Here is an 84,010-nt window from a genome sequence, read left to right on the forward strand (position 1 = left end):
CACTTGTATAGATGACTTTGAAATCCTTATTAGTTTTTGTTAGGAAATAAGGTGCGTTTCCCCTGGGGTGAACTGCGTTTTAGTCGTGCCATAAAATGCGCTCCTGAAGGAAGTTATAGGATTACTGCATGTACTCTAGCCAATGCAACAATAAACTTCTCTGAGAGATAATTCGGAAAAATTAAAGCAAATTAAGATCGACCTAATTATTTTTAGTGGATTGTACTGAAGTTTTTATTCAGTTTGTCAAAAAAGTTACTCTAAATAAGCGACAGGTACTTCGAAGTCGTGTTGAGGTACTTCAAAGTCGTGTTGGGGTACTTCGAAGTCGTGTTGAGGTACTTCAAAGTCGTGTTGAGGTACTTCAAAATCGTGTTGAGGTACTTCGAAGTCGTGTTGAGGTACTTCGAAGTCGTGTTGAGGTACTTCGAAGTCGTGTCGGAGTATTAGATGATCGGTTTCCTTAGCCCAACCCAACTTACGGCAAAGGCGATCGCGGGAATATCAGCGTTGCTAAATAAAGGCAAGTCCCAAAAATCACATTGAGTCAAGCTGCTAAATTGAAAAACCCCGTTACTGACATTCTAGTAACGGGTTCTATGTTAACTAGCTTGATTAATACGCCGTTTTAACTCAGCCTCTAATCACTACCCTCGGTTTCGCTCTCATGATGCTGAGGTAATGCTGAAATGCCTCCTCATCTTGGGGGTTTGATATCACATATTGTCTTAATTCTTGCTCATTAAGAGTTAAATAGTTTGTCATCGGATAATGTTCTCCCCATTACTAAGAATTTCTATTTGGATGGTTTCGCCTATCAAAATCACGATTCGGCTTGTCCTCTCATCAAATCTAACCAATGCTATATCTCTAAACAAATTACTAGCCTGAACGCAAAAGTCAAAGAATGCTTTAAGTTGCTCGATGGTCGGTTCCATACCTCTTACTATTGAATAAAATTAAATCGGTTCATTCGTGACAAGTTAGGATAACATTGCTTTTGTCAATTAGAAATTCCGCTGAAAAGTGAAGAGATAATAAAGTATCAAATTAGGCTTAGTACTTAGCTTAAGCAGAAAAGTGAATGATGATGACTAAAAGAGCGATGCCTCCCCACAGTAGGAAAACGATCGCTCTCTTAAAGCAATTGATTTCATTTTGACCCGCGATCGCCCATTACAATCAAAAAAAGGGGGGAAGCAAGCTACGCGTAGCGTCTCGCAGAGAAGGGATGCCCAATACCCAATTAATTCAACGGCTCCATAATGACTCTTAAACCTTTACTAGAGAGTGTTTTGAGCATTTCTTTAGCATTATATTCACTACTAAATACTCCTGCTTGCATAACTCTTTGACCTTGCCAAACTGTGGGAAACGCACCAGGAGCAAGGAATCGTACTAAATCTTGATCTTTATCAGTTATAAGTGGCACTACTACGCGATAACGTACACCAAATTGTGTTGCAGAGTTACCACTATAAGGAATACTTGCAGAACTTGTTTGCAGATTGCGAGTATTAACAATGGGGATATTGCGATGTCTACGACGGGCTACGCCTACGGGAAGTGGTAAAAGTTCTGAAGCACCTGGAGCAGCAGTTTCTAGTATTGGTAATGGCTGCTGCGTTTGATCCCTCATACTTGGAACTGGTGGCTGTACAACTGAATTGGATGGGGACTCTGGTGCCGTAAACTCAATGGTATTAGGATCAATCCGCACATAATTTAACTGTGGTGTATCAGTCGGCTGTGCGTTAGTTGGTATTTGTCTACCTGACAAGCTGCTAGGAGTAGGAAATCCGACGACTCTAGAAGTGGGTGGTTGTTTGGATATAGGCGGGGAAAGCGGTATATTATTGGCTGGCATTAATGGCAGCCGTTGACTATTTAATTGTGTAGAAACAGGATTATTTACTGAAATGCTGTTGCTGGTTTGCCCATTGGTAGTTTCAGAGATTTCGGGAGCCGAGAAGGTGATTTCTCCAGTTGATGGTATTTCTCGTAACGCATTGTTAGGAACAGGGGCGGGTTGAGAATTTTCGGTTGCTAGTGCTGTTGTACCATTAATATCTACCTTGCCAGTGATGCGATCGCTTACAAGGTTGTTACCAGCAGCAGAAATCACCTGTTTAGCAGCGCTGGCATTAATATCGTAGCGGGCATTATTTTGAAATTGATTACCCCCAGGTTCGGATGCACTACCCAAATCTGGCATTGCTTGAGCGATCGCAACTAAACCATCTTCTTTATTATCTTGAATAATATTATTCCGCAAAATCGGGCGGGCATTTGCTTGTACGACAATTCCCGATCTATTGTTCTGAATTTGATTACCTATAATTACAGGAGCGGCACTTTGGGCAATATTAATCCCAAAACCTGTTTGGTGAAAGACATTTTCCTTCACTTGCGGACTAGAGTTACCAGCAATTGTGATCCCATTGGCTCCATTGCCATCAAAATAATTCTTGCTAATGGTGGGTGCTGCATTACCACTGACAGAAATACCATCTTGAGTACTACCAGTAAATGTATTTTCTGCGACTACCGGATTGCTAGATTCAATCCATAAACCGTAACCACGGGGATTAGAGTTCGTCACCGTTACCCCAGTGAGCAAGGCTTGGTTTGCCCCGACAATTGTGACGTTTTGACCGCCAAAGCTCCGACTCAGATAATCACCGCCTCCCTGAATAATAATGTCTTTACCTTGATTGCTGGCGTTGCCTTGAATTGAAATACCCGGTTTCAATATTAAGGGAAATTCCTCTCCTGTCTCGGCGCTATAAGTGCCGGTTGAAAGCATAATTACAGTATTGGCGTTAGCTAATCGCAGGGCTTGGGTAATCGTCTTTACAGGAGAGGATTCGCTGCCATTGCCTGCCTTGTCATCTCCAACACTAGGGTTGACAAATAGCACATTAGCCTGAGAAGGTGTTTTCTGATTCAGAGGCGCTGAATCTGGTGTCGATGGAATTTGAGCGATTGCACTATCCAGGCTGATACCCAGAAACGCTATACTTGCCGCCCCCATACCTACAGTAAAAGATAATACTGAAAAACTAAAAAATAAAACCCTTGCTGATTTCAGAAACTTCAGCTTTGCCAACAGAACATCTACTCTACGGTACTCAGGAAACACACGAGAGAGAATCATATTTAACACGACTCCTTATAAGTAATCATAAATTCTTATACTCTCTAGAGAGTATTATGTCGATAATATTACTCATATATTGACCGATTGGCGATATTTAATACATAGTAATAAATGATATTAGACATCTCCAGAAATTAATTGTGCGTTGCCCAAAATAATTTGTAGGCACAATTCATGAATTGTGCCTATATCATTTTCACTTCTATATCTAATAGATATTAAGAGTGAAATTAAATATGCGTTATCCAGAACCCTTGTAGAGACGTAGCACTGCTATGTCTCTACATTCTTTTTCAATTGTGAATTTTCTGGTGTATTCCCTTTTGCCAGTCTTTTGTAAGCTCGTTGTCTACCGTAAAACACTTGACTAAGCTCAGTGCGAAACTGTAGCCTCAAACTACCCTTATCACTGTCTATAGGAACATGGGATAATTTACCGTAACCCTCACTACTACGTTGTTTTGCGTAGATTCAGCAAAAATCTAGTAAAAAAAAGCAAATTAATTAACTTATGGTTACTAGGACTTATGATAATTCACACTTCGATGAAAGCACTAACGGGGTTGTTGTAATGGTCGAGCCATACAGCCAAAAAGAGCAAATACAGCAAGTTGTTTACCGCATTTTAGATGCCAATTTAGATCGCGCTCGTGAGGGCTTGCGAATTATCGAGGAATGGTGTCGGTTTGGGTTGAATAATGCCCAGTTGGCTCTTGAATGCAAACGGCTACGACAAGAGGTAGCCAAGTGGCATACCCCAGAATTGCGGGCGGCGCGAGATACACCAGGCGATCCTGGGACTGAATTAACCCATCCTCAAGAAGAACAACGAGCCAGTATAAAATCGGTCTTGCAAGCTAACTTTTGCCGGATAGAAGAAGCATTACGGGTGTTGGAAGAATACAGCAAGCTTTACCAGCCAAATATGGCTAAAGCTTGTAAGCAGATGCGCTATCAGGTTTATACCCTAGAAAGTAGTTTAATGGGTCATCAGCGCCATCAATTGTTGTGGCGATCGCATTTGTATCTTGTGACTTCCCCTAGTGAAAATTTGTTGAACAATGTCGAGGCTGCACTCAAAGGTGGATTAACGCTTCTACAGTACCGCGACAAAACCGCCGATGATTCTTTGCGTCTGGAACAAGCTAGAAAATTACGGCAGTTATGCCACATCTACGGCGCTTTGTTCATTGTTAACGATCGCGTGGATGTAGCTTTAGCTGTCGATGCCGATGGCGTGCATCTGGGACAACAAGATATGCCTATTGCTGTTGCTCGGCAATTACTGGGTTCGCAACGTCTGATAGGGCTTTCAACCACAAATAAAGAAGAAATGCAAGCAGCAATTGCGGAAGGTGTAGATTATATTGGCGTGGGGCCAGTTTATGAAACTCCTACAAAAGTAGGTAAAGCAGCAGCAGGGCTAGAATACGTCAGCTATGCTGCCAAAAATTGTTCAATTCCTTGGTTTGCGATTGGGGGAATAGATGCCAATAATATCAATGATGTAATCGATGCCGGAGCCGAACGTGTCGCAGTGGTGCGATCGCTTATGCAAGCCGAACAGCCTACCCTCGTGACGCAATATTTGCTCTCGCAACTCAATCGCATTAAACCAGAACTTTAAAATAGTCATTTGTCATTTGTCCAAAGTGAGTAACCAATACCCAATTTCCAATGCCCAATTCCCAATGCCCAATGCCCAATGCCCCACACACATATTATGTCTAACGAGATTACGATTCAGGTAAATGGGGAAACCCATAGCTGTTCGTTGCAAACTTCCTTACCCGATTTGCTCCAACAATTGGGTTTTAACCCCCGCTTGGTGGCTGTAGAGTATAACGGTGAAATTTTACACCGCCAGTTTTGGCAGCAAACAAAAGTGCAGCCAGGCGATCGCTTAGAAGTTGTAACTATTGTCGGTGGTGGTTAGTTAATTTGAGCCAGCAAGCCCAAATCCTTGAGGCTACGTCGTGTAATCTCAATGCGGGCGGGTGCATCTTCCGATTTTTGTATATCAAGGGTTGTCGCGAAAAAGTAGACGTTTTTGTTTTGCTCTAAATAACCCACGAACCAACCAAAATTTGGTTTGATACTCGTTAACCATCCCGTCTTTCCTCGCAGTGTGTAGTCTGGAGTTTGTTCGCGTACCATAATGTCTTTAACAAGATTTATTGTCCTTTGCGAGAAAGGCAAATCGCCTTGATACAACCGTTGCAAAAACTTAATTTGCTCTTTGGGGGTAATTTGCAATAGCTGCGGTTGTAGCCAAAAACCATCGATGTCTGCGACAGTGCCAATCTGACGGTTCCCGTAGCCTACTTTGTTAATAAATTGCTGCATCCGTTCATATCCAGCCCTACGCGCCAATACTTGATAGAACCAAACAGTTGAATCTTTAAAGGCTTGACGCAAATTTGTATCATGATTCCAGGCATCAATCTCTCGGTGAATTCCATCCCAAGTAAGAACTGCCACATCATCAGGAACTACACCTGTTTCTAGTGCCACCAACGCGTTAAAAATTTTGAATGTTGAAGCTGGAGCAATTGCAGTTGCATTACGTTGAGGATTGTGTTCATAGATGCGGTTATTTTTTAAGTCGTAAATCAAGATAGAGCCTTCACGCCCAAATTCTTGAAAGTGGCGCCCGAAATTTGGCGCTTTCACAGCGGGACGTTCAGATGAAGTTGAAGCAGGTTGAGCCACAACATACATTGCTCCAAAGGTAATCATACTAACTACAGCAAGACATCCAATGACTGTAAACACGAAAGATTGCATTCGGTGCTTTGTGTAACGCCGAAGGAATTGCTCTATGTTAAACCAGATATTTTTCATTGCACACTTAATCACATCACAAGCGAGATTTTACACTGTAATCTTGCTCTTTTGTGAAGCAATTTGTTAAAGGTTATGCAGAATATGGCTTATAGTAAATTGCCCTTTTTGGTATTTTTTGAATTTTATGATTTCATCCGGTTTAGTTAATAAAATCACTTCACAAAATTGCGTTTTTTCCCTCTGATTTATAAAGCGAGCGATGAAGAGTTCTACGCTTGGCTAATTCTTTACCTTTACGACCGAGTTGCTCGCGTAATTGTTGGTCTTTGCACAACCGATTGAAAGCTTGAAAAACTTCATAACCAGAATTGGGATTAACCAGTATTCCATTTTCTTCATGCTGAACTGTATCTAGAACACCACCTAAACGAGGGGCAATTATCGGCTTCCCGAAGTAACTTGCTTCTAAATAAGCCATACCAAAACCTTCCATATTATTAGGCTTAGTATCCGATAAAGTCAGCATGGCAAATATATCGCAAGCTGCATAATAACCTGCTAATTCTCGCTCTGGCACATATCCAGCAAAGTGGACGCGCTTATCAACCCGCAAACGATGCGCCAGAGATTTCAGTTCCGACTCACTTGGCCCTTGCCCGCAGAGTATATAGTGAACATCGACCCCAAAAGTTAGCAGTATTGGGATATTATCAATTACTCTGTCGAAACCTTTATGTTTTAGTAGCCTGCCGATGGAGAGAATCACTATTGCGGAATCGGGAATGTTGTACGTCTGACGCACCCGAACCCGTAAATCATCAAGGCTACTGGGATTGGCTACATTATTCCCAAATTTTTCTGGTCTGATGACTGGGTTAATGACGTGGGTAGGAGTATCCAATCGGAAAGCAGTTCTGAGGTAGTCTCTTGTATAAGAACTGTTACAAACAATGCCTTCAGCGCGTTTTAGTGTTAATTTAAATAGCGATCGCAGCACGGGATTGTGTAAAGTACAAAGAAGATCGTTGCCGTGCAGATAGATAAAAAAGCGAATCGGTAACAAATAGCTCAATAGCAACAGTGAAGGAAAATCATAGCCGTGGCCCCACTCTATATAACGATAGTGATAGCGAAAATAGAGTTTAATTGCTAGGACAAATGAGCAGACGATATTGACCAAAGGCTTCAGGATATTTCTCACATAGCGACTACGCCAATATTTAGGATAATACCAGCGATACACAGGAAACTGTTGACTCTTATCAAATACTTCATCTCCTGAGCAACTAGCTGCCAGCACAATTACTCGTTCTGGATCTTGGAGGCAGCGATTGTAGATATATTCCCCAATTACAGCTTCTTTCGGCAGGAAGATCCGGGATATGACTAGGATATCTGGGTATGCAGCTTTGTCTCTGATTTCGGCTGTTAGTTGAGAAATATGTTCCATAATAAAGTTGATGACTATATTTCAAATAGTTTTTAATTTATTTACAATTAGGATTACTTTCTAAGCCATCCTTATTATTTTATTTCTTTTAAAACGAATTTGGTAGACAAATTTGAAGCCTATTTTAGAAGATTAGCCAGGAAGATTGTTTTTTTATTGTGTTGATTTGATTTTTGCTGCAAATTTCTCAAGTAATGAGAAATTATGTGCATGATGAACAATAAATAAGCTGATGCGCGTTCGTTAATACTGTCCTTTGTCATTGGTCATCTGTCCTTTGAAATACAAATAACTAATGACAACCCTCACGACTAAATATACAACTTAAATACGTAACAACTTCAAAGCTAGCACTTGTAGCGAAATTACTCAGTGAACAACTGTTGCGAACATTCTCAAATTTAACTACGTTCAATAGAATATCCTAAATACCTGAACTATTGTACCAAAATGATAAAAACTTTTGTAAATTTCAGTAGCAAAATTGCGTCTGTATACGTTGGCTGACAGGCATTGCAGGCACTTTTTATTATTCTGCGTATACGCATTTTTAAGTTTTTTAATGTACTAAATAATGTTATTAATGGTGGTGGCTCGTTGAGCCAGTGCTAAATCATTAAGTAATTAGTTAAAAAGAAGTACTTGTAAATAAATATTCCTAACTTTTGACGTGATATGGAACAGCCAAGGAAAATCTAGTACAACATACCATTTCAAATGGCGCAAGAAGCTCGGAATACAATTATGCGTGACTTTTGACTTGCGGTACTAGGCTCCTTACAGTGTCGTGAAGAGAGAAAATTTAAAGTCTCTCTGCTAGAAGAAGAGATATGGAAGAGATTTTCCAAATTCCGTGAAAAGTCAGATTAACTTGCTACTCGAATGTTTGCGTAAGTTCTATTTTACTCAACACCATTTCAGTGAATGATTAAAAAAATTAGTCAAAATAATCACTAAAAATTAAAATCATCTGTATAATTCAAAACTGTAGTCTGATAACTGCTAGCCCAAGGCATAGCAAACAATTGCCCGTAAGCGTAGCCCGTCGTAGACATCGTAAATTTCTGTGATGATAAACATGTCTTCAGGTACGGTTCCCCAGTCGAGAAATCCCCCCTGCGATCGCTACTTACCCAAGATAAGACGCGGTAAATTAAATATGTAGCCTCTAAAAGTCAATGCTACGTGAATGCTACAAACTTGCTTGTTACGGGCTAGCGTTAGCGACATCCTGCAACACTACTCCCAGCATAGGGAGAGATCATAAATAATAATTCCGTTTTTCAAGCGATTGTCTTATGCGTAAAAAACTACAACAAACCATCAAACCGCTGTTAAAAACCTTCTTAGCCCTAAGCTTGGTGTTAGCTTTGGCTCTTGGTCACGCTGATGGCGCATTAGCAGCCCGCAGTGGGGGTCGTATCGGTGGTGGCTCCTTTAGAATGCCTTCCAGTCGCACTTATACACCGCGCACCTATGCACCTCCTGGCGGGGGCGGATACTATCCTGGTGGTGGTTTTGGTGGTGGCTTTGGCTTTCCCTTCATAGTTCCCTTCTGGGGTATTGGGGGAGGATTTGGTGGTATATTTACCATCTTAATTTTCTTGGCGATCGCTAATTTCTTATTGCAAACTTTCCGCCGTGTCTCTAGCGGTGAAACTGGAGAAGCAGATTACAGCAGTAACTCTCCTGTTTCTGTAACTCGTTTGCAAGTAGGTTTGTTAGCTCAAGCCCGGGAATTGCAAAATGAACTCAACCACATTGCTGAAACTGCTGATACTAACACCCCAGAAGGCAGAGCAGAAATTCTCCAAGAAGCCAGTCTAGCTTTACTCCGCCATCCCGAATACTTTGTATATGCGGGTGGTGGCACTCAACAAGCCAGTTTAAATTCAGCTGAAGGTCAGTTTAATCGGCTGTCACTGGCAGAACGCAGCAAGTTTAGCGAAGAAACTCTTTCTAACGTCAACAACCAGCTAAAAGCAGCCCTTGCTAAAGATGCTTTACCTCCGGCTGGTGAACTCGACAATCCCACTCGCCTATTTACCGAAGGTCCTGGTGAATACATTATTGTCACATTGTTGGCGGCGACACTAGGTAAGTTTGAAATCCCCACAGCGATTAATAGTGCTGATGATTTGCGTCAAGCTTTGCGGCAAATTGGTAGTATCCCTAGCGACAAGCTTCTAGCAATTGAAGTTCTTTGGACTCCGCAAGCTGAAAATGATACTCTCACATCTGATGATGTGTTGGCAAATTATCCTGATTTGAGACTTGTTTAATCTCTGAACAATTTTGCGCTTGAGCGCTAAAAAAACTTTGCATCTTAGTGCAACGAATAACTTACCCTTAAGAGCAATAACTAGAAAACCGTTTGTCAATGACAAGCGGTTTTTTATAGAGTTTATATCATTTCCAGATAATTAGTTATGATTCCCACAGTCATTTCACCCTAACCGGCCCTAAGAGTTTGCAAAGAGGGTATTCAGGGATGGGGTTCTTGGAGGTTAATAAGTAATTAAACGGACATAAGAGATATATTGAACTATGATTTTAGAAACATTTTGGTAGTATTATCAAAATGAATTATACGCAAAGTGTTATCTTATGCCTAGTGTTGAAGCCGACGAAAACCGAGAGCATCGCATTAAAACTGAGATCATTGTAGATGCTGAAGACAAAGAAGACCGGGCTATGGGTTGGTACTACTACCTCGAAGAGGCTCTGAATTTTCCCTTTCTGGCTAAATGGACTAAGAAGGCACGCAAATCAGGTTCTGTCGAGGAGAAACAAGTTGAAGTCCTGGGAATGGCCCCAGATGATGAGTGCTTAAAAGATATGTTTGTCGAAGTTGCTTATATTAATGGTAAGGATGAAGATGTATATTCGGCAAAATTATCTGAAATAGCAGCTATTGATGCTGACAGTGAAACTCAAGAAGCGATCACAGACTGGCTCTATTGGATTGCTAGAGGTTATAAGTTTTGAAGCAGAATGCAGAATTCAGAATGGGCTACGCCCCGCTGCGCTAACAGAATTCAGAATCAAAGTGGCAAACTTAAACCTATTTTCAGCGTTCGCCTGAGCGTTTGTCTAAGTCCGCCAGTCATAAAGAATTCAATTATGTTAGCGGATAGCTAAGGTTTAGCCCATTCTAGCTACTGACTCCTGAATTCTGTTTTTCAGTTTTTTCCATGACAGAATGATCGGGCTTCTCAGTTGTATACCATAACCTTAGTAGCTCCTAGAGTATCATATTCCATTCTTAACTAAATATGGTATAAGTAGCTTTTCCCTGGCGTTTAGCTTGGTACATAGCAATATCAGCATCCCGCAGCAGAGTTGCAGGCTCCTCATAATTACTAAAATTCCAAGTAATACCAATGCTAGCTGTAGTAGATAATTGATATCCGTTCAGGTTAACTGGCAATTGTAAAGAGTCTTGAATACGTTTGGCAACATTGGTAGCGTCGGTAATGTCTTTAATATCCTCCAAAAGAACAGTAAACTCATCACCACCAAATCGTGCTACAGTATCGCCACTACGTAAGCATGACTCTAAACGTCTAGCGATCGCTACTAAAAAATCATCCCCTATTCCATGCCCAAAGCGATCGTTAATCTCTTTGAAGCCATCTAAATCCAAAAACAAAACTGCAAAATAATAATCGCTTCTGCGTTTGCTACGTTCAATAGTTTGTCTGAGCCGATCTAAAAATAAAATACGATTCGGTAATTCTGTCAGCCCATCATAAAATGCATTGCGGATCAGTTGCGCCTCTGTCTGCTTACGTTTAGTAATGTCTTGAAAAACTAAAACCGCGCCAGTAATCTTGCCATCTCGATCGCGGATAGGTGCAACATTATCCCCAATCGCTATTTCTTTGCCATCTTTGGTAATCAATGTACAGTTTTCTGGTAAATTGAAAACTTCACCTGCTTCGATTACATAAGTGCCCAAGTTTTCAATTTTTTCTCCTATATCTTTATTAACTAAGTTAACGACTTCTATTAAATCTTTCCCGAACGCTTCACTTTGCTTCCAACCAGTGATTAGTTCTGCTATGGGATTCATCATTTCAATACAACCATTTGCGTATGTCACAATCACTGCACAACCCATACTATTAATAATTGCCATCAACCTCTGTTTTTCTTCGTATAATATTTTTTTGCTCTGATGTTTGTACAGGGTCATTTCAATCACAAAATGTAAATCACTTTCAATAAATGGTTTGACTATGTAACTAAAAGGCTCACTTAGCTGATTTTTATATAATGTTTTATATTCCGAACACTCCGTTAGATATACTACAGGCACATGGAAGTGATTCTGGATAATATCCGCTACGTGAAGACCATCTATTTCTCCAGCTAGACAGATATCAATTAATACTAAATGTGGATGAGTCTCTGCTACCTTTTTTATTGCTTCTTCACCAGATTTAGTTATTTCTGATACTAAATAACCTAATTTTTGTAAACTTTTTCTAATATTTGAGGCTATATTTTTTTCATCCTCAACAACTAGGATTTTGCGGGCGAACATGTTACGATAACCTGTTTGCTAAGGTTCAGATTTTTGTTGTCAGTGTCAACTCAAGTTAAAAGTGCTTATCTTATCATAAACAATCTCTAGCGACCCTGTTTTCTTGCTTGATATTAATACTGACTAATGAGTAAATAGCATCATGTTATTAATCTCCGGAAACTTCTATGCTTGTCAAAGCTAATTTTAATTAATTTATGTAGCTAATATGATGCTACTAAACATCAAATTTAAATTAGAATGTAATTATCAAGCACTCAAAAACTGATTTTAAAATGTATACAATAATTTTTTATTGGGAAAGTATAAACACTAAGTATAATATCTCTATACAAATTAATCAAGAAAAAAAAATCATAAAATCACGTTATATTACTTTAATCTAATTTAAAAAATCTAGACTTTGTTGTATCTATTATGCTAATATACATCAAATAAAATATTATTAATAATTCATCGTAACCTGTAATTAAAGAGTTTAATGCTGGTTTACCTAAAAACAGGTTTTATATCAGATGAGGTCTAGATTACGGTCTAAATCTGTCTGAAATTTTTAATGATAAGTAAACTCGTCTTACTTAGAAATATTCATATAACAACCGTAAATTTTTTAAACTTCTCAGTCTTATTGTAATAGCATGGCAAGCCTAAATATGTGCAATAGAAAATTAGTTATGTTTCTCAGATCTCAATAGTTGAGATATTTTTAATGCATTATTTTAGCCTTGCCACGGCACTACGCGTATTTTAAAAATAAAATACTAGTACAGCACGGCGTAAATAAAGCAACTATTTCAAATCGTTCAAAAGCCTGTCTTCTAAGCTTTTTGACTTTTGACTTCCGCCTTGGGGTACTAGCCCTATAGCTTCTGGTTAATACTTAATCACAATTGATGTCCTCTGAAAATATGCAAGTTAAATGTTCATCAGCAGATCGCGGTATTTTTTAGTTTTTTGGTAATCAGCAGGTGCTGGGGGTCATAGCAAGAAAGATTATCATTATGAGACATTTCCAAGCTCCACGTAAACCCCCTGTTTTTGCTAGCTGATAGATATTGAAAAAAAACGCATTTTGTGAATTAAAGGTTGGACTTACTTTTAGTCAGTTCAATGCTAATTTTGCCACCAAAATCTGGAATAGGTGCAGCAGGTTTGCTAAGAGTGACTTGAACTTTTGTTACACGATCGCACTCTTGGAGGATAGAATCTGCGATCGTTGTTACCAATTTCTCCACCAAAACAAATTTAGACGTTTTGATCAGATGTTGTGTCAAGCTAATGACGCTGCGATAATCTAAAGTGTCTTCGATCGCGTCAGTCTTGGCCGCTGTGGAGATATCCAACCATAACCTCACATCCACCTCAAACCATTGTCCTAGCACCTGTTCTTCTGGTAGATACCCAGTGTAGCCATAGCCGCGAATTCCCGTTAAATGAATGCAATCCATAAAAGTTTGAGAGCAAATTGTGCATTTTGTAGAAAGTAGAGCAAGTTTGCTTGGAGATTTTCTTTCCCAGAAACTCGCGTGGCGGTGATGGAACCCAACACCGCATTGATGGATTTTAAATTGAATTTCCCTAGACAAAATCTAAAATTTAAGATTGTTTTATAGCTATGTTTGATTTAATGCCGATCGCTTATAGGAATGTTAATCAACTTTGGGCTTACATTTTAACAGAGACGCTAAAGCGGTTGGGATTGACTTGTGCCATCATTTGCCCTGGATCGCGTTCTACACCCTTAGCGATCGCTTTTGCTCAACAAGCACCTGAGATTGAAGCGATTTCCATTCTCGATGAACGTTCCGCCGCCTTTTTCGCTTTGGGACAAGCTAAAGCAACCGGACGCCCCGTGGTACTACTTTGTACTTCTGGTACAGCAGGAGCAAATTTTTATTCAGCAGTAATAGAAGCCTCATATAGTCACGTACCACTATTGGTACTAACTACTGATAGACCCCCAGAATTGCGAGATTGTCACTCTGGGCAAACTATAGATCAGTTGAGATTATATGGAAACTACCCAAATTGGCAAACAGAGTTAGCCTTACCCTCCGCCGATCTGGGAATGCTAGCTTATCTGAGACAAACGGTAATTCATAGCTGGGAAAGGGCGCAAACTCCTACAAAGGGGCCAATCCATTTGAATATTCCCTTTCGCGATCCCTTAGCGCCTCTTCCTGATGGAACCGATTTGAGTTATTTACAGTCCCAGTTCCACCCAGAAGAATTCTTCGCAGGAATAGCAAACCCATGCCCCATGCCCCATGCCCAATGCCTAATACCCAAAGAATGGAAAGAGTGCGATCGCGGCATCATTATTGCAGGTGTTGCCCAACCGTCACAACCAGAAGATTATTGTAAGGCGATCGCGCAACTTTCCCAAACCCTCAAATGGCCTGTGCTAGCTGAGGGACTTTCCCCAGTCAGAAATTATACCGAACTCAACCCTTATTTGATTTCCACTTATGACCTGATTTTGCGAAATCAGCAACTAGCAAAGCAGCTAGCGCCCGAAATGGTGATTCAGGTAGGTGAAATGCCTACGAGTAAAGAACTGCGTACCTGGATAGATGCAACCCAACCGCGACGCTGGGTAATCGATCCTAGTGACCAAAACCTCGACCCTTTGCACGGGAGAACGACACATTTACGGATATCTGTAGAAGAAATAAAAGTAGAGGAGAGAAATTTATCTTTATCCTCAGATTATGTGCAGGAATGGTGTAATGCAGAAGCGAAGGTTAGGTTAGTAGTTGACCAGACGATGGGGAAAATAGATGAAATAATTGAGAGTAAAGCAGCTTGGTTAATTTCTCAGATTTTACCGCCTGGAACGCCTCTGTTTATTGCCAATAGTATGCCTGTACGGGATGTAGAATATTTCTGGAAACCAAATAATTTAGGAGTGCGATCGCACTTTAACCGGGGTGCAAATGGTATTGATGGCACATTATCCACAGCATTAGGAATTGCCCATCGCCAGCAAAGTAGTGTGATGTTAACAGGAGATTTGGCTTTATTACATGACACCAATGGTTTTTTAATCCGCAATAAGTTTGTGGGACATCTCACAATTTTGTTAATCAACAACAATGGTGGTGGCATTTTTGAAATGTTACCTATTGCCAAGTTTGATCCACCATTTGAAGAATTTTTTGGCACTCCCCAGGATATTGATTTTGCTCAGTTATGCGCTACTTATAATGTGCAGCATGAATTGATTACTTCTTGGCAGCAGTTGAAGCAAAGATTAAACCCGCTTCCAACTACAGGGATTCGGGTTTTAGAATTGCAGACAAATCGGAAATTAGATGCAAAGTGGCGACAGGAGAATTTGCGACAGTTTGCAGCAGATATTGTAATTTAACTCTGCCGTTAGATATTACTAAATACTGAGATGCAAAGTATTAATCTTGCAAAATGTTTATGGAGTCAAAATTAAAAGTGATTTGTGTAAAGCGTTTCAAGTACTGGTGGTGGTGCTGAAACTTGCAAAATATTAGAATTAGTAGTACAATAAGGACTCTAGCGAATTTAGCGACAAATGCGACAAGATGTAGAACATAACAATAATGATAGTGAAGAAGATATTTCGTTTTTAACAACTGTTGAAGTAGCTCAACTTCTTCGTGTTCACCAAAGAACTGTACAAAGATGGATATCATCAAATAATCTTAAAGCTACAAAAGTGGGGCCAAGAATTTGGCGTATCAGACAAAAAGACTTAAATGAGTTCTTACAAATAAATAACAGTAGAAAACAAACAGAAGAAGATATTAACTCAAATGGCAACAGGAATACCTAGTCAAAATAGTCGTAAAAGTCAAAAACAAAATGTAATTCCTTTTCGTCTGGAATATGAAGGGAAAATTCCTATAGAAGATATATTAAAAATTCCTGTCGCCAAGTTACATCGCATAATCAGTATAGATGAACATCCAAGAAACAGACTCATCTATGGAGAGAATTTAAGAGTTCTTAGTTCATTCTTGAACGATAATACTATCGCGGGTAAAGTTAGTTTAATTTATATTGCCCCCCCCTATGCAATAGGGAGTAGTTTTGAGTCTCGTCAAAGAGACCATGCTTATCATGACCTAATAGAAGGTGCAGAATATTTAGAGTTTTTACGTCAACGACTGGTTTTACTAAAAGAACTTTTATCAGATGAAGGTTCTATTTATATACATTTAGATGACAAGATGGCTTGTGCTGTCAAAATTCTAATGGATGAAATTTTTGGTTCTAAAAACTTTCGCAATTTGATTACAAGAAAAAAATGTAACCCAAAAAACTATACACGTAAACAGTATGGAAACACCGCTGATTACATTATATTTTACACAAAAACAGATAATTATATATGGAATCAGCCTTTTAACCCTTGGACTGAAACTACTGCAAAGAAAGAATATCAATATGTTGAAAAGGAGACTGGAAGAGTTTATAAGAAAGTTCCTGTTCATGCACCAGGTGTAAGAAAAGGTGCAACAGGTCAACCCTGGAGAGGAATGCTACCTCCTCCTGGTAAACACTGGCAATATACTCCAGAAACTTTAGACGAAATGGATGCACGTGGAGAAATTTACTGGTCACCAACAGGAAACCCAAGAAGAAAAGTTTATTTAGATAATAGTCAGGGTATTTCAGTCCAAGATATTTGGCTTGATTTCAAGGATGCCCACAATCAAAATATAAAAATTACTGGCTATCCAACAGAAAAAAATCCAGATATGATAAAACGAATAATTCTAGCCTCATCTAATGAAGGAGATATTGTGTTAGATGCATTCGCTGGAAGTGGTACTACTGCTGCTATAGCTGAAGAGTTAGGTAGAAAATGGATAGCTATTGATAATTCCCAACTTGCTATAGCTACAATAGTTCAGCGTTTAGTTAAAGGGACAGAAGCAATGGGTGACTTCATTAACGGAAATAGTTCCGCTAAACATGAACAAAAGTGCTTAATAGGTATAAATAGAATTTTACGAAGTGGTCTAGATTTATATATTGAAGAAACACCAGAATTAGAGTTGATCTCTGATACTGTAATACATGATTGGGATAGCAAACTCAACTTTCAAGCCAATCTTGTGTAAATCTCTCATCAAGCATTTTCAGAGTGCATACCATTATTTTGCCACTACCATAACTTTCTAGACGAGCGTAATCATTCCACATAGATCCTAGTAGCAATCCTGGGCCATCATTTAAAAAAAATACTTTTAAAGCCACTTTATATGTATCAGCATATCTGAGAATATCAGTTGCTTTATCTCGATTTCCACTAGTCCGATCATCTTCTTGAGAACCTCCTCTATCAGAGTCATAACGAGCAAATCCAACTACTAAGGGGTTCCATCTAATCTAGATATAAAAATATCTGCTGGAGTTTGAGCTTCCCAATTATCCAAAACCTTATCAAGCATTACATCTTTTCCAGCACGAACTGGCCCCCGAATTATATAGTTTTTACCAAATACTCTGTCAAACCATAAGAAAAACGCTTCTGTCAAGTCATAGCCTTTTTGCCCCCGTTTACTCTGTTCTAAAAGAAAAGCCATCAGAGTTTCATCGGGTACAGGACGACTTTGCAAATTTTTTCTAACTTCTTCTAAGCTACGAAATCTATCACCAAAATCGTTAATTATAGTGGGAATATCACGTTTTTTCTTGGTCATTTCTACAGTCGTATCTGGTGATACATACCTCCGAAATACTCTAAGAAGTTGAATACGTAAAGGATCAGGCTCATTTGTAATAATTTCAAGTAAATTTGCAGAGTTGGTTGCTTCGTCTACCAATTCTATGAAACGCTCCAAAACTTTCTCGTAGAGCATTTTAGCTTCATCTAAAGAATCTGGGTAGAATGGTGAGTCAAATATGGTAATCCACTTAGATGCAGTTACTTTGTAGCTACTGAATGAATTCAAATTACAATCTCCCTCACCATAATCGATACAATCTTTTAAGTATAAAACACATAACTCTATAAAAAAACTCAAAAGATAACCCTTTCAACGTCCCTCAGCAATTTCACCAAATAGTCGTTTTAACAATCAGAGGATAAGCGATCGCACTTTTTCCACCGCTTCTGATATACCCGCGTATGTGCAAATGCTTCTTCATTCACTACGGGAAACTTTATTTGTAGCCATCATTATTTTACGGAGTGCGTAGGCGTAGCCCACCGCAGGTATCGCCCTTCTTATTTGCGTGAAATTTACCCGCTTTGTTGACCTTGTAACCACCCTTCCAAATCAGCAAGAGAAGAAAAATCCAACAAAGCGTCACCTAAAGCTTCTAACTGTTCCACCGATAACTCTTGAATCTGAAACAGAAGCGCATCAGGAATTGCACCCACAAGTCGGTTTAACTGTCGTAAAACGACCTTTCTTTCTCCTTCTTCCTTCGCTTCCCGAATCGCCCGTGGTTCTTCCAGATTTAGTCCTAACATCGTTGCAATCTCCTCTCGACGTGTCTGTGGGTGAAACTTACCCGCTTACTTCACCTTGTAACCACCCTTCTAAGTCAGCCAGAGTAGAGAAATCCAATAAAGCATCACCTAAAGCTTCCAACTGTTCCACCGATAACCCTTGAATCTGAGACAGAAGCGCATCAGGAATTGCACCCACAAGTCGGTTTAACTGTCGTAAAATAAGCGATCGCGCTTCTTCCTCTCGTCCTTCTTCCTTCGCTTCCCGAATCGCCCGTGGTTCTTCCAAATTCAGTCCCAACATCGCTTGAATCTCCTCTCGACTCAGGTTAGAAAACTTGTAGACAATAATCGTCGTCACTAAATCAATTATCGCTTGTTCCGATTGTTGCCGTGCAAGTTGTAGCAAAAACCGCGCCCCTTCTACTGCTTCCGTTTCAGAAGTAACATTTGTCAGCAACATCAAACCCAATCCCAAAGGTTGTTGTCGCAAATCCCCCAACTCATCCAGATAAACCCGTCTGACTTGACCACTTTCCAACAAAGCACGGTGAATCGAAGAGGAAGAAGGTTCAAGACTGCGAGAACCAAAAATTATTACCCCAAACCAGTCATCGTAACGGATAGAGTGGCGGTAGAGAAACAAAAACAATTCGCTAAAAAAGCGGTGATATAGGTCTTCATCCTTCTGAAATTGGACTTCTGCAAAAAAAACGGTTTTGGAAACTGCATTAGCGGGAGGTAAAAACACTCCATCAATCCGAAACGCCGTTTCTTTCACCTCAACTGATTCAAACTGGTAGTTCTCCGCTTCTGGAGGTGGTTCATCTACTAATTCAAACAGTAAACCGGGAAATTGCTTAAATAATTTGTAGAAGATGGTGTCACGTCGCATTTTTATTCCTCAACACCCAGACAATTACCAGATTGTAAAGGCTTGAGACACCAATTTTAGTGTAGGCGTAGCCCACCGCAGGTATCGCATGTCCCTACGTCCGCGATAAAATTCTCAAGCACAACAGCGCACTCCATACCAATGCAAATTAACTGGCAAACTGCCAAAACCTACGAAGATATCCTGTATCAAAAAACTGATGGCATTGCGAAAATCACCATCAACCGTCCCCATAAACGCAATGCTTTCCGTCCTGAAACAGTCTTTGAACTGTACGACGCTTTCTGTAATGCTCGTGAAGATATTACTATCGGTGTCGTCCTATTTACTGGATATGGACCACACACTGATGGTAAATATGCCTTCTGTTCTGGTGGCGATCAAAGCGTGCGCGGACATGCGGGTTATGTGGATGATACTGGTATCCCTCGCTTGAATGTGCTGGATTTACAACGGCTGATTCGTTCGATGCCGAAAGTGGTAATTGCCCTAGTAGCGGGATATGCGATCGGTGGTGGACACGTTCTACACTTAATTTGTGACCTTACCATTGCTGCCGATAACGCCATTTTCGGACAGACTGGCCCGAAAGTCGGCAGTTTCGACGGTGGTTTTGGAGCTAGCTATCTCGCCCGCGTTGTGGGGCAAAAAAAGGCTAGAGAAATTTGGTTTCTCTGCCGCCAATATGATGCACAACAAGCGCTAGAAATGGGTTTAATTAATTGCGTCGTCCCAGTGGAACAACTAGAAGCGGAAGGTATTCAATGGGCGCAAGAGATTTTAGAAAAAAGTCCGATCGCAATTCGCTGTCTCAAAGCCGCCTTCAACGCTGATTGTGACGGACAAGCTGGTTTACAAGAACTTGCTGGCAACGCCACCCTACTTTATTACATGACAGAAGAAGGGTCTGAAGGCAAACAAGCCTTTCTCGAAAAGCGTCCACCAGATTTTCGCTCTTTTCCTTGGTTGCCTTAGAATTGCAAAAATCGCACTCTTTAATGAGATGCGATTTTTGTAGATATCAACTTTTACAGCACTAAAAATCTTAAAAACAAATCTTATTTTAAGCAGACTATAAACTCAGTCCAGTAATAATGGATGACTAAATGACCACTGCTTTAGTTTTTACCTGTTCTGATATAGAAGCAGCTATTTCCTCTAGAGGGGCAAGAGCAGCATTGTCTAAATCTGAGGCTAAAGATTGACAAGATGTTAAAACTGGAGCTGCATCTGGTAAACCCCAAGCATCTTCCAAGGTTTCCCAAGAAGGTGCAAAAGGTGGGAGCGCCAAAGAGCAAGCCTTCCAAGCCGCTTGAACTGGTGCGCCCAACTGCTGGCACGTTCCGCCACGGCGACCTTCTGGCTGGTAATGACGGCAATATTTACAGGCAGATGCTAAAACTTTAATGGGTTTCATTCGGATTCATCTTTAGTGTCATTTCTGGCTGAATTTCATCTTTATATTTTGCTTCTATATATAAAGACAGAGAAAAGCCAAAAAGTCATTATTTTCTATAGGTTTCAGCGATCCCTAGTAAAAAATAAACTTCAGGATATTTTTATAATCTTGTCATATATTTAAATAATCAGTAGAGCAATTACATATAGATATCGTCTAAAACTTATTAGGGATCAAGAATAAAAGTAAAGCTTTTGATTTATCTAGCCTTTTAAATTCCTCCTTGAGCCATCCTTAAGGCATAGATTTTCAGATAAATAGTCTGCTTGAGATCCCACATTTGGCATATTTTAGCTACAAACTATACTTTTTCTCAAGAATTAGAAATCTTTGATGTAATGGCAGCAAGGTATTTCAGGATCAACTCTGCTCAACGAAATAATCGTTCAACTCTTTTGCTTTGAAAACTGTTTAGCAGCACAGACAGAACAGACTTCCCAGCGCTGGAGTTCACCAGGTGGGGTGGGAGATTGACACTGGGGACAAAGGGGTAAGCCATGCGATCGCGATCGCACAATCTTCGTCCAATGTCCAAAAGCCGCATTTACATCTTTAGTGGGTGTAGCATTAGGGCGGTTAATCTCATCACCAATGTAACTGGGATGCTCATGAGGCGAAACCGTTTGTTGCTGTTTTCTCTCCGCCGAAGGATTCTGCCAGCCAGCAGTCGAAAAGCGAATATCAACCAAAGGCGTTGGCAGCTTTTTATTCAACTTTAAAAGTAGAGATGTGCGACCAAAAGTCAGGTTTTGCGCCCAAGCAGCACTAGAAGTTGCTACCGACAAAACATCACGCTGAATCGATAATGGTCGAGTATTTGCGGCAACCACTGGGCCAACAACTTCTGCCCAACATTTGAGCAGGTGTTGAAATGGTTGCTCCTGCCATTTGGCCTGCTTTTCCAGAATCCTTAAAACATCATTAATTGATTTCAACGACATTATTCAAAGTGGGGAGTGGAAAGTGGGGAAGGGCAGGGGATCAGCGAGCAAGGGAGAAGAGTTTCCCCTCTGCTTCTTTTCAATGCCTCTATCTATTTAAATAATTTTAATTTCCGCTACTATTGTCACAAAATATATCTAAAAGTTGATTCCAGTAATCTACGTTTGAGGCGCAAAAGTAATGACTCAAAATCCCCTGAACGACTCCGGTACTCATCAATCATCTAAAACACCTGGGTTGAAACCAGTACTAGCAGCAGCACTAGCGAGTTTAGAGGTACCGCTAGATCAAGAGTTAGCTCGATACCGACGCACGCGAACTGGTTTGGTGTCATCAAACCAGTCCCGTGTTGCAAGTTACATGAGCGGACAACCCCAACCGGTAACTGCCATTCCGACAACATTGGGTGCAACTCAGTCATCAGCAACGGAAATTAAAACCAACGTACCGCCTGCATCTGTACCCGTGAATTATCAGGGAACCCCTGCGCCAGCTACGGCAAAAATTGATGTCCCACCCGAATCTGTAGCTGTGAATCTTGAGATGAACCTAGCACCAACTATGACTAAAACTGAGGAACTGAATAATCTTAATGTGTCCTCCACCTCCAATGCAGCTAAAACACAAACTCAACTTCCACCACCCCCACCCAACTTTAGTAGCAGCATCGTGCCAGCAATCGTTAAAAATACTAAAAGCGAAAATCACTTGCAGTCAGATGATAGCCCCAAGCATCCAGATGACTATTTAGAATCTAGTGAAGCACTGCTGCGAAGTCTGACAGAAGAACAACCAGAAACCAAAAAACCAAGCAATTCTAGCGACAGTCTGCTATCACCCTTGGGTATTGGCTCCATGTTACTGCTATTAGTAGCGAGTCTTACCTTGGGTTATGTAGTCTTCAACCCTAAAAGCTTGCCACAATGGAATTTAGGCAATTTGTTTAATGGCAACTCGTCTCCTACACCAGAAAATACTGAGGAAGGTGGGAGTAATGTCCAACCTCAAATCCAGCCACCAAGTACATCTATACCCAAATATCCCAATCTAGCTACTGAAGAGTTTCCTGAAGTAAGAGATCCTAACGATGTAGTTGGCTTAAAACCCAAAGTCCAACCAAACCCCGCAGTAGTAACTAATCCAGTTGTTCCCCAAAACCCCGCAAATCCTCAAGCGCCATTGTCTGAACCCAATACAGCCCTAAAACCGACCAATCCGATCGCCTTAGCACCAGTACCGACGCTACAATCCTTGCCTCCCCTAAATTTGCCTCCCACTTCATCGACAAAAACCTCGCCCAAGCCAGTCGCAACCCCACTAAAACCAAATGCAGAAATCAAACCAGGAACAGATGGGTTTTATCATGTAGTGATCGATAATAAAGGGGAAGCTTTTGCCTCAGCACGGCAAGTAATTCCTGATGCTTATTTATCGCCCAACAAAGAATTGATTTATCTAGGTGCTTTTAAAACTAAACAGCAAGTAAAACAACAGATGAAACTGTTAGAAGCGAAGGGAATCAAGGCACGGGTTCAGCAGCCATGAATTGCAAAAATCTACGATACTATGAGATAACAGTCCTGAGTTTTAAGTGCTGAGTTTTGTTAGCAGTAGCGGAGCGTTGAGCCAATTCTGAGTCCTGAGTAGTAGAGATAAAATCTTGCTTATTTACGCCCCTACGATAAAAATTCTTAATATTCAGGACTCTAACTTGGCATTCAGCACTCCATAACTACCCTACGACAATTTTTATACTCAGGATTTTAACTAGGCACTCAGAACTGGGTTTCGTGAATGGAGAGCCGACATGGAATTAATCAAGCGTATCCTGCGGGTGATTCGCGCTAATCTCAATAGTTTGATTGGTGGTGCAGAAGATCCAGAAAAGATTTTGGAGCAAGCTGTTCTGGAAATGCAGGAGAATCTGGTGCAGTTGCGGCAGGGTGTAGCACAAGCGATCGCTACTCAGAAACGCACTGAACGACAAGCCGCCGCCGCTGGGTCGCAAACAGAAGAATGGTATCGCCGCGCCCAATTGGCCCTGCAACAAGGCAATGAACCTCTAGCACGCGAAGCTTTGACTAAGCGCCAAGCCTATAAAGAAACTACTACAGCCCTCTTGTCGCAGATAGAGCAGCAAAACGAGATAGTTGCTAGGCTAAAAAAGGATATGCGATCGCTAGAGTTAAAAATTTCCGAGGCGAAAACTAAAAAAGATATGTATATTGCCCGCGCCCGTTCTGCTGAAGCGTCTTATCGCCTCCAAGAAATGCTCGGCGGAGTTTCTACTAATAACAGTCTGAGTGCCTTCGAGCGCATGGAAGAAAAAGTTTTACAGATAGAAGCTCAATCAGAAGCCATAGCTCAACTTAGTAGCGACGACTTGGAAACACAATTTACTTCTTTGGAATCTAATGATGTAGATACCGAATTGGCAGCGATGAAGGTGCAGGTTTTCAACCAGTCAGAAAACACACAGCAAAAAATCCTAACCGAGGAGAGCCAAAAGACAGAGCAGCCTCCCCAACAGCAGTTACCCAAAACTCAGGATTCTTGAAGTTCTACTAATTACCCCAGTTTGGCGATATCTTAACAATTAAGAGTTGTTAGGAGGTACTGATTCAGAATGGAAAGATTACATTGAAATAGGTAGCTATAAAAAAGTAAAAAAGCTAACTGTCCAACAAAAAGCGTAAATCACACAAGGAAAAACAAAGTTATGGGATTATTTGATCGTATTAAGCGAGTAGTTAGTTCTAACCTCAACGACCTGGTTAACAAAGCCGAAGACCCCGAAAAAATGCTAGAGCAAGCCATCCTGGAAATGCAGGAAGACTTGGTACAGCTGCGTCAGGGAGTAGCCCAGACGATCGCCGCCCAAAAACGCAGTGAGAAACAGTATAATGATGCCCAAAATGAAATTAATAAGTGGCAACGCAATGCTCAACTGGCGCTACAAAAAGGTGATGAAAACCTAGCACGACAAGCTTTAGAGCGTAAAAAAACCTATACTGACACCAGCACAGCCCTCAAAGCTAGTTTAGATACCCAAAGCACTCAAGTTGAAACCCTCAAACGCAATTTAATTCAGCTGGAAAGCAAAATTTCTGAGGCTAAAACCAAGAAAGAAATGCTTAAAGCTCGGATCACAACTGCCAAAGCCCAAGAGCAACTCCAAGGCATGGTGCGTGGGATGAATACCAGCAGTGCAATGTCTGCCTTCGAGCGGATGGAAGAAAAAGTCTTGATGCAAGAATCACGGGCCCAGGCACTAGGAGAGTTAGCAGGTGCAGATTTAGAAACCCAATTTGCCCAGTTGGAAGGTGGCAGCGATGTCGATGATGAATTGGCAGCCTTGAAAGCGCAAATGCTACCACCCGCTACTCCAGTAACTCAAGCCCAACTGCCACCGCAACAAGAAACCACTGCCCCTAATCCTAAATCTAATGAGGTGGTTGATTCCGAGTTAGATTCCCTACGCAAGCAATTGGATCAACTGTAAAATTGACAGAAAACTTATTTGAGCTAGTCCCACACCTGTTGGCTGTGGGATTTTACGTCACTAGTCAATAGTTAACAATCAAGATAACTATGAATTATTAACTATGGACTATTGACGACTTTGGGATAAAGTATTGTGTGTGCCAACTTTGATCGCCACCTGATGGAGACTGCAATGAGTAAGGCTGTAATCACCATAACCGATGCTGAGTTTGAAACCGAAGTGTTAAAAGCCGAGCAGCCTGTATTAGTTTATTTTTGGGCTTCCTGGTGTGGGCCTTGTCAATTGATGTCGCCCCTGATTAACTCAGCTGCTAGCAAATATAGCGATCGCCTCAAAGTCGTTAAGATGGAAATCGACCCCAACCCACTCACTGTTAAGCAGTACCAAGTGGAAGGTGTACCCGCCCTCAGACTATTTCAAGACCAGGAAGTTTTGATATCTACTGAGGGAGTCATCGGCAAAGATAAATTACTTGCTCTCCTAGATACCTACTTAAATAGTAATTAGTCAATACTTCATAGTTCATAGCAAATGATTGATGACCAATGACTAATGACTAATGACTAACATACAGTTTGCAAAACGTTTACAACCCCTAAAATCTAATGTATTTGCTGATATGGACAGAGCCAAGGCAGTCGCTTTGGCCGCTGGACGAGAGGTAATTGATTTGTCGTTGGGGTCTTCTGATTTACCAGCCGAGGCACACGTTATTGAGGCGATCGCCCAATCTCTGCACGATCGCAGTACCCACGGCTATCTGTTATTTAACGGTACCCAAGGATTCCGCGAAGCCGCGGCCAACTGGTACGAACAAAAATTTGGCATCAAAGTCGATCCTCAAACTGAGGTACTACCTCTAATTGGTTCTCAAGAAGGTACAGCCCATTTACCCCTAGCGATACTCAACCCAGGAGATTTTGCCCTGTTGCTCGATCCAGGCTATCCCTCCCATGCGGGTGGAGTCTACCTAGCCAGTGGTCAAATCTACCCAATGCCACTACTGGTAGAAAACGGTTTTTTACCAGTGTTTGCTGATATTCCTGCCCCAGTCTTGGCTCAGTCACGGATGATGGTATTAAGTTATCCTCATAATCCCACTGCTGCGATCGCACCTTTATCTTTCTTCCAAGAAGCTGTCGCCTTCTGTCAGCAACACAATCTCGTACTGATTCACGATTTCCCCTATGTAGATTTAGTATTTGGGGAGAGTGAGGATTGGGGAAAAGGGAGCAGAGGAGCAGAGGAGCAGAGGAGCAGGGGAGAATCACTAATGCCCCATGTCCCATGCCTAGTCCCTTCAATTCTGCAAGCCGATCCAGAGAAAAGCGTCTCGATTGAATTTTTCACCCTTTCCAAGTCCTACAATATGGGCGGCTTCCGCATTGGCTATGCTATCGGTAATGCCCAGTTAATTAACGCTTTACGCCAGGTAAAAGCCGCCGTTGATTTTAACCAGTATCGGGGAATTTTGAATGGTGCGATCGCTGCCTTAACTGGCCCTCAAGCTGGCGTAAAATCTGCTGTCGCTACCTTCCAGGGGCGGCGTGATGCTTTCATCAGTGCTTTACATCGCATTGGCTGGAATGTTCCCACTCCCCAAGCCACAATGTACATTTGGGCAAAATTACCCTCACCTTGGAGTGAAAACTCTGTAGAATTTTGTACCCAGCTAGTCAAACAAACTGGTGTAGCAGCTTCTCCAGGTGCTGGCTTTGGCAAATCTGGAGAAGGGTATGTCCGTTTTGCCTTGGTGCATGAGCCACCTTTGTTAGAAATTGCTGTAGAAAGAATGGCTGAGTTTCTTCATTAAATTTCTTCTCAAGCTGAACGCTAAGGATTTTTAGTAGCAAAGTTTACCAATGGAACACACGTAGGGGTACACATTTGTGCGTCCCTACTAATTACCGTATTGTACTGAACTTAAAAATTTTACGTAGTAATTTCTATTACTAAATATATTGCTTTAAATATGTAATTAAACGTATAAAAATATCAAAACATTCTTCATCTTTTTATTGATAATCAGAAGTAACTTTACCCAATCAAGTCTCCCCATTTCTTAAACTGGGTTTGTACGCTCAGATACCAAAGACGGCTAACAATACAGGTCGTGCTTTTAAGCAACCGTATTGCCAAAAAGCCTGTGATCAAGACAGCCCAAGCCTAAAAACGGCAATAATTTAAAACTTAACTTCCAAACTGACAGAGACTTGAAAACAATGAAAATGACTTTTCAGAAACTTGTAATTGGTGCCTCAATGGCTATTGGTGTGAGCGGTCTTGCCACTGCCCCAGCACAGGCTACATCCTTTGACTTTAATAATACAGGAGAAATTAACACTTACACTGGTGGCTCAACTGGTACCTTCATTAACGGGAATGCACAAGGTGGTACTAACGCTGCCATCAAAGCTTTGACAGATAATAACCCCAGCTCTAATGTCGAGCTTTGGTATAGTAGCGAAACTCCAGGTTCTAATGTTGGCTTCACCGCCACAAAAGGAACTTATACAGCCACCGTTAGTAGTGTCACTGCTAATGACTGGAATAGTTTTGGTTCGCAATGGCTAGGCGATTTATTGAGTAGCTACACACCATTTCAATCAGTTTGGAACGGGTTTTCAGCCGACAGCAAATCACTAATAACTAGTTATTTTCCTTCCTTGGGAATGGGAGATCCGAACATTGGTGGTTTCCAATTCGGTCAAGATGGCGGTGTGGAACTGAAGTTAGTTGGTCACTTGGATGTAAAGACTAAACTTGCAACAACTATTTCTACTAAGATTGATGAAAAGTGGAATGCAATTAAATCACAGTTTCCTCAACAAACAACTCAACCAACCCTTTCACAACTTGAAAGTTCAATTCCACAACTACAAACACAACTAAACGCAATTCCCGGACAGATTACCACACTGCAAACACAACTAAACGCAATTCCCGGACAGATTACCACACTGCAAACACAACTAAACGCAATTCCCGGACAGATTACCACACTGCAAACACAACTAAACGCAATTCCCGGACAGATTACCACACTGCAAACACAACTAAACGCAATTCCTAACACTACAGCCAATCAAGCACAAAGGCAATCACTGACAAATCAAATTTCTCAACTGAATACTCTCAAAAATCAGACACTGCCAGGTCAAATTTCTCAACTGAATACTCTTAAAAATCAGACACTGCCAGGTCAAATTTCTCAACTGAATACTCTTAAAAATCAGCTGCCAGTCCAAATCTCTCAACTGAATACTCTTAAAAATCAGCTGCCAGTCCAAATCTCTCAACTTACATCATTTAAAGATGTACTGACTCTGCAAGCTGCATTAACTGCATATAAAGGTGAAATTGGAGCTAGTGAAATTGCCAAGGTAGTTACTGGTGGTCAAACTTACTATGCTTATAGCTTTAACCCTACTGCATCCGGTATTACTGCTTCTGATGATGGTGTATCCTACAGTGGAATTTATACTTGGACGACACCTAAGTATGTCTCAGCACCAGAACCATCAGTAATACTTGGTCTTATGGGTGTTGCTGGTGTCTTTACTACCCGACGCAAATTGAAAAAAGCATCTGTTTGAAACTCCGGTTTCCATTCCAAAAAATAAGCAAGGGAGCTAACAGCTCCCTTTTTTGATGAATAATTCCTTGCAGCTATAAGAGAATTTAATCTTCTAGGTTATACTATTTTTAAAAATACTTGCAAAAAATAAATCGGTTGCAACATTTGACATCTATATGTCTCTACCAACTTGATTTGTTTTTAATATGGATTTCGTACAATGGTATTACTTACCTTCACATCTTTAGGAAGGGCAATTACCATAATCTTAGTTCCAGTATTACTTCAGTAGTTTTACTTAGAAACTTTAGAAAATTACTATTGTAAAAAAGATGTTAACTTAAATACTCTAAATTATAAAAAGTTCGTAAAAAAAAGATTAATTTTTGATTTAATTATATTTGATTATACTATCATTTTAGTATTGTAGTGCAGCTAAATTTTATTTTTTCAGATATTTAATTAGACTACATAAGTACAATTTATATTTGTTTCACTGTTTAAATGCACTACTATTTTATTTTATGGTAATCATTGTTGGCTTTTAATTAAGATAATCAGATAATAGGTAGCAATGACAGTACAATTACTCAATATAAATAAGCCATTGCAGTCACACAAAGCTAGACGAATTTTACTAGTTGAAGACCATTACCTCAATCGGATGTTACTTAGTGACTATCTAATTTACTGTGGGTATGAAGTCCAAAGTTTATCAGAAGGCTCTGCTTTTTTCTCAACCATAGAGAAATTCGAGCCAGATTTAATGTTATTGGACTTGAAATTGCCAGATATTGATGGTTATTCACTCTTAAAACAAGTCCAGCAAAATCCTCATTTGTCAAAAATACCTATCATTGTGGTTTCAGCCTTTGCTTTTAAAGCAGATCAAGAACTAGCTCTGAGTTTGGGTGCATGTTGCTATTTTGTCAAACCTTTAAAACTCAAGGATCTCATCCTTGCAATTGAAGAACAGTTTACTTGTCACCACAGATAACCTTTTTTGCTAGGCGTGTATTTATTCTGCTTTTTGGTCAGCAATAAACTCTTCAACACACTCGCTAAGAGTTTGTACAGAACTGCCGATTGTTGAAATTTTCTGTTGTACTTGGGCTAATAATAAAACTGCTGTTTGCAATTCATTTAGAGTTTCAGCCATAGCCTCACGATACTGGATTTCAAAATCTTGTAAATTCATAGTTTAGCTCTCGCCTGAAATCATCATTATAAATATCTTCTCAATCATAGTCGCAAATTTAACTGACTAAATCCGTTAATTCGCTTAATATTAGAGATTCAACAAACAAACACAAATAATATCAATAAATTAAGATTTTATCTAATGTTTATACAAACAACATATAAGTAGATTACTTATTAATAAACAATATAATTCAATACAAAATTATTATCATATAATCTCAAATATAAAGTTTTAGATAATAAAGTATTACCAATTTAAAAATGTTAATTATATATCAATACAGTTCAGTTAAGAAAAATTGTATGTTGGGTTAAGCAATGCGCAACCCAACAATTCCTGGGCTTTGTTGGGTTACTCTTCTCCTGTCGGAGACGCTACGCGTAGCTTGCTTCCACGAAGTGGTACGAGAAGCCCCTTCTCTACGAGACGCTCCGCGAACGGGTCTACGTTCTTCAAACGCTACTTGCTTCTCTCTTGGCGCTAGCCTCTCCCTTTGGGAGAAAGGGAGAGGAGACCTGCGCGTAACTTGCTTCCCCGAAGGGTTACAAGTAGGGAAACCCGTCCAATACAGTGGCTTCCCAACCTACACAGTTTAAGATTTTGGCACTAACCCAAGCGTATTGAATTATATATTCAAAAAGCAAAGTTTTTATTATAGTAGCAGCCAATGACTAAGTGACAGAGAAACAAACTCTCGTCTGCCATCTGTTGTGGTATGTACCACTGATGACGGCTACTTTATATTTACTTGATAAATAATTTGTTAAATCGGCACGAAAAAACAATTTTTCTTAAAATAGAGAAAGATTACCTAATTTTGGTTGTGACAATATCTACTCAAATATTACCACTGGTTAAAGAGCCAGAACGACTAGAAAACCGTCTAGCCGAAATTCCACCGGAACCGGGGGTTTATTTCATGCGGGACAGGAGCGATCGCATTATATATATAGGTAAATCATGTAAGTTGCGATCGCGTGTCCGTTCCTATTTCCGGGATGGCTACAACAAGAGTGAACGTATCGCCACGATGGTCAAGTTGGTGACAGAAATTGAATTCATTGTCACTGATACTGAAGCCGAAGCTTTAGCGCTAGAAGCCAATTTGATCAAGCAGCACCAGCCATACTTTAACGTGCTGCTCAAAGATGATAAAAAATATCCCTATCTCTGCATTACTTGGTCAGAAGATTATCCGCGAATTTTTATTACCCGTAAGCGGCAATTCGGCAAAGAAAAGGATAAATTTTACGGACCTTATACTGATGCTGGTTTATTACGAGAAATTGTCCGCATCTGCAAGCGCATTTTTCCACAGCGACAACGACCTCAACCACTGTTTAAAGACCGCCCTTGCTTGAATTTTGATTTAGGGCGTTGTCCTGGTGTGTGTCAACAGATGATTTCACCAGAAGAATATCGCAAAATTGTCCAAAAAATCGCGATGGTTTTTCAAGGTCGAACCCAGGAACTGATTGATATTTTGACCCAACAGATGAATGCAGCCGCTGAGAACTTAAATTTTGAGTCAGCGGCGCGGATTCGAGATCAAATTTCTGGCTTAAAGTCACTGACAGCCGACCAAAAAGTTTCCTTACCAGATGATACTGTTTCACGGGATGCGATCGCACTGGCAGCCGATGAACAACACGCCTGCATTCAACTATTCCAGATTCGCGCTGGACAATTGGTTGGACGTTTAGCCTTTGTGGCGGATGCTCACGCGGAACCAGGAGCTATTTTACAACGAGCTTTAGAGGAACATTACCAAACTGCTGACTCGGTGGAAATACCCTTAGAAATCTTGGTACAGCATGATTTACCAGATGCGGAGATATTGGCGGATGTCTTGACTCAACGCAAAGGCAAAAAAGTCACAATTTTGACTCCTTTGCGGCAAACTAAGGCAGAATTAATTGAGATGGTAGAGCGAAATGCTCAGTATGAATTGCAAAGAATGCAGAAATTTGGCGATCGCAATCACCAAGCAATGCAAGATTTAGCTACCATTCTCGATTTACCAGATGTACCCCACCGCATCGAAGGTTATGACATTTCCCATATTCAAGGGTCAAATGCTGTAGCTTCGCAAGTCGTGTTTATCGACGGATTACCCGCAAAGCAGCACTATCGACACTACAAAATTAAAAATCCCACGGTGACAGCAGGACACTCAGATGATTTTGCTAGTCTTGCTGAAGTCATCCAGAGGCGGTTTCGCAAGTATAGAGAAGATCAGCAATTAACACGTTTGGGTAATCCTGACTGGCCTGATTTAATTATGATCGATGGTGGTAAAGGTCAGTTATCATCGGTTATTGCCGTTTTGCAAGAGATGAATTTATTAGAAGACTTGCGAGTTGTAAGTTTAGCAAAGCAGCGAGAAGAGATTTTTTTACCGGGAGAATCTAAACCCTTAACAACTGATGCAGAACAACCGGGGGTACAGTTATTGCGGCGGCTGCGGGATGAAGCACATCGATTTGCAGTGAGTTTCCATCGTCAACAGCGCAGTGATAAATTGAAGCGATCGCGTTTAGATGAAATTCCTGGCTTAGGACATCATCGACAAAAGCAGCTACTAGGGCATTTTCGCTCAGTTGATTATATTCGGCAAGCGACAACCACACAACTCGCTGAAGTCGCAGGAATTGGGCCGCGTTTGGCTCAAGAAATTTACGATTATTTTCATCCTGTTTGAAGTCACAACTCCCATTTTCACCTTGAACTTGGGATTGGGAACTACTACCGCAAGGCGGAATTAAAAATTAAAAATGAATACAGCGTAAGCGTTTCATTGATTTGGAATGGGAGTTTATTTACGCCATGTTGTACTAGGGACTGAGTAATGGGAAGGTAGTGAGCCTTTATAGCGGTTCTCGTTTACGCGTGTACCTCACGTAAACGAGAATTGCTATGAGCTAAAACTTTAGTAGGTACAACCGGATATATTCCCATAACTTCTCTCCAAGATGTCAAAAACAGACAGGTTATCAAAAGGATGCTGTACTAAGATTCAGGTTTAATTACTAGCATTGCAGAGAACTTTTAGCGGCTCCCGAAGCTTCGACCAGAGGAAGCCCCTTCTCATGAAGTTTGCTAATTTTAATTAAATTATCTTACCAGAAGTTAATCTCATAAATCTTGCCAGCAAATATTAACTAAATCTTAAGATAGAGATTTGGTTACTAAATATACAGTAATTTATCTGATTTAATTTTTGAATACAAGAACGGCTTTTTTATATTCCTCTGAAATGACTGTAAACAAGCCTCTCTCAAGCCATTAATCATAGGGATCAGTAAATCTCTAAATAGCATTTAATTAAAAAATAATTTATGTATCTAAAGTAGGAGGGTAAAATCACTTAAATTCTAGAATAATAGATAAAGATATCGGAAAGTTATCAAACCTGAAATTTTGTTTAAAATAATCAACCAATATTACAGCAGTTTGTTAATTTGGGTCGAACCAGATTTTTTTCCTGGTTTAACTAGTAGCTTTACCAAATAAAAAATAATTACAACCAGGGGTTTTAAAATGCAGACAGTACAAATGATTTACTGCCCAAATTGTGGTAGTCATGCGGAGCGTTATTATATTTCTGATAGTCAATTAACTCGAACACAATGCCCAAGTTGTGACTATTTGATGATTAGTTGCACTCGCACTGGTAAAGTAATTGAAGCGTATGCCCCTGGCATTCATGCACACCGCTAGCTAATAAGAAAAAATTAAAAATTGGAGAAGATTTTCTCTAATTTTTAATAAAAAAGTTTTTTATCAAAAGAGAATTCAGGAGTTAGAATTCTGTGTGAATTGGAGTCTGACTGGCGCGCAGGGGTAGTGAGTCAGCGTACCACTACCATTACAGGTAAGCAAGCTACGCGCATCGTCTTGTCAAGAACTTCTGAAGAAGCGTGTTTAATAGATACGCTAAGTCATCCTTTACACGTCTCTGAAAAAGAAGATTTAGCTGTTTGTTTAGATTAGTGGCGAGTCATTAGCTTGCTTTTTGCAGGGTATTCCCCACTTTCTTATTCAGAATTCTGGATTCTGAATTCTTCTTCAACAGAAATTCTGAACACTTCACAGGTTTTCTTTCTGCTGTCTAAGTTCTTGCTGTCGTATCTGTTGTTGTAATCTAAATTGTTGCTGTTGTCTAATTTGTTGATCTTGTCTGAGTTGTTGATCTTGTATTCTCAATTGTTGTTGTAATCTAAATTGTTGCTGTTGTAGTCTTGTTTCTTGCTGTTGTAGTCTAAATTGTTGCTGGCGTATTAGTTCTTGCCGTTGTCGTGTAAAATCTTGCTGTTGTTGTTGTTGTTGTTGAAGGTTTTGGCGTAGCCATGTTTCCTTCAATTGCTCTTGTGTTTGCTGAGTTCGTTCCTCTTGTTGTTGTCTCATTCTTTCTTGAAAGGACTCAGGTTGCGGAGAAATCGGTCGAATTATTTGTCCATAAGCAGGAGAATTCATCGGCAAAGCTTCTGCAAGAACAATCACTAGGGGCAATAGTTTAAGCGTCAATGATCGATTCAACATAAGTTATTTGTTATCGGTTGGGTTGAGCGATCGCTTAACCTTAATATAACAATTTCTACAGATGCCTTGCCGCACTAATTGCGACTAATGTCAAGATATCTGTGAGATTAAAGTAATTAAATTTACTGGCTACAACAGATTTAATTCTTACTTGCTCTTAGTTGTCCGCAAGCAGCATCAGCTTCTAAACCACGAGAATAACGGACACTAACAGCAGTATTTTGTTGCTTGAGAACGTTCACAAAAGCTTGAATGCGATCGCGGTTGGGGCGTTTGTAGTCTACTTCTTGGATGGGGTTGTAGGGAATCAAATTCACATGACTTTGAAATCCTCGCATACATTTTGAAAGTTCTAATGCGTGTTCTGGTAAATCGTTAACACCAGCAAGGAGAACATATTCAAAAGTAACGCGGCGTCCAGTGATTTCCACATATTCCCGACATTCAGCCAGTAAATCTTCGAGAGGATAGGCGCGGGCGCTGGGAATGAGTTTTTCTCGTAGTGCTTGGTTGGGTGCATGAAGACTCACAGCCAGAGTGATTTGCAAATTATTTTGTGCGAACTGACGGATGCGATCGCGAATACCCACTGTAGAAACTGTAAGCGATCGCTGTCCAATACCGACATCTTGATTTAGAGATTTCAATGCTGCTAGGACATTCTCAGTATTCAACAACGGTTCACCTAGTCCCATAAATACGACATTGCTAACCCGTTGCCGAAAATCTTCTTGCACAGTCAACACCTGATCGACAATTTCGTGCCGTGCTAGGTTGCGTTTGTAGCCTCCCTTACCAGTAGCGCAGAAATCACACGCCATTGGGCAACCCACCTGAGTAGAGACGCAAACTGTCAAACGGGCTTTTGGGCCTTCTCCCCTTTCTGCAAAGGTGGGGATGCCTACAGTTTCAATAATTTGCCCGTCTGTTAATCGTAAAAGATATTTGACCGTACCATCGGGAGCCTCAGAGCGGTAATGTAAAATTGAGCGCCCAATAGGGATTTCTGCTAATTCTGCACGCCATTGTTTGGGGAAGACAGAAATATCAGCTAGCGATCGTACTCCCTTGTCATAGATCCATTCATGCAGTTGCTTTCCTCTGTAAGTAGGTTGTCCCTGCTGCTGCACCCAAGCAGTTAACTCCGCCAAAGAAGCACCGAGAAGGGGAGGGATTAATTCTGATTTTTCTGGGTTGTGTGAGTCAACCTGAGATACAAGAGGCGTAGCAGACATAAAAAAATCACGAGTTGGTGTTGAATCTCTATCCTACACCTGCCAGATCCAGTTAGTCTTGACCAAAGAAGATGGGGAATTAGCCAAAAGTTGTGCCGTTCCAGCCCCACATTGCCCCCTTAGCGTCTGCAAACTCAATGTAAATACGATTTTTCGGCACGCCTAGAGTTTGGTTAATCTGCTGGCAAAAGTCTTGACTCATTGCTACGGTTTGATCTGGCTTCATCGTGCCAATGCTCTTAATTTCAATGTAGCAAACTGGGTCTGTATTCCCTGCAAAAGTCATAGGAATTCCCGGTTCAAAAGCAGTCATTACATAGGATTCTGGTTTGCCCAAATGTTTCGCTAACTTGGCTGAGAGATTTAAAAGCATTGACTCAATTTCAGCTTTTTGAGGAGCAGATGCAGAAGTTTGCACTTTAATTAAAGGCATAGTACCGAAATCAGAATTTTGGATTTTATTACATTGTTAAGTTTATCGAAATGTAGAGGTACAGAGTACAAAGATTAGCGAGGTGGGGAGATAAGGATAATAAGCAATGCCCAATGCCCAATATTTAGTTATGAGATGAGCGAAATAGATGACTATGTTCGGGATGATATAAACGCGATCGCCCTGTTGTTGTCGAGAGTGCTGGACTGATTATATACAGTGTGGTGCGAATTAGTTTTTCTTGATGAGTGCAGTCTGCCATTTGATTCAGGGGAACAACCCTGATTTTTTCATCAGGCCATCCAATGCGAAAGCAAATCGCAATCAGGGTTTCGGGTGGGTAATGTTCGAGTAATTTAGCTTGGGCATTTTCGACGTGACGCGCACTTAAATATAGGCAGAGGCTAGCCTGATGTGCCGCAAGAGTGGCTAATTCTTCAGTTGTGGGGACTTCTGTACGTCCACTGATGCGTGTCAAAATAATTGTTTGCACTAAACCAGGAACAGTTAGTTCTATTTTGAGTTTGGCAGCAGCGGCTTGAAAGGCGCTGATACCTGGTATGACTTCAAAAGGAATATCTGCCTCTGCGAGGAGGTGCATTTGCTCGTGGATGGCGCTGTAGAGACTAGGATCGCCAGAATGGAGACGGACTACAGATTTGTGTTGCGATCGCACTCTATCGATCATAATCGCCAAAATTTCTTCTAAAGTCTGATTCGCAGTCCTAATTATCTCGGCATCTTTTCGGCAAAGTTCTAAAATTTGTTCGGGTACTAAAGAATCAGCAAATAAAATTACATCAGCAACAGCCAGTAGTTTTTGCGCCTTCACCGTCAATAAATCAGGATCTCCAGGGCCTGCTCCGACAATATACACAGATGGTTCTACATATAGTGTTTTTTTATAGCTTAGGCTTTCTGTATATTCACTCTTAGAAGAACACACGGCAATCCCTCAAAAAAATTTTTTGGCAAATTCTTCAGTATCTTTCCGGATTCACCCTCTTTCCCTAGTAGAGAGTAATGGTAGATGCACCCTGGTTAAGCCCTAGAGAATACTCTGGGGCATTTTTTATTTTTTAGTCATTGGGAATTGAGCATAGAGCATAGTTATTCTCCTTGTTCTCCTCGTCCCCCCCTCTCCCCATTTCCCTTAAGAGTAGGAACTACATCGGGTAAAGGGCGTTTGAGTAAGTAAAGCCAAGCTAATCCAACTAATCCCAATAAAATTCCTAGACTACTAACTACTTGTGCCATCCGTAATGGCCCCAGCATCAAGCTATCAGTGCGAAAGCCTTCAATCCACAAGCGTCCTAAGCTGTAGGCTGGCCAGTAAATTAGGAACAGTGTGCCTACCTTCAGGCGTGGCTTACCGGATAAAGACCGGAAAAACAACGTTATTAGTAGCGTAAACACCATTAAATCCCATAGAGATTCGTAGAGGAAGGTGGGATGAAAGTAATCGAAATTAACATAGTCTAAAGGACGATGGTCTGCTGGAATATAGAGCTTCCAGGGTAAATTAGTAGGATCGCCAAAAGCTTCAGAATTAAAAAAATTGCCCCAACGTCCGATCGCTTGCCCTAAAATCAGCGAAGGTGCTACTAAATCTGCCAATTGCCAAAAAGAAACCTGCTTGATTTTGGCAAAGATTAACGCAGCGACAACGCCACCAAGAATCGCTCCATGAATAGCAATACCTCCTTCCCAGATCGCAAAAATTTTTCCTGGAGTTGGGGCATATTTTGACCACTCAAAAAAAACGTAATATAGTCGTGCGCCAGGAATTGCCCCAATTAACAACCAAAAGAACAAATCGCCTAGCAACTCAGGATTAACATTACGGCGCTTTGCCAAATTCTGGGAAAGGATGACGCCAATTAACACTGCTGTGGCAATTAACAAGCCATACCAACGAATACTTAGTGGCCCTATTTTCACCAGAATCGGTCCTGGAGAAGTAAATTGAAACGCCAAGGGCAAAGTGGGAAAATCCAGTGCCATGAAAAATTACCTAGAAAAGTTCGTTAACTACCCGCGCACTTTGCTAAGTACGGAGTTTCTTGTGTCTTGAATACTGTAACTACACTTGAATCTTCCACAACATTGTGGGGACATAGGTAAAAATCCAGTATTCATATTTAGGAGTCTAGTTCCTAACGGCTAGTTGAGCATAACTTGTGCCACTAAAACAATTGAGTTTACCATCCTTACCGAGAGCGCAAGATGGTAGATTTGAGTAAGTTACACAAAATGGTTTCGATATAATCACCTAAACAACTTTGATATATTTAAAATTGTGATTGCTATTTATCCTGGTAGCTTCGACCCCATTACCTTGGGACACCTCGATCTTATCCAGCGCGGTAGTCGGCTGTTTGAGCGGGTGATTGTCGCTGTACTACGGAATCCTAACAAAATGCCACTTTTTAGTGTCGAGCAACGGCTAGATCAGATCCGTATTTCTACAGAACATTTACCTAATGTAGAAGTAGACAGCTTTGATGGTCTTACCGTCAACTATGCCCAAATGCGACAAGCACAAGTTTTGATCCGGGGTTTACGAGCTGTGTCAGATTTTGAAGTGGAACTGCAAATGGCTCACACCAATAAAACTCTTTCTACCCAAATAGAAACAGTTTTTCTCGCAACCTCAAATGAGTATAGTTTTTTAAGTAGTAGTGTGGTAAAAGAGATTGCAAGGTTTGGTGGCTCTATCGATCATCTCGTTCCCCCACACATTGCCCTAGATATATACCAATGCTACAATCAGAAATCTCCAATGTTGAACCCAATCTCAACGGAAGCAATCCCCCCCCTCAAGAGTATCTCGGTGGAGAGGGAAGCATAGATATTCAGCAGGAACTCAACCGCCTAGAGGAAATGGTTCTCTCTAGTCTCAGAATTCCGCTAACGGGACGCACACTCATTGATGAAGAAAAGCTGCTAGATCAGCTTGATTACATCCGGCTGGCTTTACCATCACTTTTTCAAGAAGCAGCAGCAGTTCTCGACCAAAAGAACGAAATTCTGCTGGAAGCGGAAGAGTATGGACAGCAGGTTGTTGAGGCTGCACAAGCCAAAAGAGCGCAAATTTTAGCTGAAAGCGATATTATTCACCAGGCGGAACAAGAAGCTGAACAACTGCGGCGACAAGTGCAACAAGAGTGTGAGGGAATAATGCAAGAAACCCTCGCCGAGATTGACCGCAAGCGGTATGCTTGTCAGCAAGAGTTAGAGCTGATGCGACAAACTGCGATCGCTCAAGCTCAAGAAATTGAAGATGGTGCTGATGCTTATGCCGATGGCATTTTGGGAAATATCGAGCAGGATCTCAAAGATATGTTGCGAATTATCACCAACGGACGGCAACAATTGCAGATTGATAACCTCACCCAGCGCAATTCACCTCCAGGTAAGAAAAAATAGAGGTTCTAACGAGAGATGAGGAAAAATTGTCGGTTGGGTTTCGCTATTGCTTAACCCAACAATTTTCATGAAGGAGTAATTTTAGGGAATCTACCTAGTACAGCAAGGCGGAATTAAAAATTAAAAATTAAAAATGAATATAGCATAAGGGTTTCGTTGATTTGGAATGATTGGTTTATTTCCGCCGTTTTGTACTAGTAATAAATTTAAAATTTTAGCTTGTAATTAAGCAGGATTTTTAATAAATGCTTACTTTCGCTCAAGTGAATTTTGGATTAAATATAGCTGGTTTAATTGGAATTATTTATTTGCTTTGGGCAATTATTTACTTGATTTTAACAGTAGCTTGGCTATCCCAACGTGGAACCAGGCTTAGAGGTTGGGCTTTAGCCCTTTACATTATTCAACTTATATTTACGCCAATTATAATGTTGTTAAGTGGAACAATCTTGTATTATCAAGGTTGGCGCTTAGATCCAGTTCTTCAATTTGAGCAATTTTTATTATTGCTATTAATTCTTTACCTGAGCGTCAAAGATATTGTAATTAATGCAGTTTACAGAGATAGATGATTTTATAATTTTTTGTAGAGACGTGAACTTAGAGTGGGCTTCGCTAACGCGTCTCTAGCAAAAATAGAGTATTTTTACACAATATGACTACAAAGTATATGTAAAATCTTCCACTAGCATACCGGGAACTAAACTACCTCCAAGTTGGCGACTATCATAAGTACCTACTTCGGGAATGAATTCTTGAAAATTAGTCAAATCTACTAAGTTTTCTCCCCAAAAGCGGTACAGACTTTCATCAAAACGTAAGTTTTCAATGGGTGCGATAATTTCTCCATTTTCTACCCAAAAACAAGCATAGCGGGTCATACCTGTGATTCTACCAGTGTGGCGATCGCTCCAATTCAAGTAATGCAAATTTGATACATATAATCCTGTATCTAAACTTGGAAGAATCTGCTCAAATACTAAATTTCCCGGACTCACTTCTGGCGCTCGTAAAGTCTCTGAACCATTAGCACCGTTGGCAATCTTTTGATATTCCTTAGCAGTCCGAGAATTCACCAGAGTATTTACCAAATATCCTTTATCTATTACAAGTAACTCCGGTGCTGCCATTTCTCCCAATTCATTAAATCGCGGCACTAATCCCCGTTGAAAATTTTCTTTTAAACTAAATCTTAAAGAAAGTTGTTTTTCTTGACGCGATAAAGCAGCTAAAGCACTGTTTCCTTGTTGGATATCAGCTTCGCTTATTGCTCCCCAAGAAAGCATCAATAATAAATCTGCAACAGCAGCAGGTGCAAAATAAGTTTTGTACTGTCCACGTGGCAGTTCTTTAGTTGGGTGAGCAAGCAATTGTAGTTGTTTTTTAGCTTCACTAATTTTGGCTATATATTTAGATTCATTCCAATCACTCCCGGCAAACGTCCCTTTAACTGCTTGTCCAGATGGGGAAAATAGAGAATAATCTAAGGTAAAAGAATCAGTAGCGAACCAGTGCTTTTGACCGCTAGAATCACCATAAGCTTTAATTACTACTCCTCCTGCATATATTCCTGTAAAATCCAATTCAGCAACTAGTTCTAGCACAGTTGGTACTACTGCCTCAGCCGCCAATAAATTTCCAGAATGTATTTCTCGACTGATATTATTTCCTGATGGCAAAACTAAATATGGATCGATGGGTAGTAGAATAAGTTCGTCACGTAGTTCTTGCAAAGCAGTATATGCTAATTGCCAGTCTATCTCCCAATTTCCAGTAAAGGGAAACTGCCGAACACTGTTGCGCTGATTTTGCATCAAAGTCAGTTCTATCCAACCATCAGCAACACAACCAGTTTGCCGCACTTTTGCATGATTAAAACGAGTAAATTGACTTATTTCACTGCTGAGTCTCACAGTGAATTGTTCATCTTCTGCTTTTTTAATCAGCAGACTTTCAATCAGTCGATTAAAGCTGACTTCTAACGCAGATAATTCCTCAATTTTCATGGATATTAAATATTAATAGGGAATAGAGAGAGGGAGAAAGTTAGGAGTTAGGAGTTAAGAGTTAAAAGAATTTTTATAAGTAGCTAGGCGTAAATAAATTAAAGTTTGTAGTAAGGACTAAAGTCCTGATAATCCTTTTTTTGAGCAATGAATCGCTCACTACGAGCTAGGGTTTTATTTTATGTTAATTATGCCTACCTACTTAATTCAAAACTCCTAACTACCAACTCCTAACTCCTAACTCTTGTATTTTTCAAGTTCCTCCACCAAAAACTTCGACATTAGCAAATACACAGACAGGTGAACCGTGTCCTACCCAAATGGCCTGATTTGGTTCTCCTTTACCACAATAAGCAGTACCATACATCTGCCAGTTTGTAGCATCTCCGACTTTAATTAAACTATGCCAAAACTCTGGTGTTGTGGCGCGGTAGTTGGGATTACGGAGAGTTTTAGTAAGTTTACCGTTTTCAATTAATTTAGCGTACTCGCAACCAAATTGGAATTTGTAGCGGCGATCGTCAATTGACCAAGAACGGTTAGATTCCATGTAAACGCCGTGTTCTATCCCGCCAATAATGTCTTCAAAAGTGCCGTTTAAAGGCTCTAAATTCAAGTTACCCATGCGATCGATCGCTGGCCGATTCCATGAGGAAGCACGGGCACAGGCAACTCCTGCTACACCTGCTCTGGCTTGACTCTCTAGACTGCCTAAACCCCTTTGCAGTACACCTTCTTTAACCAAATATTCCTTTGTTGCTACAGCACCGGTATCATCAAAGCCATAACTGGCAAATTCACCAGGCACAGTAGGATCAAAGGTAATATTCATCAACGGCGAACCATATACTAGGTTGCCAAAATCGCTTTTATTAACGAAACTGCCGCCAGCATAGTTACGCTCATCTCCCAAAATTCGGTCAATTTCTAGGGGATGCCCGACACTTTCATGGATTTGCAGCATCATTTGATCTGGAGCTAAAACTAAATTGGTACGGGTGGTTGGGCATTCTTCTGCTGTCAATAGTTCTATTGCTTGTTCGCCTATTTGCCGCACCCGATGCCATAAATCTTCTTGTTTTAATAGTTCGAGTCCGCCTTGGTAACAGTTTGCTTGCGAGCCGTTGTTGCTGCGCTGCTGTACAACTGCTCCATCTTGGGCAGTGGCTCCGTAATTAGTGCCTATAGATAGTATTTTTTGATATACTTCTGAGCCGTTGCTGCTAACAAACCAAGATTCTCTCTCGATTGTGCTGGCACTAGCTATGGTTTGCACAATTTTGTCGTCAACTTTGAGCGTTTGGCAAATACGAACCAGCAAATCGTTGATTTCCCCTGGACTCAGAGAATCGAATGGCTCAAGAAATGGAGATTTATATTCACCAACAACTTTAGGGCGCTCACTTTCACGGAAGGGATGTATCCACCATTCACTGGCTGCTAGTGCCTGGTTATAGGCTGTTTGAGCAGCAGTTTGAAGGGAAGATAGTTCTAGAGAGTTAGTAGCTGCATAACCCAGACAGCCATTTACTAAAACTTCCAGCATGGCTCCCACTGTGAAGGATTTGCCGTTTAGTTGGGGTAAGGCGTCACGGACTGAACGGGTAGTAGAAGTCTCCTTTACGGCTCTAATACCAATCCAATCAGCGGGTATATCGAAACTAGCGATCGCTTTTTTGAGTTCAGACCACATAATTTTGGGGAATAAAGAATGGGGAATGGGGAATGGGGAATGGAGAATGGGGAATTTTCGCCCTACTACCCACTCCCTACTCCTTAATTCCGATGCCAGCGCGTGCCATCACGACTATCAATTAGCGTAATACCTTCTGCTTGAAGTTCGTCACGAATGCGATCGCTTTCGGCAAAATTCTTGCCTTTACGTGCTTCTTGCCTTTGCTGAATTTTCGCCTCAATTTCCGCATCGCTTAAACCATTACTTGTTTGAGTTTCGGCTTCTATCTCGGCTTCTAAACCCAAGACTCCAGCTAATGTGACGAGAGTTTGCCATTGCCGATGTAACTCCTCTGCTGACGTTTCGGTTTTCCCTTCATGCACAATAATATTTCCCTCACGGCGCAGTTCTTTGGCTAATTCAAACAGCACTGTTAACCCACCAGGAAAATTAAAGTCGTTATTTACGGTTTCTTGAAAGCGTTCAACAGTTTCAGCGAGTAGTGAAGCAGTTCCCACTCCCCAGCCTAGTTTTTTGCCGTATTGATAGCCAAACAATAACCCTTCTTTAATGGTGTGCCAGCCATTGGTTGCTGCGGCGATCGCTTCATCAGTAAAATCAATTGGTGTGCGATATTGAGCAGTCAGTACGAACAACCGCACTGCCATCGGGTCAACTCCTCGATCCAGTAAGTCTCGAATAGTGGTAAAATTACCCAAAGATTTGGACATTTTTTCACCATCTACCTTCACCATGCCGTTATGTAACCAGTAACGCGCTAGGGGTTTTCCTGTCACAGCCTCAGATTGGGCAATTTCGTTTTCGTGATGGGGAAAAATTAAGTCAGCACCACCAGCATGAATATCGATGGTATCACCCAAGCGATCGCGCACCATTGCCGAGCATTCTATATGCCACCCCGGACGACCTGCGCCCCAAGGTGATTCCCAAGCGGGTTCTCCCGGTTTTGCTGCCTTCCACAAAGCAAAATCAAAGGGGTCTTTCTTTTTCTGATACTCTGGATCTTCGATGTTGACGCGATCGCTTTTACCCGCTTGCATATCTTCTAATTTGCGTCCCGATAGCTTGCCATACTCAGAAAAGTTTCGTACTGCATAATACACATCACCGTCAGAGGGGTAAGCAAAACCTTTATTTTCCAACTCATGAATTAACCGCTGAATGCCATTCATCGTGTGGGTAGCGCGGGGATATTCATCAGCTTCTTTGATTCCCAGCCGCGCCATATCCTCAAAATATGCTTTGATAAAGCGATCGGCTACGGCTTCCATCGATGAATGTTCAAGACAAGCTCGATTGAGAATCTTGTCATCAATATCAGTAAAATTTTGGATATATCGGACTTCATAGCCGATAAACTGGAGATATCGGCGGATTACATCCCAAACAATGCAAGCTCTCGCATGACCCAAATGGCAGTAGTCGTATACCGTCACCCCGCAGTAATACATCTTAACCTTGCCTGGTTCGACTGTTTCAAACGGTTCTTGACGACGGGTGAGGGTATTGTAAAGTGTTAGGGTCATAACAGAGTAATGCTGAAATAAGAAGATACGTAATAATAGGGTAAAGCAGCTGGGATGACAGTCCAGCATCCCTATGCTAGTACGTCACGGCGGAAATCAACATACTATTGGACAAAATCTCGAAAGCTTAGAAATCAAGGGTTTTTGACTTTTGACACTTCGACTTCGCTCAGTGTTAACTTTTGACTTCCGCCTTGCGATGCTAGTGTTTTCTGGACTATCTGCGCTACATTACTATTTTTTGATTATTTGATAACAGCGCTATGCAATCAGCAGTTACATCCGAATCTTCGGCAATGGATACGCCCAAACAAGGAATGCCAGTAACAATTATTACGGGTTTCCTCGGTAGTGGCAAGACGACTTTACTCAATCATATCCTCAACAACCAACAGGGTTTGAAAACCGCTGTTCTCGTGAATGAATTTGGCGAAATTGGCATCGACAACGAGCTAATTGTTTCCACTGGTGAGAACATGGTGGAGCTAAATAATGGTTGTATCTGCTGCACTATTAATAATGATTTAGTAGATGCAGTTTACAAAGTTTTAGAACGCCAAGAAAATCTAGATTATCTAGTAGTGGAAACAACCGGATTGGCAGATCCGCTACCAGTAGCTTTAACATTTCTGGGCACAGAATTGCGGGATTTAACCCGCTTGGATTCGATTATTACTGTGGTAGATGCGGCCAATTACAGCCTAGATTTATTTAACTCGGAAGCAGCATACAGCCAGATTGCTTATGGTGATGTAATTGTGCTGAACAAGGCTGATTTGGTTGATGAAGCCACTTTGAACGAGTTAGAAAGAAAAATTAACGAAGTCAAGGAAGGAGCAAGAATTATTCGCGCTACGCGATCGCAAGTCCCACTTCCTTTAATTTTGAGTGTTGGTCTGTTTGAGTCGGATAAATATTTTGACACAGTGGTTGATGAACACGACCATCACGATCATGAACATCACGATCATGATGATGATCATGACCACTCAACATGCGGTCACGACCATCACGATCATGACCACGATCACCACGATCATCACCACCATTCTGACCATTTAGAAAATGATGGTTTTACTTCCATCTCTTTCCAAAGTGACAAGCCTTTTTCTATTAGGAAGTTTCAGTATTTCTTAGATAACCAGCTACCCTCAAACATCTTTCGAGCCAAGGGGATTATGTGGTTTGATGAAAGTCCGAAGCGTCATATTTTCCACCTTTGTGGCAAACGCTTCACCTTGGATGATGATGAATGGCAAGGTCAATTGAAAAACCAACTAGTGCTGATTGGTCAAAATTTGGATCGTGAGGCTTTAATTAGTCAACTCGAAAAATGCATTTGTCTACCTTCAACCTCTCGCGGTAAAGGGTTTGGCAAATAAAAGTTAGGAGTTAGGAGTTAAGAGTTTAATACTCGTTCCCAGGTTCCACCTGGGAATGCATTCTCAATGGCGGAGCCATCAATTTTGAGCAATGGAAAATGGTTGTTTTTAGTTTTTATATATTGCTCTAAAATCAAAACGTTGATAAATGTTCTGATTAAAATGCGCGTTGTTATCCAGCGAGTCAAATCATCTCAAGTTACAGTTAATGATGAAATTATCAGCAAAATTGGGCGGGGGCTAAATCTGCTCGTAGGTATAGCCAATACAGATACTGATGCTGAAATCGACTGGATGGTGCGTAAATGCTTAGAATTGCGGCTGTTTCCTGACCAAGAAGGAAACGATCGCTGGCAAAAATCTATACAAGAAATTGGCGGCGATTTGTTAGTAGTCAGTCAGTTTACACTTTATGGTGACTGTCGCAAAGGTCGCCGTCCTTCTTTTGACCGTTCAGCGGCTCCCCAATCTGCAGAAGATTTGTATAATCGTTTTGTTATAAAGTTAAGAGCTAGCGGGTTGCAAGTGGAAACAGGTAAATTTGGTGCAATGATGCAAGTTATCATCGAAAACGATGGCCCCGTAACTTTGTTACTGGAAAAAGAAGCGATTTAAGTATATACACTAAAAACTGAATCACAGTAGCCTCTAGACCGTGGTGTTCTAATTGATGAGAGAATATTAAATTAACCATCACCAAAGTTTAAATTCATTCATCATGGCGAAAATCCAGTTTTCTAGAGGTCTTGACGAAGAGGTAACTCCAGATGTGCGCTTAACGCGATCGCGCACTGGGGATAGTGGTACAGCGACCTTTATTTTTACGAATCCGAAAATTTTAGATCAAGGTACTACCGAAGATATTACCGGAATGTACTTGATTGACGAAGAAGGCGAGATAATTACCCGTGAAGTTAAAGCTAAATTTATTAACGGGAAACCGGAAGAATTAGAAGCACTTTATGTAATGAAATCTGCCCAAGAATGGGAGCGCTTTATGCGCTTCATGGAGCGGTATGCTGAAGAAAACGATCTGGGACTGAGCAAAAATGAGGCATAGGGCATAGGGCATAGGGCATCGGGCATAGGGCATCGGGCATCGGTAACTGTCAATGCGCCATTTACCATGCCCAATTATCCATTATTAAAAGTTCATGAGTGACATATAATGCCACAACCCCATCCAGACTCGCCTGGAGTTTTAGTAACTTGTGCTGTAGTTACTGTCAGCGATACGCGCACTTTGGAAACAGACAAAAGTGGCCAGCTAATTCAGCAGTTACTCCTTGGCGCTAACCATGCTGTAGGAGCTTACACGATTATCAAAGATGAACCAATAGAAATTCAAGGGCAGATAGAAAATCTAGGTAAAAACGCAAATTTGGATGCTGTAATTTTCAATGGTGGTACAGGTATTGCACCACGAGATACCACCTACGATGCCATTGAGAAGTTACTGGAGAAAACCTTGCCGGGATTTGGTGAGTTATTTCGTTTTTTAAGTTATCAAGAAATTGGTTCGCGGGCGATCGCTTCTCGCGCTGTTGCTGGTGTTTATCAAAATAAATTAATCTTCTCGCTTCCTGGTTCTAGTAATGCTGTGCGACTGGCAATGGAAAAACTCATTTTGCCCGAACTCACTCACTTGGTAAGTCAGGTTTCTAAGAGGTGAAATGAGCAGCAGTTCACATAGTTACCAGATAATTTTTGTAAAACTAAGGCATGAGGCACTGAAATCATCCTTTCTATCGTTACATATTAAGGCTACCTAGAATTATAGTCAAACGGATGAAATATTAATATCGGGTCAGTAATGGAACCTATTTACTGGAACTGCATAATTGCTCACAGCATCACTGCATTTTCATACTTTGGTATACCCATAGTAATAGGGATTTTCTTTGCCAAAACTAAGGCAACTATCCCTTCTAAGTTTTGGCTAGCCTTTTTCTTATCAGGTGGATTTGTACTATTTTGCGGATTTCATCACTTTTTGGCGATTTTTGAGCCATATATGGCAGTGTCCCTGCTGCATTTAGCTGTACTTGATGTAATGGCGTTTATTTCCTTATCTGCCTTACTCTACCTAACGCCAACCTCTTATCAAATTGTAAAAGCGATCGCCAAATCTCAAGAAGATACCCGCGAACTGCAACGTAGCCAGCAGATACAACAGCTATTTCTAGATCAGGGCCCCTTTGCAGCATATATCAAAGATGAGCAATCTAGAGTGCTTTACTACAATCAGGAGCTACAGTCTAGATTTTCGGTAGATCCACAAGAATGGCTGGGAAAAACGGATAGTGAATTCTTGCCAGATCCAGAAGAGGCGCAGCGGGTAATGGAAAACGATCGAGTTGTTTTGAAGACTCTACGCCCCTTGAAGCTGATTGAAGAGGTAAAAATACCTGGTGATAATCAGCCGTGCTACTGGCTATCATTTAAGTTTCCGTTTAGCGATTACGCAACGGGTGCTTACCGCATCGGTGGGATCAGTATCGATATTACAGAATCCATAGAAGCACAGCGATCGCTCAGTGACCTAAATCGGCAGCTAGAAGAAAAAACACTAGAATTAGAGGCAAAAAAACGAGAACTTATATATCTCTCAGATATGACGGATATGCTTTATTCCTGCGAGTCTAAAGATGAAGTATATCAAGTAGTCGCTTTAACTTGTTCTAAGCTATTTCCTAATATGAGTGGTTGTGTCTGTATAATTTCTAATTCCAAGAATTATGTTCAGATTAATAGTATTTGGGGAGGTGAAAGAAGCAGTAAAGAAATATTTTCACTATCTGATTGTTGGGCATTGCGAAGAGGAAAATTAAACATTTTCTCGCCTGAGAATTCAGGACTAATGTGCGGTCACTTAATACAGCCAGTTAGCGGTACACATTTGTGTGTTCCACTGTTTGGACAAGGCGAAGTAGTTGGAATTTTACACATATATGCACTTGAAGAAATCAGTCCAGAAGATCAACAAACTACTGAAATTATTGCTAGAACATTAGGCATTGCACTGAATAATTTATCGATAAAACAACGTCTAACCCATGATAGCCTGCGGGATGGGATGACCCAATTATTCAATCAAAGCTATATGCAAAGCATAACGGAACAAAGGCTAGCAGAAGCTGAACGATCGGGACAACCTCTTAGTATTATTTTTCTTGATATCGATAACTTCAAGTCTTACAACTCGCGTTATGGACATGTGACTGCCAACATTGTTCTCCAGGGATTAGCAAAGTTACTTTTAAAATCTATTCGCTCCTTTGACATTGCTTGCAGATGGGGTGGTGAAGAATTTGTGATTGTGATGCCTAATATGACGTTGGAAACGCTCAGGAAGCGAGTAGAACAATTAAGGCTAGATGTTGAACAAATGCAATTGAGAGACGGCGATCAGATCCTCCAAAGCATCACCGCTTCTTTTGGAATAGCTGTATCAGAACCAGGAATTACAGTTAAGGATTTTCTAAATCGAGCTAATCAAGCGATGCTTGAAGCAAAGAGAACAGGGAAGAATCGAGTTAGGGAATATGTAAATACCTATAATTGAAGAAGAATAAAGAATTCAGAACACCGCAAGCGGTCAAACAATTTTAGATTTTAGATTGACCAAAAACGAAAAGGATACAGAGCAACTAAATTTATTTATAGAGAAGCAAAAAAATGTATAAAGAGTGGCACAGTGAACCAGCGCTGTAGGCGGGTTTCCCGCCGTAGGCGACTGGTGAACCCGAAGGGCGCAAGAAATACGAAGTCCGTTTATAGAGCAACTAAATTTATTTATGGGGATCATTAATTTGAATTTTGAATTTTGAATTCGGAGCGTTCGCCCTTGGCGTCTCGAAGAGAAGCGACGTGACTCCATACCTTTCCTTTGTGCTTCAGTTGGCATAGAAATCAGAAACTTATAAATTTATCCTATAAAAAAACAACTCCCTGAAGATGTGGGAGTTGTTTTTTATATTCAAGCAGTTTTTAAAACATTCAGAATGGAGCGATGCCTGCGGCGGGCTGCGCCTACGCTAAACAGATGGTAGCCAAAATAGCAGCGATTATATAAAACACTCCAACCACTTGCAATTCTGACCAGCCAGTAAGTTCCAAATGATGGTGTAAGGGTGCCATTTTGAAGAGACGTTTACCTTTGCCATCGGGGCCCTTCGTGGCTTTGTAATAACTTACCTGTGCCATCACCGAAAGGGTTTCTACGAAGAAGATACCACTGAGAATAAACAGGACTACTAAGGTGTTTGTCAATAGTGCTACAGCAGCTAAAGCTCCTCCCAGCGCAAGGGAACCAGTATCTCCCATAAAAACGCGGGCTGGGTTGCGATTATGGGCTAAGAAACCTAAGCACCCGCCACTTAAAGCAGCACAGAAAACCATCAATCCTGGTGCTGTTGGGGCGACTAAAGCACCTAATGCCAAAAGTGCGATCGCAACTGTTCCTGCTGCCAAGCCATCAATACCATCTGTTAAATTAGTCGCATTACTTTCTGCAACTAGTACAAAACCCGCTAAAGGCCAAAATAGGAATCCTAATGGTAGTGTGAAGCTCACCCAAGGCAAAGCAATATTTGTAATATTAGAAGGTTGATTAAACATCAGCCATAGACAAAACACAGCCGCAAAACTCACCTGCAAAGCTAGTTTTGTGCGGGGAGATATACCTTTATTTGATTTCCGGCGCAGAATTTGCCAATCGTCGAGCCAGCCAATCAATCCATAGCTGATTGTCAAAGCCGAAACTGCAAGCACCTCTTTAGAAAAGTTAGACAATATACAGGCAAGCAGCACAGATACAGGTATAAAAAATATACCGCCCATTGTGGGAGTGCCTGCCTTTCTGAGATGAGCTTGAGGCCCATCTTCGCGAATTATTTGTCCAGTTTTAAGTGCTTGAAGTAAAGGTATTACCCAATAGCCCACCACACCTGAACCCAACGCACACAACAGTAGTGGCAGAGTTAGCGACATACTTTGCCACGGTAGCCGATTGGCCATCGAATCCAAGAAAAATGCTGTTGTACCTAGCCCTACGGCTAATAAAGAGGCTAGAGCGATTCCAGAAATGTTTAATCCTTGCTCAGGAGATAATTTAGCGTCCACAGAAGTTTCCCTTCACTCCACACTTATAAAATTGAATACTAGTAACTAGGGATACTACCAAGTCCCTAGCCTGAAAAGGCTAATCTTCAGCGATTCCTATATCGTCATCATCATCATCGAGGTCGTAGCCAATTCCATCATCTACACCCATTAGCGAGTCTATTCCTTCTTCGTCAGCTTGAAAATCCGGTTCGTGAACGTCACGCGCGATGATGCGGCCGTTGTTTTGTAACCAGTCCAACAAAGAGGACTCTGGCTTTAGGGGGATGACATCGGCTCGTTGATTACGAGCTGCTTCACGTAATGGAGAGTTCAACATATCGAGTCAGGGCAAGAAAAGGTTTACGTAAGTTGACATTTAGAGTCTATCACTTGACACGGATTAATTTAGTTATCTTTTCAACCCTTTAGTTGATAAATCCGCATTCAGATAGAATTTTTTTTATTTAATAAGCATAAGGCTTAGTTCAAGCGATTCTTAGTAATTTTTATGGCTCTACATATATGTCATTAATATCTTGTTTATGCTGATGGAAAGTGAGTGATTTTTGAGGTGACAGGCGATGATGGGAAAAGCGGCTCTTATCGATGCGATCGCTGGTACAAATCGCGGTCTACTGGCGACCGAAGAACAGAAACAGGCTATCTTAGCAGCGATCGCGAATTTAGAAGACTTTAATCCTACACCCCGTCCCGTGGAAGCTAGTAATTTGCTAGATGGCAATTGGCGATTACTATACACCACTAGCAAGGCTCTTTTAAACTTAGATCGTTTACCTTTATGTAAACTGGGTCAAATCTATCAGTATATCCGGGTAGAGACTACCAGTGTTTACAACATAGCTGAGATTTTTGGCTTACCTTATTTAGAAGGATTAGTCAGCGTTGCTGCTAAATTTGAGCCAGTTTCAGGTCGGCGTGTCCAAGTGAAATTTGAGCGTTCTATTATCGGCTTACAACGTTTAATAGAATACAATTCTCCGGTAACTTTTATCCAACAAATTGAAGAAGGTAGAAAATTTCCCGGAATTGATCTTGCCATCAAGAGTGACAAACAGCAAGGCTGGTTAGATATCACTTATATAGATAACGACCTACGGATCGGCAGAGGTAATGAGGGAAGTGTGTTTGTCTTAACTAAAACATAAGCTTCTACAAAATAACTGTTTGCGAACGAAGGTACGCTATAACGTGTGCCTTGTCAAGTAGGGTCTAATACAGTTTTAAATTTGGGTTGGGGAGATAAGGGAGAAAGAATAACTAATATTCAATGCTCACCCCATTTCTCATTCCCCAGTTCCTAGTCCCCGATCCTCACTCCCCAATTCAGACAAATAACTTAACAAAGACTCTTGCTGCGACCTTGAGGTTGTAGAGTGAAATCAATTAGCCCTCTAGATTGGCGATTGATAACTAAAAGGGAAAATAATCATGGTTCAACGTGGTTCTAAAGTACGTATTCTCCGCCCTGAATCCTACTGGTTTCAGGATCTAGGAACTGTGGCTTCCATCGACCAAAGCGGCATCAAATACCCTGTAATTGTCCGCTTTGAAAAGGTCAATTACGCTGGTATCAATACCAACAACTTTGCCCAGGATGAATTAGTCGAGGTTGAAGCACCAAAGGCTAAAGCACCGAAAAAATAGCAGCAAAGCTACAAGGGGGTTGTTTGATGCGATGATGAAGGGTAGTCTTAAGTCTGAAGTATGAAGTCTGAAAATTTCAGTTCATTCATTCTTTGTCCTAGCCTACCCTAATCTATGAGAGCCGCCCTGCGGGTATTTACGGTTTCTTTTGGGTAGTAATACGAGCCATCTACGGCTATGTAAGTTACTACCCCATCTCTTCTTCCTCGATCCCTCAAATAAATCACAATTGCCTGCTTAACTCAGCTTGAATGCCCGAACTGCCTGAAGTTGAAACAGTCCGAAGGGGTCTAAATCAATTGACCCTCAACCAAGAAATCACGGGTGGAGATGTGTTGCTCGATCGCACCATCGCCTACCCGTTTTCTGTTGGTGAGTTTGTTAATGGAATTGAAAAAAATGCGATCGCTACTTGGCATCGTCGCGGCAAATATCTCCTTGCTGAACTCTCCTCGTCTTCCGGCTGGCTAGGAGTTCATCTGCGAATGACCGGTCAACTCCTATGGCTGCATCGAGATGAACCATTACATAAGCACACGCGGGTTAGATTATTCTTTGGGGAACACCAAGAATTACGCTTTGTTGACCAGCGAACCTTCGGTAAAATATGGTGGATTCCGCCTGGTGTTGCTGTAGAAAGTATTATGACTGGTTTGGCAAAACTGGCAGCAGATCCATTTTCACCAGAATTCACTGTTGAATATCTAGCAAACAAACTCCAAAACCGCCGCCGTCCAATTAAGACTGCGCTACTGGATCAATCGGTGGTGGCGGGATTAGGTAACATCTATGCTGATGAAGCATTATTTAAGAGTGGGATTTTACCTGAAACCTTGTGTATAGATTTGCAGCTAAAGCAAATTGAACTTTTGCGAACAGCCATAATTCAAGTGTTAGAAACCAGTATTGAGGCTGGTGGGACGACATTTAGTAATTTCTTAAATGTTAAAGGTACTAACGGCAATTATGGTGGTGTAGCCTGGGTTTATAACCGCGCTGGAGAACCCTGTCGAGTTTGTGGTACAGCAATTCAACGGATTAGGTTAGCTGGGCGATCTAGTCATTTTTGCTCCCAGTGTCAAACGTTACGGGGAGTTAAAAGTTAGGAGTTTTTACTTCTAACTCGAAACTCTTTTAAAATGCAGGTGAAAGGCGTTAGAAATTTGAGAGAGGAATTCATGGCAGTCAAAAAAGGTGATATGGTTCGCGCTGTACGCGAGAAACTAGAAAACAGTCTGGAGGCTAAAGCCAGTGATCCTCGCTTTCCTTCTTATTTGTTTGAAACCAAGGGCGAAATTGTAGATGTCAAAGGTGATTACGCCCTGATTAAGTTTGGGAAAGTACCAACACCAAATGTTTGGTTACGTGTGGATCAACTTGAAGAGTTTAAATAAGTAAAAAGAATTCAGAAGTCATAATTCAGGAGTCAGAATTCAGAATTCAGCATTTATTCTGACTCCTGAATTCTTGTTGATAAAAATCGCATCTTAATTTATGTCTTCTTCCCCTAGCTTCCTAATTGTCTGTAATTTACCTCGTGTCACCATCGTGGGTGCGTGTAGGGTTGGCAGTACTTTAGCTCAACGGGTTGCAGAGAAAAACCTGGCAGATGTAGTTTTACTAGATATTATTACGGGATATGCCTCAAGGTTTGGCGCTGGATTTGATGGAAGCCAGGGGAATTGAAATACATAATCGCCAGATTATTGGCACAAATAATTATGCTGATACATCTGGTTCTCAAATTGTGGTGATTACTGCCGGACTTCCCCGAAAACCAGGGATGAGTCGGGATGATTTGCTGAAAACCAATGCCAAAATTGTGGTGGAAGCTGCAAAAAATGCGTAGGCGTAGCCCGTCGTAGACATCGCTCATTCTCCTAATGCTATTTTTATTGTCGTCACCAACCCGTTAGATGTGATGACTTATTTAGGCTTGGCAAGCAACTGGTTTACCACGCGTAGACCAAAGGGGCTTGTCGCTAGACATCGCATTATGGGTATGGCTGGTGTCTTAGATTCCGCCCGTTTTGAAACCTTCATTGCCCTAGAATTGGGCGTTTTAGCTGCTGATGTCAAAGCAATGGTATTGGGTAGCCACGGCGATTTAATGGTTCCCTTGATCTCGTTATGCTACCGTTAACGGCATTCCCATTACTGAATTGCTGGATGCAGCCACAATTGAACGCTTGGTAAAAAGAACTCGCAACGGTGGCGCCGAAATTGTGGAATTGATGCAGACAGGTGGTGCTTTTTTTGCTCCAGCATCGGCTACTAGTGTGATGGTAGAATCAATTATTATTAAATCAGTCGCGGTTGTTGCCTGTGGCGGCGTATCTGCAAGGTGAATACGGTTTAGATGATGTTGTAATTGGTGTTCCCTGCCGATTGGGATGCGGTGGAATTGAGAATATTTTGGAATTGACGCTGACTGATGAAGAAAGAGAGGGTTTGCATACTTCGGCTCGATCTGTGCGTCAAAATATTGAGCGATCGCAGGAAATAATTCGTAATTTTTAATTTGTATAAATAGTAGTCAAAATAAAAAGCAGTAGGTTCAAATCCCACTGCCTTATTTGTTATTCCAAAATTCATCACCCGATGAAAACCAATATCAGCAGATTGGTTTTGCGTTAACGGCGAGAATCCTGATCTGCGGGGTCGCCGTAGGGGTCTTCGCTGGCTGGCCGTACATCACCAAACTCCCCTGTGTCGGCGGGGTCGCCGTAAGGGTCTTCGCTAGCTGGACGTACATTACCGTAAGATGAGATATCTGCGGGATCGCCGTAGGGGTCTTCACTGGCTGGGCGGACATCGCCGTAAGATGCCGGGTCTGCGGGATCGCCGTAGGGATCTTCGCTGGCTGGACGTACATCGCGATCGCGGAATTCGGCATCTTGATCGGCTTGATCGCTGTTCGATCCCAAAAGTAAGTCTTTCGCCTTTCGGAAAAATTCATTTACCATAATCTGTCTCCTGATTTAAGTTCGTGTTTCCGACGGGCGCGATCGGCGTTATCCTCCAGGAAACCCGCTTTATACACACGCTTCGCCGATCTAGAGTGCTGGAGCTGCGGATGAAGTTATACCAGTGAGATCGCGACCTGTAGCACTTCGGTTATAGCCTTGGAATTCCCGATATTTTTGTGCTTCAGATTCTGGTACTCTAATTCCTTCTGATGGTGGCGTTACCCAGTGAGCGCGATGTTCAGCATCACGATAATATACACGCCCATTCTTGGATAGATAGTATTTACCTTGCGCTCCTTCTTGTGGAGCATTTTTATGTTGGTTGTACATATAGTAAAGTGCCGCAGCTCCTGCCAAAAGTGCCACTTTTTGCCCTGTACCCAATCCTTTCTTAACTTCAGTTTGGCTTGCAGTCTTGCGATCGCTTACTGTTCTACCAATGGTGTCATCTACTGGTGGTGGCACATTAGCTTTTTGGGAACCGCCTCCGCAGCTACTCAGCAAGGGCACCATTAACAATGCCGAAAGCAGCACTGCAAATAGACGCGAAACTATTTTACGTTCTTTATATATTGTGTTCATTGGATTTCGTTCTCACCTGTATTTGCTAAAAGCCTTGCTGTTGCAAAAACAAAGTTGGAATTCCTGTTATTTCGCTTGGATTTGAAAAAACATATACCACTCAATTTACAACTGCACAGCTACAGCGTTTCTCTTTCATATTCGTGGATTTTCTCAAGTATTCCATCCCGCCTTTGAGAGAAATCGTATTCATCCCAAGGAAATATATTGTTGATTTTTTATGAGTCTATTTAGCTGAAACGCCGAAATATTCAGCAATTCCTCGGTTATTTTTTCTGCATAAATAACTTAGAAAGATACAGTTCCTATGATGCTTTCTGCCAAAAAATATACTCAATATGACATTAAAAAACACTAGCACTCGTCTTCTTTTGGCTTTGTGGGATTTGGGAGGAATGCAGCAGGAAGTTAAGAAGGGTCAACTCACTAAGCGAATTGTATCCAAAAGCCAAAAGGTAGCAGATTATCAGGGCATATTCGAGGAATTACAGAAGCAGGGTGCGATCGCAATCTCCAAAAAGGGATATTCTCTGACATCTGGCAAGGGTTTAGAGGTATTGGGTGAGGGTTTGAGAAATGGCGATTTTAAGTTTGAAGGGACAATTGTCGGAACTTGGGCGGCGAATGCGTTGTTGCGGTGGATTAGTCAGATTGATGTTGCGGTAGTTGGTGCAGATGTACCAGTGAATGGGGTTAAAGGTGCGATCGCGATCGCATCTTACGACGAGTTTAAGTCAGTGGCGTTGGAAGTCTACGACAAGTTGAACCAAAACTACAACCTAGATGATCTTGTGCCAATTTATCGCATCAGGAGAGAAATAGGCGATCGGGTTAGTCGTACAGAGTTCAGTGAGTGGTTGCTGGAAATGCAGGAGAAAGATATTTTACAACTTCAAGGTGGAAGTTTACCAGATAACGACCCAGCCAAACTTGAAGACTCAGTAACTACTGAAGTCAGCGGACTCCGTTGCTATGCCAAACTCTTAAACTAATCCAGCAATTTTCGTAATTTTTGCTAATTCTCTCCTAGCCCTCATACACAACTAGTTCAAATCTATGTCTAACGATTTAATTAATGTTATCAGCAAAAACAACCCATTTCAGGGACGCTTAGTAGTTAGAGATCAGAATGTTTGGGGACAAGGTTTTCCTGATGTACCATCTTTAAATTCTCATGCTTCTGATGCTATTTATGAAGCGGTTGAAAAAGTTCGTAGCGGACAAAGGAAAGTAGTTGGTATTACAATTACAGCAGAAAGAGGTTTAGGAAAAAGCCATGTTATCGGACGAATTCGCCATCAGTTACAAGTTGATGGGAGCGCTTTATTTGTTTACATGAGTCAGTGCAATAACCTAAACCGGATCAAAGCAGAATTCTTAACTACTCTAGCCAATAGTCTTAAACAAATAGGCAGTCAAGATGTTAGTCAATGGCAGTACTTAGCAACAGCTTTAATTAATGAAGCTTTCAACAAAAACTATACAGCCCAACAGCTAATAAATCAATTTCCTGGGGCATTAGTCAAAAATCCCAAGGTGGTTGAAGTTTTACGAGATAAGGTGCTTAGTATCAAGCCTGATCTAGAGAATCCTGATATTATCACAGCGATTTTATGGACACTATCTCCTGATCCAGCTTATGAAATTTTTGCTATTAGATGGCTTGCTGGTAACAGCCTACCACAGGTCAAAGCAGATGCAATGGGTTTAGCTAATGTTAGTGCAGATGATAAAGAGGCTGAATCCTTCACTACGGCACGGCAAATCCTCAACTTAATTGGTGATTACAAACCAATAGTAGTTAGGCAAAATATTTTTTTGGCATATTTGCGAGTATACCAGTTGCCTAAATCAATTGAAGTCCCGATAAAATCAAATAGCCAGTTTCTTGCATTACCGCAACCTCTGAATGTTTCTGAAACCAAGCCTGTATTAAACGATCGCACCTTCGCCCAACGCAAACACCAGTTAGAAAAGCTAGAACCCCCGCTACATCTTGAATTGGAGGAATTGCAGAGTGCGATCGCATCCCTAAGCATTAGCCAACCAGCAGCTAAACAATTAGATGACGATATGAAAGTATTCTTAGGTTGGAGTAGTGAAAAGCTAATTAAGCAACCCGATCCAGATTTAGCTTGGATAAATAATATTGCAGCATTGGGTAATCGTAGCAAACAAGAAGATGAGTGGAAAAATAATTATCAAGCTGGGACAGATTTTGAAAATATAGTGCGTGATAGCTTAGAGTTTCTAGGATTTACGATTGACTATGCTCACAAAGGCGGTGCTGGTGGTTTAGATTTATTTTGTTCTAAACCATATCCGCTTTTTGGTGAGTGTAAAGCAGGTAAAAAAATTCCCAATCCTACCGCAGTGCAACTGTTGAATTTGGGAACACTACGCCGATCAGACCTTTTTAATCAAGCCACTAAATTAATTATCGGCCCTGGTCAAGCAACAACCCAACTACAGGACGCTGCAAAAGTACACAATATGGCTATCATTAATCCAGAAACGCTTGAGAAGTTAGTTAAATTGCAAAACAACCATCGTAACTCAATAGACTTATTTAAGCTAAAAGAATATTTAAAAGCAGGTCAATCTGATGAGGAAGTAGAAAAATATATTGACCAAGTTTATAAAGAGATGAGTCTGCGATCGCAGATTATCACAGCAGTCAAAGAACTTTCTGAACAAGACAACGAAACTTCAAAAGCTACACATCATAGTTTCATAACAGAAATTCGCGCTCATTACAATGCTACTCATAATCCCCGGCTAAATGATGAAGTAGTTCGTGATTTACTGATTGAACTTTCTTCACCTTTAACAGGCTACTTGGGGCGAATTAAAGGTAGTGATTGGAAGAGCGATCGCTTTTACTTTCTCCGCAATTTACTTATTAACTAAAGATAGTACAATCTATCTCTTTTCTTCTCTCCGAGACGCTGCGCGTTGGCGGAAGCCTCTCGTAGAGAAGGCGGTTCGTTTAAAAATAACTGAAGTGCGATCGCATTTATCTCAAAGTTAATATACCAGCCCGATAATTCACTAACCCCATTTTTTAATGCTGCTTTAACTTTAGTTTACAGGAAGATACAGGCGATCGCTTTTACTTTCTCCGCCATTTACCTATTAACTAAATGTAGCAAAATATATCTCTTTTCTTCTCTCTGCGTTCTCTGCGTCTTCTCTCCGAGACGCTGCGCAAAGGCGGTTCGTTTAAAAATAACTGAAGTGCAGATTGCTTTACAGTTAATTCCTTCATTAATAATTAATACTATCTATTGACTTAATTTTATTTTATGAGAAGCAATAAAAATCTTAGGCACAGCCCACTCAAAAGCATCGCAATCTTTTATCTTTTTCTCAGTAACTATTCTTTATAGTAATAAACTTTACAGAAAATTTACACTTAGTCACTGTGTGATTTCATTTACATGAGATAAGGGTTTAGTACTGTCGAAGAAACACATTATACTTACTACACTTGTGTTCATTAATCACAAACCTCTAACAAGTTGAAAACTTAGGCAAGATGACCCATGTATTATCAAATTTGGAATTTCTTTCTTAAAGAAGATAAATACATTTATTGGAAAGAAAAAATAAAAGTTAAGAAAAACTTTGACAAAGTTACATGGCAAAAAAATATTGATTTCTTGTCATTAGTAGAGCAAACTTTCCAGTTAAAAAGTCAACTAGCAGAAACCGATAGCCTTGAGCCGTTTCTCAAGTTAGCAAGAGAAAACGGTTATAATTTGACCGCAGAAGAACTTGGCTGGTTTCTAGTTACGAGAAGACAGATTTGGGATCTTTTTGATTTTGCACAAAAAACGCCATCTCTCAAAGAAGAATTACTAATAGCTAAAGAGCCACAGCAGTTCATCGACATCGCTGCCGAAAATGGCTATTACTTTTCTGTAGATGAGTTAGCTTGGCTGTTAATTGACATCAAATCATCATCAAATTTAGTATCTATTAACAACAGCGTTGGAGAGATTCTCACAGTATCAAGCTATGGCAGAATTGAAACAGGATACTGGATTTGGCTAGCAGAACACTGGGGAATTGTGCCACCATTTTGTCATCGGGATAAACCCAGTACTTTCTTATGTCAAAATCTCAACAATCCTTTTTTACCTGATCGCTGTTTTTTACCCAAGAGTTACTTTAATCAACGCCTGATGGCAATTCATAATTAAAATAATTCGTAATTAGGTAAAGGAAGAGAAGAAAGCAATACTTAACTCAACAGTATTGAGTTATGAAACTTAATTACGAATTACGTTAGCGCAGCGGTAGCGAGTCCGCGTACCCCTACGGGGAAGCAAGCTACGCTTTTAGCGTCTCGTAGAGAGCGTCATTACGAATTACGAACTATACATACAGCGAAGCATCCTAGACAGAAGATATATCTTCTATTTAGGATGCTTCACAATAAAAAATTGTTGAGACAACAATTCTGGACAAAATGTGAGAATTTAGACTAAAGCTATCAGCTAGCAGAAACGGTCAAACTACCGGGTTTCTGAAGATTGCCTTGTAAAACTACACCCCGCTGATTGGCATGGATGTGACGCAAAATCTTGTAAATTGCCTCAACTTGGTCTGATGCGCCTGCCTTCTCGGCGAGTTCGTCAAGAGAAAGGGGAGTTTTTTCTTTTTGTAGCACTGCTACCACTCGTGTTTGCAAATCAAGAATGGAGGCGGCAGCTTTTTTGCCAGCTTCTACTCCTGGTTGATGGTAGGCGTTGACGTTGACCAAACTAGCATATAAACCAACAGCACGTTCGTATAAAGCAATTAATGCCCCTACAGTTCGGGGATTAACTTGGGGAATCGTGACTGTAATCGAATCGCGGTGATTTTCATAAAGCGCTTGTCGGGTTCCTTGGAGAAAACCGGAAAGATAATCGCCTGATGTAACTCCAGGATCTATTTCAGTGGATGGGCCTTGACGATCTTCCAACACTTCGATGAAGGTAGCAAAGAAATTCGCTACACCCTCGCGTAACTGCTGGACATAAGCGTGTTGATCTGTTGAGCCTTTGTTGCCGTAGACGGCAATACCTTGATGGACAACGTTGCCGTCTAAGTCTTTTTCCTTACCCAAGGATTCCATCACCAGCTGTTGCAAATAGCGACTGAATAAAAATAAGCTGTCCTTGTAAGGTAGGACAACCATATCTTTTTCGCCCTTTCCATTACCTGCAAAGTACCAAGACAAAGCAAGCAAGGCTGCTGGGTTATTTTTCACATCTGGGATGCGGGTAGCGTCATCCATCTCTTTTGCGCCATCTAGGATAGCACGGACATCAATGCCCTGTAATGCCGCTGGTACTAGCCCTACAGCGGACATTTCTGAGGTGCGTCCTCCTACCCAGTCATACATCGGAAATCTCGCCAACCAGCCTTCATCTTTGGCCAGCTTATCGAGGTTGCTATCAACGCTGGTAATTGCTACCGCATATTGAGCAAATTCCAAATTGTGTCCGGCGTAGGCTTTTTTAACTTCAATCATGCCGTTGCGAGGTTCTGGCGTTCCCCCAGATTTGGAGATTACCAAAACCAAAGTGCTGGCGAGGCTATTCCGTAGATGATTGAGAACGCGATCGATACCTGCGGGATCGTTGTTATCGATAAAGTGAAGTTTCAGGGGTGGGAAATCAGGAGCGAGAGCTTCCGCGACAAATTGGGGGCCGAGAGCGGAACCACCAATGCCGATGGAGATAATATCCGTGAAGCGGCTTGCTCTGGGAGGATGAATAGCACCTGTTTGGACTTTTTCCGCAAAGGCTTCGATTAGTTCTAGGGTTTGGACTATTTCTTGTGTAAGTTCTGGAGCTGGCGCTAAATCAGGATTTCGCAGCCAGTAATGTCCAACCATGCGGTTCTCGTCGGGATTTGCGATCGCACCCTTCTCTAGTTGAGCCATATCCGCAAACGCCTTGTCAAACTTCGGCCGCAACGAATCCACGAAGGCATCATCGAACCGCATCCGACTTATGTCTAAGTACAGTCCCAATCCCTCGTGGAAATATAACCAGTTTTGGTATCTTTGCCAAAGTGCCCTAGCATCCATAGGGAAATCTCAAATAAAGTGTTATTTCAAAAACCAGTTTAATGTAAGGTTATAGCGATCCCTGCCTAGCCTTATACAGTTTACAGTTTTAAGTGTTCCCTTGACCGTGCCAATTTTAGATTTTAGATTTTAGATTTTAGATTAAAAATTATTTCGGTTGATGCCCCGCACTTCTTTACCAGACGCTACCGCGAACGTGCCAAGAAAGCGAACATGGGTGGAACAAATCCAAAATCCGCAATTCCAAAATCCAAAATTGATTGACTCTTGACTTTAAACATCTGGCATAGGGATGACACGCAAAAATTTCACAATTTCACCCCTAATTTCTATACCAATCAGGTAATTATCCAGGGTGAAGCGGTGAAAAATGCCTTCATTATCAAGCTGTCGCAGTTCTTTTAGATCACTCAGTTGCCACTTTTGGGCTAACTCAATAAAAACAAAATCATGCACCCGCTCGTAGGCGGCAGGTTCTAAATTCTTCAGGTCTAGCAAAAAAGACCTGGCATAGCGCATTTCCAGACTCACTGGGCGTTACCTTCACCAAAACTTGAGGGGCCACTGTCACTAGCTCAAAAGCGCTGCTGAATCAGAAAAACATCAACAGTCTTACCGCTTCTTCGTGGGTTAAAATATCCCACGGTTGCTGCGATCGCTTGACTTTTTGTATGGCTTTAAGCATATAAAAGTCATAATGTAAAGCTTCGAGAACGTTCCAAATATCTTGCAAATCGTCATCGCCTAACTGCTCGATTAAGTGATGCATTCTAAGTCGCAGCAAATTCATACGTTAATTATTCCCTACAACCAAACACCAACAATAAATAGTATTCCCATAAAATTAGCTACGCTCAAGCTACGCTAAAATTTATTCGCCCGGCGAGGAGGGCAGAGGGGCAGAGGAGCAGAGGAGCAGAGGAGCAGGGGGAGAATTCGTAACTCCTAACTCTTCACTCCTAACTCCTAACTCAGCACTCAGCACTCGGAACTATTTTGCCCAATTCCCAAATAATTTAATATGGTTGACTATCTCATTTTCTTAGCAATTTCTACAGCACTTTTTGCTCTATTCGCACTAGGACTGAATTTACAGTGGGGCTTTACGGGATTAATTAACTTTGGTCATATTGCTTTCATGACTCTGGGAGCATATACAACGGTATTGTTAAGCTTAAAGGGCGTACCCCTACTTATATCGGCACTGGCTGGGGCAATTGTCGCCGCCTTATTGGGTTTGATAATTGGTTTTGTCACTCTCCGCTTACGAGAAGATTATCTAGGAATTGTCACCATTGGCACGGGCGAATTAATTCGTTTGGTGGTAAACAATCAGGAATTACCTGTGGGTGATACTTGGATTTCTGGGGCGTTTGGTGTACAAAGTTATCCCATACCCCTATCCACAGAACCAAGTTTGTTTGTCAGATTAATAATGATTGCGCTTTTAACGCTCCTGGCTGCTGTAACTTTCTTTACATTGTGGCGATGGATTCGTACCACTCAAATATCTCGGACTACTGATTTAGGCAAAAGGACGACTAGCAAGCAAGAATTTATATCCCGCTTGGGTGTGGGAATTGTGTTAGCACTTTTGGCGGCAGCGATTTATATTTCTGGGGTAATCGGACTGTATAACTACAACCCAAAAGCGGGTTTAATGCTGGTGTTACTGCTGGTTTTAGCATTTGTATACTGGCGGTTAGAAATTTTGGTGCGATCACCTTGGGGTAGAATTCTCAAAGCCATCCGTGAAGATGAAGAAATTCCCAAAGCGCTGGGAAAAAATGTATTTTGGTATAAATTACAATCTCTCATGCTTGGAGGTGCGATCGCAGGTATCGCTGGTGCTTTCTTTGCTTGGCAACTCAGCGCCATTTACCCCGATAATTTTCAACCGCAGATCACCTTTGACACTTGGATTATGGTGATTTTAGGCGGTTCTGGGAATAATGTTGGCACAATTGTAGGTGCGGTAATTTTCTTTGCTTACGATGCGCTGACGCGAGAAGTCTTACCCAGAATCGTTTCTCTTGATGAAGCACGTTTGGGCGCATTTCGCATCATGGTAATCGGACTAATTTTGATGGTACTGATGATTTGGCGTCCTCAAGGTATCTTAGGGAAAAAAGAGGAACTCACCCTTGGTAAATAACTATTCATCCCCACTTCCCCTTCTGGCAGCCACTGGACTTTCTAAAAGCTTTGGTGGTGTTAAAGCAGTTAATGAGGCCAGAATCGAAGTTGCTAAAGGCAGCATTACGGGCTTGATTGGCCCCAATGGTGCTGGTAAAACTACTTTATTTAACTTACTCTCAAACTTCATTCGCCCTGATAAAGGACGAGTAATTTTTGACGGCGAACCGATTCACAACTTACAACCATATCAAATCGCCCAGCAGGGTGTAATCCGTACCTTTCAGGTTGCACGGACTCTCTCGCGGTTGTCGGTGTTAGAAAATATGCTGCTAGCGGCGCAAAAACAAACAGGTGAAAATTTTTGGCAGGTGCAGTTGCAACCGCACATTGTCGCTAAGGAAGAAAAGCAACTGCAAGAGCGAGCAATGTACTTATTAGAATCAGTGGGCTTGGTAAAAAAAGCACACGATTACGCTGGTTGCTTATCTGGTGGACAACGCAAGCTGCTAGAAATGGGACGGGCGCTGATGACTAATCCTAAGTTAATTTTGTTGGATGAACCAGCTGCTGGGGTGAATCCGAAACTGATTGATGATATTTGCGATCGCATTATCACTTGGAACCGTCAAGACGGAATGACCTTTCTGATTATTGAACATAATATGGATGTGGTTATGTCCTTGTGCGATCGTGTTTGGGTGCTTGCTGAAGGGCAGAATTTAGCTGATGGTACGCCAGCAGAAATTCAAACTAATCCCAAAGTTCTAGAAGCTTATTTGGGAAAATAGAGTGTGATTGACTTTCTGTTTATGCAATGTATTTAGCGAGCGGACTTTGGACAAATAAAAGTACATAAATACTGTTACTTGTTCAAAGTAAAACTGAACTTTATCGCTCTACAGGCGAAGCGACAGTTTTAGAAAATGGCGATATTTTAACCATAACAGAACTTTTTCCTGGTTGGGAATTGCCTATTACTGAATTGTGGCCTCCTATATTTACGGAGGAAGAAACACAAATTGAGTGAAGGAGTTTGGTAGCTACTCGCTAAACAATCTCAAGTTAATTTTGTTGGATGAAACATCTGCTGGGGTGAATTGGAGGTTGATTTTTCAATCTTCGTTATTTTCTGCAAAATTGACTTGTTCGTAAAGGTCACGCAAATCAATTTGAAAATCAACCGTTTGCAGTGATAAAGTTGCCGATTCGTGTTCAAGTTCAGTAAATGACCATTGACTTTCCGCAGTTTTTACATACTGCATCACATGATACTGATATTGGTCAATTAAAATATATTCCTTGAATTCTGGAATAGAGCGATAATAAAGAAACTTATCGCCTTGGTCATAATTTTTAGTCGATTTAGATAAATTTTCAGCAATTAACATCGGGTTCATAACCGTTGTTGTGCTGGTTCCCGTATAAATAGGTTGTCCCTCAATCACCATCACATCAGGATATGTATGTTGCCGATAACGGGGTATCCACAAACGCACATCACCAATATAAACATCATAATTTTTACGCCTTAAAGCAATTTTTAAGGATGCAGCTAAATTCAAAGCAATTTTATTATGATTTGTAGTGCCACCCGTCATCGGTACAATTTCTCCATCACGGTATTCGCTTTTATATTCTGCCTTTTCTTCAATTTCTAAATATTCTTCAGGTGTGTAATAGAATTTTTGTGTTTCTAACTGCATAAAAATACAACCTATGATTGTGCGGTTTATTCATCTTTCACATCTATGTTGTACGCCAATAAATCCCATTTTCTCGCTGCATTAACTGGCAAGCAATCAACTCCCGTCGCAGGGTGGCGCAGTCAATATGGTAGCGTTTGAGAATATCATTTACCAAACGTTCAGGGTAGTTGACTCCTACATCAAACTGGTTTGCTAACCACTTAAGAATAACTAGACGCTTTTTGCGACTAGCAGGAATTTCTTTAAGGCGATCGCCCTCGAAATAGTTTTTCAACACTTTGCTTTCCCAAGCCTCAGTATCCACATCCTCTATCAAGGATGCTATTTTCTCAGGTGTGAAAATTTCCTTACTAATGCTTTGCAAAGCCTCACTATCCAACTGGTACAGGCGGCTATTTCCTTCAGGACGCATTGTCACCAAATTTAGCTCTTTAAGTTTCGCTAAATGATGAGATACCGTCGGTTCCTTGAGTTGCAGTAGCACCGCCAATTCTTCGACGCTGCACTCCTGATTCGCCAGGATACCTACAATCTTCAATCGGCTATCATCCGCTAATGCCTTGAAAAAGCGCAGTAAGATGTTAAATTGCTCTGGTTGCATAACTAACTTCTAATTAGATGTCTATCTAATTAGAAGTATATCTAATTTAAAACTGGTTGGCTCAGAACCCCAATTTCTCACCAAAAGTCGGGGTTCTTGTTGTTTAATTTAACTAAACTGTTCCTCTGCATCTAGGTTGAACAGCATTTGCAGAGTTTGCATACAGCGCCGTCTAGCTTCAACATCTTGCTGCGATCGCAATTGCACCATCGGGTCATGTAAAATTTTATTGACAATTCCTCGTGTTAATGCTTCAATTACCTCTTGATGTTTTTCAGCGAATTCCGAACCCAATCTCGACAAAGCTTTTTCTAATTCTTGTTCACGAATAGTTTCGACTTTATTTCGCAGACAGCTAATAGTGGTAACAGTTTCTAAACTGCGCCACCAAATATCAAAGGCTTCCACTTCTTCCTCTAAAAGTCGCTCGGCTTCTTGTGCAATCTTCCGACGGCTTTCGTAGTTTTGCGCTACTACTGCCTTCAAATCATCCACATTAAATGCCTGCACATTTTCCAATTCATTTACATCTGTATGAACATTACGCGGCACAGAAATATCAAATAACATCAGAGAGCGCTGAACTTCTAAAACCATTTCTAACTTGGCACGGTCAAGTATTGGCTCTGTTGCCGAAGTACTTGTAAATACCAAATCACTATCGGCAATTACCGCCATCATTTCCGATAGCGGGTGAATATTGATCGGTTGTTGAGGGAACTGCTTCGCTAATTCTTGGGCGCGATCGCGAGAGCGATTTACAATACTAATTTGCACAGCACCCTTAGAAAGTAGGTGTTGCACCAGCAGCCGCGACATTTTACCAGCACCCAGAATTACCACTCGACAAGCAGCTAAATTTGCCACTTTTATCTGCGCTAATTCCACAGCAGCCGAACTGATAGAGACAGCGCCAGTACCAATACTAGTTTCAGTGCGAACCCGCTTCCCAGCTGTCAGCGCTTGTTTAAATAATCGATTCAAAATGGTTTTTATACCGCTATATTGCTGTCCCAGTTTGTGAGTAGTCTTCACCTGAGCCAGAATTTGACCTTCTCCGAGTACCAGACTATCTAAACCACCTGCTACCCGCATAACGTGCATCACAGCATCATCATGTAGCAGCATAAACAAATGCTGTCGCAAAGAAAGCACGGCTAATTTACTGTATTCCGCGAGAAACTGCGTTACTTCGCGGATACCTTGGTCTGCTTCACTGGTAACAATGTAAATTTCCAGGCGGTTACAAGTACTAAGAATTGCAACTTCATCAATATGAGGATAGCTGGCCAGTTGAGCGATCGCACTTTCAATTTGTGGTTCTGGAATGCTCAGTTTTTCCCGGACTTCTACTGGGGCTGTTTTATGGCTTAACCCCACCACTGCTATATTCATTTGCTAAATCGTAGTTACTAATTGGTAGTTGGCAATCTGGCATTGAGTGAGAAATAGGGAATGGGGAATTTTTGTTTCTTGGTTGATATTTTTCTAACCAACAATTAATCACTAACTACTAACTACTAACTACTGTAAGGTTAAAGCATTTTGGTGACTATTTTTCCGTTTTATAGAAAGATTTTTTCCAAACGCTTGACCTTACTTTTACCATTCCCCATTCCCTAAAAATTAGTTCAGTTGGAGAACTTTTGGTTCACCAAACAAGTGAATTGTATCAACAAATCGAGCAGTTTTCGACTGGTTGGAAATAACCAAGCTTTGAGTTCTTGCCCCGTCCTTGAAGAAACGTACACCTTGCATGAGATTACCACTAGTAATACCGCTAGCAGCAAACAGAATCGTTTTACCAGATGCTAGTTCATGAGCATCATAGACCTTATCGGGGTCATTGATATTCATAGACTTTAAGCGATCGATGTTAGCTTCTTTGCTTTCTCCAATCAGACCTGTTTTTACTACTGCTGGATCGTAAATCAGTTGACCTTGGAAGTGTCCACCCAAAGCACGCATTGCTGCTGCCGAGATTACACCTTCAGGAGCCGCACCAATACCCATCAGCGCGTGGATATTAGTTCCTGCAAAACCACAACTGATGGCTGCACCTACATCACCATCTGAAATTAGGGCGACTCTCGCTCCAGCCTCACGAATTTCTTTAATTAATTCGTTATGGCGTTCGCGCTTCATGACCACGATTACAAGTTCATCAATACCCCGGTCTAAAACCTCAGAGAGAATCTTCAGGTTTTCCGTGGCTGACTTGTTGATGTCTACCTTGCCCTTAGCTGCGGGAGGTGCTGCTAACTTCTTCATGTAGAAGTCAGGAGCAGCAAATAATCCACCCTTTTCAGAAATTGCCAAGACCGCCATCGAACCAGGTTGTCCATAAGCTACCAGGTTCGTACCTTCACAAGGGTCAACAGCGATATCAATTTCAATTAGTTCATCAGGGTTACAGAAACTTGCGGCATCTGGTTGGGTACAGATACCAACTTCTTCCCCGATGTATAGCATCGGCGCGTCGTCGCGTTCGCCTTCCCCGATCACGATGCGACCGCGCATGTGGATTTTATTCATCCGCTCCCGCATCGCTTCCACAGCTACCTGGTCAGCGATGTTTTTTTCGCCTTTACCCATCCACTTTGCGGATGCGATCGCGGCTTGCTCTACTACTTCAATAATCTCTAACCCAAGTGTATTTTCCACAGAGTCTGCCCTCTCAACTGCTTGAATTTCCGCCGCTTTATCTGGCTATTTCAGTCTTCAAGTCTACCAAAGGGCGGATACACGTGGAAGAAAGTTAAGTTTTACTGCTAACTGGTTAAAAAAGTGCCAGTTATGACATTGTTTTTTGATCATAACTATTCCAGCATAATGCGTCTTCAAAAGTAAGTAAGCTAAGAACTGGCACAAATGGGTAGCTATATCTAGAACATTGCTTTTCTTCAGTGTTTATCTTTAGGTATAAAATAATAAAGAAAAAAGCTGGTGAGTTCACTCAGAATGACATTAAAAGGTTAATTGTGTTTATCGACTACATCACCCTAATGTTGATCAATATGGTAGCTGGGTTATTTATACTGGCTGACTATGTATATCGTGGTATAGATAGCTCTAATCAAAGACAGTGGATTCCCGGCTTTGGAATTACAGGTGCGATCGCACTAACAACTGGTTTGCACATGAGCTTCACCTGGCCAGTTATCGGTAGCTTTAACATTGCCTTCGGTGAGACAAGTGTTCTATTTGGAATCTTGTTCGTTGCAGCGGCGATCGCCCTTGCTCAAGGTTGGGATTTATTGACAATAGCAATTTATGGCTTCTTTGCTGGTGCAGCTGCGATCGTGGTCGGTATCCGCATCATCAACTTGAATTTGACAAAGCAGCCGCTTTTGTCGGGAATCGGCTTTATATTAACTGGATTAGGTGGTATTTTTGCAGCGCCAACTCTTTATTGGAAAACCAATCGAACCTGGCGACTAATTGGCGTAGCAGTGCTGATAGTAGCCGCTCTAATTTGGGCATTGACTGGATATTTGTCTTACTGGAATCATTTAGAAAGTTTCCAAAAGTGGGTTCCAGCGCCGATGCGGTAAGCAATGTTCTAGGCTAGAGATATAGTTAAAACCTTGCTTAAAAAAATATGCTGGACTTTCTTAATCCCCTCTTAAATCGCCATCCAGAGCGAGTCAAAGCCAATGTCGAACTTTACACATGGCAAACTTGTCCTTACTGCATTCGTGCCAAAATACTGCTGTGGTGGAAAGGTGTAAATTTTACTGAATATAAAATCGACGGCGACGAAGCAGCCAGAGCTAAAATGGCAGAACGCGCTAACGGCCGACGTACAGTACCACAAATTTTTATCAATAACCAGCATATTGGCGGCTGCGATGACCTCTATCAGCTAGATACACTAAGTCAACTCGATCCCCTTTTAGCCCAAGCCGCTATTTAGACACGATAAATCGCCGTCAAGACGAAATATTATTGTAGAGACGGCGATTCATCGCGTCTCTTGCCTTAACCAAACAGTATTGGTGATTTAGAGAGAGGTCAGAATATTAAGTTGCACATCATGTCTTGATAAGAATATGTTAACTAAATATACACAATATTTTATACATCAACAATGGATGAGTTGTGCCCTAGAATTAGCAAAATCAGCAGGTGATGCAGGTGAAGTCCCTGTAGGTGCTGTTATCATTGATTCAACAGGCAAATTGCTAGCACAAGGAGAAAACAGAAAAGAGCGCGATAAAGACCCTACTGCTCACGCGGAAATTCTCGCTCTCAAGACAGCTGCAACAACTTTACAAAATTGGCATCTTAATGAATGCACTCTCTACGTAACTCTCGAACCTTGCCCGATGTGTGCAGGTGCGATCGTCCAATCACGACTAGGACTACTGGTATATGGAGTAGACGATACAAAAACTGGCGCAATTCGTACAGTTATTAACATCCCCGATAGTGCTGCTTCTAATCACCGTCTCCAAGTAATCGGAGGCATTCTAGAGTCAGCTTGTCGTCGACAATTACAGTCTTGGTTTGCTACTAGGCGACGTAAGGTAAACTAACGGACAGAGGTAAAACTGTCCATCTAGTACCAGACAAGTCACGCAAGAGAATCTACGGTGTAACTAATCAGACTTTTCGTTAAATTTTACCCGTCAATCAGCTGCATCCGTCATGATGGAATTTTACTCTTCATCCGATACCTGCCAGCACACCCCAGCGAATCCTCCGGTAGATAGTACTACCTCAAGGGTTTCTCCTTGGTTAAGTCCCCTGGCATATTTATTAGGGCGTCACTGCCTATTACCATTATTCTTTGGACAAATTAGAATAACCGGACAAAAAAATATCCCTACAACTGGGCCTGTGATCCTTGCGCCTACACATCGGGCGCGTTGGGATGCCTTGCTTGTACCCTACGCTACCGCTTGTCTGAGAAAGCAAGACTTGCGATTCATGGTGACTATTGACGAATGCCAAGGTTTACAAGGCTGGTTTGTTCGACGTTTAGGGGGATTTCCTGTAAATTCTAAGCATCCGTCAATCCGCACGCTACGACATGGAGTAGAGCTACTTCAGCAGCAAAAAACCCTGGTAATCTTTCCAGAAGGCAACATTTTTCGTGATGGCCAAGTTCATCAGTTGAAACCGGGAATTGGTCGTCTTGCTTTGAGTGCTGAATCTAGTCATTCCGGGCTGGGAGTAAAAATTATACCCATAGGCATTAACTACAGCCAACCTTATCCCAATTGGGGTACAGATGTAAGTATTGACATTGGCTCCCCAATCAGAGTCGCGGATTACATGAATGGCTGTATAAAACAAGATGCAAAAAGCATTACAACTGATTTAGCAAAGGCACTGCAACAATTGAGCCATCAAGAAACAAAAGTTACTAATCACGCATTTGCAGAAATTACTAATTCTTGATGTAGTCAAACATCAAGATTACCTCTTAATCATTGACCGTGCATAATTCGGAAACTGCAACTTTTCAATATTTGACACTAATTGCTAACTGCTATATTCATCCGGAGTAAGTCAGAAAAGATTAGTAGTATTTTGCAACCTTTGAGGATGTATATATATAAATTACCCTCTATTGATAATATATTCAGCCAAATTGGCATTTTTTTGAACCAATAGCTAAATTAATTGTCTGCAAACTACTAAATTGCTGGATGATAAATATTTTCACATTTGGTCAGACAGTTAAATAAAAGTTGGGAAGCGCCGACTGAAGAGATCGCTATTCTGAACTAGTTTGGTGCGATGCCTACGGCGGGCTACGCCTACGCAAATACTTCAAGCAGTGCCTTGGGAAAATTCTCCTGCCAAATATCCCAGTTAAGCTGAGATAATTATTGGGGAGAAAAGTAGGTACTCAGACAGATGGTGACGCACTCCAGCTTAGGTATCGCCGATCGCAGTGATATAAGTTAGTTGGTATACAGGGGTAATGGGAACTCTATTAAACTGATTTTTAGTCTAAATCAGAGATACTTAGGATGTAACTTTGCTTTGTCCAAGGCCAAAACAGAGTTAAGATACCCGAAGTTTCCATAACTCTTTTGTATAGTTGTCGCACTAATTGATCCCATGAACACTGCTGTCGCTGTTACCTTGATGCACCGTACTGTTTTATCAGTTATAGCAGTCCTCAGCCTGCTATCACCTGTGAATGCTCAGGTATCACAGTCACCAGGCACTACCAGCCAACCACAACCCATTGACCCCAACGATCCTAATAACCTCCGCCCCATAACCGAAAGTAACAGCCTTTTGAGCATTGCAGGTGGCGATCGCTTAGTAAAAGATGCAGAACAAGCCGTTTCTGCTCAAAACTACACCTTAGCTGCCAAGAAACTGCAAGAAGCGCGTCAAGTTTATAATCAGCTATCTAATTTTTATCAAGAGTTAAATTCTAGCTTTTCGGGAATTGACAACAGAGTTTCTGATTCTCAACGTCAAAAAGCTCTATTAACAGCCCAAAAGCGAGATGAAGCCACCTTTCAGCTAGCATTGGTACATCGGGCACAAAATCAGCCAGAATTAGCTGTACCGTTGTTAGTTCAAATAATTAAGAGTCAAAACCCGACACGTGATTTAGGCAAGAAAGCCTATAAACAGTTGTTTGAGTTGGGTTTTGTTGATTCTCCCTATCCCAGAGAAGGTGGTAATTCATCCTCTTCATCCCCAAAAAAATAAATTAAATTTTTGTTGCCTCTTTTTGCATACCCATATTTCCCTAACCAGTTGCTTGGGAACGCCCCAGTGCTAGGATAGAGCTATCCGCCGCAACCAAAACCTGAGCATTCTCAAAAATACACCTCAGAGGCGCGTGTATCTACAGCCTTGCCAAAGCCTGAAGTTGGCACAGGCATTTGCTCTATATCTGTTAATAATAGAAAAGTAAGTTTTTTCAGGAATTGCGATGATTAGTCCGCAACAGGTTGAGGAAATGATCAAGGCGGGACTGCCAGACGCACAGGTTCAGGTGCAAGACTTGACTGGTGGCGGCGACCACTATCAGGTGACAGTAGTTTCATCGCACTTTGCAGGTAAAGGACTAGTGCAACAGCACCAGTTAGTTTATGGTGCGTTGGGTCAAGCTATGTCAACTGAAGCGATTCATGCCTTGGCGGTGAAAACATACACTCCCGAAGCTTGGCAAGCAACAGCAGCTTCGTAAAATAAGAGTCAGAAGTTAGGAGTTATGAATTTTGACTCCTCACTCCTCACTCCTCACTGTTGAATCCAACATAGGAAACATAAATACCATGACACCAGAACTCAAAGACAAAATTGATAGCTTGCTACAAGAAAACAAGATTTTAGTTTTCATGAAGGGAAACAAGTTAATGCCCCAATGTGGTTTCTCTAACAACGTTGTGCAGATTCTCAATACCTTGGGAGTTCCCTTTGAGACGGTTGACGTTCTCTCAGACCCGGAAATTCGTCAAGGTATTAAAGAATACTCTAGCTGGCCGACAATTCCCCAAGTGTACATCAATGGTGAATTCCTTGGCGGTTCTGACATTTTGATTGAACTCTACCAAAAAGGTGAATTGCAGGAAAAAGTAGAAGTAGCATTAGCTTCGTAATCTCTCTTTACCCAAGCTAAAGGCTATGCTGCTGAATTTGCGTTTCGCAATCAAGGCAATGTGCCGTTTTTAATATCCTTGAAACGAGAGATACTATTTATTTCCCCTTTCAAGGGTTTTTTAATCGGTTTCTGACAAAAATACTTTATCTACAGCAGTTTGCAGGTAAGTGAGGTAAAAAGTTTAGGACTCACATATCAGATATAAAAATGTTTCTAACTCCTGTCTTCTGCCTCATAACCCGTGGCTTTTTACTTATGCAAAAGAAAACAGCTGTACATTGGGCTTGATTCATTGCTAGACAACAATCCCCTCAGTCTAATTGGCAAAACCAATATAGGGCTGAGGGGATGCGTTTAATCAATACAATATCTCCAAAATTTCACACCACGACAACCCGTTGACCAATACAGATAATATGCTATAATTATCTGCGGTAATTAACGGTTACTATCAATGACCAGGTAAATGGTACTTAGTAGTAATCGGGTTGTGGCTGTGGTTGCGGCACTGCAAAGTTTGATCCATCGTACAAGAAGCGGCTGGCTTCCTCTTCTAGGCGATGAATCAGAAAAGGTTCAATGACGTTGCTATGTCGTAGTGCGGCTAGATATCCATCCAAATACATCCGCATGTCATCCGTGCGATAACCGCGATTCCATAACTCGATGAAGGCATCGGTGAGTCTTTGGTAATAGCGGATGGTTTGTGTGTCTTGGAGCATAACTGCTGTATTAATCTCTTTGGAATGAGAATTGTAAATGATTCACGCTAAAAAGTGAAGTGTAATTTCACTTTGGCATTAATTCAAAGTCAACACATCTACTTTGGGTACTACCCCTAGCAGCTACAACCTACTTTAATCCTATTCCAGAAAACATCGATTCTAGTTATCTGCTCAGTTATTTGTCTGATTTTCATATTCAATGGCCCAATTGTATTGGTGTTATATTCCTGGATGAGGGCAGTAATTTTGCGGAAAAATCTACTTTTACGATCAGGTTGAAAAGCTCTTGTATTAACGTTTAGCTGATTGGTTATAGATATTCCCACATTACACCCATTAAAAGCAGAATGTTAAGCTACAAGAATTTTTGATACGTCTAACAAGACTGCTGAGAAATTTAATAAAAATTTAATAATATTTCTAATCCCCTATCGGCAAGGCATAAATTAAAGATATTGCCACGTTTTTTATGAGGAAATGTAAAGCTAATAGCAGTTGAAGTAACAAAGGCTACAAAACCTTAGAGATGGGCTTGTTACTTTGAAAGTCATCAGACGCTAAGGGGTCTTGCCGCCGTGGGTTCGGTTTGTATAGAAATCATTGAGGGGAATCCCCATCTGAGGTCGTTGTTGGGTTGGCACTTGCAACAGCTGGAATACCGCGTGCATCAAGCTGCCAGTATTTATCAAGCAAGGGAAGTATTTTTAAGCCATCAACCAACACTGGTAGTTTTAGATGCAGACCTGCCTGATGGTGATGGCATTGAGTTTTGTCGTTGGTTGCATCGTCAGCAACAGCCTCTAATTTTAATGCTATCTGCCCGTAATACTGAAGCTGATATAGTCGCAGGTTTAAAGGCAGGTGCAGATGATTACCTGAGCAAACCTTTTGGGATGCAAGAGTTTTTGGCACGGGTAGAGGCACTGATTCGCCGGAAGCGCACACCTACTGCACCAGCTTATTTGGATTATGGCACTTTGCAAATCGATTTAGTTCAGCGTCGTGTCCGCTTCCAAGGGGAGTTTATTGACTTAACGCCCCAGGAATTCAGTTTGTTGTACGTTTTGGCACAAGCTGGGGGAGTACCTCTAAGTAGATCGGAATTGCTGCGTCGTGCTTGGCCTGACGCTATCGATAATCCTCGTACCATTGATACTCACGTTTTATCGCTGCGGAAAAAGGTTGAACTCGATCCCCGGCAACCCAATTTGATTCAAACTATCCGCAATGTTGGATACCGTTTTAACATGGAAATTTTGAATACCAATATTTCACAGTCACAAACAACAAAGTTAGCTAGAGAGAGATTTAATAATCAACGTTCAACACTTACTAGTAGTCAAGTGTGATGGGATTAAAAAGTGGGGAATAGGGAGTAGGGGATAAGGGAGATGAGGAAGATGAGGATAATAAATCATGCCCAATGCCCAATGCCCCATGCCCAATTACTCATCCAAAATTTAAAATCCAAAATCGTCTTGAGCTGCTACTTGAAAAAGGCTTTTTCGTAATTCAATCCAGTCTATCTCTGAGGCTGTTTGATTTGCGAATAAATGACCTTGTTGTAGGTGTAATAACCGAGTGCAAAACATCTGGGCTAGTTCCAGTTGGTGATTGACCATGAGAATCGTGGTTTGATGAGTTTGACTCAACTGGGTTAAGACTTGCATTAGATGAGAAGCCGTACCAAAATCGAGGGCAGAGGTTGGCTCATCTAATAATAATATTTTAGGCTCGATGACTAAGGCACGAGCGATCGCTACTAGTTGTCGTTGTCCTGCAGAAAGTTGCACCTCTGTTCGCCCTAACCATTCATTGGGAATGTGCAGTTGGTCTGTCCAATGATTGACTCGTTGCTGAATTGTCTGTTTGGGCAAACCACGCAAAACTAAAGGATAAGCCAAGGATTGCCCAACTGTCATCCCCAACAGCTTTGATTCTTGCAATACAAGTACAAGCATCTGCCGTAGCTGGATAACCGGAATTTGGCGATATTCTTGATTTTCGAGATAGAGTTTACCACTTGTGGGTTCAATTAGGCGGTTGATGAGGCGTAATAACGAAGTTTTACCAGCACCTACTGGGCCTAAAATTGCAATGCGATCTCCCTGGAATACCTCCAAGGAAATATCTTGTAATATGGGGTATCCTTGCTGATTACCAGGAAGTTGGGTTTTCAGCTTTGTAAACAGATTAACTTGCTCTAGCCGGAGTATGGCTTTTGCTGTGTTCAAGGGAATTGGGGACTGGGGAGAAATAAGCAATGCCCAATTTTAAGTTAATTGTGCAGTAGTGAAGGCTGTAGCGATCGCCCAGCCATCGACTAATAGTAGCAGCAGTGTGCATCCCAGTAAAATCAGGTACATCCACGGCTGCGCTAAAGGGCGAACATCTGTAGTATCAATGCTCGTCTTTGCTTGGACAATTTGCACCAAACGGGCAAATCCAGCTACACGCATCGGTAATAAATAAGCTTTCCCATCCTGGCTGAGGAAGTAATAAACTAGCCCTCCTTGCCCAGTGCTGCGGGGTTTTAACTCTTTCACCTCTGACCAAGGTAAAGACCAGCCTTTACGAAAAAAGCGAGGCACCCAGACGGGGTAAGTAACCTGAATTCCCTCGTCATCTACCATTACTTGTTCAGTTAATACCGCGTACAAGGCAACTAAACCGATGCCAATCCCTACCCACAATAAGCCTGGAGGTACGGGTGCAGCTGTTACCTGCGATAAAAAGGGTAATGGGACTGTGAGTGCTATGTATAGACTCAGCAACGTTATCCGAATCAAAGGAGACAGACGAAAAATAGAAGTTGAGATATTGGCTGAGTTTGGTGTCACGGCTCAATTACAATGCTTTTCTTCATTGTAGGGGACGTCTATGTCCCTGGTAGTTGATGTGTGGTAGTTCACGGTAAATACTTTTGTACTACAATCCAACCAGTAAGGGATACCCAGGCAAATCCTACAAACAGAATAATATTTACGCCGATGTGTAAGGGTCTAGCCCAAGGTCGTCTGACACTAATTTGCGTGGCACTGAAAGCAGACAGTAAAACTAGTGCTACCACTATTAATCCAGCGATTAAGTGTGATGAGTGACCTAGTGAACCAAAGTGCCCCCAAGTGCCAACAATACCGATCGCTAGCAGTAGTAGCACTAAACTTACCATGCTGATGCCCATTGTATAGTGGAGCGATCGCACCCCTTTATTTCCGCCCAGAAATGGGGTAATAAAAGGGAATTGCTGCGAAGTTCTCGCCCGAAACATCCAAACGCCAGTAATTGCTAACATCAGATATGCCAGCAGGGATAATCCCATTGACCAGGCGGCTATTTTCCACAACCAAAGAAATGAAGGCAGATTCATAAGAATGATTGTAGATGAGATGGCAGAAATGAGGGAGACAAGGAGAATAACCAATGCCCCATACCCAATAAATAATAAACAAAAAATAAACAAAAAAGGCTGCTAAATTAGCAACCCTTAAATTTAATAAAATTGTTTTTTTTTAATCAACCGATGCTAAACCAAGAATTTGCAAGGGTTTTGTAGTATCTCCGATTTTTGTATTAATTTGCTGCACCATTAGTTTGGTATTAAAAGGGTCTTTTTCATCTGATGAGTCTGTATCAAACTCATTAGTACTGGGTTCTTCGAGCATCAGGCGATCGCACGGAATCTTATCGGATAAAATTGCACTTGCCATCATCCCTGTATGAATCTCCACTTGACCTTTTCGCGGAGCTTCAAAAACTAAACGTTGTCCAGGGAAAACAACCCTTTCAAAATACCAGTTGGGAATATTGCAGATGCGAGCTACCTGTATTTTGCTCGTGGCATTAATGTAGCAGCAGAGAATTTTTCCCGATTGCTCAGGTGGTAGAGGATCTAATATTTGAGCCATAACTGCTGAGGAGCTTTACGCCACAATTTTACATTACACTAGCCAAGCCTAGCACCCACTGATCCCCAGTTGCTGTAACTGCGAATACCAACTGAGTCTTTGTAGATTATTTCTGTCTAAAGATATATTTTCAGTTATGAAAATTTTGTAATTATTCACACCTTTTTCGAAATTATACACTATGAATAAAAGTTTTTGATATTTTTTCCTGGTATAAAAGCTTCAATTCTCTTAAAGCAGATTGTTAAGGAATTGACATAACAACGATCCCCTTGCTTTTAGCATAGCGAGGAAGTGAGTTTTGCTGTTTCATCTATCCCAAGATTAATCGGCTGGGATCATCGCTTAATGAATAAACTCGATGTTATGGTAAAGCTATATGAAAAAATGTCTTCATAAAGCTCTCTATAGATTCTATGTATGTTTTATGCATAGAAATTTTAGCGTTTTCCGCAGTTGCTAACGGCAGCTTCGTCAATACCAATAATCTGCTTAAATGTCAAGCACAATTGTGATAAATAAAACCAATATAAAACAAGCACACACTTTAAGACTGGATGTTTCTCTCGCTTTCTCCACAGATTGGCAAGATGGAAGTTAAAACACAGATGATGGAAAATCGAATTCTTTACGTTCGCCTTCCTTGTAACCCCATCTTTCCTATTGGGGTTGTCTACTTGAGCGATCATGTCCACAAGCAGTTTCCTAATATTGAACAGCGCATCTTTGATTTGGGAACAGTGCCACCTTTAGATTACAGTTCGGCCCTGGATCGCTGTATTGATGAATTTAAACCGACACTACTAGTATTTTCTTGGCGGGATATTCAAATTTATGCCCCAGTTGGCGGACGTGGTGGCAACCCACTGCAAAACGCTTTTGAATTTTACTACGCCAAAAATCCTCTATTGAAACTACGCGGCGGATTGGGCGGTTTGCGAATCTTCATCGCCTACTATGTAGAGTTGTGGCAAAACCAGAGCTTAATCAAACGCGGTTTGAAACGTGCCCAGAAATATAATTCTGATGCTCGTGTAGTTGTCGGTGGTGGTGCAGTCAGCGTATTTTACGAGCAATTAGGTAAAAGCTTACCCCAAGGGACAATTATTTCTGTAGGTGAAGGCGAAACCTTGCTGGAAAAACTTTTAAGTGGCAGAGATTTTCGAGATGAACGCTGTTACGTTGCCGGAGAAACTCAACCACGAAAACGGCTAATTCACGAACAACCCACTCCAATAGAAAAAACCGCTTGTAACTACGACTATATAGAAAGCATTTGGCCGGAATTTAACTTTTACCTGCAAGAGCAAGACTTTTATATAGGTGTACAAACTAAGCGTGGTTGTCCTCACAACTGTTGTTATTGCGTCTACACCGTCGTCGAAGGCAAACAAGTACGCATCAACCCAGCAGATGAAGTCGTTGCTGAGATCCGCCAATTATACGATCGCGGCATTCGCAATTTCTGGTTTACCGATGCCCAATTCATCCCCGCGAAAAAATTTATCGCCGATGCGGTAGAATTATTGCAAAAAATTGTCGATTCTGGTATGACAGACATCCATTGGGCAGCATATATCAGAGCCGACAATTTGACACCAGAGTTGTGTGACTTGATGGCTAAAACCGGGATGAACTACTTTGAAATCGGCATTACCAGTGGTTCTCAAGAACTTGTGCGGAAAATGCGGATGGGGTACAACCTACGAACCGTCTTGCAAAACTGTCGTGATTTAAAAGCCGCTGGTTTCAACGACTTAGTTTCCGTCAACTACTCCTTTAACGTCATTGACGAACGTCCCGAAACCATCCGCCAAACCATCGCTTACCACCGCGAACTAGAACGGATTTTTGGTGCTGATAAAGTCGAACCTGCCATCTTCTTTATTGGACTACAACCCCATACCCATTTGGAAGAATATGCTTTCAAAGAAGGCATCCTCAAACCAGGGTACGATCCAATGAGTTTGATGCCGTGGACAGCCAAAAAACTTCTCTGGAATCCCGAACCCCTTGGTTCATTCTTTGGCGAAGTCTGCTTGCAAGCTTGGCAACAAAACCCCAACGACTTCGGGCGCGAAGTCATGAAAATCTTAGAAGAAAAGCTGGGTTGTGCTGACTTAGAAGCAGCACTGACAGCACCATTAGAGACGAAAGAAAAACAGTTAGCAGGTGTATCCTAGAAAACACTAAAATGTGAAGAAATTCAGAATTCTGAATTTCTCCCTCTATCTTCCTCAGTGCCTCTGCGGTTATTTTTACCAAATCCCATGTTAGAAGGTTCAATCCTACAACAGCTGGAAGCAGCTCATCGCCACACCACCAGGCCAATTCGATTCGGTGTTTACTACAAAAATACCTTAGTTGCCCTGTGCCACGCTTTAGAAGACCATATCTTAACCGATGACGGTACACCCTTAGTCATCGCAGCCTTCCAACAAGGTAAATGGTATCTACAAGAAGCTCAACGATATGCAGACATCGCTCAATGTAGTTGCCAAATTGCCATCATGGCTGCTGGTGAATCTGGCTTTGCTGAACATCCTACCAGCCAGCTACCCAATGTAGACTTAGTGGCATTAGATGCAGGCGATCCAGTGGCGCAAGAGTGGCACTTAATTATCTTATCGCCTAAATACACAGCAATGGTAATTTGTCAAGAATTATCAGAGGCTGATTATGGCAGCGCTGGAGTACCGACATCGGACTTAGAGCGCAAATTCTATGGCTTGTGGACATTTGAGCCAGAGTTAGTACAAGAGACAGCAGAAATAGCGATCGCTCACATCCAAAAATACAACCCAGAACTGGCAAAAAAACTCACAGTTCACAAAGAACAAATTGTACCATCAATCGACAGATCGCAAAATTTAGGTGCAGTTGTCTCCCGTGTAGTAGATTACCTCCAGACTGGACAAGATAATTTATCTATCCCCACAGCGCTTCAGAAACAAACCCTAGATCGCAACTTGGTTTCTAACGAAATCCAAGCCTTTTTGCGAATGGCGCAACTGATGGATATGGCAGATGTCAACAATCCAATGGCAGCTGCGGAAGTAGTAGTTCTTGCTGAAGCGATCGCCCAGCTTTTGGATCTTCCCGCATGGCAGATTAAGAGGTTGCGGCTAGCGGCTTTGTTACATCGCATAGATCCATTACAAAAAGCAGAAAGCGTACTCACAGGCGGTATATCCACACGCTACCAAGAAGACGCCCCCAGTTCTCCCTTAACTTGTCCCTTAGTACCAGGGGCGCAAGTATTGCGAACCATGCCAAGATTACGAGCAGTTGCTCAAATTATCACTCACCAAAGCGAGTGGTGGAATGGCACAGGGGAACCAGCAGGTTTAGCTGGAGATGAAATTCCCCTAGAGTCTAGAATTTTGGCATTATTAGCAGACTTTCAGTGGCGACTCAATCAGCGAAAATCGTCAAATCAAAGCCGGGAACAGATATTTACTCAAGCATTAGATGAGTGCAGACAGCAACAATCTACCCGCTTTGACCCTAAACTTGTAGATACCCTAGCTTTATTAGTTATGGGTTTACAACAGGGACTCGACTTACCCTTAATGACACCCAAATTCAGCGCCGGTATCTGGATACTTGATTCCCAATGGGATAGCCACAGCAAGATAAGTGAGCAGATTGGTAGTTACTTTACATGAATATTGAAGCCATTAGATTAGGAAAACTCAAACAACTTCCAGGGGCAAATTTAGAAGACGAGGAACTCTCTCGACTGGATTTAAGCCGGATTAATCTTGCTGGTGCTACCCTTGTCGGCACTAATTTCGCTGGTTCTAAGCTCGAAGGAGGGCATTTGGAGGGGGCAAATTTGATGGGAGCCAACCTCCAAGAAACTGACTTGCGAGCGAATTTGATGGGAGCGAACCTGATGCAAGCAGATTTAACAGGTGCTGACTTGCGGGGTAGTAACTTACGTGGTGCTAACTTGATGGGAGCCAGACTCAGTGATGTTTCATTGGTGGGTGCTTTCTTGAGTGGTGCCAATTTGATGAATGTGAACTTGCAAGGCGTAGACTTGCGCGGTGCTGACTTGCGCGGTGCAAACCTGACTGGGGCAAATCTCAAAGGTGCAGACTTGAGTCGCACAGATTTGCAAGGAACGTTGTTGAGTGAAGCCAACCTCGAAGAAGCCGACTTGCGGGGGGCGAATTTGGCGGGGGCGAATTTGACGGGAGCAAATTTACTCTGTGCAGAGTTAGAAGGTGCAAATTTGAGCGGCGTTAATTTAAATAAAGCTTGTGTGGTGGGTACTGTGGTTGAGACGCTTGCGTAAACATTGCACCAAAAAACCACTTATGCCGATTATTTGTATTTTCGAGGACTACCCACAATGACACCCGTCGCGGCACAAGTCTCAATCACCGCGATCATTGCCATGTTGAGCGCGATCGCAAATCGGCAATGGCAACAGTTCAAAGAACTGGAGGCAAATTTTGTATCCTAGTATGGTGTACCAGTATGGTGTAGAGGTATGGCAAGAGGTTTTTAATTTCCGTCTCAAGCCAGCACTGGATAAAGATTCTGACAGATGGCTACTGAGCCAGTGGCGTGGTGAAGGAATTATTTCAGTCAAAAATGTGGCTTAGCTGGGATCGCAAATAGTTCTAATATTCTTTGCGATCGCTGGTGTTTAATGGTGTTATATCATGTTCGGTAAATCACTTACGATTAAGCCCCGATTTTAATCCACCAGTGA

Annotated in this window: 82 protein-coding genes and 2 pseudogenes; 49 read left to right on the forward strand and 35 right to left on the reverse strand. The window is 41.4% G+C overall.

The features are described 5' to 3' along the window. Positions 1-1,246 precede the first annotated feature (1,246 nt). Positions 1,247-3,157 carry a DUF1565 domain-containing protein gene (locus tag HWQ42_RS10305; RefSeq protein ID WP_292811595.1) on the reverse strand — a complete coding sequence of 637 codons (1,911 nt, stop codon included), beginning with the start codon at positions 3,155-3,157 and terminating at the stop codon, positions 1,247-1,249. Between the two features lie 514 nt (positions 3,158-3,671). Here HWQ42_RS10305 and HWQ42_RS10310 point away from each other — a divergent pair. Next, positions 3,672-4,787, forward strand: a complete 1,116-nt coding sequence (locus HWQ42_RS10310; RefSeq protein WP_292811597.1) for a thiamine phosphate synthase — start codon at positions 3,672-3,674, stop codon at positions 4,785-4,787. 96 nt (positions 4,788-4,883) lie between these two features. Continuing rightward, on the forward strand, positions 4,884-5,096 hold the full coding sequence (gene thiS / locus HWQ42_RS10315) for a sulfur carrier protein ThiS (RefSeq protein WP_292741243.1): 213 nt from the start codon (positions 4,884-4,886) through the stop codon (positions 5,094-5,096). Here thiS and blaOXA read toward each other — a convergent pair. Beyond that, positions 5,093-5,899, reverse strand: coding sequence for a class D beta-lactamase (blaOXA, locus tag HWQ42_RS10320; RefSeq protein ID WP_292811727.1), 807 nt, complete (start codon positions 5,897-5,899; stop codon positions 5,093-5,095). The two genes, thiS and blaOXA, sit on opposite strands and share 4 nt — an antisense overlap. A 265-nt stretch (positions 5,900-6,164) precedes the next feature. Then, positions 6,165-7,397 (reverse strand): glycosyltransferase family 4 protein, encoded by a 1,233-nt coding sequence (locus tag HWQ42_RS10325; protein ID WP_292811599.1) that lies wholly within the window; start codon positions 7,395-7,397, stop codon positions 6,165-6,167. A gap of 1,298 nt (positions 7,398-8,695) precedes the next feature. Here HWQ42_RS10325 and HWQ42_RS10330 point away from each other — a divergent pair. Both HWQ42_RS10330 and HWQ42_RS10335 read left to right on the forward strand, forming a co-directional pair. Further along, the gene (locus tag HWQ42_RS10330; protein WP_292811602.1) at positions 8,696-9,679 is read left to right on the forward strand and encodes a DUF1517 domain-containing protein; all 984 of its coding nucleotides are present in this window, start codon (positions 8,696-8,698) and stop codon (positions 9,677-9,679) included. Positions 9,680-10,004: 325 nt separating this feature from the next. Beyond that, complete coding sequence (locus HWQ42_RS10335; RefSeq protein ID WP_292811604.1) at positions 10,005-10,385, forward strand: calcium-binding protein; 381 nt, start codon at positions 10,005-10,007, stop codon at positions 10,383-10,385. A gap of 277 nt (positions 10,386-10,662) precedes the next feature. Here the strand turns inward: HWQ42_RS10335 and HWQ42_RS10340 are convergent, their stop codons facing one another. Beyond that, the gene (locus tag HWQ42_RS10340; protein ID WP_292811606.1) at positions 10,663-11,946 is read right to left on the reverse strand and encodes a diguanylate cyclase; all 1,284 of its coding nucleotides are present in this window, start codon (positions 11,944-11,946) and stop codon (positions 10,663-10,665) included. Between the two features lie 1,079 nt (positions 11,947-13,025). Next, the gene (gene folB / locus HWQ42_RS10345) at positions 13,026-13,394 is read right to left on the reverse strand and encodes a dihydroneopterin aldolase (RefSeq protein WP_190939334.1); all 369 of its coding nucleotides are present in this window, start codon (positions 13,392-13,394) and stop codon (positions 13,026-13,028) included. A 167-nt stretch (positions 13,395-13,561) separates the two neighbouring features. On the opposite strand from folB, the gene menD reads away from it, so the two are divergent. The 3 genes from menD (at position 13,562) to HWQ42_RS10360 (ending at position 17,048) form a co-directional block, all read left to right on the forward strand. Next, a complete protein-coding gene (menD, locus tag HWQ42_RS10350) occupies positions 13,562-15,316 on the forward strand; it encodes a 2-succinyl-5-enolpyruvyl-6-hydroxy-3-cyclohexene-1-carboxylic-acid synthase (RefSeq protein WP_292811612.1) in 1,755 nt (584 codons plus the stop codon). 177 nt (positions 15,317-15,493) lie between these two features. Next, a complete protein-coding gene (locus HWQ42_RS10355) occupies positions 15,494-15,754 on the forward strand; it encodes a helix-turn-helix domain-containing protein (protein WP_292811614.1) in 261 nt (86 codons plus the stop codon). Further along, positions 15,735-17,048 carry a DNA methyltransferase gene (locus tag HWQ42_RS10360; RefSeq protein ID WP_292811616.1) on the forward strand — a complete coding sequence of 438 codons (1,314 nt, stop codon included), beginning with the start codon at positions 15,735-15,737 and terminating at the stop codon, positions 17,046-17,048. The genes HWQ42_RS10355 and HWQ42_RS10360 overlap by 20 nt, the downstream gene beginning before the upstream one ends. A 249-nt stretch (positions 17,049-17,297) precedes the next feature. On the opposite strand, the gene HWQ42_RS10365 is transcribed toward HWQ42_RS10360, so the two are convergent. The 3 genes and pseudogenes from HWQ42_RS10365 to HWQ42_RS10375 all read right to left on the reverse strand — a co-directional run bounded on the left by HWQ42_RS10365 (position 17,298) and on the right by HWQ42_RS10375 (position 19,280). Beyond that, complete coding sequence (locus tag HWQ42_RS10365) at positions 17,298-17,954, reverse strand: hypothetical protein (protein WP_292811618.1); 657 nt, start codon at positions 17,952-17,954, stop codon at positions 17,298-17,300. Positions 17,955-18,172: 218 nt separating this feature from the next. Beyond that, positions 18,173-18,424 (reverse strand): annotated as a pseudogene (locus HWQ42_RS10370) (DUF4351 domain-containing protein); the annotation flags it as partial. 19 nt (positions 18,425-18,443) lie between these two features. Then, on the reverse strand, positions 18,444-19,280 hold the full coding sequence (locus tag HWQ42_RS10375; protein WP_292811620.1) for a DUF2887 domain-containing protein: 837 nt from the start codon (positions 19,278-19,280) through the stop codon (positions 18,444-18,446). Positions 19,281-19,421: 141 nt separating this feature from the next. Between HWQ42_RS10375 and menB the strand changes: the two genes are divergently transcribed. Further along, on the forward strand, positions 19,422-20,255 hold the full coding sequence (menB, locus tag HWQ42_RS10380; protein ID WP_292811623.1) for a 1,4-dihydroxy-2-naphthoyl-CoA synthase: 834 nt from the start codon (positions 19,422-19,424) through the stop codon (positions 20,253-20,255). 127 nt (positions 20,256-20,382) lie between these two features. Here menB and HWQ42_RS10385 read toward each other — a convergent pair whose 3' ends face one another. Together HWQ42_RS10385 and HWQ42_RS10390 are read right to left on the reverse strand one after the other, a co-directional pair. Then, entirely contained in the window at positions 20,383-20,697 is a 315-nt protein-coding gene (locus HWQ42_RS10385) for a hypothetical protein (protein ID WP_292741260.1), read from the reverse strand. A gap of 428 nt (positions 20,698-21,125) precedes the next feature. Further along, positions 21,126-21,680, reverse strand: a complete 555-nt coding sequence (locus HWQ42_RS10390) for a DUF721 domain-containing protein (protein WP_292811625.1) — start codon at positions 21,678-21,680, stop codon at positions 21,126-21,128. 181 nt (positions 21,681-21,861) lie between these two features. On the opposite strand from HWQ42_RS10390, the gene HWQ42_RS10395 reads away from it, so the two are divergent. The 7 genes from HWQ42_RS10395 to HWQ42_RS10425 all read left to right on the forward strand — a co-directional run bounded on the left by HWQ42_RS10395 (position 21,862) and on the right by HWQ42_RS10425 (position 29,760). Beyond that, positions 21,862-23,226: a hypothetical protein gene (locus tag HWQ42_RS10395; RefSeq protein ID WP_292811627.1), complete on the forward strand. Its 1,365-nt coding sequence runs from the start codon at positions 21,862-21,864 to the stop codon at positions 23,224-23,226. A 262-nt stretch (positions 23,227-23,488) separates the two neighbouring features. Next, positions 23,489-24,238: a PspA/IM30 family protein gene (locus HWQ42_RS10400; RefSeq protein ID WP_292811629.1), complete on the forward strand. Its 750-nt coding sequence runs from the start codon at positions 23,489-23,491 to the stop codon at positions 24,236-24,238. Between the two features lie 162 nt (positions 24,239-24,400). Beyond that, positions 24,401-25,183 carry a PspA/IM30 family protein gene (locus tag HWQ42_RS10405; protein ID WP_292811631.1) on the forward strand — a complete coding sequence of 261 codons (783 nt, stop codon included), beginning with the start codon at positions 24,401-24,403 and terminating at the stop codon, positions 25,181-25,183. A 174-nt stretch (positions 25,184-25,357) separates the two neighbouring features. Beyond that, positions 25,358-25,693, forward strand: coding sequence for a co-chaperone YbbN (locus HWQ42_RS10410; RefSeq protein WP_292811730.1), 336 nt, complete (start codon positions 25,358-25,360; stop codon positions 25,691-25,693). A 52-nt stretch (positions 25,694-25,745) separates the two neighbouring features. Further along, a complete protein-coding gene (locus HWQ42_RS10415; protein ID WP_292811633.1) occupies positions 25,746-26,999 on the forward strand; it encodes an LL-diaminopimelate aminotransferase in 1,254 nt (417 codons plus the stop codon). Positions 27,000-27,414: 415 nt separating this feature from the next. Continuing rightward, the gene (locus tag HWQ42_RS10420; protein WP_292811635.1) at positions 27,415-28,782 is read left to right on the forward strand and encodes an NF038130 family PEP-CTERM protein; all 1,368 of its coding nucleotides are present in this window, start codon (positions 27,415-27,417) and stop codon (positions 28,780-28,782) included. Positions 28,783-29,337: 555 nt separating this feature from the next. Next, the gene (locus tag HWQ42_RS10425) at positions 29,338-29,760 is read left to right on the forward strand and encodes a response regulator (protein ID WP_292741274.1); all 423 of its coding nucleotides are present in this window, start codon (positions 29,338-29,340) and stop codon (positions 29,758-29,760) included. Between the two features lie 21 nt (positions 29,761-29,781). Here HWQ42_RS10425 and HWQ42_RS10430 read toward each other — a convergent pair whose 3' ends face one another. Beyond that, positions 29,782-29,961 carry a hypothetical protein gene (locus tag HWQ42_RS10430; protein ID WP_292811637.1) on the reverse strand — a complete coding sequence of 60 codons (180 nt, stop codon included), beginning with the start codon at positions 29,959-29,961 and terminating at the stop codon, positions 29,782-29,784. Positions 29,962-30,790: 829 nt separating this feature from the next. Here HWQ42_RS10430 and uvrC point away from each other — a divergent pair. The 3 genes from uvrC to HWQ42_RS10445 all read left to right on the forward strand — a co-directional run bounded on the left by uvrC (position 30,791) and on the right by HWQ42_RS10445 (position 33,960). Beyond that, complete coding sequence (gene uvrC, locus HWQ42_RS10435; RefSeq protein WP_292811640.1) at positions 30,791-32,668, forward strand: excinuclease ABC subunit UvrC; 1,878 nt, start codon at positions 30,791-30,793, stop codon at positions 32,666-32,668. Positions 32,669-33,507: 839 nt separating this feature from the next. Then, the gene (locus HWQ42_RS10440) at positions 33,508-33,687 is read left to right on the forward strand and encodes a replication restart DNA helicase PriA (RefSeq protein WP_292811642.1); all 180 of its coding nucleotides are present in this window, start codon (positions 33,508-33,510) and stop codon (positions 33,685-33,687) included. Between the two features lie 126 nt (positions 33,688-33,813). After that, entirely contained in the window at positions 33,814-33,960 is a 147-nt protein-coding gene (locus tag HWQ42_RS10445; protein WP_292811644.1) for a hypothetical protein, read from the forward strand. 96 nt (positions 33,961-34,056) lie between these two features. On the opposite strand, the gene HWQ42_RS10450 is transcribed toward HWQ42_RS10445, so the two are convergent. The 5 genes from HWQ42_RS10450 to lgt form a co-directional block, all read right to left on the reverse strand. After that, positions 34,057-34,509, reverse strand: coding sequence for a hypothetical protein (locus HWQ42_RS10450; RefSeq protein WP_292811646.1), 453 nt, complete (start codon positions 34,507-34,509; stop codon positions 34,057-34,059). Positions 34,510-34,649: 140 nt separating this feature from the next. Further along, a complete protein-coding gene (gene rlmN / locus HWQ42_RS10455) occupies positions 34,650-35,744 on the reverse strand; it encodes a 23S rRNA (adenine(2503)-C(2))-methyltransferase RlmN (RefSeq protein WP_292811648.1) in 1,095 nt (364 codons plus the stop codon). A 79-nt stretch (positions 35,745-35,823) separates the two neighbouring features. Continuing rightward, positions 35,824-36,177 carry a phenylpyruvate tautomerase MIF-related protein gene (locus HWQ42_RS10460; RefSeq protein ID WP_292811651.1) on the reverse strand — a complete coding sequence of 118 codons (354 nt, stop codon included), beginning with the start codon at positions 36,175-36,177 and terminating at the stop codon, positions 35,824-35,826. Positions 36,178-36,301: 124 nt separating this feature from the next. Next, positions 36,302-37,123 (reverse strand): precorrin-4 C(11)-methyltransferase, encoded by an 822-nt coding sequence (gene cobM / locus HWQ42_RS10465; protein ID WP_292811653.1) that lies wholly within the window; start codon positions 37,121-37,123, stop codon positions 36,302-36,304. A 164-nt stretch (positions 37,124-37,287) separates the two neighbouring features. Beyond that, on the reverse strand, positions 37,288-38,181 hold the full coding sequence (gene lgt, locus HWQ42_RS10470; RefSeq protein ID WP_292811656.1) for a prolipoprotein diacylglyceryl transferase: 894 nt from the start codon (positions 38,179-38,181) through the stop codon (positions 37,288-37,290). A 295-nt stretch (positions 38,182-38,476) separates the two neighbouring features. Here lgt and coaD point away from each other — a divergent pair, with 295 nt between their 5' ends. The 3 genes from coaD (at position 38,477) to HWQ42_RS10485 (ending at position 40,178) form a co-directional block, all read left to right on the forward strand. After that, on the forward strand, positions 38,477-39,028 hold the full coding sequence (coaD, locus tag HWQ42_RS10475) for a pantetheine-phosphate adenylyltransferase (RefSeq protein WP_292811658.1): 552 nt from the start codon (positions 38,477-38,479) through the stop codon (positions 39,026-39,028). Beyond that, positions 38,938-39,606, forward strand: coding sequence for a DivIVA domain-containing protein (locus HWQ42_RS10480; protein ID WP_292811660.1), 669 nt, complete (start codon positions 38,938-38,940; stop codon positions 39,604-39,606). The genes coaD and HWQ42_RS10480 overlap by 91 nt, the downstream gene beginning before the upstream one ends. Positions 39,607-39,851: 245 nt before the next feature. After that, positions 39,852-40,178: a Ycf66 family protein gene (locus tag HWQ42_RS10485; RefSeq protein WP_292811662.1), complete on the forward strand. Its 327-nt coding sequence runs from the start codon at positions 39,852-39,854 to the stop codon at positions 40,176-40,178. Positions 40,179-40,265: 87 nt separating this feature from the next. Here the strand turns inward: HWQ42_RS10485 and HWQ42_RS10490 are convergent, their stop codons facing one another. The 3 genes from HWQ42_RS10490 to cysS all read right to left on the reverse strand — a co-directional run bounded on the left by HWQ42_RS10490 (position 40,266) and on the right by cysS (position 44,834). Next, entirely contained in the window at positions 40,266-41,612 is a 1,347-nt protein-coding gene (locus HWQ42_RS10490) for a TldD/PmbA family protein (protein ID WP_292811666.1), read from the reverse strand. A gap of 253 nt (positions 41,613-41,865) precedes the next feature. After that, complete coding sequence (locus tag HWQ42_RS10495) at positions 41,866-43,305, reverse strand: TldD/PmbA family protein (RefSeq protein ID WP_292811668.1); 1,440 nt, start codon at positions 43,303-43,305, stop codon at positions 41,866-41,868. A gap of 83 nt (positions 43,306-43,388) precedes the next feature. Further along, positions 43,389-44,834, reverse strand: coding sequence for a cysteine--tRNA ligase (cysS, locus tag HWQ42_RS10500; RefSeq protein WP_292811670.1), 1,446 nt, complete (start codon positions 44,832-44,834; stop codon positions 43,389-43,391). A 263-nt stretch (positions 44,835-45,097) separates the two neighbouring features. Here cysS and HWQ42_RS10505 point away from each other — a divergent pair, with 263 nt between their 5' ends. The 5 genes from HWQ42_RS10505 (at position 45,098) to HWQ42_RS10525 (ending at position 49,781) form a co-directional block, all read left to right on the forward strand. Continuing rightward, positions 45,098-46,216: a GTP-binding protein gene (locus HWQ42_RS10505; RefSeq protein WP_292811672.1), complete on the forward strand. Its 1,119-nt coding sequence runs from the start codon at positions 45,098-45,100 to the stop codon at positions 46,214-46,216. Between the two features lie 162 nt (positions 46,217-46,378). After that, the gene (dtd, locus tag HWQ42_RS10510; protein ID WP_292741302.1) at positions 46,379-46,831 is read left to right on the forward strand and encodes a D-aminoacyl-tRNA deacylase; all 453 of its coding nucleotides are present in this window, start codon (positions 46,379-46,381) and stop codon (positions 46,829-46,831) included. A gap of 103 nt (positions 46,832-46,934) precedes the next feature. After that, the gene (psb28, locus tag HWQ42_RS10515; RefSeq protein WP_194042354.1) at positions 46,935-47,276 is read left to right on the forward strand and encodes a photosystem II reaction center protein Psb28; all 342 of its coding nucleotides are present in this window, start codon (positions 46,935-46,937) and stop codon (positions 47,274-47,276) included. A 105-nt stretch (positions 47,277-47,381) separates the two neighbouring features. Further along, positions 47,382-47,888: a MogA/MoaB family molybdenum cofactor biosynthesis protein gene (locus tag HWQ42_RS10520; RefSeq protein WP_292811732.1), complete on the forward strand. Its 507-nt coding sequence runs from the start codon at positions 47,382-47,384 to the stop codon at positions 47,886-47,888. Positions 47,889-48,029: 141 nt separating this feature from the next. After that, positions 48,030-49,781: a diguanylate cyclase gene (locus HWQ42_RS10525; protein WP_292811675.1), complete on the forward strand. Its 1,752-nt coding sequence runs from the start codon at positions 48,030-48,032 to the stop codon at positions 49,779-49,781. Positions 49,782-50,248: 467 nt separating this feature from the next. Here the strand turns inward: HWQ42_RS10525 and mraY are convergent, their stop codons facing one another. Next, positions 50,249-51,340, reverse strand: coding sequence for a phospho-N-acetylmuramoyl-pentapeptide-transferase (mraY, locus tag HWQ42_RS10530; protein ID WP_292811677.1), 1,092 nt, complete (start codon positions 51,338-51,340; stop codon positions 50,249-50,251). A 79-nt stretch (positions 51,341-51,419) separates the two neighbouring features. Next, positions 51,420-51,659, reverse strand: coding sequence for a DUF3134 domain-containing protein (locus HWQ42_RS10535; protein WP_292741310.1), 240 nt, complete (start codon positions 51,657-51,659; stop codon positions 51,420-51,422). 244 nt (positions 51,660-51,903) lie between these two features. Here HWQ42_RS10535 and HWQ42_RS10540 point away from each other — a divergent pair, with 244 nt between their 5' ends. The 5 genes and pseudogenes from HWQ42_RS10540 (at position 51,904) to mdh (ending at position 55,507) form a co-directional block, all read left to right on the forward strand. Further along, the gene (locus HWQ42_RS10540; protein WP_292811679.1) at positions 51,904-52,488 is read left to right on the forward strand and encodes a PAP/fibrillin family protein; all 585 of its coding nucleotides are present in this window, start codon (positions 51,904-51,906) and stop codon (positions 52,486-52,488) included. A gap of 283 nt (positions 52,489-52,771) precedes the next feature. Next, positions 52,772-52,987, forward strand: coding sequence for a photosystem I reaction center subunit IV (locus tag HWQ42_RS10545; protein WP_109011287.1), 216 nt, complete (start codon positions 52,772-52,774; stop codon positions 52,985-52,987). 251 nt (positions 52,988-53,238) lie between these two features. Beyond that, on the forward strand, positions 53,239-54,093 hold the full coding sequence (locus HWQ42_RS10550; RefSeq protein ID WP_292811681.1) for a DNA-formamidopyrimidine glycosylase: 855 nt from the start codon (positions 53,239-53,241) through the stop codon (positions 54,091-54,093). A 72-nt stretch (positions 54,094-54,165) separates the two neighbouring features. Continuing rightward, positions 54,166-54,381 (forward strand): NAD(P)H-quinone oxidoreductase subunit O, encoded by a 216-nt coding sequence (locus HWQ42_RS10555; protein WP_292811684.1) that lies wholly within the window; start codon positions 54,166-54,168, stop codon positions 54,379-54,381. Positions 54,382-54,481: 100 nt separating this feature from the next. Then, positions 54,482-55,507, forward strand: a pseudogene (mdh, locus tag HWQ42_RS10560) (malate dehydrogenase). A 113-nt stretch (positions 55,508-55,620) separates the two neighbouring features. Here the strand turns inward: mdh and HWQ42_RS10565 are convergent. Continuing rightward, positions 55,621-55,953 carry a translation initiation factor gene (locus tag HWQ42_RS10565; protein ID WP_292740042.1) on the reverse strand — a complete coding sequence of 111 codons (333 nt, stop codon included), beginning with the start codon at positions 55,951-55,953 and terminating at the stop codon, positions 55,621-55,623. A gap of 90 nt (positions 55,954-56,043) precedes the next feature. Continuing rightward, positions 56,044-56,538 carry a hypothetical protein gene (locus tag HWQ42_RS10570; RefSeq protein WP_292811686.1) on the reverse strand — a complete coding sequence of 165 codons (495 nt, stop codon included), beginning with the start codon at positions 56,536-56,538 and terminating at the stop codon, positions 56,044-56,046. A 338-nt stretch (positions 56,539-56,876) separates the two neighbouring features. Here HWQ42_RS10570 and HWQ42_RS10575 point away from each other — a divergent pair, with 338 nt between their 5' ends. From HWQ42_RS10575 to HWQ42_RS10585, 3 genes are all read left to right on the forward strand, one after another. Then, positions 56,877-57,530, forward strand: coding sequence for a hypothetical protein (locus HWQ42_RS10575; RefSeq protein ID WP_292811688.1), 654 nt, complete (start codon positions 56,877-56,879; stop codon positions 57,528-57,530). Positions 57,531-57,594: 64 nt separating this feature from the next. Continuing rightward, positions 57,595-59,448 (forward strand): DUF1802 family protein, encoded by a 1,854-nt coding sequence (locus HWQ42_RS10580; RefSeq protein ID WP_292811690.1) that lies wholly within the window; start codon positions 57,595-57,597, stop codon positions 59,446-59,448. Between the two features lie 635 nt (positions 59,449-60,083). Continuing rightward, positions 60,084-60,743, forward strand: coding sequence for a Nif11-like leader peptide family natural product precursor (locus HWQ42_RS10585; RefSeq protein ID WP_292811692.1), 660 nt, complete (start codon positions 60,084-60,086; stop codon positions 60,741-60,743). Positions 60,744-61,036: 293 nt separating this feature from the next. Here the strand turns inward: HWQ42_RS10585 and HWQ42_RS10590 are convergent, their stop codons facing one another. The 3 genes from HWQ42_RS10590 to HWQ42_RS10600 form a co-directional block, all read right to left on the reverse strand. After that, positions 61,037-62,623: a glucose-6-phosphate isomerase gene (locus HWQ42_RS10590; protein WP_292811695.1), complete on the reverse strand. Its 1,587-nt coding sequence runs from the start codon at positions 62,621-62,623 to the stop codon at positions 61,037-61,039. A gap of 273 nt (positions 62,624-62,896) precedes the next feature. Further along, a complete protein-coding gene (locus HWQ42_RS10595; protein WP_174712487.1) occupies positions 62,897-63,154 on the reverse strand; it encodes a cytotoxic translational repressor of toxin-antitoxin stability system in 258 nt (85 codons plus the stop codon). Positions 63,155-63,215: 61 nt separating this feature from the next. After that, positions 63,216-63,413, reverse strand: coding sequence for a hypothetical protein (locus HWQ42_RS10600; RefSeq protein WP_104907481.1), 198 nt, complete (start codon positions 63,411-63,413; stop codon positions 63,216-63,218). 231 nt (positions 63,414-63,644) lie between these two features. Between HWQ42_RS10600 and HWQ42_RS10605 the strand changes: the two genes are divergently transcribed. Together HWQ42_RS10605 and HWQ42_RS10610 are read left to right on the forward strand one after the other, a co-directional pair. Next, a complete protein-coding gene (locus tag HWQ42_RS10605) occupies positions 63,645-64,778 on the forward strand; it encodes a branched-chain amino acid ABC transporter permease (RefSeq protein ID WP_292740065.1) in 1,134 nt (377 codons plus the stop codon). Next, positions 64,768-65,550, forward strand: coding sequence for an ABC transporter ATP-binding protein (locus HWQ42_RS10610; RefSeq protein WP_292740067.1), 783 nt, complete (start codon positions 64,768-64,770; stop codon positions 65,548-65,550). The genes HWQ42_RS10605 and HWQ42_RS10610 overlap by 11 nt, the downstream gene beginning before the upstream one ends. Positions 65,551-65,874: 324 nt before the next feature. On the opposite strand, the gene HWQ42_RS10620 is transcribed toward HWQ42_RS10610, so the two are convergent. The 4 genes from HWQ42_RS10620 to glpX form a co-directional block, all read right to left on the reverse strand. After that, positions 65,875-66,465, reverse strand: coding sequence for a Uma2 family endonuclease (locus HWQ42_RS10620; protein WP_292811697.1), 591 nt, complete (start codon positions 66,463-66,465; stop codon positions 65,875-65,877). 43 nt (positions 66,466-66,508) lie between these two features. Then, positions 66,509-67,069: a metalloregulator ArsR/SmtB family transcription factor gene (locus HWQ42_RS10625; protein WP_292811699.1), complete on the reverse strand. Its 561-nt coding sequence runs from the start codon at positions 67,067-67,069 to the stop codon at positions 66,509-66,511. 108 nt (positions 67,070-67,177) lie between these two features. Further along, positions 67,178-68,464, reverse strand: coding sequence for a glutamyl-tRNA reductase (locus tag HWQ42_RS10630; protein ID WP_292811701.1), 1,287 nt, complete (start codon positions 68,462-68,464; stop codon positions 67,178-67,180). A gap of 231 nt (positions 68,465-68,695) precedes the next feature. Then, positions 68,696-69,733, reverse strand: a complete 1,038-nt coding sequence (glpX, locus tag HWQ42_RS10635; protein ID WP_292811703.1) for a class II fructose-bisphosphatase — start codon at positions 69,731-69,733, stop codon at positions 68,696-68,698. Positions 69,734-70,050: 317 nt separating this feature from the next. Between glpX and HWQ42_RS10640 the strand changes: the two genes are divergently transcribed. The 7 genes from HWQ42_RS10640 (at position 70,051) to grxD (ending at position 74,649) form a co-directional block, all read left to right on the forward strand. Further along, entirely contained in the window at positions 70,051-70,623 is a 573-nt protein-coding gene (locus tag HWQ42_RS10640) for a DUF981 family protein (protein ID WP_292811705.1), read from the forward strand. Positions 70,624-70,670: 47 nt separating this feature from the next. After that, on the forward strand, positions 70,671-70,985 hold the full coding sequence (gene grxC / locus HWQ42_RS10645) for a glutaredoxin 3 (protein WP_292811707.1): 315 nt from the start codon (positions 70,671-70,673) through the stop codon (positions 70,983-70,985). Positions 70,986-71,121: 136 nt separating this feature from the next. Beyond that, entirely contained in the window at positions 71,122-71,607 is a 486-nt protein-coding gene (tadA, locus tag HWQ42_RS10650; protein ID WP_292811710.1) for a tRNA adenosine(34) deaminase TadA, read from the forward strand. Between the two features lie 112 nt (positions 71,608-71,719). After that, on the forward strand, positions 71,720-72,475 hold the full coding sequence (locus HWQ42_RS10655; RefSeq protein WP_292811712.1) for a 1-acyl-sn-glycerol-3-phosphate acyltransferase: 756 nt from the start codon (positions 71,720-71,722) through the stop codon (positions 72,473-72,475). A gap of 669 nt (positions 72,476-73,144) precedes the next feature. Next, positions 73,145-73,753, forward strand: a complete 609-nt coding sequence (locus tag HWQ42_RS10660) for a hypothetical protein (protein ID WP_094349511.1) — start codon at positions 73,145-73,147, stop codon at positions 73,751-73,753. 226 nt (positions 73,754-73,979) lie between these two features. Beyond that, on the forward strand, positions 73,980-74,237 hold the full coding sequence (locus HWQ42_RS10665; protein ID WP_094349510.1) for a BolA family protein: 258 nt from the start codon (positions 73,980-73,982) through the stop codon (positions 74,235-74,237). Between the two features lie 88 nt (positions 74,238-74,325). Continuing rightward, the gene (gene grxD, locus HWQ42_RS10670) at positions 74,326-74,649 is read left to right on the forward strand and encodes a Grx4 family monothiol glutaredoxin (RefSeq protein ID WP_094349509.1); all 324 of its coding nucleotides are present in this window, start codon (positions 74,326-74,328) and stop codon (positions 74,647-74,649) included. 475 nt (positions 74,650-75,124) lie between these two features. Here grxD and HWQ42_RS10675 read toward each other — a convergent pair whose 3' ends face one another. Beyond that, positions 75,125-75,373 (reverse strand): DUF6761 family protein, encoded by a 249-nt coding sequence (locus HWQ42_RS10675; protein ID WP_099102685.1) that lies wholly within the window; start codon positions 75,371-75,373, stop codon positions 75,125-75,127. Positions 75,374-75,951: 578 nt separating this feature from the next. Here HWQ42_RS10675 and HWQ42_RS10680 point away from each other — a divergent pair. Further along, positions 75,952-76,725: a response regulator transcription factor gene (locus HWQ42_RS10680; protein WP_292811714.1), complete on the forward strand. Its 774-nt coding sequence runs from the start codon at positions 75,952-75,954 to the stop codon at positions 76,723-76,725. A 111-nt stretch (positions 76,726-76,836) separates the two neighbouring features. Here the strand turns inward: HWQ42_RS10680 and HWQ42_RS10685 are convergent, their stop codons facing one another. The 4 genes from HWQ42_RS10685 to HWQ42_RS10700 form a co-directional block, all read right to left on the reverse strand. After that, positions 76,837-77,616 carry an ATP-binding cassette domain-containing protein gene (locus HWQ42_RS10685; RefSeq protein WP_292811734.1) on the reverse strand — a complete coding sequence of 260 codons (780 nt, stop codon included), beginning with the start codon at positions 77,614-77,616 and terminating at the stop codon, positions 76,837-76,839. Between the two features lie 33 nt (positions 77,617-77,649). Next, positions 77,650-78,216: a hypothetical protein gene (locus HWQ42_RS10690; protein ID WP_292811716.1), complete on the reverse strand. Its 567-nt coding sequence runs from the start codon at positions 78,214-78,216 to the stop codon at positions 77,650-77,652. A gap of 68 nt (positions 78,217-78,284) precedes the next feature. Continuing rightward, on the reverse strand, positions 78,285-78,746 hold the full coding sequence (locus tag HWQ42_RS10695) for a DUF4079 domain-containing protein (protein ID WP_292740091.1): 462 nt from the start codon (positions 78,744-78,746) through the stop codon (positions 78,285-78,287). A gap of 142 nt (positions 78,747-78,888) precedes the next feature. After that, positions 78,889-79,284 carry a DUF1830 domain-containing protein gene (locus tag HWQ42_RS10700; protein ID WP_292811718.1) on the reverse strand — a complete coding sequence of 132 codons (396 nt, stop codon included), beginning with the start codon at positions 79,282-79,284 and terminating at the stop codon, positions 78,889-78,891. Between the two features lie 590 nt (positions 79,285-79,874). Between HWQ42_RS10700 and HWQ42_RS10705 the strand changes: the two genes are divergently transcribed. The 5 genes from HWQ42_RS10705 (at position 79,875) to HWQ42_RS35515 (ending at position 83,900) form a co-directional block, all read left to right on the forward strand. Continuing rightward, complete coding sequence (locus HWQ42_RS10705) at positions 79,875-81,467, forward strand: photosystem II high light acclimation radical SAM protein (RefSeq protein WP_292811721.1); 1,593 nt, start codon at positions 79,875-79,877, stop codon at positions 81,465-81,467. Positions 81,468-81,554: 87 nt separating this feature from the next. After that, a complete protein-coding gene (locus HWQ42_RS10710) occupies positions 81,555-82,952 on the forward strand; it encodes a DICT sensory domain-containing protein (protein ID WP_292811723.1) in 1,398 nt (465 codons plus the stop codon). After that, positions 82,949-83,587, forward strand: a complete 639-nt coding sequence (locus HWQ42_RS10715) for a pentapeptide repeat-containing protein (RefSeq protein ID WP_292811725.1) — start codon at positions 82,949-82,951, stop codon at positions 83,585-83,587. The genes HWQ42_RS10710 and HWQ42_RS10715 overlap by 4 nt, the downstream gene beginning before the upstream one ends. 3 nt (positions 83,588-83,590) lie before the next feature. Further along, a complete protein-coding gene (locus HWQ42_RS35510) occupies positions 83,591-83,758 on the forward strand; it encodes a hypothetical protein (RefSeq protein ID WP_334955046.1) in 168 nt (55 codons plus the stop codon). Position 83,759: 1 nt separating this feature from the next. Continuing rightward, a complete protein-coding gene (locus HWQ42_RS35515) occupies positions 83,760-83,900 on the forward strand; it encodes a hypothetical protein (RefSeq protein WP_334812712.1) in 141 nt (46 codons plus the stop codon). Positions 83,901-84,010 lie beyond the last annotated feature (110 nt).

This window comes from Nostoc sp. JL23, assembly GCF_017115065.1.
Lineage (GTDB): Bacteria > Cyanobacteriota > Cyanobacteriia > Cyanobacteriales > Nostocaceae > Nostoc > Nostoc punctiforme_A.

What these genes read in the sequence shown, in the direction of transcription:
- HWQ42_RS10305 (WP_292811595.1), bottom strand. Translation starts at nt 3,157, where the DNA reads ATGATTCTCTCTCGTGTGTTTCCTGAGTACCGTAGAGTAGATGTTCTG.
- HWQ42_RS10310 (WP_292811597.1), top strand. Translation starts at nt 3,672, where the DNA reads ATGGTTACTAGGACTTATGATAATTCACACTTCGATGAAAGCACTAAC.
- thiS (WP_292741243.1), top strand. Translation starts at nt 4,884, where the DNA reads ATGTCTAACGAGATTACGATTCAGGTAAATGGGGAAACCCATAGCTGT.
- blaOXA (WP_292811727.1), bottom strand. Translation starts at nt 5,899, where the DNA reads ATGATTACCTTTGGAGCAATGTATGTTGTGGCTCAACCTGCTTCAACT.
- HWQ42_RS10325 (WP_292811599.1), bottom strand. Translation starts at nt 7,397, where the DNA reads ATGGAACATATTTCTCAACTAACAGCCGAAATCAGAGACAAAGCTGCA.
- HWQ42_RS10330 (WP_292811602.1), top strand. Translation starts at nt 8,696, where the DNA reads ATGCGTAAAAAACTACAACAAACCATCAAACCGCTGTTAAAAACCTTC.
- HWQ42_RS10335 (WP_292811604.1), top strand. Translation starts at nt 10,005, where the DNA reads ATGCCTAGTGTTGAAGCCGACGAAAACCGAGAGCATCGCATTAAAACT.
- HWQ42_RS10340 (WP_292811606.1), bottom strand. Translation starts at nt 11,946, where the DNA reads ATGTTCGCCCGCAAAATCCTAGTTGTTGAGGATGAAAAAAATATAGCC.
- folB (WP_190939334.1), bottom strand. Translation starts at nt 13,394, where the DNA reads ATGGATTGCATTCATTTAACGGGAATTCGCGGCTATGGCTACACTGGG.
- menD (WP_292811612.1), top strand. Translation starts at nt 13,562, where the DNA reads ATGTTTGATTTAATGCCGATCGCTTATAGGAATGTTAATCAACTTTGG.
- HWQ42_RS10355 (WP_292811614.1), top strand. Translation starts at nt 15,494, where the DNA reads ATGCGACAAGATGTAGAACATAACAATAATGATAGTGAAGAAGATATT.
- HWQ42_RS10360 (WP_292811616.1), top strand. Translation starts at nt 15,735, where the DNA reads ATGGCAACAGGAATACCTAGTCAAAATAGTCGTAAAAGTCAAAAACAA.
- HWQ42_RS10375 (WP_292811620.1), bottom strand. Translation starts at nt 19,280, where the DNA reads ATGCGACGTGACACCATCTTCTACAAATTATTTAAGCAATTTCCCGGT.
- menB (WP_292811623.1), top strand. Translation starts at nt 19,422, where the DNA reads ATGCAAATTAACTGGCAAACTGCCAAAACCTACGAAGATATCCTGTAT.
- HWQ42_RS10385 (WP_292741260.1), bottom strand. Translation starts at nt 20,697, where the DNA reads ATGAAACCCATTAAAGTTTTAGCATCTGCCTGTAAATATTGCCGTCAT.
- HWQ42_RS10390 (WP_292811625.1), bottom strand. Translation starts at nt 21,680, where the DNA reads ATGTCGTTGAAATCAATTAATGATGTTTTAAGGATTCTGGAAAAGCAG.
- HWQ42_RS10395 (WP_292811627.1), top strand. Translation starts at nt 21,862, where the DNA reads ATGACTCAAAATCCCCTGAACGACTCCGGTACTCATCAATCATCTAAA.
- HWQ42_RS10400 (WP_292811629.1), top strand. Translation starts at nt 23,489, where the DNA reads ATGGAATTAATCAAGCGTATCCTGCGGGTGATTCGCGCTAATCTCAAT.
- HWQ42_RS10405 (WP_292811631.1), top strand. Translation starts at nt 24,401, where the DNA reads ATGGGATTATTTGATCGTATTAAGCGAGTAGTTAGTTCTAACCTCAAC.
- HWQ42_RS10410 (WP_292811730.1), top strand. Translation starts at nt 25,358, where the DNA reads ATGAGTAAGGCTGTAATCACCATAACCGATGCTGAGTTTGAAACCGAA.
- HWQ42_RS10415 (WP_292811633.1), top strand. Translation starts at nt 25,746, where the DNA reads ATGACTAACATACAGTTTGCAAAACGTTTACAACCCCTAAAATCTAAT.
- HWQ42_RS10420 (WP_292811635.1), top strand. Translation starts at nt 27,415, where the DNA reads ATGACTTTTCAGAAACTTGTAATTGGTGCCTCAATGGCTATTGGTGTG.
- HWQ42_RS10425 (WP_292741274.1), top strand. Translation starts at nt 29,338, where the DNA reads ATGACAGTACAATTACTCAATATAAATAAGCCATTGCAGTCACACAAA.
- HWQ42_RS10430 (WP_292811637.1), bottom strand. Translation starts at nt 29,961, where the DNA reads ATGAATTTACAAGATTTTGAAATCCAGTATCGTGAGGCTATGGCTGAA.
- HWQ42_RS10440 (WP_292811642.1), top strand. Translation starts at nt 33,508, where the DNA reads ATGCAGACAGTACAAATGATTTACTGCCCAAATTGTGGTAGTCATGCG.
- HWQ42_RS10450 (WP_292811646.1), bottom strand. Translation starts at nt 34,509, where the DNA reads ATGTTGAATCGATCATTGACGCTTAAACTATTGCCCCTAGTGATTGTT.
- rlmN (WP_292811648.1), bottom strand. Translation starts at nt 35,744, where the DNA reads ATGTCTGCTACGCCTCTTGTATCTCAGGTTGACTCACACAACCCAGAA.
- HWQ42_RS10460 (WP_292811651.1), bottom strand. Translation starts at nt 36,177, where the DNA reads ATGCCTTTAATTAAAGTGCAAACTTCTGCATCTGCTCCTCAAAAAGCT.
- lgt (WP_292811656.1), bottom strand. Translation starts at nt 38,181, where the DNA reads ATGGCACTGGATTTTCCCACTTTGCCCTTGGCGTTTCAATTTACTTCT.
- HWQ42_RS10480 (WP_292811660.1), top strand. Translation starts at nt 38,938, where the DNA reads ATGCTACAATCAGAAATCTCCAATGTTGAACCCAATCTCAACGGAAGC.
- HWQ42_RS10485 (WP_292811662.1), top strand. Translation starts at nt 39,852, where the DNA reads ATGCTTACTTTCGCTCAAGTGAATTTTGGATTAAATATAGCTGGTTTA.
- HWQ42_RS10490 (WP_292811666.1), bottom strand. Translation starts at nt 41,612, where the DNA reads ATGAAAATTGAGGAATTATCTGCGTTAGAAGTCAGCTTTAATCGACTG.
- HWQ42_RS10495 (WP_292811668.1), bottom strand. Translation starts at nt 43,305, where the DNA reads ATGTGGTCTGAACTCAAAAAAGCGATCGCTAGTTTCGATATACCCGCT.
- cysS (WP_292811670.1), bottom strand. Translation starts at nt 44,834, where the DNA reads ATGACCCTAACACTTTACAATACCCTCACCCGTCGTCAAGAACCGTTT.
- HWQ42_RS10505 (WP_292811672.1), top strand. Translation starts at nt 45,098, where the DNA reads ATGCAATCAGCAGTTACATCCGAATCTTCGGCAATGGATACGCCCAAA.
- dtd (WP_292741302.1), top strand. Translation starts at nt 46,379, where the DNA reads ATGCGCGTTGTTATCCAGCGAGTCAAATCATCTCAAGTTACAGTTAAT.
- psb28 (WP_194042354.1), top strand. Translation starts at nt 46,935, where the DNA reads ATGGCGAAAATCCAGTTTTCTAGAGGTCTTGACGAAGAGGTAACTCCA.
- HWQ42_RS10525 (WP_292811675.1), top strand. Translation starts at nt 48,030, where the DNA reads ATGGAACCTATTTACTGGAACTGCATAATTGCTCACAGCATCACTGCA.
- HWQ42_RS10535 (WP_292741310.1), bottom strand. Translation starts at nt 51,659, where the DNA reads ATGTTGAACTCTCCATTACGTGAAGCAGCTCGTAATCAACGAGCCGAT.
- HWQ42_RS10540 (WP_292811679.1), top strand. Translation starts at nt 51,904, where the DNA reads ATGATGGGAAAAGCGGCTCTTATCGATGCGATCGCTGGTACAAATCGC.
- HWQ42_RS10545 (WP_109011287.1), top strand. Translation starts at nt 52,772, where the DNA reads ATGGTTCAACGTGGTTCTAAAGTACGTATTCTCCGCCCTGAATCCTAC.
- HWQ42_RS10550 (WP_292811681.1), top strand. Translation starts at nt 53,239, where the DNA reads ATGCCCGAACTGCCTGAAGTTGAAACAGTCCGAAGGGGTCTAAATCAA.
- HWQ42_RS10555 (WP_292811684.1), top strand. Translation starts at nt 54,166, where the DNA reads ATGGCAGTCAAAAAAGGTGATATGGTTCGCGCTGTACGCGAGAAACTA.
- HWQ42_RS10565 (WP_292740042.1), bottom strand. Translation starts at nt 55,953, where the DNA reads ATGGTAAATGAATTTTTCCGAAAGGCGAAAGACTTACTTTTGGGATCG.
- HWQ42_RS10570 (WP_292811686.1), bottom strand. Translation starts at nt 56,538, where the DNA reads ATGAACACAATATATAAAGAACGTAAAATAGTTTCGCGTCTATTTGCA.
- HWQ42_RS10575 (WP_292811688.1), top strand. Translation starts at nt 56,877, where the DNA reads ATGACATTAAAAAACACTAGCACTCGTCTTCTTTTGGCTTTGTGGGAT.
- HWQ42_RS10580 (WP_292811690.1), top strand. Translation starts at nt 57,595, where the DNA reads ATGTCTAACGATTTAATTAATGTTATCAGCAAAAACAACCCATTTCAG.
- HWQ42_RS10585 (WP_292811692.1), top strand. Translation starts at nt 60,084, where the DNA reads ATGTATTATCAAATTTGGAATTTCTTTCTTAAAGAAGATAAATACATT.
- HWQ42_RS10590 (WP_292811695.1), bottom strand. Translation starts at nt 62,623, where the DNA reads ATGGATGCTAGGGCACTTTGGCAAAGATACCAAAACTGGTTATATTTC.
- HWQ42_RS10600 (WP_104907481.1), bottom strand. Translation starts at nt 63,413, where the DNA reads ATGAATTTGCTGCGACTTAGAATGCATCACTTAATCGAGCAGTTAGGC.
- HWQ42_RS10605 (WP_292740065.1), top strand. Translation starts at nt 63,645, where the DNA reads ATGGTTGACTATCTCATTTTCTTAGCAATTTCTACAGCACTTTTTGCT.
- HWQ42_RS10620 (WP_292811697.1), bottom strand. Translation starts at nt 66,465, where the DNA reads ATGCAGTTAGAAACACAAAAATTCTATTACACACCTGAAGAATATTTA.
- HWQ42_RS10625 (WP_292811699.1), bottom strand. Translation starts at nt 67,069, where the DNA reads ATGCAACCAGAGCAATTTAACATCTTACTGCGCTTTTTCAAGGCATTA.
- HWQ42_RS10630 (WP_292811701.1), bottom strand. Translation starts at nt 68,464, where the DNA reads ATGAATATAGCAGTGGTGGGGTTAAGCCATAAAACAGCCCCAGTAGAA.
- grxC (WP_292811707.1), top strand. Translation starts at nt 70,671, where the DNA reads ATGCTGGACTTTCTTAATCCCCTCTTAAATCGCCATCCAGAGCGAGTC.
- tadA (WP_292811710.1), top strand. Translation starts at nt 71,122, where the DNA reads ATGTTAACTAAATATACACAATATTTTATACATCAACAATGGATGAGT.
- HWQ42_RS10655 (WP_292811712.1), top strand. Translation starts at nt 71,720, where the DNA reads ATGATGGAATTTTACTCTTCATCCGATACCTGCCAGCACACCCCAGCG.
- HWQ42_RS10660 (WP_094349511.1), top strand. Translation starts at nt 73,145, where the DNA reads ATGAACACTGCTGTCGCTGTTACCTTGATGCACCGTACTGTTTTATCA.
- HWQ42_RS10665 (WP_094349510.1), top strand. Translation starts at nt 73,980, where the DNA reads ATGATTAGTCCGCAACAGGTTGAGGAAATGATCAAGGCGGGACTGCCA.
- grxD (WP_094349509.1), top strand. Translation starts at nt 74,326, where the DNA reads ATGACACCAGAACTCAAAGACAAAATTGATAGCTTGCTACAAGAAAAC.
- HWQ42_RS10675 (WP_099102685.1), bottom strand. Translation starts at nt 75,373, where the DNA reads ATGCTCCAAGACACACAAACCATCCGCTATTACCAAAGACTCACCGAT.
- HWQ42_RS10695 (WP_292740091.1), bottom strand. Translation starts at nt 78,746, where the DNA reads ATGAATCTGCCTTCATTTCTTTGGTTGTGGAAAATAGCCGCCTGGTCA.
- HWQ42_RS10700 (WP_292811718.1), bottom strand. Translation starts at nt 79,284, where the DNA reads ATGGCTCAAATATTAGATCCTCTACCACCTGAGCAATCGGGAAAAATT.
- HWQ42_RS10705 (WP_292811721.1), top strand. Translation starts at nt 79,875, where the DNA reads ATGGAAGTTAAAACACAGATGATGGAAAATCGAATTCTTTACGTTCGC.
- HWQ42_RS10710 (WP_292811723.1), top strand. Translation starts at nt 81,555, where the DNA reads ATGTTAGAAGGTTCAATCCTACAACAGCTGGAAGCAGCTCATCGCCAC.
- HWQ42_RS10715 (WP_292811725.1), top strand. Translation starts at nt 82,949, where the DNA reads ATGAATATTGAAGCCATTAGATTAGGAAAACTCAAACAACTTCCAGGG.
- HWQ42_RS35515 (WP_334812712.1), top strand. Translation starts at nt 83,760, where the DNA reads ATGGTGTACCAGTATGGTGTAGAGGTATGGCAAGAGGTTTTTAATTTC.